This window comes from Aeromonas sp. QDB17, assembly GCF_027705305.1.
In the GTDB taxonomy this organism is placed as follows: Bacteria; Pseudomonadota; Gammaproteobacteria; order Enterobacterales; family Aeromonadaceae; genus Aeromonas; species Aeromonas caviae.
The window spans coordinates 1-115343 of sequence record NZ_JAPDBP010000001.1; the positions used below are offsets into that span (position 1 = coordinate 1).

A 115343-nucleotide genomic window follows, 5' to 3' on the forward strand; every position below is an offset into this window, starting at 1 on the left:
ATCGATTGGATCGGACATACTGAGTACAGTGAAACCAGAATAGAGCAATTAGATCACATCTTTAATCTGATTGGTATGAGGCCAGAGAGTGAACCAAGCTGAACGGCATGGCTGGCGTGAAGGGGGGGCAAGAGCCTGAGCAATAAATATAAAAACCCGACACCCAAGCAACGGGGACGGGTTTTTATTTCTTCGAGAACGTCTTTTTTAATTAATAGTTGAAATCAGCGCAACTGCCACGGATCGTTTCTTTGGCAGACTCAACCGCTTCACGCGCCTGTACCACCTCGGCTGTTTTTTTGGGGCAACTGGCTTCCAGCAAATTTGCATAGAACTCATAAAGTTTCGCCGCTGCTTTTGCATTGTCACAAATCCCTCGCCCCTCGTTGATAGTGGCAGAGTGTTTGTCCATCTCGATCCCCAAAGCATGGTCATCACAAGCCACTTTCGGCGCTTTGTACTTACCGATGCCATGACCGCCAGCAGCAGAAGTATTATTTCCATCATTCACTGACGGCTGCGCCGGAACACTCGAAGTAGAACGTGAAATGGGAGCAACATTCTGATCAGATGCGGCAATGACGGCTGTTAGGCCAGTGACGAGCGCGTTAGTCGTATCTTTCTGACCAGAAGCAGCCGTAATGGCGGTTAGTCCAGTGACAAGTTCATCAGTGACATCTGGCGTGTTAGCTTCTACGGCTGCCCGTTCATCACGCCACCGTTGTTTCTCGGCCCTGCGTTCATCGTCGACTTCCTGATTGATCCGTGCAATCTCGGCCTTAGCAATCGCATCATGGCGACGTTGCTCCTCAATGCCGCGCTTGTGTTGGGCAACCATCTCCGCGGAAGAGGTGTTAGCAAAACTTTTCTGTTCGTCGCTAATCGTGGCAAAATATGCGTCGTGAACAACCTTGCAATCGTCGATCGCCAGGCATTCTGCCTCGGTAAGTGGCAGCTCAAATCTATCATCTGAGCCGAGCCCCCTGAATGAGCTGATAAATTGCTTTGTATATTGAGCGTAGTCTTTTCCCTCAACAAAGTTCTTGCCATCATGAGTAATCAACTTAGACAACGTGATGAAATAGGGGCGTGGCTTTCCTGGTTTGAAAACTGAAAATTCTCTCCGCTTGAATTTCCCCATGCTGACGTCGAGATAACCCGGCCCTATCATATGCCCATCTTGGCAAGACCCAGACCATGCAGTGTATTTGTGTTCAATCGGGGGGATGCTCGTCTCTATGGAATAGACATATATAATAGCTTCAAACTCACATCCATTGACCTCGATACTTTTTTGCTTTGAGCTGAAATACGGATCACCCGATAGCCCGGAACAGGCAACCAGTGAGCACATACATAAAGCAAGAAGTGCGATTGGCATTATTTTCATTGCGCGCATATTAAGGTCCTGTGCTCGGGTTAATGGACATATCTGCCAGCGTTCTCCTTAACAGTACATTGAAAAACAGTCTATTAAGGATCGTCAAAGATACTGTGCTCGTGATGAAGAGTAGCGCGTCGCAGCTCATTGTTCATCCCTATAAATGCACAAAACCTTAAGTGGCGATTCCATTTAAAGCTCCTTCCAAGGTCCTGTTATGTATCGATTTTCCCTGTGTAATTCGGAAGGGATACTTTACCAAGTAATTGGAGTCCCTTATTCCTGTCAGTGCTCTATGGGCCACAGTTCTTCGACGCTTTCAGCATCGACAACTCACTCGCCCATAAAAAAACCGGCCACTGGGGCCGGTTTTTGGTTTCTTGCTGGCGCTTAGCCCAGGCGAACCCGAGCATTGCGGAACATGCGCATCCAGGCGCCATCCTCGCCCCAGTTGTCCGGGTGCCAGGAGTTGGCCACGGTGCGGAACACCCGCTCCGGGTGCGGCATCATGATGGTGGCGCGGCCGTCCGCACTGGTCACCGCGGTGATACCGTCAGGGGAGCCGTTGGGGTTGGCCGGGTATTGCACGGTGACGTTGCCGCGGTTGTCCACGAAACGCAGCCCCACCAGACCGCTCTGTTGCAGCGCAGCCAGGTGAGCGGCATCGCGCACTTCCACGCGCCCTTCCCCGTGGGAGACGGCAATCGGCATCACGGAGCCCGCCATCCCGGCGAAGAAGGCGGACGGGGAGTCCTGCACTTCCACCAGGCTGAAGCGCGCCTCGAAGCGCTCGGAGCGGTTGCGCACGAAGCGCGGCCAGAGATCGGCCCCCGGGATGAGGTCGCGCAGGTTGGACATCATCTGGCAGCCGTTGCACACCCCCAGGGAGAGGGTATCGCCGCGCTCGAAGAAGCGCTGGAACTGCTCACGGGCGTTGTCGTTGAACAGGATGGACTTGGCCCAGCCTTCCCCCGCCCCCAGCACGTCGCCGTAGGAGAAGCCGCCACAGGCCACCAGGGTCTGGAAATCTTCCAGCTTGATGCGCCCCTCGAGGATGTCGCTCATGTGCACGTCGACAGCGGTGAAGCCGGCGCGGTCAAAGGCGGCCGCCATCTCCACGTGGGAGTTGACCCCCTGCTCGCGCAGCACCGCCAGACGGGGAGAAACCCCGCGAGCGATATAGGGCGCGGCCACGTCGTCGGACGGGTTGTAGGTGAGCCTGGCCTGCAGACCCGGATCGGTGGCGTCCTGGCGGGTGGCATGCTCCTGATCGGCGCACTCCGGGTTGTCCCGCAGGCGCTGCATCTGCCAGCTGGTCTCGCCCCAGATGGTGCGAAGGGCGGTGCGGCTGGCGCGATAAACCTCGCTGCCGGCACGCTGGAACAGGATGAGGTCGTCTTCGCGCACCGTGCCCAGCACGTGGGAGCAGGCTGCCAGACCGTGACCGGCCAGCAGGGTCAGCACCGCTTCCTTGTCTTCGCGACGAACCTGGATGACGGCACCCAGCTCCTCGTTGAACAGGGCCGGCAGCAGGTCGCCACCCACGCGATCGAGCTGGATGTCGAGGCCGCAGTGACCGGCAAACGCCATCTCGGTCAGGGTGACGAAGAGGCCGCCGTCGGAGCGGTCGTGGTAGGCAATCAGCTTGCGATCCGCCACCAGCGCCTGGATGGCGTTGAAGAAGCCCTTGAGCTGGACCGGGTTGTCCAGATCCGGGGCGCTTTGCCCAAGCTGGCGATAGACCTGGGCCAGGGCCGAGGCGCCGAGGCGCTGCTTGCCGTTGCCAAGGTCGATGAGGATAAGGTCGGTCTCACCGAGATCGGTGCGCAGTTGCGGGGTCACGGTATTGCGCACGTCCTCGACCCGGGCAAAGGCGGAGATGAGCAGGGAGAGCGGCGAGGTGACGCTGCGCTCTTCCCCGTCCTGCTGCCAGCGGGTCTTCATGGACATGGAGTCCTTGCCCACCGGGATGGTGATGCCAAGGGCCGGGCAGAGCTCCTCGCCCACCGCCTTCACCGCCTCGTAGAGGCCCGCATCTTCACCCGGGTGACCGGCTGCGGACATCCAGTTGGCGGAGAGCTTGACCCGCTTGAGGGAGCCGATATTGGCCGGAGCCAGGTTGGTCAGGGCCTCGGCCACCGCCATGCGGGCGGAGGCGGCATGAGAGAGCAGCGCCACCGGGGTGCGCTCGCCCATGGACATGGCTTCACCGTGGTAGCTGTCGTAGGTCGCGGCGGTGACGGCGCAGTCAGCCACCGGGATCTGCCAGGGGCCGACCATCTGGTCGCGGTTGACGAGGCCCGTTACGGTGCGATCGCCGATGGTGATGAGGAAGGACTTCTCCGCCACGGTCGGCAGGCGCAGCACGCGCTCGGCGGCGTCGCTGAGGGTGATGCCGTCCAGTTGCAGCGCCTTGCCCTGGGCGGGCAGGCTCTGCACGTCGCGGTGCATCTTGGGCGCCTTGCCAAGCAGCACGTCCAGCGGCAGATCGATGGGCTGGTTGTCAAAGTGATCATCAGAGAGAGTGAGATGCTTCTCTTCGGTGGCGGTGCCGATGACGGCATAGGGGGCGCGTTCGCGCTCGCACAAGGCCTTGAACAGAGGCAGCTTGTCTTGGGCCACGGCCAGCACATAGCGCTCCTGGGATTCGTTGCACCAGACTTCCAGCGGGCTCATGCCCGGCTCGTCGTTCGGGATGGCACGCAGGTCGAAGCGACCACCGCGATCCCCGTCGCTCACCAGCTCCGGCATGGCGTTGGAGAGACCACCGGCGCCCACGTCGTGGATGAAGACGATGGGGTTGTCGTCCCCCAGTTGCCAGCAGCGGTCGATCACTTCCTGGCAACGACGCTCCATCTCGGGGTTGTCACGCTGCACGGAGGCGAAGTCGAGATCTTCGGCAGACTGACCGGACGCCATGGAGGAGGCTGCGCCGCCACCCAGGCCGATGTTCATGGCCGGACCACCCAGCACGATGAGGGCCGCCCCCACCGGGATCTCCCCTTTCTGGACGTGCTCGCTGCGGATGTTGCCGATACCGCCCGCCAGCATGATGGGCTTGTGGTAGCCGCGCACCTCGACGCCGTTGTGGCTCGGCACCTGCTCTTCGAAGGTGCGGAAGTAACCCAGGATGGCAGGGCGACCGAATTCGTTGTTGAAGGCGGCGCCGCCAAGGGGCCCTTCCTGCATGATGTCAAAGGCGCTGACGATGCGGCTCGGCTTGCCGAAGTCCTGCTCCCAGGGCTGCTCGAAACCGGGGATGCGCAGGTTGGAGACGGAGAAGCCCACCAGGCCCGCCTTGGGTTTGGCGCCACGGCCTGTCGCACCCTCGTCGCGGATTTCGCCGCCGGAGCCGGTGGCGGCACCCGGGAAGGGAGAGATGGCGGTCGGGTGGTTGTGGGTCTCCACCTTCATCAGGATGTCGACGCGCTCCTGGTGATACTGGTACTCACCGTTGGCGGGGCTCGGGAAGAAGCGGCCACCCTGGCTGCCTTCCATCACCGCGGCGTTGTCTTTGTAGGCAGACAGGACATGATCCGGCGTCTGCTCGAAGGTGTTCTTGATCATCTTGAACAGCGACTTGGGCTGCTGTTCGCCGTCGATGGTCCAGTCGGCGTTGAAGATCTTGTGACGGCAATGCTCGGAGTTCGCCTGGGCAAACATGTAGAGCTCGATGTCGTTGGGATTGCGGCCCAGCCGGGTGAAGTTGGTCACCAGGTAATCTATTTCGTCATCGGCCAGGGCCAGACCCAGGGTCACGTTGGCCTCTGCCAGGGCGGCGCGACCACCACCCAGCACATCTACCTGGGTAAAGGGGCGCGGCTCGTGGTGAGCAAACAGGGCGGCGGCCTCGTTCATCTCGGCAAAGACCACTTCCATCATGCGATCGTGCAGCAGGGCCGCGATCTCGCTACGCTGGGCCACGCTCAGCTCACCCTTGGCCTGCACGTAATAGGCAATGCCGCGCTCCAGCCGCTTGACCTGTTTCAGGCCGCAGTTGTGGGCGATGTCGGTTGCTTTGGAAGACCAGGGGGAGATAGTGCCGGGGCGGGGGGTAACGAGGAACAGCTGACCGCTGGGGGTGTGTTCCGGGATGGTCGGGCCGTAGCGCAGAAGCTGGCCCAAGGTCGCTCGCTCGGGGGGCGACAGCGGGCTCGTCAGCTCGGCAAAATGCACGTATTCCGCATAGACGCTTGCTATCTCTACTCCTCTCTGTGCGCAGCTCTGCAGCAGCTTGTGGACACGAAACTCAGACAGTGCTGGGGCACCACGCAAGATTTCCATATACCTTTCTCACCAAGTTTTAGAGTGTGGGGGGATTTGAGACGCGCGTATTATAGGGATCAGGCCCATCCTGAACAAACGTTTTTCTCATCTCGCGCGGTGTGACTCCCTTCATACTCTCTGGTATAAAGGTGCCTCTTTTTTGACAAATGCCGATTTTTTCAACAAGGGTACTCACCTACTTGCGCTGCATTTTTCGACTGTTCATCGGGATGATGTTGACGCTGGCCCTGGCCGGTTGCGACTTCTATCACCCCTCCAGCCAGCTGGAGCAGATCCGCCAGCGAGGCGAGATCCGGGTTGGCACCCTCTATGGCCCCACTTCCTATTACCAGCGTGACGACACCGCACTGGGGTTCGACTACGAGCTGGCGCAGCTTTACGCCGACTGGCTGGGGGTCAAGCTGACCATAGTACCGGCCTACAGCACCGCCGAGCTGGTCGAGCAACTGCAAAAGGGCAAGCTGGATCTCGCCGCCGCCGCCATCGTCGTGACCCCGGAGCGGCGCAAGCTGTTCCGCTTCGGCCCTGGCTTCTACCAGGTCTCCCCCAAGCTGGTCTATCGCAACGGCTCCTCCAGGCCCAAGAACCTTGGTGACATCAAAGGCAGCATAGTGGTGCCGGCGGGCTCCACCGGCGAGGACCTGATGAAGGAGCTGGCCAAGCAGTACCCCAACCTGAAATGGAGCACCAATCGGGATGCGGACGTGGAGGAACTGCTCAAGCAGGTGGCCGACGGCAAGGTGGACTACACCGTGGTGCAGGACACCATACTGGCTCGTACCCAGCGCTACTACCCCGAACTCACCGAAGGTTTGACCCTCGCCAGCAAGCAGACCGTGGCCTGGGCCATGACCAAGCTGCCCGACGACAGCCTCTACGCCAGCATCATCGACTTCTTCGGTCAGCGCTTCATGGATGGCGCCATCGCCAAGCTCGACGAGAAGTACTTCGGCCACGTGCAGAACTTCGATTTCGTCGACACCCGTACCTTCCTGCAACGGGCCAAGAGCCTGCTGCCCAAGTACCAGGCGCTGTTCCAGACCCACGCCAAGGATATCGACTGGCGGCTGCTGGCCGCCATCAGCTATCAGGAATCCCACTGGGATCCCCAGGCACGCTCCTACACCGGGGTGCGTGGCATGATGATGCTCACCGGTCCGACCGCCAAGGCGATGGGGGTAAACGATCGCACCCACCCGGAAGAGAGCATCAAGGGGGGCGCCCGCTACCTGCAGGAGATGATGGCGAAGGTGCCCGACTCGGTCCCGGCGGACGAGAAAGTGTGGTTTGCCCTCACCGCCTACAACATCGGCTACGGCCACATGATGGATGCCCGCCGCCTGACCAAGGAGCTGGGCAAGAACCCGGACGCCTGGAGCGACGTGAAAGAGGTGTTGCCGCTGCTGCAGCAGTCACGCTGGCATCGCAAGGTACGCTATGGCTATGCCCGTGGCGGCGAGGCGCGCAACTATGTCAACAACGTGCGCCAGTACTACCAGAGCCTGCTCTGGCTCGACAACGAACAGCAGAAGGCCCATCGTCGGGAGGAGCTGGACGAGGACGACAGCAGCGAGCCGGACGTGCCGGCGCAGCATCCGGCCATCATCGCCGAAGTGGTCAAACAGATCATCACCCCCTAGCCTCGCCGGGGGGTGTGTTTTCCTGCTCTGTTCTCTGTTACCATCCTTGGGTATACGAGGGGCGCTGGAGCGAACTTATTGCAATGTATTCATTGCGTTGCAGTTCCTGCCAAGGGCCCTTTCGGCCCCACGCAAGACCAGGGAGGAGAACAGGATGCGAGCACGCAGAAGAGCCATGTTGGCCCGAAAAACCAAATGTGCCTGGAGCCCGAGACGCAAGCTCAAGCTGGCCGACATGAAACGCAAGATCTGGCACAGAAACCGCTCCTTCACGCTGCTGATAGCGGAGCACACAGTATAAACCCGGCATCAGCCGGGTTTTTTTATGCCTGGTCAGGCTGCGCCTCGAACAGAACGGTGCGTTTGGAGACCAGGGTGTTGCAGTGGTTGCAAAAATAATCCACCGCGCCGCAAGCCCGAAGCCGCTCCAGCTCCTGCCCGCAGGCAGGACACAGGGCCCGGATGCGATAACGGGCCTGACATTGGCCACACGTCGTCTCGCGGCTGCGGCTGTCCAGTTCGCCCTGACAGGCAGGGCAGGTCAGCGTGTTCATTCTCTTCTCCTCTTTACGTCACTGTGCACCGGCATTACCCGCAGCCCCTCCCCCGGTTTGTCTGCCCTGAAGAGGGCCACCAAGAAAAACGGCTGCCGGTAAGGGCAGCCGCAGGGCTTTATTTCTTCGCTTTGGCCTTGAGCAGGCGCTTGCGCTGGCGCTCCTGGCTCAGGGTCAGGGTGTTCTTCTTGCCCTCGAACGGGTTGACCGACTCCTGGAACTCCACCCGGATCGGGGTCCCCATGATCTTCAACGACTTGCGGAAGTAGTTGATGAGGTAGCGCTTGTAGGAATCCGGCAGGTCGTTCAACTGGTTGCCGTGGATCACGATGCGCGGCGGGTTGTAGCCACCGGCGTGGGCATACTTCAGCTTGACCCGGCGACCGTTCACCATGGGCGGCTGGTGATCTTCCTGGGCCATCTGCATGATGCGGGTCAGCATGGCGGTGCTGGTGCGGCGGGTCGCGGACTCGTAAGCCTCGTTGATGGATTCGAACAGGTGACCGACGCCACTGCCGTGCAGGGCGGAGATGAAGTGCACCCGGGCGAAGTCGATGAAGCCCAGACGTCTGTCCAGCTCGTTCTTGACGTCCTCTTTCACCTTCTGATCCAGGCCGTCCCACTTGTTGACCACCAGTACCACGGAGCGGCCGCTGTTGAGCACGAAGCCGAGGATGCTCAAGTCCTGATCCGTGATGGTCTCCCGGGCGTCAATGACCAGCAGGCAGACGTTGGCATCTTCAATCGCCTTGAGCGTCTTGATGACGGAGAACTTCTCCACCGTCTCGTGCACCTTGCCACGGCGACGCACGCCGGCGGTGTCGATGACCACGTATTTCTGATCGTCGCGCTCCATGGGGATGTAGACGGAGTCGCGGGTGGTACCCGGCATGTCGTAGACGATGACCCGATCTTCACCCAGCATCCGGTTGGTCAGGGTCGACTTGCCGACGTTGGGACGACCGACGATAGCGAACTTGATGGGCAGGTCGGCGAACGGCGTCTCCTTGGTGTCTTCCCGGGTGTCGAGCTCACCGGCAGCCACCATGCGCAGCAGGGCCTCTTCGTCGAACTCCTCCAGCTCCTCTTCCTCTTGTGCCTCGGTGGCAGAGCCGACCAGGGTCTCGAGGTGGGGGGCCAGGGCCAGCTCCAGCAGGCTCAGTACGCCACGGCCGTGGGCGGCCGCCATCTGGTAGACCTCGCCCAGGGCCAGACCGTAGAACTCGGACACCGCGGAGTCACCGTCGATGCCGTCGGTCTTGTTGGCCACCAGAAACACCTTCTTGTGGGTCTTGCGCAGGTGCTCGGCGATGGCCTGATCCGCCGCGGTCAGACCGGCACGCGCATCCACCATGAAGAGCACCACATCGGCCTCTTCGATGGCCAGCAGGGACTGCTCGGCCATCTTCAGCTCGATCCCCTCCTCGGTGCCATCGATACCGCCGGTATCGACCACGATAAATTCCAGCTCGCCCAGCTTCGCCTGGCCATATTTGCGGTCCCGGGTCAGGCCGGGGAAGTCGGCAACCAGGGCATCCCGGGTACGGGTCAGGCGGTTAAACAGGGTGGATTTCCCCACGTTGGGGCGGCCCACCAGGGCAACTACAGGAGTCATAAAAGCCTCATTCTCAAGACGACAAAGGCTCCGGGTCCGAAGACCAGGAGCCGGATATTCACATTATCGGACGATCAAGGACGCTTGAGGGCGTACAACTTGCCGTCACGGCTCTGCACATACAGGGTGTCACCCTCCACCAGCGGAGCGGCATAGAGACCACTGCTGTCGAGCTGCTGCATGGCCTTGATGGTCCCGTCGGTACGGTCCAGCCAATACAGGTAACCTTCCACATCGCCGACCACCACATAGTCACCCAGGATGACGGGGGCGGTCACGGTGCGGTTTTCCAGCTGAGTGTTGGACCACAGCTCGAGACCGTTGCGACGATCGACCGCAAACAGATGGCTGCGGCTGTCGGTCAGCACGATGGCATTGCCGGTCACCGCCATATCGCGATAACCGGAATACTTGCGCTTCCACACTTCGTCGCCGCTCATCAGCTTGCGCGCCATCAACTGGCCGTTGTAGGCGATGGCGTAGAGCTCATCACCGGCAATCAGCGGGCTGGCATCGACGTCCACCATCCGATCCAGTTCGGTGGCGCCGCGCGGGTCAGCCACCTTGGATTGACGCACCGGCTGGCCGTTGCTCAGCAGAGCGATGCCCACCTTGCCATCGGCGCGGCCATAGATGACGGCACCGTTGGTGATGATGGGGGCGCCGGCACTGCGCAGGGTCAGGGGCGGCTGCTCTTCGGACAGGGTCCACTGCAGCTTGCCCTCGTCGGTATCGAGCGCCACCAGACGACCGGAGGTGGTCAGCACCACCACGCGGCCATCCTCGACGGCGGGGCTCGCCACCACTTCACCCGGCACCGTGGTCTGCCACAGCACTTCGCCGTTGGCCTCGTTCAGGGCGTAGACCACCCCGTTTTCGGACCCGAGGAACAGCTTGCCGTAGCGGGAGACCAGGCCGCCGGAGAGACGGGCGCTGCGCTTGTCGGCGTTGATGGGCAGATCCGCCAGATCCACGCTCCACAGCTCCTTGCCGCTCTCGCGCTCGAAGGCGGTCACATCGCCATCGCGGGCCGCTGCATAGATGCGGTCCTCTTCCACCACCGGCTTGAGCTGGGAGTAGAAGTCGCCGATGCCATCCCCGACCGAGGAGGACCAGGCGGTATCGGCAGTGAACGCGGACTCGACCTTGGGCAGGGGTGCCATGGGGTTGAGATCTTCTTCCGAACTGAACAGGGAGCACCCCTGCAAGGCGAAGGAGACAGCCACCCCCAGCGCCATTCGCTTGTACAGATTACGCATCCGGAGCCTCGCCCGCAGTGACGGCTGGCAGCGCCAGATCATCCATCTTCAGCTTGAGTTCGGCGCTGCTCTGCAGGCCGCCGGCATCCGCCGCCGCCTGATAGGCATCGCGCGCTTCTTCGGCCTTGCCCTGCTTTTGCAGGATATCGCCGCGCACTTCCGCCACCTGGGCCTTGAAGGCGTCGTTGTTGATCTTGCCAAGCTGGGCCAGGGCCTCGTCTGCCTTGCCCTGATCGCTCAGGACCCGGGCCAGACGCAGGGCGGCGATGGGCTTGATGCTGTCGTCGCCACTGGCGGCCACCTGGGTCAGCTGCTCGGCAGCCAGATCCAGCTTGCCCGCCTTGACGGCGGCCGCAGCCAGTTGCAAGGCGGCCAGCTCGGCATAGGCGTCACCCTTGTGAGCGGTAATGAAGCTCTTTGCCAGCTCCAGGGCGGCGTCGTCCCCCTTGGCGAGCTGGGCGGTCATCTCGTTGTAAGCCTGGGAGGCGGCTTCCTGGTTGTTCTGCTGCATCTCGTTGTAGTAGCGCCAGCCAAAGAGGCCGACCAGACCGATCACGGTCCCGGCGATCACCGAGGTGCCGTTCTCTTTCCACCAGTTCTTGATGACCTCAACCTGTTGTTCTTCAGTGGTATACACTTCCACAGCTTACTCTCCTTTCGCTGCCAGCAGGGCGATGGCGGCATCGACCGAGACGGTCTGTTGCTCGGCCTGGCCACGCAGATATTTGATGGTGATCTCCCCGCTTTGCACCTCGGTCTCCCCAAGGATCAGGGCAATGGCCGCGCCGCTCTTGTCGGCACGCTTGAGTTGTTTCTTGAAATTGCCGCCGCCGCAGTGGCTCATGAGGCGCAAGTCCGGCAGGGCATCGCGCAGGCGCTCGGCCAGGGCCAAGCCAGCCTGCTCGGTCCCCTCACCCACCATGCAGAGATAGACATCCACCGCCGGGCGGATGTCAGCATTGAGTTCGAGGGTTTCAAGCATCAGTACCAGACGCTCCATGCCCATGGCAAAGCCCACCGCCGGGGTCGGCTGGCCACCGAGCTGCTCCACCAGGCCGTCGTAGCGACCACCGGCACAGACGGTGCCCTGGGCACCCAGGCTGTTGGTCACCCACTCGAACACGGTCAGGTTGTAGTAGTCGAGGCCGCGCACCAGACGCTCGTTCACCTCGAACTGGATGCCGGCCGCCGTGAGCAGGCGCTTGAGCCCTTCAAAATGAGCCAGGCTCTCTTCGCCCAGGTGGTCGAACAGACGGGGGGCACCCGACAGGATGGCCTGCACTTTTTCGTCTTTGGAGTCGAGCACCCGCAGGGGGTTGCTGTACATGCGGCGCTGGCTCTCTTCGTCCAGCTGCTCCTTGTACTGCTCCAGATAGGCCACCAGCGCATCGCGATAGGCGGCACGTTCGCTGCTCTGACCGAGGGTATTGAGCTGCAGGGTCACGTGATCGCTGATCCCGAACAGACGCCACAGGCGGTGGGTCAACATGATGAGCTCGGCATCGATGTCCGGCCCGTTGATGCCGAACAGCTCGACCCCGAACTGGTGGAACTGGCGATAGCGACCTTTCTGGGGACGCTCGTGACGGAACATGGGCCCCATGTACCACATCCGGCGTTCCTGGTTGTAAAGCAGACCGTGCTCGATGCCGGCACGCACGCAACTGGCGGTCCCTTCCGGACGCAGGCTCAGGCTGTCGCCGTTGCGGTCTTCAAAGGTGTACATCTCTTTTTCGACCACGTCGGTCACTTCACCGATGGCACGCTTGAACAGATGGGTCTGCTCGACGATGGGCATGCGCACTTCGCTGTAGCCATAGCTGGCCACGACCTGGCGCAGGATCTGTTCTACTTTCTGCCATACCGGGCTCTGCTCCGGCAGGCAATCATTCATACCGCGAATAGCTTGGATCTGTTTTGCCACGTTGATACTCGAGAAAAAGAGGTAAAATTTGGCCGCATTATAGGGATTTTCGACCCCGAGGTAAAATCGGGTGCCCGGATGCGGGATGTAAAATCAACAACCTAAAGCCGGGGCCACCCCAGGTGGCCCCGTCATGGTTCAACCCTTGTCCACCTGGATCTGGTTGGCCGGATCCAGCATGGCGGCCCGGGCACGGATGCGACGCTCCAGGGTCGGGATCAAATCCTTGTTGTCGAGCCGGTCGACCCGCTGGCCCCCCTCGTAGAAGGCACTCTTGTTGGCGGCGCCCGCAAGGCCGAGATCGGAAACCAGCGCCTCCCCCGGACCGTTCACCACACAGCCGATGATGGAGACATCCATCGGGGTGATGATGTCTTCGAGCCGCTCTTCCAGGGCATTGACCGTGCCGATGACGTCGAACTCCTGACGGGAGCAGGAGGGACAGGCGATGAAGTTGATGCCGCGGGAACGGATGCGCAGGGATTTGAGGATGTCGAAGCCCACCTTCACCTCTTCCACCGGATCGGCGGCCAGGGAGATGCGCAGGGTGTCGCCAATCCCTTCGCTCAGCAACATGCCAAGGCCGATGGCGGACTTGACCGCGCCGGCGCGAAAACCGCCCGCTTCCGTGATGCCCAGATGCAGGGGTTGATCGATCTGCTTGGCCAGCAGGCGATAGGCTCCGACCGCCAGGAAGACATCGGACGCCTTGACGCTCACCTTGAAGTTCTGGAAGTCGAGGCGATCCAGGTAATCCACGTGGCGCATGGCGGACTCCAGCAGCGCCTCCGGGGTCGGCTCGCCGTATTTCTCCTGGAGATCACGCTCAAGGGAACCGCCGTTGACGCCGATGCGGATGGGGATGTTGTAGTGACGGGCACAGTCCACCACGGCGCGCACCCGCTCCTCGTTGCCGATGTTGCCCGGGTTGATGCGCAGGCAGTCGGCCCCGTACTCGGCCACTTTGAGGGCGATGCGGTAGTCGAAGTGGATGTCGGCCACGATGGGGATGCGGGTCTGCTGCTTGATGAGCTTGAACGCTTCCGCCGCCTCCATGGTGGGGACGGAGACCCGGACGATGTCGGCGCCGACCCGCTCGATCCGCTGGATCTGCTCGACGGTAGCGGCCACGTCCGTGGTCTTGGTGTTGGTCATGGTCTGTACCGTGATGGGGGCATCGCCCCCAACCGGCACGTTACCGACCATGATCTGTCTGGATTTGCGACGAACGATGGGTGATTCGTGTGCGGGCTTTTCGTGAACAGACATGGCGGACTGATTACTCCTGCGGCAGTGAGAAGCGGGCAGTCCGGCCGTTGTTGTAACGGCTCATGTCGAAGGACTTGCCCTGATATTCGAGATTGACCGCCATGGGCGCGCCAATGATGAATCTGAGTGGCTCGGGTCCTTCCAGTACCAGTTCGTCGTTCGCCTTCTTCAGACCGCTGAACAGGGTCTTGCCGTTGGCATCCTTGACGTCCAGCCAGCAATCGGCGGTGAAGCTCATCTTGAGCTGGGGCGCCTTGGCGGGCTCGGTGGTCGTGCTCACGGCAGTCGAGACCGCACCGGAAACGTCCGTCGGGACGGCTGCGCTGGCATCCGTAGCGACCACAGGCAGGGTCGCGGTGGCACCGCTCACCACAACCTGGGTGGACACGGCATCGGACGCTGCGGGCAGCACGGGCTCGGCGACCTCCACGGCGGGGGCAACATTCGCTTCCGGCGTATTGACGGTCGCGCTCATCTCGGTAGCCGCCAGGGCGTCGTCACCGGCAGAGCGGCGCGCCGTGCTCTGCCACCACCAGGCGACGGAGAGCCCGATCAGCACCAGGATCACAAGCCAGGTCACCACCTTGAGCCGGCTGTCATTGGCCTGCTGGCGGGAGCGACGGGAGAAGCTCTGCATGTCGATGTTGTCGGGGGGAGTCAGTCCCAGCTTTTCGTAAGCGGCGAGGATGGTCTCCTCGGGGATGCCCACGAGCTTGGCATAGGCCCGCAGATAGCCACGAATGAAGGTATGGGACGTGTGCTTGTCATAGGTATCCGCTTCGATGGCGGCGATCAGGGTCAGACGAAGGTGAATGCGGGACGCAACCTGTTCCCGGGTCCAGCCGAGCTGTTCACGGGCGTTGCGCAGCAGCTGGCCTGGGCCCGCTGCCTGGGAGTCGTCTTGGAAATCGTGTGGCTGTTCAGTAGTCATTGGCTAAGTAACGCTTGGCTTGTTGCGAAGTGGGATATTGCCTTACCAGCTCAGTCCCGAATTGGTGAAGTAATGCCGGTTTGTCCATGGCCTGGGCCAGCCGCAGCCGGAGCCAGAGGCTCTCCTCGTTCTCCTCTGCCACGTCGGCAAAGCGCGCGAGGTAAGACTGGACATCAGGAAGCTTGCCATCTTTCATGGAAAGCTCGGCCATGTCCAGCAATAACCTAGGATTGCGGGGATTATACCCCAAGGCCAGACGATAATACTCGCCGGCCTTGTCATTTCTGTGATTTTGCATCGAGCAGAGCGCCGCATTTTCGTAGGTATCAGCGATCTTCACGTAATCGGGCTGACTGACGGCCTGCAAGAACGCCTTTTCCGCTTCGTCGAAGCGGCCACGGTTGCAGAGGAAGGCGCCATAGTTGTTCATCGCGTCAGCATTGGACGGATCCATGGCCAGCGCTTTCTTGTAGCTCGCCTCGGCGGCCTTGAAATCCGACACCTGCTGGTAGAAATAGGCAAAACCGATGTAGACCTGAGGATTGTTGGGATCGTACTGAAGGGCGCGGTCGAGGTTGAATTTGGCCTGCTCGGCATTGCCCTGGCGCAGATACTGGATACCCAGATCGAGACGAGTCTGGGCGGCAGCCTTGAGGTCGGGACCCACTTCACGCTGGGTCGAATTCTGGCCAGCGTAAGTGGTCTCTGTGACACAGCCTGGCAGCGCACAGAGCGCTGCCACTACGATCAATGTACGGATATCCATTTCCTGTCTATACAATGGCTTAGGAGTTAAACCATTTTGACGGAAATCCCATCCTGTTGCATCCGATTTTTCATGGTGCGCTTGGTGCGGTCGATCACCTCCCCCACCAGCTGCCCACAGGCGGCGTCGATGTCGTCACCACGGGTCTTGCGCACGATGACGGTCAGGCCGTATTCCATCAGCACCTTGGAGAAACGGTCGATACGGCTGTTGCTCGGCTTGCCAAACGGGTTGCCCGGGAAGGGGTTGAACGGGATCAGGTTGATCTTGCAAGGGGTTTCCTTGAGGACCTTGGCCAGCTCATGGGCATGCTGCATGTCGTCGTTGATGTGATCGAGCAGCACATACTCCACGGTCACCCGGCCGCCGTTAGCGTTGGACTTGGCCAGATAGCGACGTACCCCGGCAAGGAAGGCTTCGATGTTGTACTTGTCGTTGATCGGCATGATCTCGGAGCGAAGCGCATCGTTCGGCGCATGCAGGGAGATGGCCAGGGCAACGTCGATCTGGTCCCCCAGCATATCCAGCGCCGGCACCACACCGGAGGTGGAGAGAGTGACACGGCGCTTGGAGATGCTGAAGCCGAAGTCATCCATCATCAGCTTCATGGCCGGTACCACGTTGGCGAGGTTGAGCAGCGGCTCACCCATGCCCATCATCACCACGTTGGTGATGGGACGCTTGCCACCCACCACTTTGGCGGCACGCCACACCTGACCGATGATCTCGGAGACTTTCAGGTTGCGGTTGAACCCTTGCTGGGCGGTGGAGCAGAAGGTGCACGCCAGGGCGCAGCCCACCTGAGAGGAGACGCACAGGGTAGCGCGGTCCGCTTCCGGAATGTAGACGGTCTCCACCTCCTGATCGCCCACCTGCAGCGCCCATTTGATGGTGCCATCGGCGGAGCGCTGTTCACGGCTGATCTCGGGGGCACGGATCTCGGCAATGGCCTTGAGCCGCTCGCGCAGCGCCTTGTTGACGTTGCTCATCTGATCGAAATCATCACAACCGAAGTGATAGATCCACTTCATTATCTGGTCTGCCCGGAACGGCTTCTCGCCCAACTCGACGAAGAAGGCACGCATGGCATCCCGGTCGAGATCCAGCAGGTTGGTTTTTGTTTCGCTCATCAGGGGCCTCAGCTCACACACTTCATAAATTATCGGCTGACCTACGTCAGGGGGCGGCATTGTACAAATAATGGGTCTGGCTTTCCACCTGGAGAATAAGTGGATATTGGCAGGATGACCAAAAAACAAAAGGGAGCCGAAGCTCCCTTGGTCACCAGCAGACAACATCAGCCACGCGGGCAGATCTCGTCGTCGGAGAAGAAGTAGGCGATTTCACGGGCGGCAGAGGCCGGGGCATCGGAGCCGTGGACGGCGTTGCGATCGATGCTCTCGGCGTAGCAGGCGCGCAGGGTGCCGGCCAGCGCCTCTTTCGGGTTGGTGGCGCCCATGATTTCACGGTGACGGCGGATGGCGTCTTCACCTTCCAGCACCTGTACCATGACGGGGCCAGAGGTCATGAAGCCGACCAGACCATCATAAAACGGCTTGCCCTGGTGCTCGGCGTAGAAACCGGCGGCCTGTTCGCTGGTCAGGTGCAGCATCTTGGCGGCAACCACTTTCAGACCGGCGCTTTCGAAGCGGCTGTAAATGGCACCAATCAGGTTCTTGCTGACCGCATCCGGCTTGACGATGGAGAAGGTACGTTCGATAGCCATTGAGTTCTTTCCTTAACTACAGAGTTTTATTGTAGGAATCCATGTTCGGCGGCGATTATACGTAAACAAAAAACGAAATAACACACAAAAAATCAACTTTTTGTTAAACAAAAGAATCCTTGAAACAACATGGTGACTCATCTTGTGCCAGGGCAGAGAGAAAAAATGTGCGCTTGCGCACGATCGGCATGCTAATGCCTCAAAACCGTATCAATTGCTCAGCAAAGCAGCACTGGAAAGGGCACCCTGAGGTGCCCTTGTGATGCCGCTCACTGACTCAGCGCGTCTCCGCCAGCAGGGTATGGGCGATGGTGCGCATCCCCAGGGTATTGGCCCCGGGCGCCCACAGACTGTCGCCATTTTCGCTGAAGCAGGCGGCGAGATCGACATGCAGCCAGCCTCTTCCCTCATCAGGGACAAAGCGGGAGAGGAAGCCGGCCGCATTGGAGGCCCCCCCCGGTCCGCCGCCCGGCACGGGGCGGCTGTTGGCGGTGTCGGCATAGTGGGACGGGCACTGCTGGCGATGCCAGGGCTCCAGCGGCAGCGGCCATGCTGGCTCCTGCTCCGCATCCGAATAGGCCATGGCGCGGCTCACCAGCCCCTTGTCCAGTCCAAACAGGGCGTTGTAACGCCCCCCCAGCGCCATCACGGCCGCCCCGGTGAGGGTGGCAGCGTCGATGATGAGCGGCGCACCAGACTCGCCGGCCAGTTGCAAGCCGTCGGCCAGGATCAGACGCCCTTCGGCGTCGGTATTGACCACCTCCACCGTGGTGCCGTTCTTGTAGGTGAGGATGTCACCCAGCTTGTAGGCATGGCCGGATACCAGGTTCTCGGCGCAGCAGAGGATGAGCTTCACCCGCTTGTCGAGGCCACGCAGAATGGCCAGCGCCAGCGCGCCGGTGACGATGGCTGCGCCGCCCATGTCGTGTTTCATGGTCAACATGCCCTGGGAGGTCTTCATGGAGTAGCCGCCGGAATCGAAGGTGATCCCCTTGCCCACCAGGGCGGCCGCTACCGGCGCCTTGGGATCCTTGCCCGGATTGAAATCCAGCTCCAGCATCACGGGCTCGCGGTCACTGCCACGACCCACTTGATAGAGACCGACCCAGCCCGCCTGTTGCAGCGCCTCTCCCTTGAGGATGCGATGGCTGATCCGGTCCGGTGCCAGCTCGGTGAGGAAGGCGGCTGCTTCGACCGCCAACTCCAGCGGCCCCAGCTGCTCCGGGGTGGCGTTGGTCATCTCCCGCACCCAACGCCCGCACAGCCAGCGCGCCTCCAGCTCCTCCCTGTCCTCCTCGGACGAAGTGGCCCACTGCAACCCCACTTCCGCCTTGGGCGTCTGCAGCCCCTGGGCAAAGGCCCACTGCTGCTCCCGCTCCCAGTGGCCAGCCAGGACAACCTGCTGGATCCCCTGGCTGCACAGGCGCCGCGCCGCCTGCTGGATATCCAGCAAGGGAGTGGCGCTCACCAGATGGATCACCATGCCGTCGGCACGGTGGGAGAGCAGTGCCCCCTCCCCCCACTCGGCCGGTGCAAACTCTCGGCTCAACCAGACGTTCATGCGCACACCTCCTGCAACCAGCGGGCAATCGTGCGAAGACCATGGCCCTTGGCACCGGTCGCCCAGAGCTCATTGCCCGACTTCTGATAGGAAGCGGCCAGATCCAGGTGCACCCAGCCCTTGCCTTCGTCACGGACGAAGCGCGACAGGAAAGCCGCTGCCGTGGTGGCGCCGGCAGTACCTTCTGCGGACGCCACATTGCCCAGCTCGGCAAAGGCCGAGGTGAGCTGGCCTGCGTGCCAAGGTTCGAGCGGCAGCGGCCAGGCCTTCTCGTTTTCGGCGTTGGCGGCAGCCAGCGCGCGCACCTGCTCCGCCTCATCGAGGGCAAACACGGCATTGTAGTCGCGGCCCAGCGCGGTCTTGGCGGCGCCGGTCAGGGTGGCAGCGTCGAGGATATAGGCAGCCCCGCTTTCGCTCGCAGCCAGCAGGCCGTCTGCCAGCACCAGGCGACCTTCCGCGTCGGTATTCTGGATCTCGACCGAGATGCCGTTGCGATAAGTGAGGATGTCGCCGAGCTTGAAGGCGTGGCCGGACACCAGGTTCTCGGCGCAGCAGAGGATGAGCTTGACCCGCTTGTTCAGGCCACGGCTGATGGCCAGCGCCAGGGCGCCGGTCACCATGGCGGCGCCGCCCATGTCGGACTTCATCGGCAGCATGTTGTCGGAGGACTTCATGGAGTAGCCGCCGGAATCGAAGGTGATCCCCTTGCCCACCAGCGCCGCGACCACGGGGGCGTTGGCATCCCCGGTCGGGTTGTAGTCGAGCTCCAGCAGCACCGGCTCGCGCTCGCTGCCACGGCCCACCGACCAGATCCCGATATGACCCGATTCACGCAAGGCTTCGCCAGCGGTGATGCGGGCGGTCACCTTGTCACCGCCGAGGCTGCGAATGAGCAGCAGAGCGGACTCCGCCAGGCTCATGGGGTAGATGGCTTCCGGGCAGCCGTTGGTCACCTCGCGCACCCAGTGGGTCGCCTTGAGCAAGGCGGCGAGTTCGGCTGCTTCCTGCTCGCTCTGTTCACCAAAATCGAGCTCGCGAACCCCCTTGGCGGCATAGAAGCCCTGGGCAAAGGCGTAACGACGCTCCCCATTCCACCCCTCGCCCACCAGCTTGATGCGCTTGATGCCGCTCGACTCGAGGCGTCTGGCCCCCCGCTGGATGGCGCGCAGCGCCTCCTTCTCCTGGCCAGCGGCCAGATGGAGATGGGCCTCGTCGCCGTTGAAACTGAGCAGGGCACCCTCGCCCCAGTGGGCGGCGGCAGCCTGGGACGACAACCTTACGTTCATCATGTCAGCCATGTTCTCTTGCTTCCTTTTTATTGGCACTTTCATCAACGAATAGGGAAATCACGGGCACAAAAAAGGCCGCTCCCTCAAGGGTCACGGCCTTCACCATATCATTACTGCACCATGAGATGCTGCACGCGCAATTCACTCATGTGTAATTAAGGGGTCATCAGTGGCGCTCGGACGCCAGATTCAGGGTGTACTTGGGCAGTTCCACCACCAGATCCTCATCTGCCAGTCTGGCCTGGCAGCTGAGACGGGATTCCGGCTCCAGCCCCCACGCCTTGTCCAGCATGTCGTCTTCCAGCTCGTCGCTCGGCTCGAGGGAGTCGAACCCTTCCCGCACCACGCAGTGGCAGGTAGTACAAGCACAGGACTTCTCGCAGGCGTGCTCGATCTCGATGCCATTGCGCAGCGCGATATCCAGAATGGTTTCACCGGTCGCACCTTCGAGGGCCGCGCCGTCCGGACAGAGCTCGGGATGGGGCAGAATAATCAGTTTTGGCATATCACACCTTGTTGACGTTTTGTCCGGTCAGCACCTTGCGGATGGAGGCATCCATCCGGCGGGCTGCAAATTCGCCACTGGCAGCGTCCGCCGCCTCGATGGCCTCTTTGATCTGGTTGGTGGTGCCCGTGCTGCGCATGGTCAGCAGATGGGCGATGGCGGCATCCAGCTCGGCCCGCTCGGCGGGGCTCAATAAAGCCTCGCCATCGGCGGCCAGGGCGGCGTTGAGGCTCTCGACCACCCGGTCGGCCTCGACCTGCTGCTCAGCCAGCATGCGGGCGTCCATGTCCTGCTGGGCATTGGCGATGGAGGCGCTCAGCATGTTGAGGATGTCATCCTCACCCAGCCCGTAGGAGGGCTTGACCTGGATCTCGGCCTGCACGCCGGAGGATTTCTCCATGGCGCTGACCGACAGCAGACCGTCCGCATCCACCTGGAAGGTGACGCGAATGTGGGCGGCGCCGGCCGCCATGGGCGGAATGCCGGTCAGGGTGAAGCGGGCCAGGGAGCGGCAATCCGCCACCAGCTCGCGCTCCCCCTGCACCAGGTGGATGGCCATCGCGGTCTGGCCATCCTTGAAGGTGGTGAACTCCTGGGCGCGGGCCACCGGAATGGTGGTATTACGCGGGATCACCTTCTCGGCGAGGCCGCCCATGGTCTCTAACCCTAAGGAAAGCGGGATGACGTCCAGCAGCAGCATCTCGGCATCGGGCTTGTTGCCCACCAGGATGTCGGCCTGGATGGCGGCACCGATGGCCACCACCTTGTCAGGGTCGATGCTGGTCAAGGGGGTGCGGCCGAAGAACTCGCCCACCCGCTCGCGCACCAGCGGCACCCGGGTCGAGCCGCCGACCATCACCACTTCCAGCACCTCTTCCTGCTCGAGACCCGCATCGCGCAGGGCGCGCCGACAGGCCTGCAGGGTGCGTTTGACCAGGGGCTGGATCAGCTCGTCAAACTGGCTGCGGGTGACGGTACCCTGCCAGCCGGCAAAGGTGCAGGTAACGGCATCGGCATCGGTGAGGCCGTGCTTGATGCTGGCCGCCGCATCCAGCAACTCGCGCTGGGTACGGGCATCGAGCTGACCGGACAACCCGGCTTGCTCTTTGAGCCAGTCCGCCAGCAGATGGTCAAAATCGTCACCACCGAGTGCCGAGTCGCCACCGGTGGCCATCACCTCAAACACCCCGCGATGCAGGCGCAGGATGGAGATATCGAAGGTTCCGCCACCCAGGTCATAGACGGCGATCACCCCTTCCTGACCGGAGTCGAGGCCATAGGCGATCGCGGCCGCCGTGGGTTCGTTGAGCAACCGCAGCACATGCAGACCGGCCAGTCTGGCCGCGTCCTTGGTGCCCTGACGCTGGGCATCGTCAAAATAGGCGGGCACCGTGATGACCACGCCGTCGAGGTCTCCCCCGAGGGACGCGGCACCGCGCTCGGCCAGTTTTTTCAGGATCTCGGCCGAGACCTGCACCGGATTGACCAGCCCCTGGCGGGTCCGCAACTGAGGCATACCCGTCTCGGTAGCTACGAACTCGTAAGGCTGCTGGCGGGTATCGATATCGGCCAGCGCCTTGCCCATCATCCGCTTGACCGAGACGATGGTGTTGTGGGGATCGAGGGCCGCCTCACGCTTGGCATCGAAGCCAACCCGGATGGTATCGGCCTGGTAATGGACCACGGAAGGCAGCAGATCACACCCCTGCTCGTCACAGAGGGTGTCGGCCTGGCCGCTGCGCACGGCGGCGACCAGGGAGTTGGTGGTGCCAAGATCGATGCCGACGGCACGTTTATGCTGGTGAGGCGCGGCGCTCTGGCCTGGCTCGGCAATTTGCAGTAATGCCATGGGTAATCACAATTCCTGCGTTAGAGGGTCAAGACTCGAACAGCGAGTCTTCGAATCGTTCCAGCTCCTCGAGGAGCTTGTCGACAAATTTGAGCTTGCGAACGCAATCCGCCGCCTGCAGATCCTCACCCCTGGTGAGAGAGTCGGTCAGCCGTTGCATCAACGCCTGGTGATCATGCCTGATCTCCTGGCGAAAATCCTTGATGGCCCCCTCAGGGTCGGCGTCGCCCTTGAGATCAGCCAGCCGCTCTCGCCACTCCAGCTGTTGCATCAGAAAGGCGGGATCTTGCAGTGTCTGCTGCTCGCCGCGAATATCGGTGCCCCGCAAGGAGAGCAGGTACTCGGCTCGGCGCAAGGGGGCCTTGAGGGTGGTAAAGGCATCGTTGATCTGGGCAGCACGCTGCACGGCAGCCAGTTGCTCCCGCTCGGGGGCAGTCGCAAAACGATCGGGATGGAACTGGGTCTGCAGCTGACGATAGGTGTCAGCCAGTTGGCGAGTATCGAGCTCGAAGCCCTCAGCCAGCCCGAACAGCTCGAAATGATTCATCCTTCGTCCTCAGACAATAGCGCTGGGAGTGCAACCACACTCGTCTTGAACTTGAAAGCAGTGGCATGGACTGGCGTCCACACCACTGTGTTGATGAGCAAGGTGTTGATCACAAGAGACTCGCCGCAACAGGGCTCACCCTTGGGGCTGCGAGGCGTTGCAAACATATGCGATCGGTCAATCGAACCACTTACACGCTGAAGCTTTCGCCACAACCACATTCGCCCTTGGCATTCGGGTTGTTGAACTGGAAGCCCTCGTTGAGGCCTTCCTTCACGAAGTCCAGCTCGGTGCCATCCAGGTGGATCAGGCTCTTGGCATCCACGATGATCTTGACGCCTTTCTGCTCGAACACCTGATCCTCGGCAGCCAGCTCATCCACGAACTCGAGCACATAGGCAAGGCCAGAACAGCCGGTCGTCTTGACGCCGAGGCGCAGGCCGATGCCCTTGCCCCGGTTGATCATGAAGGAGGAAACCCGCGCCGCTGCGGCATCTGTCATGGTTATGGCCATACTGCTCTCCGGACCTTAAAGACCTTTCTTCTGCTTGTAATCGGCGATGGCGGCCTTGATGGCATCCTCCGCCAGAATGGAGCAGTGGATCTTCACCGGCGGCAGCGCCAGCTCTTCGGCGATGTCGGTGTTCTTGATACCGGCCGCTTCGTCCAGGGTCTTGCCCTTGACCCACTCGGTCACCAGGGAGCTGGAGGCGATAGCGGAACCACAGCCGTAGGTCTTGAACTTGGCATCTTCGATGATGCCATCGTCGCTGATCTTCAGTTGCAGCTTCATGACGTCACCACAGGCCGGTGCACCGACCATGCCGGTGGCGACGCTGGGATCGTTCTTGTCAAAACCACCGACGTTGCGGGGATTCTCGTAGTGGTCGATTACTTTTTCACTGTAAGCCATATCTAACTCCTGCTAATTCCGTTGTTCACCAGACCCTTGCCATGCTGGCAAGGATCAGTGATGTGCCCATTCGACCGTGTTCAGATCGACGCCATCCTTGAACATCTCCCACAGGGGGGACATCTCGCGCAGACGACCGATGGAGTCGCAGATGAGCTTGATTGCGTAGTCGATCTCTTCTTCGGTGGTGAAGCGACCGATGCTGAAACGGATGGAGCTGTGTGCCAGCTCGTCGTTCAGACCCAGGGCGCGCAGCACGTAGGAAGGTTCCAGGCTGGCCGAGGTACAGGCAGAACCGGAAGAGACCGCCAGATCCTTCAGTGCCATGATGAGGGATTCCCCTTCCACATAGGCGAAGCTGACGTTCAGGTTACCCGGTACACGCTGATCCAGATCCCCGTTGATATAGACTTCTTCGATGTTCTTGATGCCATCCCACAGACGCTGGCGCAGGGCCATGATGTGCTGGCTCTCGCTCGCCATCTCTTCCTTGGCGATGCGGAAAGCTTCCCCCATGCCGACGATCTGGTGGGTTGCCAGGGTACCGGAGCGCATGCCGCGCTCGTGGCCACCGCCGTGCATCTGGGCTTCCAGACGAACACGGGGCTTGCGGCGCACATACAGGGCGCCAATGCCTTTCGGGCCGTATACCTTGTGGGCGGACATGGAGAGCAGATCAACCTTGAGTGCTTCCACGTCGACCGGGATCTTGCCCACGCTCTGGACGGCGTCCACGTGCAGCAGGATCTTGCGGGAACGGCACAGCTCGCCGATGGCAGCGATGTCTTGCACCACCCCGATCTCGTTGTTGGCGTGCATGATGCTGACCAAGATGGTGTCATCACGCAGGGCGCCTTCGATCTGCTCAAGGGTGAACAGGCCATTGGGCATGGGCTCGAGGTAGGTCACCTCATAGCCTTCCCGCTCCAGTTGGCGGCAAGTATCCAGCACGGCTTTGTGCTCGGTCTTGGAGGTGACGATGTGCTTGCCCTTGCCGGCGTAGAAATGGGCGATGCCCTTGATGGCCAGGTTGTTGGACTCGGTCGCACCGGAGGTAAAGACGATCTCGCGCGGGTCCGCGCCGATCAGCTCTGCCACTTGATTACGGGCCAGATCCACCGCCTCTTCGGCCTGCCAGCCGAAACGGTGGGAACGGGAGGCTGGGTTGCCGAACAGGCCGTCCATGGTGAGGCACTGCATCATTTTTTCTGCGACACGCGGGTCCACCGGACAGGTTGCCGAATAATCAAGGTAAATAGGCAGTTTCATCTTTTTCTCCGTTACGACGGGGTCACACAGCGACTCGTCGTGGAAAGCACGTTTATAGTTGGACTTTCAAGCTCACATCACCGCGTTCGGCCCGATCAACCAGGGACAACACGGTCTTCATTTGTTCATCTTGCTTGCCGGCGATACGGCGCACATCGGCCTGACCAACCAGCTCGGCCAGGGTGATATCCCCCAGGAAACTGGAGATGCGTTCGCTCAGATCCCGCCACAAGGAGTGGGTCAGGCACTGGGTACCACCGTGGCAGCCCCCTTTGCCGAGGCACTTGGTCGCATCGACCGATTCATCGACCGCGGTGATCACCTGACCGACCGAAATCTCGCCAGGGGCCAGACCGAGGCGATAGCCGCCACCGGGGCCACGTACGCTGCTCACCAGACCATGCTTGCGCAGACGGGCAAACAGTTGTTCCAGATAGGACAAGGAGATGCCCTGGCGCTCTGAAATATCAGCCAGGGGCACGGGCCCCTGCTCTGCATGCAACGCCACGTCGAGCATGGCTGTCACCGCGTAACGTCCTTTTGAGGTCAGTCTCATATGCCTTACCGTCTTGCGAACCAATCAATATGTGGCATATGGTCACATACCCGACTAAATCAGTCAAGTATATGCTTGAGTAAATCAGTCGGGATTAATCCTGTACCCTGGATTTCTGGACAGAGGTGAGAATGCCCCGCAGGATGTTCAACTCCACCGCTTCGGGTCTGGCCCGATTGAACAGACGACGCAGTTTGCTCATCACATGGCCTGGATGGTCATCGGCAATGAACCCCGTCTTTTGCAGCGTCTGCTCCAGATGCTGATAAAACCCTTCCAGTTGCTGGGCGCTGGGGTACTCGACCCGCTCATCCTCCGGGGCCGAATGCTCCTGGTTCTGTACTTCCAGCCAGCGCATCCGCACCTCGTAACAAAGGGTCTGCACTGCCATGGCCAGATTGAGGGAGCTGTATTCTGGATTGGCGGGAATGGCCACATGGAAGTGGCATTTTTGCAGTTCGTCATTGGTGAGGCCGGTACGTTCACGGCCAAACACCAACGCGACCGGGTGCGCCATGCCCTCGGCAACCAGCTTCTCGCCCGCTTCACGGGGATCCAGCATGGGCCAGCTCAGGGTGCGGGAACGTGCACTGGTGCCGATGACCAGACCACAGTCGGCAATGGCTTCATCCAGGGTCGGCACGATACGAGCGCGAGCCAGGATATCGCTCGCCCCCGCCGCCAGGGCGACGGCCTCCTCATCCGGCTGGGCCTGGGGATCGACCAGCACCAGTTGAGTCAGTCCCATGGTCTTCATGGCCCGCGCCGCGGATCCCATGTTGCCGGTGTGAGAGGTGTTTACCAACACGATACGAATCTGATCCAACATGCCCAGTCAATCTTCAGTCAAAAATGGCGCGCAATTGTAACATAACCAATCGCTATTTTGGCACCGCTTCCGACCAGGCATTTCTGCACAAACAGGCAGATGATACATCCCCACCCTGCGTGGTCACGCTGACAGTGGGGTACTGCGGCTCAAGTTCACCTGTTCCGCAGCACTCGGGCAAGAAAACGGCTCAGCTCATTGTCGCGGCAGTGGGCACGTGCGTCTCGCGGGCCCGCTCGATAAAGGTCGCCAGATCCATCAGGGGGTATTTCATCAATCCCAGCCCGTCCAGATCCAGGCTGTCCATCAGATTTTTCACCTCCAGGCCCAACTCTGTATCCCCCTCTATCTTCAGTCGGCGCTGGAAGAAGAGGGAATCCGGGTCTTCACGGCGCCCGGCGATCAGAACAAGATCCTGGCTATTGCCGCTGAAACAGACATCGACGTGCTCACACTTCCTTGCCACCACCAATTTGCCCTCCTGCTCGCTGATAAACCAGCATAGCCCCAGATCGCTGACTTCCACTTTCAGCCACTTGCCCGCAAGAAACGCAAATTCCCCCTCTTCGATGGCCTCCCGGAATACCCTGCCCAGCAGGGCCTCCATCAGGTTTTGTTGCAGCGGGAAGGGCACCAGCTTGAGGGGGTGGCGCAAGAGACGGGGTGCCTGTTCGACCAGGCGACGTTGCAGATGTTGAAACACGATAAACTCCCAGTTTTTTGCGCATTCAAGCACAGCCCCTTCGGCAAGATCCTGTTGAAAATCAAACTTGTGCCCACTTACCTCAAGAAGGGTAAAGCCACCTAAAGCTGCCTCAGGTCAAAAAGCGGGAGGGCAAGCATGAATACAATCGGGCCACTTTTGCATTTTTGCCCTCTCGGAGCGTACCCGATGGAATTACTCTGCCCGGCAGGCAGCCTGCCGGCACTGAAGACAGCCGTGGATAACGGGGCCGATGCGGTCTACATCGGCTTCAAGGATGACACCAATGCCCGCCACTTCGCCGGTCTCAACTTCACCGACAGCAAGCTGGAAAGAGCGGTTGACTATGTCCACCAGCATGGCCGCAAGCTGCACATCGCCATCAATACCTTTGCCCACCCGGTCTCCGATGCCCGCTGGAAGCAGGCCGTGGACAAAGGGGTGGCGCTCGGTGCTGATGCCCTGATCATCGCCGATCTCGCCGTGCTCGATTATGCCAGCCGCCGCCATCCCGACATGGAGCTGCATGTCTCGGTCCAGGCCAGCGCCACCAACGCCGCCGCCATCCGCTTCTACCAGCAGCACTTCAACGTCGGCCGGGTGGTGCTGCCGCGGGTGCTCTCCATGCATCAGGTCAGGCAGCTGGCCCGCGAGACTGACGTCGGCCTCGAGGTGTTCGCCTTCGGCAGCCTCTGCATCATGGCGGAGGGGCGCTGCTACCTCTCCTCCTACATGACCGGCGAGAGCCCCAACACCGTCGGCGCCTGCTCACCGGCCAAGTTCGTGCGCTGGGAGGAGACCCCGAGCGGCCTCGAATCCCGACTCAACGAGGTGCTGATCGATCGTTACGGCCCGGGGGAAAACGCCGGCTACCCGACCCTGTGCAAGGGGCGCTTCGAGGTGGATGGCCAGACCTATCACGCGCTGGAGGAGCCCACCAGCCTCAACACCCTCGGCCTCCTGCCCGAGCTGTTCCAGACCGGCATCCAGTCAGTCAAGATCGAGGGACGCCAGCGCAGCCCCGCCTATGTGGAGCAGGTAACACGGGTCTGGCGCGCCGCCATCGACGCCTATCAGGCCAACCCCGAGGCCTATCAGGTCAAGGCTGAGTGGGATGCCCAGCTCGCCCGCGTCTCCGAGGGGAGCCAGACCACCCTCGGTGCCTATCATCGCCAGTGGCAATAAGGAGCCCTGTTCATGAAATTCTCTCTCGGCCCCCTGCTCTTCTACTGGCCCAAGGCCGACACCCAGGCCTTCTATCAGGCGGTGGCCGCCAGCCAGGCCGACATCGTCTATCTGGGGGAAACCGTCTGCAGCAAGCGGCGCGAACTGAAAGTGGATGACTGGATTGCCCTCGCCCGTCAGGTGGCCGGCTCCGGCAGGCAGGCGGTACTCTCCACCCTGGCGCTCATCTCCGCCCCCTCCGAGCTCAAGGAGGTCAAACGGCTGGTCGACAACGGCGAGCTGATGATCGAGGCCAACGATCTGGGGGCGGTCCAGCTCGCCAGTGAAGCTGGGCTGCCGTTCGTCTGCGGCCCCGCCATCAACGCCTACAACGCCGACGTGCTGCGCATGCTGCTTAAACAGGGTATGCAGCGCTGGGTGATGCCGGTGGAGCTCTCCCGCGACTGGCTGATGCAGCTCAATCAGGATCTGGGCAGGGAGCGCCAGCAGTTCGAGGTGGAGGTGTTCGCCTATGGTCATCTGCCGCTCGCCTACTCGGCACGCTGCTTCACCGCCCGCTCCCTCGACCGGCCCAAGGACAACTGCGAACTGGCCTGCATCCACTACCCCACCGGGCGACTTGCCAGCAGTCGCGAAGGGCAGAAGGTGTTCAACCTCAACGGCATCCAGACCCAGTCCGGTTACTGCTACAACCTGGGCAACGAGATCAAGGGGATGGAGGGCCTGGTGGATGTGGTACGGCTCTCCCCTGAGGGATTGGATACCCTGACGATGCTGGATCGCTTCAAGGCCAACGAACGGGGTCAGGCCCCCCTGCCCCTGCAACAGGAGCGGGACTGCAACGGTTACTGGCGCCAGATCCCCGGCATGAGCCTGGTGGAGTAGCGGTACACCCCGTGTCACCAGACAGCAAAAAGGCCTCGTCAAGAGGCCTTTTCATGGGGATCAAACCCGTTTAGTCACGCTTTGCCGCTCTTGCCCTGGGCTCCGGGTGGCTGGGGCTTGCGCGCCATCAGTTCCAGCTCCAGCAAGGCATAGCGATGCTCGATGAAGTCATAGACGTTGTTGGCCAGCGCCAGCTTGAAGTAGCTGATGGCTTCCTTGCGGTTACCCTTGGCCAGCTCGAACTTGCCGAGGTAGAAGTAGGTCTCGCACAGGCGCTCGGCGAGCTCCCTGTTGTCCTTGACCCCTTTCACCACGTTGCTCATCAACTGGGTGGCATTGATGTCGCCCGTATAGAGGCGCACCAGATCCCAGTTCCAGGCGTCGTCGTCATACTTGTTGAGCCGCTCGCGCATCCGGCTCATGGCCGCCGGTCCGTTGAGCTTCTGCTCGGCCAGATAGAGCCAGATCACCCGATAAGGGTCTTCTGGTTGCGCCTCGTAGAAGCGCTTCATATCCGCCGCGGCAAGCTCGGGGCGATTGCCGTAATAGAGCGCGATTCCCCGGTTGAGATAGGCGTAGTCGTAATCCGGGGCGAGCTCCAGGGCGGAGTCGAACGCCTCATAGGCCTCGTCGTAGTTCTGCTGTTGAACCAGATAGACACCGATGAAGTTGTAGGCCTCGGCAAAATCCGGCTTCTCCCGCAGGGCGCGGTTGAAGTCGAGTCGCGCCAGGGAACGCAAGCCCACCCGGTCAAACACCACGGCACGCTCATAGAAGAGTTCTGCCCGCTGTTCGGTCGTCAATTCCATTTCACTGAGCATCTGCCCGAGTCGCGCCAACGCCAACTCGCTCTGGTAGGAGACCTGCAAGGGGGTCGCCAATACCAGTGAAGCGGGTTGCGGCTTGGGAACTTGAGGCGCTTTTACCTGACTGCTACTGCTGCAACCCCACAAGGGGAGCAACAACAGGATACCCGTGAGGTATCCAATCCCTATCCTGACGTTCAATGAACACTCCGACGCTTACGCTTGACCCCGCATATGGTAAAGATCACGGGGCCGTTTGTCATGTGGCGCAGCCCCTCTCCCTCAAATAAATCAGGATTCGACAGGGTATCCGGCATCGCTCCAGCCGCGAAAGCCTCCATCGACGCTGACGACCCGGGAATAACCCATCTTCTGCAGGTTATCCGCCACCAGGATGGAGCGAAATCCCCCACCACAATAGAGGTAGAGTTCGGTGTCGGGATCCGGATACCGGGTCTCGATGTCACGCTCTATCACCCCGCGCCCGAGATAGGTGGCCCCCGGCAGATGGCCCCTGGCCCACTCGCTCTCTTCGCGCACGTCGATCAGATGAAATGCTCGGCCCTCATCCTGCCAGCGCTTGATCTGATGCACATCGGTTTCCTGCACCTGCGGGCGGATGGCCTCTACCAGGGCCAGAAAACGGGGATTGTGTTGCATGGGCTTGCTCCTTGCTTTGGGTAATGGATGCTGGGTTGTGGGAAGCATCATGACTCACCCCGGCCACAAGAGAAAGGGCGCCTTGCGGCGCCCTTATCTGTTACGGCAGGATCTCTTGCTGATCCGCGCCCTCTTTTTCCACCTGGGTCGGCAGCATGTGCTCCCGCTTGATCCCGAGGAACATGGCTGAGGCGCTCGCCACATAGATGGAGGAGTAGGTCCCGAAGGCCACCCCGATCACCATGGCGATGGAGAAACCGTGGATCAGAGGTCCGCCCTTGAGCAGCAGCGCCACCACCACCACGAAGGTCAACCCCGAGGTGATGATGGTCCGGCTCAGGGTCTCGGTCATGGAGAGATCCATGATCTCCGCGGTGTCCCCACGGCGTACCTTGCGGAAATTCTCCCGCACCCGGTCGAACACGACGATGGTGTCGTTCAGGGAGTACCCCACCAGCGTCATCAGCGCCGCCAGCACGGTCAGGTCGAACTCGTACTGGAAGTAGGCAAAGATGCCGAGGGTGATGATCACGTCGTGAGCCAGGGAGAGGATGCCCCCCGTGGCCAGACGCCACTCGAAGCGCACCGCCACGTAGATCAGGATACAGAGGATGGAGGCCAGCATGGCCAGGGCACCGTCGGTGGCCAGCTCATCACCCACGGAGGGACCGACGAACTCGACACGCTTGAGCACGGCGCTCTCGTCGACCAGCTTGGCGGCCGCCAGGACCTCGTTGCCCTGCTGCTCGACCTTGACGCCCTCTTGGGGGGCCATGCGCACCAGCACATCACGGCTGGAGCCGAAGAACTGCAGGGTCGCCCCGTCAATCTTCTGCTGATCCAGCGCCTCGTGCATCTTGTCCAGGCTCACCGACTGCTGGAACCCCACCTCGATGGTGGTACCGCCGGTGAAGTCCAGCCCCCAGTTCAGGCCACGATCGTACAGAACGTAGAGGGCGAGCACCGTCACCAGAGCAGAGAGGACCATACCCAGCTTGGCGAAACGCATGAAGGGGATGGGCTTTTCAAAATGTAGAATTTGAAACATGTCTCTTCCTTAGATCGGCAGCTTGTCGATGCGCCGTCCACCCCAGGCCAGGTTGATGATGGCGCGGGATACCGTGATGGCAGTGAACATGGACGCCGTCAGGCCGATCCCGAGGGTCAGGGCGAAGCCCTTGATGGCACCGGTACCGATACCGAACAGGATCACGCAGGTGATGAGCGAGGTGACGTTGGAGTCGGCGATGGTGGAGAAGGCGCGATCAAAGCCCAGGTGAATGGCTTGCTGCACCCCGCGACCATTGCGGATCTCTTCACGAATACGCTCGTAGATCAGTACGTTCGCATCCACCGCCATCCCCAGCGTCAACACGATACCGGCGATGCCCGGCAGGGTCATGGTGGCCCCCGGGATCATCGACATGATACCGACGATGAGCACCAGGTTCATGGTCAGCGCCAGATTGGCCACCCAGCCGAAGGCACGGTAGTAGATCCCCATGAAGAGCACGATCACCAGCATGGCCCAGCCGATGGCTTCCATCCCGCTGTCGATGTTCTGCTGACCCAGGCTCGGGCCTATGGTGCGCTCTTCGACGATCTGGATGGGGGCAATCAGGGCACCGGCACGCAGCAGCAGCGCCAGGTTGTGGGCTTCGTTGGCGTTGTCGATCCCGGTGATGCGGAACTGGCTACCCAGGCGAGACTGGATGGTGGCGACGTTGATCACCTCCTCCTGCTTGCGGAACTTGCGCTTGCCGTCCGGACCAGGCTGACCCACCGGCTTGTACTCGATGAAGACGGTCGCCATGCCCTTGCCAACGTTGTCCTTGGTAAAGTTGGCCATCTTGTTGCCACCCTGACCATCGAGCTTGATGTTGACCTGGGGACGGCTGTATTCATCGAAACCGGACTGGGCACCCACGATGTGGTCACCGGTCAGGATCACGCGCTTTTGCAGTACCACGGGACGACCGTTGCGATCGTTGTAGACCTTGGAGCTCGGCGGCACGCGGCCTGCGGCAGCGGCCTGGATATCGGCAGCCTCATCGACCATGTGGAACTCCAGGGTCGCGGTGGCACCCAGGATCTCCTTGGCACGGGCGGTGTCCTGGATCCCCGGCAGCTCGACGATGATACGCTCACCGCCCTGCTGCTGGACCAGCGGCTCGGCCACACCCAGTTCGTTCACCCGGTTGCGGATGATGGTGATGTTCTGCTCGAGGGCATACTTCTTCACCTCTTTGACCTTGGCTTCGCTCAGACTGGCCAGCAGGATGAAGTCATCCCCTTTCTGGTCGGTGGTGAAGACAAGATCCGCATTCTGGCGACGCAGGAAGGAGAGTGCCTTGGCCTGATCGGCCTCGTCACGGAAGACCACCTGCACCTGCTCCCCGACCCGGCGTACACCGGAGTAGCGGATCTTCTGGGTGCGCAGCTCGGCGCGGAAATCCTGCACCATCTGTTCCTGCTGCTTGGCCAGCGCTTCGGCCATGTCCACTTCCATCAGGAAGTGCACACCGCCCCGCAGGTCAAGACCGAGCTTCAGGGGCGCCGCGCCGATGGCCTCGAGCCAGGCGGGGGTGGACGGTGCCAGGTTGAGGGCGGTGATGAAATTGTCGCCCAGCTTGTTGGCCACGATGTCGCGCGCCTTGAGCTGGTCTTCGGTGTTGTTGAAACGGATCAGGATGAAGCCGTGCTCGAACGCCGCATGCTTGACCGGGATCTTCGCCTCGTCGAGGGTTTCCTTCACCTGATCGAGGGTTTCTAGTTTGACTTCGGCACCACGGCTGGCAGAGACCTGCAAGGCCGGGTCTTCGCCGTAAAGATTGGGGGCTGCATATAGAAAACCGATGGCGATCACGACGATCACCATCAGGTATTTCCACAGCGGATAGCGATTTAACACGCTGTGCTCCTCGGGAGATTAGAGGGACTGGATAGAACCCTTGGGCAGAACGGCAGAGACGAAGTCACGCTTGATGGTGACCTGGGTCTGATCGTTCAGGGCCAGCACAATGTAGTCGCTGTCGGCGGAAACCTTGGCGATCTTGCCGACCAGGCCACCGGAAGTGAGCACTTCGTCGCCCTTGGAGAGGGAGCTCATCAGATTGCGATGCTCCTTGGCACGCTTGGCCTGGGGACGGTAGATCATGAAGTAGAAGATGAGACCGAACACGGCCAGCATGATGATCATTTCCATGCCACCACCCTGTGCTGCCGGAGCCGCGCCTTCTGCATACGCCTTGGAGATAATGCTCATTTAACAACCTCTTATTGATGTAGATTTGAATACTAACTTATATGTCGTTGTTATTTCACGTCATTTTCAGCCAGTGGAGGCACAGGCTTCCCTTGCCGACGGTAAAACTCAGTTACAAAGTCGTCTAATTTACCCTGCTCGATCGCGTCCCGCAAACCCTGCATCACGCGCTGGTAATAACGCAGGTTGTGGATGGTATTCAGACGGGCACCGAGGATCTCGTTGCACTTGTCCAGATGGTACAGATAGCTGCGGGTGTAGTTCTTGCAGGTGTAGCAATCGCAGTCCGCATCCAGGGTGCTGGTGTCTTCCCGGTACTTGGCGTTGCGGATCTTGACCACCCCATCGGTGGTAAAGAGATGACCGTTGCGGGCGTTGCGGGTCGGCATCACGCAGTCGAACATGTCGATACCGCGGCGCACCCCTTCCACCAGATCCTCCGGCTTGCCCACCCCCATCAGGTAGCGCGGCTTGTCGGCCGGAATTTTCGGGCAGACATGGTCAAGGATGCGATGCATGTCCTCTTTGGGCTCACCCACGGCGAGACCGCCGACCGCGTAACCGTCGAAGCCGATCTCAAGGAGACCGTCCAGCGACACATCCCGCAGCGGTTCGTAGACAGAACCCTGGATGATGCCGAACAGGGCGTTCTTGTTGCCCAGCGCATCGAACTTGTCACGGGAGCGCTTGGCCCAGCGCAGGGACATCTCCATGGACTTGCGCGCTTCCTCGTAGGTGGCCGGGTACGGGGTGCACTCGTCGAAGATCATCACGATGTCGGAACCCAGATCGTACTGGATCTCCATGGACTTCTCGGGATCGAGGAAAATCTTCTCGCCGTTGATGGGATGACGGAAGTGCACCCCCTCCTCGGTGATCTTGCGGATGTGCCCCAGACTGAATACCTGGAAACCACCGGAGTCGGTCAGGATCGGCCCCTGCCAGTTCATGAAGTCGTGCAGATCGCCGTGGGCGCGCATCACTTCCTGACCCGGGCGCAGCCAGAGGTGGAAGGTGTTGCCAAGCAGGATCTGGGCACCGGTCTCACGCACCTCTTCCGGGGTCATCCCCTTGACGGTGCCGTAGGTGCCGACCGGCATGAAGGCCGGGGTCTGGACCACGCCACGCTCGAACACCAGTTGACCGCGACGGGCACGCCCATCGGTGGTTTTCAATTCAAATTTCATTGCTACCTCTATTCAGTCAGAGAAACAGTCTGACAACAAAGGGCCCGAGGGGCCCGGTAATATGAAGCCGGCCGGCATACTGACAAGCAGAGCCTGAACGACTTCTGAAGGGCAAGGCTTAACCCTGCACCCGGCGACGGGTGACGAACATGGCGTCCCCGTAGCTGAAGAAACGGTACTGTCCCGCCACGGCGGCCTGATAGGCGGCCATCACGTTGTCATAGCCGGCAAAGGCGCTGACCAGCATGATCAGGGTGGATTCGGGCAGGTGGAAGTTGGTGATCATGGCATCGACCACCTGGAACTCGTAACCGGGGAAGATGAAGATGTCGGTGTCATTGAAGAAGGGCGCCAGCGGCTTGCCCTGGGCCAGGGTCGCCTTGGCTGCGCTCTCGAGGGATCGTACCGACGTGGTGCCCACCGCAACCACCCGACCGCCGCGGGCGCGGGTCGCCGCGATGGCATCTACCACTTCCTGAGGCACTTCGGCGTATTCCGAGTGCATGTGGTGATCTTCAATCTTGTCGACGCGCACCGGCTGGAAGGTGCCTGCCCCCACGTGCAGGGTCACGAAGGCCATCTCCACGCCCTTGGCACGGATCTGCTCGAGCAGCGGCTCGTCGAAGTGCAGACCGGCGGTCGGCGCCGCCACGGCACCCGGCTTCTGGTTGTAGACGGTCTGGTAGCGCTCCTTGTCGGCATCCTCGTCGGGACGGTCGATATAGGGAGGCAACGGCATGTGGCCGATGGCATCCAGAATGGTCAGCACAGGGCGCGGGTCGAGGAAGTGGATCTCGAACAGAGCGTCGTGGCGGGCACGCATCTCGGCCTCGACGGGCACGCCGTCGGCACCGCCATCCAGAAGGAGACGGGTACCTGGCTTGGGGGACTTGGACGAGCGGACGTGCGCCAGCACGCTGTGCTCGTCCAGAATGCGCTCCACCAGCACCTCCAGCTTGCCGCCGCTGGCCTTCTGGCCAAACATGCGGGCCGGAATAACCCGGGTATTGTTGAACACCAGCAGATCGCCGGGGTTGAGCTGGTCAAGCACATCGACAAAATGACCGTGGCGCAGGGCGCCGGTTTGACCATCGAGCTGCAGCAGGCGGCTGGCGGTACGCTCCGCCATGGGGTAGCGGGCAATCAGCTCGTCTGGCAGATCAAAATGAAAATCGGATACTTGCATCTTTCACCTCGGGGGAATCGGCGGCTAGTCTAGTTATCCCCCTCTTCCAAGGCAACCCAAAAGACTAAAAACCCAAGGAAGACAAGGGATAGCGGGCCATTTTGTGAGGTTGGGCCCGTTAAAAAACCTTTAAGGTTTTGTATTGACCCCGATCATGTTCTGGCGACGGGGGCTAGGCTAGGGTGGAAGCAGACACACAAGGAGGCCCACCATGATGACCCTCTCCGAGATCATGACTGAACACCCCTTTACCCTGGGTCCGGAAAACAGCGTCAAGCAGGCGATGGAGCTGATGCAGCAGGAGCGGATCCGTCACGTTCCCATCGTCGATGAACACCAGCATCTGCTCGGTCTGGTCACCCTCTCGGACATCCTGGCCACCCGTGAATCCAAGCTGCTGCTGATCAACCCCGAGCGGGAGGCGGAGTTCACCGACAGCGTCCAGCTCGACGAGATCATGACCCGTCAGGTGGCGAGCGTGGATCCCCACGCCGGCATCAAGGAGGCGGCCCTGTATCTGCAGCGCCACAAATATGGCTGTCTGCCGGTACTCAAGGGGCGCAAGCTGGTTGGCATCGTCACCGAGTCGGACTTCATCGCCGTGGCCATCAATCTGCTGGAGCTGATGGAGGAGCAGGAGCCCCCAACCGACTTTTGATCTTAAAATTCTGTAATAAAATTACAATAAAAGCGTTTTCAGCCTAATTTAACGGCTATTTAAGTGAAACACTTTCAATTTGACTGTAAAATTACACCACAAAACTTGCGTTGTGACATTCATCACACTATGATGCCCACCATGCAATGGTTGCCGAAGAGGAGATGAGGATTGTGCACCCGCCATCTTCTCTTCATATGTCTGCAAGTTTGCACACCCCGTAGTTAGTCTTTGCTGTAAAGCATATTTATCGCCATTCCTTGTTTGATGACCCGGCCCTGTCTGTGCGACTGCGCCGGGATTTTTTTATCCCTCTTTTTTCTACTGCGCCGCCTCGTCTGCCCCCTTCTCTGCTCACGCAATGAAAACAAATCCGGCCCAGCCCTTGAAAATGTGACATGCAGGACAGAAATTGAACTTCGACAATGAGTTATCTCCGAAGGCCTGAGATATTCATGTTAGGTACAGTTGTGATGGTCTATCTAATAAATAGATTTATGTGATTCAAAATTGTGGCTTTGACCGATTAGAAAAAGTCACTATGATGACTCCATCGAAAGTTAAGCGCCTCGTCTGGCACGACTCTTCAACACCAGACAGGCATATGTACATCACCAAGGAGCAAATACATGTCTACCTACATCAACACTGAAATCAAGCCGTTCAACGCCACCGCCTACCACAATGGCAAATTCGTTCAGGTGTCTGACGCTGACCTGAAAGGCAAGTGGTCCGTGGTGTTCTTCTACCCGGCTGATTTCACCTTCGTCTGCCCGACCGAGCTGGGCGACCTGGCCGACAACTACGCCGAATTCCAGAAGCTGGGCGTCGAGATCTACGCCGTCTCCACCGACACCCACTTCACCCACAAGGCCTGGCACGACACTTCTGACACCATCCAGAAGATCCAGTACCCGATGATCGGCGACCCCACCGGCACCATCACTCGCAACTTCGGCGTGATGATCGAAGAAGCTGGCCTGGCTGACCGCGGTACCTTCGTCATCGACCCGCAAGGCGTCATCCAGATCGTTGAAATCAACGCTGGCGGCATCGGCCGTGACGCACTGGAACTGCTGCGCAAGGTCAAGGCTGCCCAGTACGTTGCTTCCCACCCGGGTGAAGTGTGCCCGGCCAAGTGGAAAGAAGGCGACGCCACCCTGGCCCCGTCCCTGGATCTGGTAGGCAAAATCTAAGCCTCCCCGCTCTGAAGACCGGCCCGTTCAAGGGCCGGTCTTGTTTACGGCCCTCAGAAAATGCGCCGGTCTGCTGTGTGGACCTCTGTTTTCTGTATCCGGTCATCGTGCCGACCCGCATTCAGCAAGAAGGAATTCGACCATGTTAGATACCAACCTCAAACAACAACTCAACGGTTACTTGCAGTACATCGTCAATCCCATCGAGATCAGCGTGTCCGGCAATGACAGCGACAAATCCGCCGAACTCCTGGCATTGGCCAGCGAGATCGCCGAGATGTCCCCCAAAATTTCCCTGACCGATGGCACCAATGCCCGCAAGCCTTCCATGAGCATCGCGCCCCAGGGCCAGGCCCCGCGCGTGCACTTTGCCGGCATACCCATGGGTCATGAATTCACCTCCCTGGTGCTCGCCCTGCTGCAAAGCGGCGGTCACCCCTCCAAGGCCGATCCGGCCGTGCTGGAGCAGGTGAAGAACCTCAAGGGCGAGTTCCACTTCGAGACCTATATTTCCCTCTCCTGCCACAACTGTCCGGACGTGGTACAGGCCCTGAACCTGATGTCCACCCTGAACCCCGGCATCACCCACACCATGATCGACGGTGCCCTGTTCCAGGATGAGGTGAACGAGCGTCAAATCATGGCGGTCCCGAACGTCTACCTGAACGGTCAGCCGTTCAGCCAGGGCCGCATCTCGCTGGAAGAGATCGTCGCCAAACTCGACACCGGCGCTGCCGAGCGCAAGGCGCAAGAGCTGAGCGAAAAAGCGCCTTATGACGTGCTGGTGGTGGGCGGTGGCCCGGCCGGCGCCGCCGCGGCCATCTATGCCGCCCGCAAAGGCATTCGCACCGCCATTGTCGCCGAACGTTTCGGTGGCCAGGTGATGGACACCGTCGGCATCGAGAACTTCATCTCCGTGCCCTACACCGAGGGCCCCAAGCTGGCGGCCAGCCTGGAGCAGCACGTCAAGCAGTACGGCGTGGAAGTGATCACCGAGCAGCGCGCCGCCGCCATCAGCAAGGATGGTTACGTCAACGTGGATCTCGCCTCTGGCGCCACCTTGAAGAGCCGCGCCGTGATCCTGGCGACCGGTGCCCGCTGGCGTGACCTGAACGTGCCGGGTGAACTCGAGTACCGTACCAAGGGTGTGGCCTACTGCCCCCACTGTGACGGCCCCTTCTTCAAGGGCAAGCGCGTGGCGGTGATCGGTGGCGGCAACTCCGGCATCGAGGCGGCCATCGATCTGGCCGGCATCGTCGAGCACGTCACCGTGGTGGAGTTTGCCGATACCCTGCGTGCCGACGACGTGCTGCAGAAGAAGGCCCGTTCCATGGGCAATATCGACATCATCATGAGCGCCCGCACCACCGAAGTGATCGGCGACGGCAGCAAGGTGGTGGGCATGGACTACGAAGATCGCACTACCGGCGAGATCAAGCATCTGGCGGTGGCCGGCATCTTTGTCCAGATAGGCCTGGTGCCGAACACCGAGTTCCTCAAGGGGAGCGAAGTGGCCCTGACCCGTTTTGGCGAAATCGAGATCGACACCAAGGGTGCCACCTCCCTGCCCGGCGTCTATGCCGCAGGGGATGCCACCACGGTACCGTTCAAGCAGATCATCATCTCCATGGGGGCAGGTGCCACCGCCGCCCTGGGTGCGTTTGATTACCTCATTCGCAACCCGGCGCCGGAAGCACAAGCTACCCAGGCCGATGCCGTGACCGCCTGATAACCGTCGCCCAACAAAAAACCGACTCCCTGGAGTCGGTTTTTTTATCCCTGTCGTTGTATCGCCAGCCTTCAGCGCCCCTGCGGCGCGTCCCTCTCCTGCCCCTCTTCACTCACCGCTCTCTCTTCTGCATCAGGCGCGGCATAGCTCGCCGGCACTGCCTCCCCTTCCAGATCCGTTCTTGGCTCCAGCTCCGCCGTCATGGGGGTGTTGGGGGGCACCGGCATGAAGACCTGATGCTCCGTCAGCGGAATGGGGGCTCGCTTACGCCTGCGCCAGCCGAGATAGGCCGACAGCAGCAGACCGCACAGGGCAAAGTAGACGAACAGCCCCTGTGGTCCGAACGTCGCCATGGTAAAGGGGGCCAGCAGCGGACCCGTCATGGCCCCCAGGCTGTAGGCAAGCAGCAGCCCCTGGTTTGCCCCCAGCACCTGATCCGGGCGCAGTTCATCGCAGGCATGGCTGAGGCTCAAGGGATAGATGGAGAACGCCATGCCCCCCAGCAGGAAGACAAGAGTCCGCTCGATTGGCTCGCGCCAGGGCCCCGGCAGCAGCACCATCAACAACGCGATCAGGGTCAGCAGGGTGCAGAGCAGCAGGATCACCAACCGTCTGTCGTAACGATCAGATGCACGTCCGATGGGATACTGCAGACACATCCCCCCCAGGATCACCAGCGCCATCATGTCCGCCACCTGGGAGAGGGAGGCACCGCTGTCGGTGAAATAGAGCGGCAACAGCCCATAGATGGCCCCGAGGATGAGGCCGGAGGTAAAGCTGCTACCCATTCCCGCCGGAGTGAGGCGCACCAGCTCCAGCACTCCCACCGGCTGGGGTGCCACCATGGCCGGCGTCGCCACTCGGGAGAGCGCCAGAGGCACCACGGAGAGAGTCGCCGCCATGGCGCACAGGGCGAACGGCGTCAGCACCATGGGGTCCACCTGCTTGAGCAGCAGCTGGCCCAGGGCAAGTGAACCGTACAGCAGGATCATGTAGAGGGACATCAACCGCCCCCGGTTCGCCGGGGTGCTTGAGACCAGCATCCAGGACTCCAGCACCACGAACAGGCCGCCGGTGGCAAACCCCCCGATCAGCCGCAGCGCCGCCCAGGTGACAGGCTCCACCACCATGCCGTGCAGCAGAAACAGAAAACAGAGCAGGGAGGCATAAGCCGCATAGGCCCGGATATGCCCCACCCGGATGATGAGGCGGGCATTGATGAAGGTCCCCAGCACCAGGCCGCCGAAATAGGCAGCCGACACCAGACCGATGGCCTGGGCGGACACCTGCTCGGCGGAGAGACGCACCGTCAGCAGGGTATTGAACAGACCGTGACCCAGAATGAAGATCACCAGACTGGTCAGGGGGGACAGCAACCTTGTCAGTGCCATGGAGCCTCCTCGCAACAAAAGGGTCATGGTAGCCCCTGCCTCCCGCCCCCTTCAACCCGAATGCCCTCCCCCTGCGGGGCTATGCTTGACGGGAACCCCACATGGAGATCCGAAAGATGAGACTCATGCTGTTGTTGGCAGCCCTGCTCTTTTGCGGCAGTGCCCTCGCCTTCCACTGCCCCATAGACATGAAGAAGATAGACGACGCCTTGGCCGCAGGCCCCGCCCTCAGTGCCGAGCAACTGGCCGAGGTGAAGCAGTTGAGGGCGGACGGAGAGACCCTGCACAACGCGGGCAAGCATCAGGAATCGGTCGATACCCTGGCCATGGCCATGGCCATGGCCATGGCCATTCTCGGCATCGATCAGGGCTGATACCGCCCCTTCACCGCGCGACGGTCTCTTTCGCATCGCCCGGATACAGACCGCCAAAATGAAACAAGGCCCTCGCCATCACTGGCGGGGGCCTTTTCACTGCGGATGTCAGCGCTGAACGGGGCTACACCCGGCCACTGTAGACCAGGGTGCAATAGTTGAAGGCTATCTTGCCGTCAACGGCATGGCGAGCAAACTCGCGGCGAACGAGCGCCGTCATCTGATCGTGGGCCGGCGTGCCCGCCACAGGCGCATAGGAGGAGGAGTTGAGCCGTCCAAGCACCCCGTCAAGATCGAACAGCTGGCTATTCTCGAAGCGATCGAGCCGGTACTCCCCGGTGAAGAAGGCGCGAAAATCCGCCTCACCGAGGTTGCGATGATTGACCTCCTCGTAATCCCCCGAGTAGGCGTGCAGCCCCTCTTCATAGGCCTTGAGAAACGGGGTGTTCGTCAGCCTGTCATTCCAGATGAGGGCGACCTGGCCACCGGGCTTGAGCAGCCGCTGGCACTCCTGCCGAAAAGCCGCGCGATCGAACCAGTGAAACGCCTGGGCGACCGTCACCAGATCCATCGCCCCCGTGGGCAGGCCCGTGGCTTCCGCACTGCCGTGCAGCCAGCCGATGTTCCCCACCTGAGCGAGCAGCCGTTTGGCGGCAGCCCGCATATCGTCATTGGGCTCCACCGCCCAGACCCGCGCGACCCGGGGGGCCAGCAGGGCGGTCAGGATGCCGGTGCCCGCGCCGATGTCCGCCACCTGGGCCTCTGGCCCCATGGCCAGCTCCCTTGCCAGAAAATCCAGCATGGCGGCGGGATAACCGGGCCGATATTTCACATAGGCCTCGACCCGGGTCGAGAATCGCTGGGTACTGTCCATGGCAGACTCCTCTCTTGCTGCGGCCTTCATGCCGGCTCCCGGCCTGGTGACCAGGATCCCCATGCCACTACACTTGACCCCATCATGCAAGCCCCAAGCGGGTGGCAAACGGCGTACAGGCTGGCTTGCCACCCAGCAAAACAGCAGGCGCTGCGGGCGGCAGGATACCCATCGGGGCGCCCGCTCACGGGCGTCGAAGGACAAACACCAGGATGGAGCTGCGACACAATGAGACCAGTCAAGAACAGGATTTGCCTCTGGTATGACGGGGATGCCGAGGAGGCGGCACGATTTTACGCCAGCCTCTTCCCCGACTCCGCCGTCGGTGCCGTACACCGGGCCCCGGCCGACTATCCCGCCGGCAAGAAAGGGGACGTGCTGACGGTCGAGTTCAGGGTGATGGGGATCCCCTGCCTCGGCCTCAACGGCGGGCCCGGGGTCCGCCACAACTGGGCGTTCTCGTTTCAGGTGGCCACCCAGGACCAGGCCGAGACGGATCGTTACTGGCACGCCATCATCGACCATGGCGGTCAGGCGAGCGAGTGCGGCTGGTGTCAGGACAAGTGGGGCATCTCCTGGCAGATCACTCCTCAGGTCCTCACCGAGGCGATAAGCGATCCCGACCCCGAGGCAGCGAGGCGCGCCTTCGAGGCCATGCTGCAGATGGGCAAGATTGATATTGCCACCATCGAGGCGGCGCGCCGGGGCGAGTAGACCGTTCGCACGGACGCCGCACACAACAAGGCCACCCCTGGGGGTGGCCTTGTGCATATTGGCTGTCAGTCCTACAGCGCCGCGATTACTTGGCGTAATCCTCGGTGGGCACGCAGGAGCAGAACAGGTTGCGATCGCCATAGACGTCGTCGATGCGGTTGACCGACGGCCACAGCTTGCTGGCGCGCACGGCGTCGGACGGGAAGACCGCCTCGGCGCGGCTGTAGCCACGGTTCCAATCTGCATCCATCACGTCGTCCTGGGTGTGCGGCGCATGGACCAGGGGGTTGTCGGCAAGGCTCCAGTGGCCGTCCTGCACCCGGGCAATCTCGGCACGGATGGCGGTCATGGCTTCCACGAAGCGATCCAGCTCGCGCTTGGATTCGGATTCGGTCGGCTCGACCATCAGGGTGCCCGCTACCGGGAAGCTCATGGTCGGCGCGTGGAAGCCGTAGTCCATCAGGCGCTTGGCCACGTCCATCTCGCTGATGCCACTGGCTTCTTTGAGCGGGCGGATGTCCAGAATGCACTCGTGGGCCACCCGACCGTTGCGACCTGTATAGAGCACGGGGAAGGACTCGCCGAGCTTCTTGGCCAGGTAGTTGGCGTTGAGGATGGCGACCTGGGTGGATTTCTTGAGCCCCTCGTCACCCAGCATGGCGATGTACATCCAACTGATGGGCAGGATGCTGGCCGAGCCGAACGGGGCGGCAGACACGGCGCCGTTGTCACGGCTCTCCTTGTCGGTCTTGACCACGGCGTGACCGGCCACAAACGGTGCCAGGTGTTTCTTCACGCCGATGGGGCCCATGCCCGGACCACCACCGCCATGGGGAATGGCGAAGGTCTTGTGCAGGTTGAGGTGAGACACGTCCGCGCCGATAAAGCCTGGTGCCGTCAGCCCGACCTGCGCGTTCATGTTGGCGCCGTCGAGGTACACCTGACCACCATACTGGTGAACGATGTCGCACACCTCCTTGATGGTCTCCTCGTACACCCCGTGGGTGGAGGGGTAGGTCACCATCAGGCAGGAGAGCTGGTCTCCGACCTCGGCGGCCTTGGCCCGCAGGTCGTCCAGATCCACGTTGCCTGCCTTGTCACAGGCGGTGACGATGACCTTGAGGCCCGCCATCTGGGCGGAAGCCGGGTTGGTGCCGTGGGCAGAGGCCGGGATGAGGCACACATCGCGATGCCCCTCGCCGCGAGACTCGTGGTACTTCTTGATGGCGAGCAGGCCCGCGTATTCGCCCTGAGCGCCGGAGTTGGGCTGCATGCAGACCGCATCGTAGCCGGTCACCTTCACCAGCCAGTCTTCCAGATCTGCCAGCAGCAGCTGGTAACCCTGGGTCTGCTTGAGCGGCGCGAAGGGGTGCAGCTTGCCGAATTCAGGCCAGGTCACCGGGATCATCTCGGCAGTGGCATTGAGTTTCATGGTGCAGGAGCCCAAGGAGATCATGGCGTAGTTCAGGGCCAGATCTTTCGCTTCGAGACGGTGGATGTAGCGCAGCATCTCGGTCTCGGAGTGGTACTTGTTGAATACCTCGTGGGTCAGCACGGCGTCGGTGCGCAGCAGATCCTGCGGGATCGCCTGATGCGTCTGGGCGGCCCGGTCGAGGGCCTCCACATCGAGGCCGTGACCCGCCCCAAGGAACAGGTCGAACAGCTCGGCCACATCCCCTCGGGTGGTGGTTTCAGAGAGGGACACACCGACCGCACCATCGAGATCCGCACGCAGGTTGATGCCGAGCCCCTCGGCCTTGGCAATGAGTGCAGCCTTGTCCGACGTCAGTACTGTGAGGGTATCGAACCAGCTTCCGTGCTTGAGGGCCACGCCCTTGGCGGTAAGGCCGAGCGCCAGGATGGTGGTCAGACGGTGCACGCGGGAGGCGATGGTTTTCAGCCCCACCGGGCCGTGGTAAACGGCGTAGAAGCTCGCCATGTTGGCCAGCAGCACCTGGGCAGTACAGATGTTGGAGTTGGCCTTCTCGCGGCGGATGTGCTGCTCGCGGGTCTGCATGGCCATGCGCAGGGCGCTCTTGCCACGGGCATCCTTGGAGACGCCGATGATGCGACCCGGCATGGAGCGCTTGTAGGCATCGCGGGTGGCGAAGAAGGCGGCGTGGGGGCCACCGTAACCCATGGGCACACCGAAGCGCTGGGCACTGCCGAACACCACGTCGGCACCCAGTTCACCTGGGGATTTGAGCAGCAGCAGGGAGAGCATGTCGGTCCCGACGCAGGCCAGCCCCTTCTGGGCCTGGACGGCGGCAATGAGGGAACGCAGATCGGTCACATTGCCGGTGGTGCCCGGGTACTGGAACATGGCACCGAATACCTCTTCGCTCACGGCCTCGCCCGCAGGGCCGACCACCACATCGAAACCGAAGTGGACCGCGCGCTCCTTGACCACGTCGATCACCTGGGGGTGAACGTCGTCGGCCACGAAGAAGAGGTTGGATTTGGATTTGGCCATGCGCTTGGCCAGCGCCATGGCTTCGGCGGCGGCGGTGGCTTCATCGAGCAGGGAGGCGCTCGCCAGATCCATGCCGGTGAGATCCAGGGTGAGCTGCTGGAAGTTGAGCAGGGCTTCGAGACGGCCCTGGGCCAGCTCGGGCTGATAGGGGGTGTAGGCGGTGTACCAGCCCGGGTTTTCCAGCACGTTGCGCAGGATGACGTGGGGCACGTGGGTGTCGTGGTAGCCCATGCCGATGTAGCTCTTGGCGATCTGGTTCTTGGCCGCATAGCCCTTGAGCTTGGCCAGGGCCTCCACTTCGGTCATGGGGGCGCCGATACCAAGCGGCCCCGGACGACGGATGGCGGCGGGGACCGTCTGCTCAATCAGATCGTCCAGGCTCTCGGCCCCCACGGTGGCGAGCAGGGCCCGTAGTTCTTCCTCACCCGGGCCGATGTGACGGCGGATGAAATCGGTTTTTTGCTCGAGTTCAAACAGTGACTGGGTCATTTCCCTATTTCCTGGTAATAGGTCCTGGCATGACATCCTGATAACCAAGACCTGATGTTCCTGTAGCCGGTCGATACCGGCTCCACTCATGTTCTGTGTCCGCCGCGGGCAGACGGGGAATGCGGCAAGGGCATCCCGACGGCGCAAAGCCTGCGCCCTTCCTGCAACCGCCATGGCCGCAGGATGGCAGTCATACAAGAGGGCCCTGCTGTGTTGGCAGGGCCCGGGGGCATTACTCTTCGTCCACCACGTTCTGGTAGCCTTCGGCATCCAGCAGGTTGGCGAGCTCGCCCGCGTCGTCCAGCTTGATGCGGAACAGCCAGCCAGCGCCGTAGGGGTCGGAGTTGACCAGCTCGGGGCTGCCTTCCAGCTCTTCGTTGACGGCCAGGATCTCGCCGCTCACCGGGCTGTAGATGTCGGAGGCGGCCTTGACGGACTCCGCCACGGCGCAATCTTCACCGGCGCTCACCTGCTTGCCCACTTCCGGCAGATCGACGAACACCATGTCCCCCAGCAGATCCTGGGCGTGCTCGGTGATGCCGACCACGGCTTCGCCGTTGGCTTCAACACGGACCCACTCGTGGGAGGTGGCATATTTCAGTTCGCTCGGGATATGGCTCATTTGTGCTTCCTTTATGCTCTTGGATCGCTTCAACAAAAATGGGGCGGCGAAGGTCAACCCTCACCGCCATCAATGATTACACCAACGGCTGGCCGTTGCGCACGAAGGCCGGCTTGGTGACTTTCACGGTGACCTGCTTCTTGCGGATCTCCACCTGGGCCTGTTCGCCGATATCACGGGGCACCCGCGCCAGGGCAATGCTGTAACCCAGGGTGGGCGAGAAGGAGCCGGAGGTGATCACCCCTTCCCGTGTCTCGCCGCTCTCGCTGGTGAAGGTGACCGGCATGCCGGCACGCAGCACGCCCTTTTCTTCCATCACCAGACCCACCAGCTTGGGCTGGTTGCCGGCGGCCTTCTGGGCTTCCAGGGCGGCGCGGCCGATGAATTGGCGGGAGGCAGGCTCCCAGGCCAGGGTCCAGGCCATGTTGGCGGCGAGCGGAGAGATTGACTCGTCCATGTCCTGACCGTAGAGGTTCATGCCCGCTTCCAGGCGCAGGGTATCACGGGCACCCAGGCCGCAAGGGGCCACGCCGTTGTCCAGCAGGGCCTGCCACAGATCGCACGCCTTCTCCTGGGGGACCACGATCTCGTAGCCATCTTCGCCGGTGTAGCCGGTGGTGGCGATGAAGAGATCCCCGGCCTGCACACCGAAGAAGGGCTTCATCCCTTCGACCGCCGCATTCTGCTCGGGGGTGAACACCTTGGCCGCCTTGGCCTTGGCGTGGGGGCCCTGCACTGCGATCATGGCAAGCTCGGGGCGCTCGGTCACGCTCACGGCAAAGTCGATGGCGTGATGGCGGATCCAGGCCAGATCCTTCTCGCGGGTGGCGGAGTTCACCACCAGGCGGTAGAAGGTATCGGTCAGGAAGTAGGTGATGAGGTCATCGATGACGCCGCCTTCCGGATTGAGCATGCCGCTGTAGAGGGCCTTGCCGGGGACGGTGAGTTTGGCCACATCGTTGGCCAGCAGGTGTTGCAGGAAGGCTTTGACCCGCTCGCCGGTCAAATCGACGATGGTCATGTGGGAGACATCGAACATGCCTGCATCGGTGCGCACCACATGGTGCTCTTCCAACTGGGAACCGTAGTTGATGGGCATCTCCCAACCGTGGAAGTCCACCATCTTGGCACCCGCTTCCAGGTGTTTCGGATGCAATACAGTAGTCTGGATCATCGCTGTGTTTCCTTAAGCGTTCGCGACAACACTCGCAATCCGCCCCGGCTCGTCGGGAACTACGGACCACAAGCTCTGTGCTCGTTCCCGCCCGGGCGGGCAGGAGTGATTCCTTGAACGGAGCGGATTATATGACAAGCGTGCCGGGGCACCGCTCAAAAAAAACTAATCCTCACCCAACTCACTGACACCAGACACTAAGGCAAAAACAGTGATAAAAACAGCCAAAACCGCGCCATTGCGGGATTTAATGTTGATTTTTACCGTCCCGTCACAATTTACAGAAAAACGTTTCGCTTCTCGCCAACATTAAAGGCTGACACCCCGAAGGGGCATCTCGCCCTGTCAGATTAGTTTTTTTGTCAAAACCCCGGGGTAATATTAGATTTTTTCACCTTTGGCCAGGGTGGGCAGCTCCCCATCCAGCCCCATGGCGGCCCGGATCATGCCCTGCTTGAGGGGACCAAGACCGTCGACGGCGCGAAGCCCCACCCCGCGCACCAGCTTCTTGAGGGGGTTGCTGCCCGCAAACAGTCGCTTGAGCCCCTCCATGGCCGCCAGCATGCGCGCCGCCTCGCTCTTGCGCCAGCGCTCATAGCCCCGCAGGTTGGCGAGCAGGCCGATGTCCGCGCCCTTGCCGTGATGAATGAGGATCTGCTCCGCCAGGGCGGCGGCATCCAGCAAGCCCAGATTCACCCCCTGCCCCGCCAGCGGGTGGATGGTGTGGGCCGCATCCCCCACCAGCACCAGGCGCTCGCGGGCAAAGTCGCGGGCGTAGCGGGCGGTGAGCGGAATGGCGCTGCGAGCCCCCTCCACCTTGCACAGCCCGAGGCGCCCATCAAAGGCGGCGGTGAGCTGGCGGTTGAAGCCGTCGTCATCCAGGGCGCAGAGCGCCTCGGCGCGGGCCGCGGGCACAGACCACACGATGGAGCAGAGGTCGGGCTGCCACAGGGGCAGGAAGGCGAGCGGCCCCTGGGGGGTGAAGATCTGGCGCGCCACCGCCTCATGGGGTTCGGCACAACGCACCGTCGCCACCAGGGCGTGATGACCGTAATCCCAGCTGGTGAGGGGAATGTCTGCCTGACGGCGCACCCAGGAGTGGGCGCCGTCGGCGGCCACCACCAGCTTTGCCGAGAGGGCCTGGCCATCTTCCAGCAGCAGCAGGGCGCCCGCTGGCCCGCACTGCAGGCTGGTGGCCCGGGCCGGGGTCAGCATCTGGATATTGCTGGCCCCCGCGATGGCGTCCAGCAGCGCAAGCTGGATCACCCGGTTCTCGACGATGTGGCCAAGGGCCCCCTGACGCAGGCTGGCGGCATCGAAATCGATGTGGCCGAAACTGTCCTGCTCCCACACCTGCATCTTCTCGTAGGGCTGCAGGCGGCGCGCCACTATGCCGTCCCAGGCGCCGACTCCTTGCAGGATGTGCTGACTCGCGAGGCTCAGGGCACTGACCCTGTTGTCCGGCGTCTCACCGAGCGTTGCATCGGGCAGCCGGCCTTCCACGATGGCCACCTTGATCGCCCGGTTCTTGAGGGCGGCAGCGAGCCCCAGGCCCACCATGCCCCCCCCCACGATCACCACATCCACATCTTGCATCTGCATTCTCTTGTGTCCTTTCCGGGCAAGTCGCCAGGATCTGCGAGGCGACGCCCACAGGCGTGCCTCTTGCTCGAAATCGTCTTTGCCGCCGGGGCGACAGCGCTTATTGGCCGCACACCTCGCCCACGAATCCCAGGGTGCGGGAGGCGAGCGGTGCCTTGATCCAGGGCACTCTGCCCATCAGGGAGAGCGCCAGATTGCGGCCCACCACCAGGGGAGCGTGATGGTTTGAGAAGAGCTGGGCCAGGGAGGATGTGAGCCAGACGGTCTGGGCCTGATCGTCCCGCCGCTGCTGCCAGTAGCCGCTTAGCACCTCAAAACCGCCGATGTCTTCCCCCGCCGCGAGCGCACGGGCCAGAGTCCGGGTCAGCACGTCCAGATCCCGCATGCCGAGGTTGAACCCCTGACCGGCGATGGGGTGCAGCAGGTGGGCGGCGTTACCCACCAGCACGGTGCGCTGGGCCAGCGGGTAGTCGGCCACCGTCAGCACCAGCGGATAGAGGTGGCGCACGCCGGTACGCTCGATGCGCCCGAGGCGCCAGCCAAAAGCCTGCTGCAGACGGGCGAGAAAGGCGGCGTCATCCAGTGCAAGCAGCCCCTGTGCCTCGTCCCGCGGGACGCTCCACACCAGGGAGGAGAGGCCGTCCTGCATGGGCAGCAGGGCCAGCGGCCCTCCGTCGGTGAAGCGCTCGAAGGCCCGTCCGGCGGGATCCTCGGCGGTCTTGACGGTGGCGATGATGGCGCTCTGGCCATAATCGTGGCGACTGACCGGCATCTTGAAATGCTGGCGCACGAAGGAGTGGCCCCCGTCGGCCGCCACCAGCAGCCGGGTGCGGTAGCGCGCGCCCCCCTCCAGGGCGAGCGTCACTCCCCCCTCGTCGGGGTCGATGGCCGCAAGCCTGGCCGGGCACAACATACGGATCTGCGGGCAGGCGGCGATCGCCTCTTGCAGCACGATGCCCGCCGCCGACAGCTCGATCACCTGACCGAGGGCGGGCAGGCCATACTCCGCCGCCGACAGCCGGGTCTGGCCGCAGTGGCCCCGATCCGACACATGGATATGGGTGATGGGGGAGCAGTGGGGCGCCAGGTGCGGCCAGAGGCCGTGACGGGCCAGCGCCTCGCAGGTACCGGCGGAAAGCGCGATGGCACGGGCATCGAAACCGGGATGAGCATTGAGCTCGGGCGCACTCGCCTCCAGCAGCAGGATCTGCAGGGGGGCACCATCCTGTCCTTTCAGGGCGGCAAGGGAGAGGGCCAGCACGGCACCGCTCATACCACCGCCGACGATAGCCACGTCGACGTGAACCAGATCAGATTGAGACATGAGAAGAGGGCATAGGCGAAAAAACGTGGGCCAATCCTACCACAAAGGTGGCGGACGGGATGCGAAGCCACGGGCAAAAAACCGCTTTGGCACCATGGGTTAGCAGAGTACCTCCCCTGCTCTCACCCCTTGTAAAACAGAAAGAGCGCCGTGATGCGCTCTTTCATTGACCCGCTGGGCGGGCAGATCAGTGCAGGGTCGGCGGCGTGCTCGGCGCGGCCGGGCGCTTGCCAAACTCCTCGAACGCCATCATGACTCCGAGGCGCACGTGTTCGTAGAGCACCAGGAAGGAGGCTTCGTTCTCTTCATCTTCCTGATCGAACTCGGCAGAGACCTGGGTGATGCTGGCGATGTCCTGAATCATCTCCTGCAGCTCTTCGGATGCCTTGGAGAGCTCCTGTTGGACCACGCCAAAGCCGGCCAGGAAGGCCTGGGACCAGTCCACCAGCGAGTCGATGCGCTCATCGAGCGGCGCCTCGTCGCTTGGCAGCAGCAGCTCGACGCCCTTTTGTGCCATCAGGCTCTCGATCACCTCGTGATAGAGGTCGGTCATCACCTGGCGCACCGGTGCCGGCAGACCGAAACCGTCGTTGATCAGATCATTGAAATGGGGCTGCCAGCTTTTGTCGTCCAGGACCACGCCACCGCACACCAGGCCGCAGATCACGCCATGGGCCTCGACGGCCGTCGCCATGAGGTCGTGCTGTGCCATCAGGTCCGCCACGGCGGCGTATTTCAGGGGGTTTGTTTTGCTCATCTAGGATCCGCTCAAAGTTCAGGCAAATATGCAGAATTTATGGCCGAGATCCTAGCATTCTCCCCCTGCCAGAGCCAGCAAGGCCTTGAAACTTCTGCATCTGCGCTATATAGTCCCGCCCAGTTGTCCACGTGGATAAAGGCGGAAATCAGCCCCGCCGTATTGAGGAAGGCATGAGCATAGAGGCCGTAGAAATCGTCATTCTGGGACGTCCCTACAAGGTGTCCTGTCCCCTGGGACAACAAGATGCCCTGCGCCAGGCCGCCGACCAGCTGACCGACAAGCTCATCGAGCTTCGTCAACGTTCCAAGGTCTCCAGCAACGAACAGCTGGCCGTCATGGCAGCGCTCAATTTCTGTCATGAGCTCTGCCTTGAAAAAGAGAAAAACCACCAATACTCTGAGACCATGGACAAGCGGATCAAGATGCTGCAACGCACCATCGAAGCCGCCTTGATCGAGCACGGACAATACGGTGAATCCAGCGAAGAGGCGCAACAGCCCTAATCGCACCGAGTTTTGAAATTCCCTGGAGTGTTTGTCAGCCGGTTCAAGTCCCCGAGCCGATATTCATACCAAACAGGGGGTCTGCCTTCTGGCTATTGAGCATGCTCGGCCCGACCGAGAAGCCTGCGGCCAGATTAGATCTCCGCCTTGAACCGACGGTTCAAGGGCCCAAACCGGCAACGGCATCTCCGGGGTACCTACCCAAAAAAAGCCCGTCATCACGACGGGCTTTTTCTTTGCCTGCGCGGCAACTCCCTTCCACTCGCCTGCGGCGTCTCGCCACCTGGCAGGAGGCAGTAAAAAGCCCGCCAACGGGGCGGGCTCTTGGCCGTGTCAGACGGCCATCTGCTCGTGGGGCGCGCCGTGGTGGCGCAGCCATACAAAGCTCAAGGCCACGATCAGCACCATCACCGTCATGATGGCCCCCAGGGTCACCTGCCCCGTCATCGGGAAGCTGGCGGCCAGCAGGGTTACCACGCCAGCCCCCAGATTCTGCATGCCCCCGAGCACGGCTCCCGCGGTGCCAGCCTGGCCCGGGAAGGGCTCGATGGCACAGGAGGTGGCGGTCGGATAGAGGATGCCGCTGCCAATGAAGTAGACCGCAGCCCCGCCCACCAGGGAGGCAGCGCTCACCATGCCGAGCAGCCCGGGTACCAGGATGATGAGCGACCCCAGGGCCAGGAAGGCGATGCCAAGGCGCATCAGCTTGCCCTGGCTCAGGCGAAAACTCAGTCTGGCGGAGAGCCAGGCGCCGAACAGATAACCGGGCAGCGGCAGCACGAACAGCACGCTGACGGTGCGGGCACTCAGCTTGAGCACGTCCCCCAGCAACACCCCGGCCGCCGCCTCGAACACCGCGAGGCCGGCAAAGGTGGCCATCAGACAGAGCAGGTTGCCCTGAAAGCGCGGGTTGCCGAGCACATGACGATAGGCGGCGCCCACCCGCAGCGAATGCTGGCGGGCGGATGCTGGCAGCGTCTCGCCAAACCAGGCCAGCAGCGCCAGGGTGGTCAGGGCACCAAAACCGAACAGGAACCAGTAGCCGGCACGCCAGTTGAACAGCTCGGTGAGCCAGCCGCCCAGCACAGGTGCCAGCAGAGGGGAGAAGATGACCCCCATGCTTACCAGGCTGTTGGCACGGTTGAGCTCGGCGCCACTGTAACGGTCGCGCATCACGGTCCGGCTCATGGCGCCCCCTGCCCCGGTGCCCAGCCCCTGGATCAGGCTGCCCGCCAGCAGGGCGGTGAAGCTCGGGATCAGCTGGATGGTGAGGGTGCCGACCAGGAAGATCATCATGCCGATGATGAGCACAGGGCGACGACCGATGCGATCCGACAAGGGGCCATAAACGAACTGGGAGAGGCCGTAGGGAATGAGGTAGCAGGCCATCACCGCCTGCAGCTGGCCGGAGGCCACATGGAAGTCCCCCGCCATCATGGGAATGGAGGGCACATAGAGGGTCTGGGTCATCTGACCCACGGCGACCATCAGAATGGTCAGGAAAAACAGGGGATAGAAGCTGTGCCGATACATATCTCGTCCGAAAAAGATCAAAAAGCCGCCACCCTCCGGGCAGGGATCTGCAGGAGGTGTCTGACAAAGGTCGTTGAAGAGGAACAAGGCGGAGGACCCGCACCCGCCAGCAGCAGGACGCTCTCTGGCTTACGACAATCTTAGTGATTCATATCACAAAAAACGAACGAAACTTTATAATCTGCTTACCCAAGTTTTTCTAATGCGACGGGGCCCAAGGCCCCGTCACTGTCATCTCATCATGGGGGAAGGATTCATCCTGTCCCCTCTTTACCCCACTCTTCTCACCTCGGCCGACGCGCCTTCGAACATGAGGGAACCTACCTCCCCCAGTCTCAGACAACGAGGGGCAACCTTGCCGGCCAGCCCCTCGTCATGGGTCACCAGCAGCAGGGCGCAGCCTATCTCTCCCAGTTCCTCCAGCAGACAGGCGATGGTCTGTTGCTGGCTCAGGGGATCGAGCCGGGACGTGGGCTCATCGGCGAACAGCAGCACGGGGCGCAGCAACAGGGCTCGGATAAGCGACAGCCGCTGCAGCTCCCCTCCCGAGACCTGGTTTGGCAGGCGCGTCAGCAGCCGTTCATCCAGCCCCAACCGGGCCAGATAGTCGACAAGCCGATGGCGAGGCAGCCTGTGCAGACGCAGCACATCATCGAACTGGGTGGCGAGGCGCACCCGGCTGGCAAAGGCCTGCACCGGATCCTGATAGAGCTTCTGCCAGCGGCAGGGGGCTATCCCTTCCCGGCGCAGCACCTCCCCTTGCAGGGGGCGTTGCAGACCCAGCAGCACGTTGCCGAGGGTGCTCTTGCCCGCGCCGCTCGGCGCCATGATGGCCATTCGCTCCCCTTGCGCCAGGGCAAGGTCGAGCCCCGTGAACAGGGGTTGATCCCCATATCCCATGGCAAGCCCCTTCCCGCGGATGAGCCAGTCACCGGTGGGAGGGACGACCGCCTCGGGCCAGGCGGAGGGCTCCGCCGCCAGCAGAGCCCGGGTATAGGCATGGGATGGCGTGTGCAGCACACGCTCGGCGGGCCCCTGCTCCACGATCTCTCCTCCCTTGACCACCAGCACCCAACCCCCCAATGCGCGAGCCAGGGAGAGATCATGGGTGATGGTCAGCAGATGGCGTCCACGGGCCAGGTAGCCCAGCAACAAGGCACCCAGCCTGGCTGCGGCCCGGCTGTCGAGCCCCTTGGTGGGCTCGTCGGCCACCAGCAGACGGGCCTCCCCCAGGGTGGCGGCGGCAAAGGCCGCACGCTGGGCCATGCCTCCCGAGAGCTGGTGTACAAAGGCGCCCTCCCGCCCGGCCAGTCCAAGCCGCTCGAGGGCGGCGCGGGCCCGCGATCTGGCCTCCTTGCCCCCTGGCAGCCACCCCTCCTCCACCTGGGCAAGCAACCCCATGGTGGGATCCAGCGCCAGCACCGGCTCCTGAGGTAGCATCGCCAGCTCCCGCCCCCAGAGAGTGCGCAGGCGAGGCGTGTCGGCCAGGTTGTGATGGCGGCCACCCGACACCATCTCACCCCGGCCTGTCAGAGGGGCTGGCAACGTCCCCATCAGGGCATGAGCCAACAGGGATTTGCCCGAACCACTCTCCCCGATCAGGGTCAGGGCGGTGCCGGGATGAATGGTGAAATCCAGCGCCTGCAACAGGGTTTTCTGGCCATCATCGACCTGCAACCCCTTGATATGAATGGCCGTCATGAGGTGGCTCCTTGTGAAGATGGCATGTCAAAGCCGCGCGTCTGATGAAGCAGCACCAGAGCCAGCAACATCAGCCCCATGACAAGAATGGGGGCCAGTAGCAGACGGGGAGCCTCCTGATAGTGGGGCAGCGCCTCCGTCATCATCAACCCCAGCTCCGGCGTGGGCGGCTGAATGCCCACTCCGACAAAGCCCAGGGTAGAGAGGGTTAGAATGGCACCCGCAAGGCCGAAGGCCATCATGGTGAGCAACTGGGGGGCGAGCTCGGGCCACAGATGGCGCCGCACCACATGGGCGTGGCCGAATCCCAGCAGACGGGACGCCTCCACCTGGGGCGAGGCGAGCAGCCCCCGGCTGCGGGCACGCACCACCCGGTAATACTCCACCCACTGGGCCATGGCCAACCCGAGATAGAGGATGGCAAAGCCACCCTGGGCCATGGCGGAGAAGAGCAGCACCAGCAACAGGCCTGGCAGGGCCAGCACGCCGTCGGCCAGGCTGCGCAGCAGACCGTCGACCCAGTCGCCGCGCCAGGCCGAAAGCCAGCCCAGCAATGAGCCCAGCAGCGCCGCCGTGATGACGCACAGCAGTCCCAACAGCAGGGAGAGCCGGGTCGCCGCCGCGAGGCGCGCCATCAGGCTGCGCCCCATCTGATCCCGCCCGAGGGGCTCCTGCCAGGAGGGATCAGCCAGAAACTGTGCCAGATCCTGAGCCGCCGGATCGGGCCAGAGCACGGGGCCCAGCAGGGCAAACAGCACCACCAGCAGGAGCAGGCCCAGCCCCGTTTTGACAGACAACGACATGATCAGGACTCCTTGGGACCACGGGGGTCAATGGCAAGACAAAGCAGATCGGTGAGGGTATTGAGCAGCACGAAGAGCACCGCCAGCACCAGCACTGTCCCCTGAACCATGGGGATGTCGCGCCAGAAGATGGCGTGCACCAGCGCATGGCCGATCCCGGGCCAGGCAAACAGGCTCTCGACCACCACGACCCCCTCGATGAGCAGCACCAGCTGCACGCTGGTGTAGGCGATGATGCTGACCCCGGTGTTGCGCAGACCGTGGCGCCAGAAAACCCGGGCCGGCGAAAGCCCCTTGGTGAGGGCAAATCGGTAATAACCGGACTGCACCACGGTGAGCACGCTTTCACGCACCACCCGGGAGAGCACGCCGGAGAGCCCCAATCCCAGGGTCAGGGCGGGCAGCAGCAGGTTGCTCCCCTCCCCGTGCCCTGCCGCACTGACCCAGCCCAGCTCCACCGAGAGCATCACCATGAGCACCAGGCCGAGCAAGAAGGGGGGCAACGCACGCATCAGCACGCTCCAGCCCAGGGTCAGGCGATCACACCATCCCCCCGGGCGCAGCGCACTCAGGCTGCCAAGCGGCAGCGCCACCACCAGCGCCAGCACCACGGAGGCGCTCGCGAGCGTCAGTGTGGCGCCCAGGTGATGACCCACGTCGGTGGCGACCGGTGCGCCCGTCACCAGGGAGCTGCCGAGATCCCCTTGCAGCAAGGCCCACAGCCAGTCGCCAAAACGGGCAAGGGCCGAGCCGGCCAGCCCCAGCTCGCTGCGCACCGCGTTGGCCGTCTCGGCGGTGACATAGTCATAGCCATAACGACCCGCCGCGATACGAAAGGCGATGTCTCCGGGCAGGGACTGCACCATCAGAAAACAGAGTCCGGCCACCAGCAGGGCAACCACCAGCGCCTGCACCAGACGCTGACCCAGTATCCCCATGACGCGAGACAAGGGTGTCGCTGTCATCGTGCGCTCCATGTCAACTTGTCCAGGCCATAGCTGCGCTCCTGGGGATCGAGTTCAAACCCCTCCAGCCCCCGACTGACCGCCGCGCTCTGGCGGTACCAGGCGATGGGCAGGAGCGGCAACTCCTGTTGCAATGTCGTGGCTATCTCCCGGCGAGCGGCGGCGGCCTCTGTGGGCGACAAGGCTTGCGTGGCAAGGCGGGTCAGTGTTTGCGTCATGGCCGGGGAGTGCCAGTTCATCACCCCCCAGTCCGCACCGGCAGGGGCCAAGTCCCCCAGCAAAGTGACCAGGGGATCCGGTACCAGGGCATAATTGCGGGCGTAGAGACCAAGCTGGAGGGAGCCGTCCTGATGACCCGCCGGGATCTCGCTCGAGTTGCCCACCGCCACCTTGAGCTCCACCCCTACCGCCTTCCACTGCGCCTGCAGTGCCGTGGCAAGGAGCGGCAGCTCCGGACGGTCAGGGAAGGTACGCAGGGTCAGGGCGAAGCGCTCTTCCCCCTTGCGCAGCACACCGTCCTTCCCCGGCTGCCAACCTGCCGCCGCGAAGGCCGCCCGGGCCGCCTTGACGTCATAGGCAAGCGGCGTCAACCCGAGCTGGTGCCACTCCCCCAGAGTGGGAGGAAAGAGCTGGGTTGCCGCCATCTCGGGATCCCGCAGCAGGGCGGCTGCCATACCACGACGATCGATGGCGAGACTCAGGGCACGGCGCACCACCGGATCGCTCAGACGGGGATCGTCGCCATTGAGCTTGAGCTGGATGGTCCGTGGCAGGGTGACCGAGGCGATGGAGACCCGTGACGCCTGCTGCAAGCGGCGGATGCTGACCGGATCCAGCCCCCAGGCGATGTCGGCCTGACCGCTCTCGGCCATCAGGGTGCGGCTCTCTGCACGCCCCACCGTCAGGTAGCTGACCTCCTCGATTGCGGGCCTGGCCCCCTGCCAGCCGTCGAAGCGCACAGTCTCTATCCGCTGGGGTTGTTGCAGGCGGGTGATGCGGTAGGGGCCAGAGCCTATCACCTGGGTTACCTCCCCCTTGGCATCGTAGGCGGCCTTCGCCAGGATCTGGGTGCTGGGGTGGGCCAGCACGGCGGGCAGGGAGGCGAAGGGTTCGCTCAGGGTGACCTTCAAGACGCCATCTCCAGATCCGATGGACGCAATAGGAGCGCTGGTCATCACGCCGGGCTTGCGCCAGGCCTGTTGCAGGGCAAAAGCGGCCTGCTCGGCGCTCACCTCGCTGCCATCGTGAAAACGGGCCCCGGGGCGCAACGTGAATCGCCACTGCAGACCGTCATCGCTACGCGACCACTCACTGGCAAGCCCGGGTTGCAGATTGCCTTTCCCATCGACATCTACCAGGGTCTCCGCCACCTGCATGCGAGTAAAGAAGACCCCGTTGCTGGCGGGGTCGACACTGTGGATCTCCCAGGGCCCCACCATGGCAAGCGGTTTGCCGTCGGCTGCAGTCGTTCCTGCCATCAGAGCCAGGGCGAACCACCCGGCTGCGGTGCATTTTTTTGTCATCCTTTCCATCCAAGCTTCATGTTCATCAACCAAAGAGATGGCGTTATAACATAACAATTAATCAGGAAGAATGACTTTTGATTTTTGATAAATGGCTTATTTGAAAGACAAAAAGCGACTGCGATGCAGATCGTCAAACAACGGGGAGTCAAAGGGGAATAAAAAAGATGGCCCGTCAGGGCCATCATGATGGCGTCAGCGAGTCACCATCTGCTGCGCCCGCTTGACCTGATCCTCGGGGCTCTCATTGCGCGGTGGAATAGTGATGCCCTTCTGGCAGGCGGGCCTGGCTTCCATGCGTGCCATCCAGGCCTGCAAATGCACCAACCCCTCGATGGAGATACCACTCCAGTCGTGGATGCGCACCCAGGGCCAGGTAGCGATGTCGGCGATGCTGTACTCGTCTGCCAGATACTCATGGTGTGCCAGATGACCGTCGAGCACCTCGAACAGGCGTCGCCCCTCCTTCTGGTAACGCTCGATGGCGGCCGGGATCTTCTCGGGGAAATAGCGATAGAAGACGTTGGCCTGCCCCATCATGGGACCGACGCCCCCCATCTGGAACATCAGCCACTGGATGGCCTGGGAGCGGCGCTTGGGATCCTGCGGCAGCAACTTGCCGGTTTTTTCCGCCAGATAGAGAAGGATGGCGCCGGACTCGAACACTGCGAAGTCACCATTGTCCCGATCGACGATGGCCGGGATGCGGCCATTGGGGTTGATGGCCAGGAACTCGGGCTTCTTCTGCTCCATGGTCGCGAAATCAAGGGGAATGACCTTGTAGGGCAGCCCCAGCTCTTCGAGGGCAATCGACACCTTGAACCCGTTGGGCGTGGCGGCTGTGTACAGCTCTATCATCTTGGACTCCTTGAACGTTCAGGGGAAAGGATCAGGCCTGGGCGCTGGACCGGGCACTCACCCGTTCATGCCAGTCCTGCAAATGGGGCTGTTCGGGGGTGATACGCAGGCCGACCACCTTGCCAAAATCAATGGTACAGAGGGCAAGAATGTCGGCGATGGTGAAGCGTTCCCCCGCAATATAGGGCACCTCGGCAAGACGGGCATCAAGCTTGTCAAACCAGATCTGAGCCTGTTGCTTGCACTCCTCCCCCCATTCGGGGAAGACCCGCTCCCGGTCTTTGTAAAAACCGGTGATATGACGAAACGCCATACCGGTCGGCAGCCAGAGGTTGAACTCGATGAAGCGACTCCACATCTCTATGGTGGCGCGCTCCAGCGCAGTGCTGCCAAACAGGTTCGGCTCAGGGTGGAGCTCTTCAAAATAGCGGCAGATGGCCAGGGTTTCACTCAGACAGGTTCCGTCATCGAGTTCCAGCACAGGAATGCGCCCGGCCGGGTTCTTGGTCAAAAAGGCGGGCGCCAGGTTTTCCCCCGCCCCCAGATCGACCTGTTGATAGTCCATCTCGATCCCCTTCTCCGCCAGAAACATTCTGACCCGACGGGCATTGGGGGCTCGTCTCAGCTCATAAACCTTCATGTCACCTCCGTCGACGAACACACAGTGAGCCGCTGCGCAGGCCATAGCAAAGCGGCACAATATCGGTCAGTTATGACAAATATTGTGCCCCTTGAACAGCCCGCATCGAGGGGGAGATGATTAGCTGCTCAGTACCCCTGGTTGGCGCTGGCGCAGCAAGATAAGACGGGAAAGCAGCGGGAAATAGGATTCAAACTTGCTTTGCAGCACCAGGCTGCAGGCAGGATCCGCCAGTTCGGCCTCATCCAGCAGAATACCGTTGGAGACGAAATAAAAATGCGGATCCCTGACATCCGGCCCCTGTGGAGCATGTTCATACTGTCGATGCACCAACAGGGGAAGCACCGGCAATCCCAGTGTACTGCCTCCTGCAGGCCAGAGCGGAACAGGCCAGGCAGCTCCCTCTTCTTCCAGCAGCAGGATCGCCGCTTCGTCCTTCGACGGTTGCCACTGCTGGGGCTGCGCCACCCGGACCTCGGTGACATAATCGCTCTCTTCGCTGGCGGCACGCAGTGCGGCCAACACACCCAGAGTCGTCGGCGACGACGGTTTCTGACTGACTAATGACAGATTCATGGCTCATATCCCTATGCTCACCACAGCCTGTTATCCGGCTGTCGCGATAAGACTAGTTGATTACAGGTCTTTATTGGAGCCGTCAGATCTGTCAGTCACCCCCCTGACCGAATGAGGGCATAGCAGTTGCTATTCCCGAATATCTTGGTAAGATATCGCGTCCTTTTATCCCCCGTTCTTTAACATCCAGTGGTGAACCTATGCATCCGATGCTGAATATCGCCGTGCGCGCTGCGCGCAACGCCGGTCAAGTAGTAGTAAAAGCCTTTTCTCAACCCGAGAACATCGAGGTTATCCAGAAAGGCAGCAATGACTTCGTGACCAACGTTGACCGTGACGCCGAAGCGGCCATCATTCACACCATCAAAAAATCTTACCCGGAACACAGCATCGTTGCTGAAGAGTCTGGCGAGATTGCCGGTACCAATCCGGACTACCAATGGATCATCGACCCACTGGATGGCACGACCAACCTGGTCAAAGGCATTCCGCACTTTGCCGTTTCCATCGCTCTGCGCGTCAAGGGCAAGACCGAACAAGCCGTTGTCTACGATCCCATCCGTGACGAGCTGTTCACTGCCACCCGCGGCAGCGGCGCCCAGCTGAACGGCTACCGCATCCGTGTCGGCAAGGCCAAAGAGCTCTCCGGCACCATCCTGGCCACCGGGTTCCCGTTCAAGCAGAAGCACCACATCGAACCCTATCTGAAGATGTTCCAGAGCATGTTCATCGAGTGTGCAGACATCCGTCGTGCTGGCTCCGCCGCGCTGGATCTCGCCTATGTGGCCGCTGGTCGCGTCGACGGTTTCTGGGAAATCGGCCTCAAGCCCTGGGACACCGCCGCCGGTGAGCTGCTGGCCAAAGAAGCCGGCGCCATCGTCACCGACTTCGTTGGTGGTCACAACTACGAAAACTCCGGCAACATCGTGGTGGCCAACCCCCGTGTGCTGAAAGAGATGCTCGGCAAGATCCGCGAAAACCTGCCGGAATCCCTGGCCAAGTAATCCCGGATACCCGTGAAAAAAATGCCAGTCGGTTCGCCGACTGGCATTTTTTATTCCTGACTACAGCGAAAATCCCGCCCCTCTCGATGACTCAGCGGGATCAGATAGTGCCGTTGCGTCCCATGTTGATCACCACCCGGCGGTTCTTGGCTCGGCCAGCTTCCGTTTCGTTGGAGGCCACGTGCTGTTTCTCACCGTGCCCTTCCACCGAGATCTTGCCCTCCTCGATGCCGAGATCCACAAACACCTGCTTGATGGCATCCGCCCGCTTCTCGGAGAGCTTCTGGTTTGGCCAGCGGCCGCCATAGCTGTCGCTGTAGGCGTCGATCACCACCACATCGATGCTCTTGTCTGCCTTCACATAATCACCGATCATCGCCAGCCGCCGCTTGGAGGCCGGTGACAACTGATCGCTGTTCTTGTCATAGGAGAGCACGCTGAAGGCGATGTCGTTGAAGCTGTAGGGCAGCAAGCCACTCAGGCAGTCCATGAACGCCTGGTACTTGACCCTGAAATTGACCGACGAAAGCGATACCCGCACCGGCCTGTCCTGACGATACCAGTCGCGATACTGGAAAGTCGGCATACGCCCTCCTTCCAGCTCGTCCAGCATGGTCCAGGCGGTCTGCCCCGCCACCAGGCCGTCAAACTGCTGATAGAACTGCAACTGGCTGATCTGTCGCCCGGCCACCCCGGGACGCCAGCTGGGGGGCATGATCCCGAGGCTCACTGTCTGAGTACGCGCCTGGGGTCGCTGCCCCTTGAGCTCGAAATCCAGATTGATCTTGCGCCCGGCCCGGCTGACAAAGGCCCCGGTTCCCCAACGGGGAATAGGATGCTCCAGCCTGCACTCCACCTGGGTATCAGAGGTCAGGCGCCAGACGGATTGATCCAGACCGGCGCCAAATTCGGTCACGCCCGCCTGCAACTGCATACTCACTGATATGCTGATCAACCCCAACACCCAAGCATTCAACGGCTTGTCCTCCACACTATCTCGAATTATCTATCGGCAGCGGCAGGACAAGCTTTAGGTCAAAACGCTCAATGGGGGGAAGAAGGGGCCATCAGCTTGAAGCTGGCGATGCGTCCCGCCAGATCCCGGGCCAAGGCATCCAGTTCGGCACTGTGTTGTTGCAAGGTATGGGAGTGCTGGCGATGGGCTTCATACACGTCACGGATGGTCATCACGTTTTGCTGGATGTCGTCGGTCACGTAACGCTGCTCCTCGGTGGCGGTGGCCACCTGGGCCGTCATGTCGCTCACCTTGCGCACCTCGTTGACGATGTCGGTCAGCTCGCTCCCCGCCCGCTTGGCCTCCGTCACGCTCAGACCCGCCTGTTCGGTGCCCGTGTGCATGGCAGCCACCGCCTCGTTGGCCCCCTGGCGCAAACGGCCCAGCATCCGCTCTATGTCGTCCGCCGCCTGCTGGGTACGGGAGGCAAGCGCTCTCACTTCGTCGGCCACCACCGCAAAGCCGCGCCCGGATTCACCGGCACGGGCCGCCTCGATGGCGGCATTGAGGGCCAGCAGGTTGGTTCTGTCCGAGATCTGCTTGATGAGGTTGAGCGCTTCGCCCACCGACTCGGTATCCTGATGCAGGCTGTCCACAAGTTGCTGGGTATCACTCAGGGTACCCGCCACCTGCTGGATGGTGTGGATGGTCTGATCCACCTCCTTGTCACCCTGCTTCGCCCGGCCGATGGCCTGCTGAGTCGCCTGGGAGGTCTGAGTGGCGTTGCGGGCAATCTCCGCGACAGTCGATGCCATCTCGGTGGCGGCAGTCGCCACCAGATCCACCTGCCCGCATCCCCTGACTACGCCGGCATTCACCTCGGCAATAACCTCGGCAGAGCTGGCGGCGCTGCGTATCAGCACGTCACAGGAGTGGCGCACAGCCAGCAGCAAACTCTCCAGGTGCCCGAGGAAATGGTTCAGATCCCGCGCCAGGGCCCCCAGCTCATCCCCGGATCGCCAGTCGACCCGCACGGTCAGGTCGTTCTCCTGCACCAGGCGCTTGAAGGTCTGGTGTAGGGCCATGAAGCCCAGATGCAGATCCCGCACCACCCGCCAGCAGACGAAGGTGGTCAGGACGATGCACAGCAACACGCCAGCCGCCCCCCACCAGAAGTCACTGGCACTCCCGACCCGCATCTGTTCAACCCGCTCGAAGAGCTGTTGATAAAGGCTGTCTTCTATCTCCTTGAGCAGGCCTATCTTGTCGGTACTCAAGGCAAACCAGGCCTCCGCATCGACACCAAAACCGCCGCTTGCCGCCTTGTCCAGGGCCAGTTTCTCCATGGCGGCCACCTTGGCCACCACGGGTGAGGCGAGGCTGTCGTTCAGCAACTGACGCTGGGCGGGACTCGCCACCGCCTGGAAGCGTTCGAGATAGGTGTTCTGGGCCGCCAGCAGGGAGATGAACTGCTGCAACAGCGCAGGCGTGAAGCTGTCACGGCCAAAGACGTTGCTGAGCGTCGCCCGCTCCAGCCCCGCACGCTCCTTGCTCTGCAGGAAGGTGGCGTAGGCATTGGTCTGCAGGGCGATGGTGGCATCCATGCTGTCGACGCTTATCTTGTCCACCACCGCCAGCAAGGCGGTCACGAGGCGGGTATAGAAGCCGACCTGTTCCGCCACCTCGACCCCCAGGGCGCTGACCCGCTCACGCATGGCAGTGAGTCCCGCCACTCCCTGCTGCACCTCGGTCAGCGCCAGCAAGGCAGGATCCTGATGAAAACGCTGCAACAGGCTGTCCACCACCTTGCGCTGGGCAGGCAGCGCATCGCGAAACTTGTTGCCGCCAGAGCCGAGGAAGCCGGCCGACATGCCGCGCTCCCGTTGCAGCTCATGGGCCAGCTGCGCCGCCTCCTTCACCACTGCCAGCGCGACCAGGGCGCCGCTCATCTCCTGTTCGACCCGATAACGTTCATAGACGTACCGGCCGGAGAAAAACAGCAGGGCCAACAGCGGCAGACAGACCACCAACATCATCTTGTGTGCCAATCCCAGCTTCTTCATCGTCCTCTCCCTCCATGGTTGACGTCGCCCATTATAAGCACAGGTGTTTCAAAATGGTCCTCTTGCCGTCCCATGGCGGCAGATAAGGGACAAGGGCCCGCTTTTTTGCCATAATGCCGCCTCCTTTCACGCCGACCGAGATACCATGACCGACGCCGTTCACACCCTCAAGGGCCGTTTTCGCGGCTTTTACCCCGTCGTCATCGATGTTGAAACCGCCGGATTCAATGCCAAGACCGATGCCCTGCTGGAAATAGCCGCCCACACCCTCAAGATGGATGAGCAGGGCTGGCTCGTCCCTGACCAGATCTTCCATTTTCATGTCCAGCCCTTTGAGGGTGCCAATCTGGAGAAAGCGGCGCTGGAGTTCACCGGCATCGACCCCTTCAACCCGCTGCGGGGCGCGGTGGACGAGAAGGAAGCACTCACCGAGATCTTCAAGGGGGTGCGCAAGGGCATGAAGGAGCAGGATTGTGGTCGCGCCATCATAGTGGCCCACAACGCCACCTTCGACCACGGCTTCGTGATGGCCGCCGCCGAGCGGGCCGGCCTCAAGCGCAATCCGTTCCACCCCTTCGCCACCTTCGACACCGCCGCCCTCTCGGGTCTTGCCCTGGGGCAGACGGTGCTGGCCAAGGCCTGTCAGAGCGCCAATATCCCCTTTGACAACAAAGAGGCCCATTCGGCCCTCTACGACACCGAGCGCACCACAGAGCTCTTCTGCCACATCGTCAATCGCTGGAAGAGCCTGGGAGGCTGGCCTCTGGCCAACCCGGATGAAACGACGGACACCGAAGACGAGGGCTGAACACTCCCAGCCCCTGCCCAGACAGGCTGCCCATGGCAGCCTGTCTGCATGAGGGGACCTGTCTGGGCAAGGAAGAAGGGCCATTTTCCCGGTTCCCGTTCACCGCCAGCAGAAGATGCGTCCCTTGGCCGGGATCTGCCGATTTTTTTCTCGACATTTAGCCTGTTTTTCGCAAACTAGCTGGCTTTCACACGACTGACAGCAACACAATCCATAAGGAAATCAAATGAATCCTGTTGTTATCGCGGTGGCGCTGATGCTGGTGCTCAGCCTGCTGCGGATCAATGTGGTGGTCTCCCTCGCCATCGGTGCCATCGTGGGTGGCCTGCTCGGCGGACTCTCCCTCGAGCAGACCCTCAGCACCTTCACCGGCGGCCTGGGCGGCGGTGCAGAAATCGCCCTCTCCTACGCCATGCTGGGGGCTTTCGCGGTAGCCATCTCCCGCTCCGGCATCACCGATCTGCTGGCCCGCAAGGTCATCAACCAGCTCGGCAAGGATGCCAGCAGCACCCGCATTCTCTGGGTCAAGAGCCTGCTGCTCACCTCGGTGCTCGCGGTCTCCATCTCCTCCCAGAACCTGATCCCGGTGCACATCGCCTTCATTCCCATCCTGATCCCGCCGCTGCTGCATGTCATGGCCCAGATGCAGATAGACCGCCGTCAGGTGGCCTGCGTCATCACCTTCGGCCTGACCGCTACCTACATGCTGCTGCCGGTGGGCTTTGGCGGCATCTTCCTGAACAACATCCTGGCCAAGAATCTCGTCGACAACGGCGTACCGGTGGAATTCAGCCAGTTGCCCCTGGCGATGGCCATCCCGGTATTCGGCATGTTCCTCGGCCTGCTCATCGCCGTCTTCTTCAGCTACCGCAAGCCGCGTCAGTATGATCTGGAGAAGATCCTGGCCGCCGAACCCGAGACGGTCGAGCTCAATCTCAACCACATCTGGGTCGCCCTGCTGGCCATCGCCGTGGCACTCGGTCTGCAACTGATGACCAACAGCATCGTGCTGGGGGCGCTCGCAGGCTTCATCATCTTCACCTGCGGCGGCGTCATCAAATTCCGCGAGAGCCAGGATGCCTTCACCCAGGGTGTGCGCATGATGTCCCTCATCGGCTTTATCATGATCTCGGCCGCAGGCTTCGCCGCCGTCATGAAGGAGACCCACGGGGTGGAGAGTCTGGTGCAGTCCGTCTCCAGCATGATGGCAGGTCACAAGGGACTGGCGGCCTTCCTGATGCTGCTGGTGGGCCTGCTCATCACCATGGGGATCGGCTCCTCCTTCTCCACCGTGCCCATCATCGCCACCATCTATGTGCCCCTGTGCATCCACCTCGGCTTCTCGCCCATGGCGACCATCGCCCTGGTGGGCACCGCGGGCGCGCTGGGGGACGCGGGTTCCCCCGCCTCCGACTCGACGCTCGGCCCCACATCGGGCCTCAATGCCGACGGTCAGCACGACCACATCTGGGACAGCGTGGTGCCAACCTTCATCCACTACAACATCCCCCTGGTGATCTTCGGCTGGATTGCCGCCATGGTGCTCTGAGTCCATCCCGAGCAGACAGACAAAAGGCGACCCCGGGGTCGCCTTTCTTGTCTTGCACATGCCTCAGATGACCGGTTGCAGCCCCCGCCTGCTGGCCAGGGCGCAGAGACAGGCCACCAGGGCCAACCCCATGCCGGCTGCTCCCACCCCGAGCCAGTGTCCCTGTTGCCAGACCAGCATCCCCAGGCTGGAGCCGAGGGTTCCCCCCAGGAACATGCCGGTCATGAAGAGGGTATTGATACGCCCCCTGGCCTCAGGTCTCAGACCATAGATGCGCTGCTGATGGGCGATGAGTGCGCTCTGCACGCCGAGATCCAGCAAGATGACCCCGCACGCCAGCCCGGCCAGAGAGAGCCACAGCTCGAAGCAGATCCAGGCAAGCACCACCAGCACGGCACCGGCCAATACCACTGGTCTGGCCCCCAACCGATCCGCCATCCGGCCTGCCAAAGGGGCCGCCACCACCCCAGCCACCCCGATGACCCCGAACAGACCCGCCATGTCGGCCCCCAACCCATAGGCAGGTTCGGCCAGGTAGAACGCCAGCACGGTCCAGAAGGCGCTGAAGGAGGCAAACAGCAAGGCCTGGGTCAGGGTCGCGCGGCGTAGGGCGGGCTCCTCGCGCCACAGACCGACCAGAGAGTGAAGCAGACGGCCATAACCGAGGGGAGAGCGCGGCAATCCGGACGGTATCATCCTGGCCATCAGCAGAGCCCCCGACAGGGCCAGGGGAATGGCCAGCCAGAACATGGCGCGCCAACTGCCATAAGCGGTGACCAGGCCAGCGACGGTGCGGCTGAGCAGTATTCCGGCCAGCAGGCCGCTCATCACGCTGCCGACCACGGCACCACGGCGGGCGGGATCTGCCAGGGTCGCCGCCACCGGAACTATCTGCTGGGCCGCCGTGGCCCCGATACCGAGCAGGACGGAGGCCAGCATCAAGGTGGTGGCACTCGCGGCCGTGGCCGCCAGCAGGGAAGCCAGCGCGATCAGTGCAAACTGCCCCGGAATAAGCCAGCGGCGCTCGACTACATCGCCAAGCGGCACCAGCAAAAGCAGACCCATGGCATAGCCGAGCTGGGTCAGCATGGCGATCAATGGCATGCCCGAGTGCCCGGGAAAGTCCTGCGCCATCACCGCCAGCATGGGCTGGTTGTAGTAGATGTTGGCAACTGCCAGGCCGCATGACAGGGCCATGGCGAAGAGCAGGGAGGGGCCGGGGGTTGCGGCCCCTCCGGCAGAAGGCGATGTACTCATGATCTTCTCCTCGTGGTAGAAGGGCTCCCGCCAGGATACGGGCCCCATGCGCACAGCCTACCCGGGGAGCGTCGCCACCAGTAGAGCGGTGGGGACCATAACAGTTATTCCGCTGGCGTATGCCCCACGCCGGGCAGGCCGGTCACGAATGCCAGAAAGGCGCTCGCCTTGGCACCAGGCTGGCGACCTGCCGGGAGCAGGGTCCAGAGCTCCTGCATGGGCAGTTGCCACTCGGGCAGCACCGCCACCACCTCGCCGCGGGCAAGCTCGGGGGCAAACATCCACTCCGAGGCGATACCGAGCCCCAGTCCTGCCAGCACGGCGGCGCGCATGCCTTCGGCCGCCGAGACCGTCAGCCTGCCTTCTCCGGAAACCACCTTCTCCTCGACGCCGCGGCGAAATCGCCACTGCTGCCCCACTCCGGGCCGTGGACTGTAAAGCACCAGATCATGCTGTTGCAGAGCCTGAGGGGTCTCAGGCTCTCCTTTGGCGGCCAGATAGGCCGGCGTCGCCAACACCCGCATGTCGCTTCGGGCGAGGCAGCGGGCGACCAACGACGAGTCGGCCTGTTTGCCGATCCGCAGAGCCACCTCGATGCCCGCCGAAATGAGATCCACATTGCCGTCATCCAGCAGGATCTCCAGATCCAGTCCCGGGTGAGCCGCCAGAAAACCGGCAAGATGGGGAATGATATGCAGGCGGGCGAAAGTGACGGGAGCGCTCACCCGCAGGCGTCCGCTCAGGCCCGCCCGGCATTGCTGCACCATGGCATCTGCCTCGTTGACCTGGGCCAGGATCTCTCTCGCCCGCAGATAGTAGGCCTCTCCGGCCTCGGTAGGCGCCAGCCCCCGGGTCGAACGCAGCAACAGGCGGCTGCCAAGGTGCGCCTCAAGCTGGGCAATCAATCTGGAAACCGTGGGTTGCCCCATCCCCAGTCGGCGGGCCACCGCCGAAAACGAGCCGGTCTCCACCGCCAGCACGAACACCTCCATCACCCCCAAGCGATCCATCTATGGCTCCTCTGCCCTGTGGCACTGTTCGTGGCACAAGGTAGCACCGGGCCAGCCCTCTCGCACCCTCGTTCTGGCAGGAGGCACAAGAAAACCGCGTAATGGGAGGTCCTGCCATGGGAGAAAGGTGTCGGGATGAAATATCAACCAGGAACAATCGAACAGAGGGACTCGAAGACAAGGCTACAGGAGCTCGATTGCCCCAAGGCTAGCCCAGTGCCACTTCCTGAATGGCGGCGCTGTGGGCGAAATAGCGGTGACAGAACTGCATGAACTCCGGCAGCGGCAAGGGACGCGAGTAGAAATAACCCTGGATCTCATCCACCCCTATGGTGAGCACCGCCTTGAGCTCATCGCTGTTTTCCACCCCTTCCGCCACGACGCGCACCCCCAACTGATGAGAGAGGGTGGTGATGGTTTCGACGAAGAGCGCCTGCCGGGTGTCACTGTCGATCGCGGTGATAAAGGATCTGTCTATCTTGAGCTTGTCGAAATAGAGTTCACGCAGGTAAGAGAACGAGGACCAGCCGGTCCCGAAGTCATCGAGGGCCACCCGCACCCCAATCTGGCGCAGGGAGTGAATGATCTGCTTGCTCAGGGTGATGTCATCAAGGGCGATGGTTTCGGTCAGCTCCACTATCAACTGGTGCAATCCCAACGGACCATCACCCACCTTCTCTTCAATCTCCCTGGCCAACCCCATGTTGAACATGGAGTTGGAGAGGTTGATGGAGATCTCGAGCGGTTCTAGTACCTCCTTCGGGAAGCCGGACAGATCGAGCTGCATGCGCCGGATGATCCAGCCCCCGAGCGCCTCGCCCAACCCGTTCTCTTCTGCCAGCGAGATGATGTCGAGGGGGGCAATAAAGCCATATTCCGGATGATGCCAGCGGATCAGCGCCTCGGCCCCCAGCCTCACCACACTCTGGCCGCGCACGATGGGCTGATAGTAAAGGGCCAGTTGCGGGCATTGCGGGCAGTGGATAAGCTCCCGCAGCTCGGTCGACAGCCGGCGTTTGCGCTGATAGTGCTGATACATGCTGCTGGAGAAGAGCACATTGCGATTCAGCCGCTTGCGCTTGGCGCTGTCGAGGGCGATATCGGCAAACAGCAGCATCTCTTCCGGTGAATGATCCGGTTTCACGTACTGGCTGGTGCCCATGAAGACCCGCACCCGGTGCGCCGGATCGGCGGCAAACACCAGATCCGCCAGCTCGCTGCGCAGTTGCTCCAGAAACGGGAAGCGCAGATAGGTGGGCATGGTGCCGGTGATGATGAGGGTGAACTCGTCACTGCCGGTACGGGCAACGAAGATCCCCTGGCCAGAGGCGGCCTTGATCCGCGCCGCAAGCCGTTTGAGCAAGGCGTCCCCCACTTCGTAACCCAGACAGTCATTGACCTCCCTGAAATGCCCCAGATCCATGAGACAGACGGTGATGCTGCTGCGCCGACCGGGATGGCTGGTCCACTGTTGGAGGTGCTTGATGAGCGCCGCCCGGTTGGGGAGACGGGTGAGAGGGTCGTTCCACGCCAGAAAATGCTGGCGACGCACTTCGCGAAACAGCACCATCAACATCACCATGGTCGCCAGCATCAGAAATCCCAGGATGAAGAAGTTCTGGGTTTTCGACTCGTTGAGCAGCTCACGCTGGGCGATGGCAGAAGGCCCGGTGAAGTTTTTCACCATCACGTCCCGCACCCCGCGCATCTCGTCATCGAGCGCGGCCGTGAACATCTTGAGTGCGGGGGAATCCGGCTCCCCTTGCACCACATCCTGCTCATAATGTTCGAAGAGAGCGAGGATCTTGCCGACCGCCGTGTCCGCACCGAACCGGGCCCTGACCGACTTTGCCTCCTCCCCGTGCAAGAAGACATCGAGCCGGTTCCAGGCAATGTCAAAGCGCTTGTTCATCTCCTCCCGGCTGGCGGCACCGGCACGATAGAGCTGCAAGCCCTCCTCGAAGGCGTGGATCTCCAGCTCGAGCTGGGCCAGTGCCCAGGCGGAGAGCTGGGTGTAGCGCGTCACCGCATTGAACGCGCGGTCATAGTTCCAGACCGACCAGAGGGTCACCCCCAAAAAGGTGGTCACCATCAGGATCAGGCTCAAGAACTTGCCGCGCAGCATCTTATTTGCTCTCCAGCGCCGTCAGCTGCCACACCATCCGGCTGTGATAGAGCTCCTTGTTGAGTTCGGGATGGTCGGTGAGGGGATAAATGACCCAAAGCGGCCCCTTGTTGCGCAGGGTCAGCGCCTTGCCATCCTGCTTCTCGGCCACCAGCACCGGGTACTTCTCCCCGTCTTCCAGCGGCAGTGCGGCCCAGTATTCATTGACCGCGAGGGCCTTGACCTCCTGGCTCTTGAGACCGTAGGTCCTGACCAGGTCCCGCAGCAACACCCCGCGATAGAGGTGCTCCCCTTCAGTCCAGGGCGTCCCCGTCTTAACCTCCGTCTGCGGCAAGGCCTCAAACTCGGCACGGGTCAGCACCACCTCCCCCTTGCCATTACAGCACCCCGCCCCCGCAATTCTGAAGAAGGGCTCCTCCGCCAACACCATACCCGACACGAGCCATCCGGATATCAGCAATACCTTGCCAAGCCACTTGCCCATCACGCACCTCCCTGTCATACGGTTTATTTATTCATCTCACTCTGCTGACTCATATGCAAACAACAGAATGCACCTTCAGACCAAAGTCGCAGTCGTTTGCAACCAGCAACTATCTCTGCGCCTTCCAAAAGTACCCAATCGCTTCCCAAAGAATGACACCAGGCGCCACCCCCAGGCAAATGGATTGCACCATTTTTCTTTTCACTGGCTCCTCATCAAACCGGGTGCCCGCCACGGCCGGAAAAAGGTGACAATCTTTGCTACGCATCTGAAAAACAGACACAAAAAAGGCCGCTCCATGGAGCGGCCTTCTCATCAGTGCAGTCAGGGTTTAGCTGTCGCGGCGCTTGTTGCCACCGAATTTGCGACCCTTGTCGAAACCGCCTTCACGGCGATCCTTGTTGAAGGGACGGTCACCCTGGGGACGGCGATCCTTGTTGAAAGGACGGTCGCCACGGAACGGACGATCACCACGGGGCGGACGGGGAGCAGTGTTGCCGCCGGCCGGCACTTCGGTGTAACGGGTGATCTGCAGCGGACGCTGGCAGACACGGGCCTTCTTGATCACTTCCAGCACCTCGGCGCTCATGCCCTTGGGCAGATCGACGGTGGAGAAGTCATCGGCGATGTCGATGTTGCCGATGAAGCGGCTCTCGATGTTCGCTTCGTTGGCGATGGCACCCACGATCTGGCCCGGTTTGACGCCGTGATGGGCGCCCACGTCGACACGGTAACGCTCCATCTCCACGTCCGGGTTGTCTTTCAGCGGACGCGGTTCGAGGGACGGCATGCGACGGGCCGGACGATCGCCACGGTCACCGAAGTCACGACCGCCACGGTCGTTGAACTCACGACGCTCAAAGCCACCGCGATCGTTACCAGCGTTGAACACCGGATCCGGAATGGAGTCATCCAGCAGCAGCGGTTGATCGCCCTGTACCAGCTTGGCCAGTGCGGCAGCCAGTTCCAGCGGATCGGCAGAATCTTCTTCGATCAGCTCGTTCACCAGGTTGTGGTAGATCTCGAGCTCTTCACCCATCATGGTTTCGCGGATGCGCTCCTTGAACTTGGCCAGACGGTGCTGGTTGATGTCCTCGGTGCTCGGCATCTTCATCGGCTCGATGGCTTGACGAGTGGCGTGCTCGATGGCACGCAGCATGCGACGCTCGCGCGGCGCCACGAACAGGATGGCTTCACCCTTGCGACCGGCACGGCCGGTACGGCCGATACGGTGCACGTAGGATTCGGTGTCGTAGGGAATGTCGTAGTTCACCACGTGGGTGATGCGCTCAACGTCCAGACCGCGGGCGACCACGTCGGTGGCGATCAGAATGTCCAGCTGACCCTGACGCAGCTTGTCAACGGTACGCTCACGCAGCTTCTGCGGGATGTCACCGTGCAGCGCTTCACAGGCGTGACCACGGGCAGCCAGCTTGCCTGCCAGCTCTTCGGCGGCGTTCTTGGTACGCACGAACACCAGCAGGGCTTCGTAGGATTCCACTTCCAGCAGACGGGTCATGGCGTCCAGCTTGTGCAGACCGGTCACCTGCCAGTAACGCTGGCGAATGGTGGTTGCGGTCGCGGTCTTGGAGGCGATCTTGATCTCTTTGGGCTGCTTCAGGTGCTTCTGGGCAACACGACGGATCTGCTCCGGCATGGTGGCAGAGAACAGGGCAACCTGACGACCGGCCGGGCACTGATCCATGATCCAGTCCACGTCGTCGATGAAGCCCATGCGCAGCATTTCATCCGCTTCGTCCAGCACCAGGGCTTTCAGACCGGAGAGGTCCAGGTTCTTGCGACGGATCAGGTCCATCACGCGGCCCGGGGTACCCACGACAACCTGAGCACCGCGGCGCAGGGCGCGGGTCTGGGTTTCGTAGGAAGCGCCGCCGTAGATGGGCAGCACGTGGAAATCGGGCATGTGGTGGGCATAGCGTTGGCACGCCTCTGCCACCTGCAGGGCCAGCTCGCGGGTCGGGGCCAGCACCAGGATCTGGGTGTTGCGGTTACCAGCTTCCAGACGAGACAACAGAGGCAAGGCAAAAGCAGCGGTCTTCCCTGTACCGGTTTGTGCCTGCCCCAGCAGATCGTGTCCCGCCATCAGGTGGGGAATTGCTGCGGCCTGGATGGGAGACGGGCGCTCATAGCCCACGTCCTGCAGCGCTTTCAATACAGGCGCGGCCAGTCCAAGCTCACTAAAAAGGGGCAGTTGTTCGGTATCAGACATAGATTCTTCCAGATTAAGGCAGGCGGCTAACACCGCGGAATAGCAAAAAGGCGGCGATTATAGCGCCACTTTGTTCTGCTGTCTTGAAAAATGTGATAGGTGTCTCAAGACGTTGGCAATTATAGAGGGATCTCGCGACTATGGCTTGCTTATTTTTCACTCATGATGCGTTATTGCCGATCACGCTTCGCCAGAGTCCTTGTCCCGCTTGTGCTTGAGCACCGCCATGGTCAATCGGCTGGTGCACAATAAACGACCACGTTCATCGCGAATCTCGATCTGCCACACCTGAGTCGTCGCCCCCAGATGCAGCGGCGCGCAGCGCCCCGTCACCACCCCTTCCCGCTTGGCCCTCAGGTGGTTGGCGTTCACCTCCAGACCCACACAATAACTGTCAGGCCCGACCGCCATATTGGCCGCGAGCGATCCCAGCGTTTCCGCCAGCACCACGGAGGCGCCGCCGTGCAGCATCCCGAGCGGCTGATGGGTACGGTGATCCACCGGCATGGTGGCCTCCAGCCAGTCGGGGCCAAAGGCGCTGTAGACGATGTCGAGGTGGGCCATCAGGGTGTTGCGGGAGCTGGCGTTGAGCCCCTCCAGGCTCATGGGTTTGCGCCAGATGGGGCTGCTTTCTTGACTCATGGTGAGCGGACTCCTTGCGTGATCAACGGGTTATCGCTGCGCTGTAGCGGCAAACCAGCAGTGTCGGCGAAAAAGGCGCAAAAAAAAAGATGCCCACGCCGGGGCATCTTGCATCGAGATTGACCCTCACCAGGGATAGGTCACACCTGGCCACTCGGCCCAGGGGCCGTCCCGCCCCGGCAGACGCGGCTCGGACCAGCGCCATACCTTGCCGAGCCAGGTGCGCAGTTCGGCTTCGAGTTCGCTGTCAGTGAGCGGCGCCTCGACCACCTTCCAGAAGAAGAGCTCCACCTGCACCTCCGGCAGCACCGACGGATAGAGGTAAACCCCGCCCCAGAAGCGGGGCTCCCTGTCCGGGCTCCAGAGGCCATAGGCAAAGGAGCGCTTGGCCAGAAACTCGGAGTGCTGCCACTCCAAGTCGGCCTCGTGCTGACTCAGGCTGAAATTGGCGGAGGGCCACACATCGTCCGGGCGAAACAGCTGATGGAGCTGCTCGCGCTCGCGCAGGATGGCGGCAAACTCCACCACGGCCTGGGACGGCGTGGTGGGGAGCAACAGAAAATGCGGGTGCCGAAAGGCCTTTGGCACCCGGAATCCCTTGGGAAAGTGGAGCATCAGAGCAGTTCCAGCAGGGCCTGCAGCGGGTGCTTGAGCTTCTCCCCCTCCATCCGCTTGACCTGGCTGCGGCACGAATATCCGGTGGCCAGACAACGGGCTTGCGGCAGGCGAGCCAGGGGCTCGGCCCAGCTCAGACCGTAGATCCCCTTGGAGTTCTCCACCTGTTTGGCGTCGTGACCATAGGTGCCCGCCATGCCGCAGCAACCCACCGACACCGGCTGCAAACGCGCACCGAAGCGGCCAAACAGGGTGCTCCAGTCACCGTGGGTGGTGGGCTTGGCGGTCTTCTCGGTGCAGTGGGCAAACAGATACCAGGGGTCGGTGCCAGCCTCTTCCCGCAGCGGCAGCGCCTCGGCAGGCAGGGAGAGCAGCCACTCCTGGGGCAGCAGCACCTGGAAATCGCCGCGGGCGGGGCCGAGCGCCTTCACGTACTCGTCCCGGTAGCAGAGCACCAGAGAGGGGTCGACCCCCACCATGGGGATGCCGAGGGCCGCCACCTTGTTGAGGAACTGGGCGCTGCTGGCAGCAGTGCGGGCGAAGGCGCGCAGGAATCCCTTCACGTGCTGAGGCTTGCCGTTGGGTTTGAACGGCAGCAGGTAGGGCTGATAACCCAGCTTGCTGGCCAGCTTCACCAGGTCACGCACCACGGGGGCGTCGTAGTAGCTGGTGAAGGGATCCTGCACGATGAGCACCACTTTTTGGCGCTGCTCGGGGCTCATGGCCTCGAGGCCCGGCAGATCGAAATAGCGGGCGCGGTGATCACGCAGCTCCTCGGCCAGGGTCGGCACGGAGAGCAGCGGCACATCCACCATGCCGATGCTCTTCTCGGTCGCCTTCTGGGCCCACTCTTTTTCGAGGAAGAAGTTGACCAGCTTGGGGGCCTTGGCCAGCAGGGGCGCATAGCTTTCTACCGTGCCCACGAAGTAATCCTTGGGGCCGCGCAGATATCGGCTGTGATAGAGCTGCATGAAGCGGGCGCGGAAGGTGGGCACATCCACCTTGATGGGGCACTGGCTGGTGCATGCCTTGCACGCAAGGCACCCCTCCATCGCCTCCATCACCTCGTGGGAGAAGTCATACTCGCCCCGGGCGCGGGCCACCGTATTGCGGAACTTGTCGACGATCTGCTTGAAGCGTAGACCCCCGCTTTGCAGCGCCACCTCTTCGGCAAGGGGATCGAAGCCCTGCTCCGACAACTGGCGCAGCCATTCACGCATCAGGCCAGCCCGCCCCTTGGGGGAGTGACGGCGGTCGCGGCTGATCTTGACCGAGGGGCACATGGGGGAGTCGGTCTCGAAGGTGAAACACAGACCGTTGCCGTTGCAATCCAGCGCCCGTGTATAGCTCTCGCGCACGGCAATCGGGATCTGGCGGTCGAACTTGCCGCGCTTGGGCCCGTCCACCGAGACAAGCGAAGCGCCGCTGCCATAAGGCATGCAGATCTTGCCCGGGTTGATGCGGTTGGCCGGATCGAACGCCCCCTTGACCCGTTGCAGCTCTTCCCACAGCTCGCCGAAGAAGGCGGGGCTGTATTCGGAGCGAAAGCCCTTGCCGTGCTCGCCCCACATCAGGCCGCCGTATTTGGCGGTGAGCGCCACCACCTGATCCGAGATGCGCCGCAGCAGCACCTCCTGCTCGGGATCGCACAAGTCCAGCGCCGGGCGCACGTGCAGCACCCCGGCATCGACATGGCCGAACATGCCGTAGTCAAGGCCGTGAGCGTCCAGCAGGGCGCGAAACTCCATGATGAAGTCCGCCAGGGATTCCGGCGGCACGGCGGTGTCTTCGGTGAAGGCCACCGGCTTCTTGCGCCCCTCGGCGTTGCCGAGCAGCCCCACCGACTTCTTGCGCATGCCATAGATGGTCTCGATGCTCGGCAGGTGGTCGCACACCTGATAGCCAATGACCCCCGCCTCCCCCCTGGCCAGCAGGGCGTCGATGCGCCGGCACAGCTCCTCCACCTTGGCCTTGTGCGCATCCTCGTCGGTGTCAGCAAACTCGACGATGTTGAGCCCCTGCAGATCCTTGCCGGGCACATCCTGGATGAGATCCTTCACCGAATGCCAGATGATGTCGGCGCGGGCCAGTCCCAGCACCCGGGAGTCCACCGTCTCCACCGACAGGGCGTGGGCCTGTACCATAAAGGGGGCATTTCTGAGCGCGGAGGGGAAGCTGTCGTACTTGACGTTGACCAAGGTGCGGTAGCGCGGGATGGGGGTGATGTTGAGGCGGGCTTCGATGATGAAGCCCAAAGAGCCTTCCGAGCCGCACAGCACCCGGCTCACATCCAGAGTGTCGGTATCGGGCTGATAGAGGTGCTTGAGATCGTAACCGGTCAGAAAGCGGTTGAGCTTGGGGAAGGTGGCTTCGATGTCGGCGCGCCGCTCGCGGCCGATGCGATAGAGGGTGCGATAGATCTCCCCTTCACGGGTCTCGAGGGCCAGCTTGTCCGCCAGACGCTGGCCGGTCACCGGCTCGGTCGCCATGAGATCGCCGTTCTCCAGCACGGCCTTGAGGCCGAGCACATGATCCGAGGTCTTGCCGTACACCAGCGACCCCTGCCCCGAGGCGTCGGTGTTGACCATGCCTCCCAGGGTGGCCCGGTTGGAGGTGGAGAGATCCGGCGAGAAGAAGTAGCCGTGGGGCTTCAAATAGGCGTTGAGCTGGTCTTTGACCACCCCGGCCTGGGCCCGCACCCAGCCCTCTTCCAGATTAATTTCCATGATCTGGTTCATATGGCGCGAGAGATCGACGATAATGCCGCCGCCCAAGGATTGGCCATTGGTGCCGGTACCGCCACCGCGAGGGAAGAAACTCAAGGTTGCGTACTCGGGCCCCTGGGCCAGCTTGAGCATCACCGCTATGTCATCCGCGCTGCGCGGATAGAGAACCGCCTGAGGTACGACCTGATAGACGCTGTTATCCGTCGCCATCGCCAACCGGCTTGCATAAGACTTTTCGATATCACCACGAAATGCTGATCGCGCCAGCAACTCAAGAAACTGCAGGGTTGTAGGTGACAAACTGTCCTGGTAATCGAGTCTCGGGATCATGAATCCTTGTTCCCATCCTTTGCTTGATGCCGGCATTCCGGCGACAACGACCGTTCGGACCTGCCTCTTTGCGGGTGTCCGAACCAGTCCGCTCACATGTGAGCGGGCAGTATATCAGCTAGAAAACCGCTTGCGCGCGCAATCTTCACCATTTGAAAGGAGGACTTTTATGGCTCACTACAGCCATGTTATCAGTACGCTTATTCGCACCGAAAAACAGGCGCTGACCCTGTCGCTGTTTGGTTGCATCACCTTTGCCATTTTCGGGATCGGCTATGGTCTGTTCGTCGGTTCCAACGCCATCATGCTGGACGGCATCTTCACCCTGTTCAGCATGGGCATGACGGGCCTTGGGCTCATCACCGCCTACCTGGTTACCCGCCCCTCCGACGCCCGTTTCCAATACGGCTACGCCCACTTCGAACCCATCGCCAACGTCATCAACGGCGCCATCATTCTGCTGCTCTGCCTCGGTGCCCTCTATGGCGGCATCACCTCCCTTCTGGCGGGCGGACGAGAAATAGATCTCGGCCACGCCCTCATCTATGCCGTCGTCTCCACCTTCTTCTGCGGCATCCTCTATCTCATCGAGGCCGACGTGGCCGAGCGGGTCAACTCCGAGCTGGTGCGGGTGGACTCCAAGGAGTGGCTGGTGGATACCCTGCTCAGCGCCACCCTGCTCATCGGCTTTCTGGTCGCCATCGGGCTCGATACCCTGGGTTACGGCCACTACAACCGCTACATAGACCCGGTGCTGGTCTCGCTGCTGGCCCTGTGTGCCACCCTCATCCCCATCAAGGTGCTCGGTCGCAACCTGCGGGAAGTGCTGAAGATTGCCCCCAAGGGGGATGTCTCCCGGCTGGTGGCCAGCGAAGTCGAAGCCCTGCGCCTGCGCCATGGGGTCGAGTGCTACAGCCACCTGGCAAAAAGCGGCCGCCGCTTCGATCTCGAGCTCAACATCCTGGTGGCCCCCGGCCAGGAGTGGCCCGTCGAGCGCCAGGATGCCCTGCGCCAGGAGCTCTGGTCCCGCCTCGGCGATACCCTGGGGGACGCCTGGCTCTCGGTCTGCTTCACCCGCGAGAAACGCTGGCTCTGACCCGGACTGCACGCTGAATGACGCGCGGGGCTGCACAGCCCCGCTCGATGACTCATCCGGGATCCCCACTCCGGCGTTGGTTGTTCTGCACTTTTCTCCTGTGTCTCCCGAGTCTCCCCGTGTTCTGCCCTCTGCGGGTGTGCTCAACGGACCTCTGGTCCCAGGACATCCACCAGTGTTCCTCCCCCGCCAAAGACACAAACGTTTGCCACCCCTGTTGGATCAAGATTTATTTTCATCCCATACCAAACAAATAAAAATTCGTTGCTAAAAGAAAGTGTCACCGCTATTTATTTGTGTGCAGGGAGGCGGTGATTGAATGCCAAAGAGGGAGTTGTTATTAACCGGAAAAATAAAATAACAAACATCGTATCATTATACAGTTGAGGCAATATCCATGAAAAACACAGTCATTGCTGTCATGACGCTGATCATGACCGGTGCGGCACAAGCTGCCATTCCCCAGTTGAATTATGAGTGCCCGGGCCAGATCCAGTTTCACAGCGATGAAGGGGGCCCCGTCTATATCAACGGCCAAGAGGCCAAGGTCAAGGAGTACGGTGAGGACTTCTTCGAGGTGAAGGGGTCAGGAGTCATTCTCTCCATCAGCAACATCAACGGGAAATACGACGTCTCTTACAACAGCAAGAATGGCTCCGGCGTCTGTCATCCCGTCTCCACCGCAGCCCCTGCTGCTGCGACTTCCCACAAGGCCAGTCCCGCCGAGAAAGCCTGTCTCAAGGCGGTCTCCGACAAGACAGACGTGGCACAACAGCAGCTCCAGGTGATCGACGTGATGGACTCGGAAGCCGGGGTTGGCGTCACCATCAAGGTGCCGGGTGCCGATGCCCCCTGGTCCTGTCTGAGCGACAAGAAGGGGCATGTTCAGGGCGCGGCCTATACCGGCAATTGACCTGACGACCAGGGTTAACGTCCCCTGAAACAACCAGTGTGAGCGCAAACGAGGAGGCCTGGGCCTCCTTGCTTTTTATACGCTGAATATATGATTCATGTGAATTAGTTGGTGGCGAACAAGTTAAATCTAGAATAATAACTCCATATCAAACACCATAACCCCCTCTATTCCTTCTTTCTCCCATGACACAGCCGCAATATTTCCCCCTGAAACAAATTATTACAAAAACAATGGATATATATGAGCCTGATGAATCCGGTTGTTGGTATCAGATCGTTTATTTTCCTTGTTCAGCACCTATATTTGTGATCGTGTCAATGTGTCGCTCTTTTATCTCCAGTCAAACTTGGCTGCGCATCAATGCCCCTTTCCCTTGCCTCCCCCGTCGGCAATCCCCTCGTCGCGTCCCCCTGACAGCCCCCTTGCCAAATGGCGGCGAGTCGTTATCATCAGGGCTCACTTTTGACCCGAGGTTTTATTGCCCATCATGGACAATCCCCGAAGTAGCCCTTCGTCTTTTCCCATCAAAGCCTATCTGTACCTGCTCAACCAACGCCTCTGAAGCGATCGTCTCCGTCACCACGGCCACGCCGTGACCACGATTCACTGCATCTGTCTTCATTGAGGTCAATCACATGGAATTCTTGCTGGACCCGTCAATCTGGGTCGGTCTTCTTACCCTGATCATCCTGGAAATCGTTCTCGGGATCGACAACCTGGTCTTCATCGCCATCCTGGTGAAAAAACTGCCCCCCGCCCAGCGGGACAAGGCGCGCATCATCGGTCTCTCCCTGGCCCTGCTGATGCGCCTGGGACTGCTCACCATCATGTCATGGCTGGTCACCCTCACGGCTCCTCTGCTGCACATCTGGGATCACCCCTTCTCCGGTCGGGATCTCATCCTGATGGGAGGCGGACTCTTCCTGCTGTTCAAGGCCACCTCCGAGCTGCATGAGCGACTCGAGGCCAAGCCCGAGGAGCAAGGCGGCACCGGCGTCTATGCCGGGTTCGGGGTGGTGATCGCCCAGATCCTGGTGCTGGATGCGGTCTTCTCCCTGGACTCCATCATCACCGCCGTCGGCATGGTGGATCACCTCGGCGTCATGATGGCGGCCGTGACCATCGCCATGGTAGTGATGGTGCTCGCCTCCAAGCCCCTGACCCGCTTCGTCAACGCCCACCCCACTGTGGTGGTGCTCTGCCTGAGCTTCCTCTTGATGATCGGCTTCAGCCTGGTGGCGGAGGGCTTCGGCTTCCACATTCCGAAGGGCTACCTCTACGCGGCCATCGGCTTCTCGGTGCTCATCGAGTTCTTCAACCAGCTCGCCCAGCGCAGTGCCCTGCGCCACGAGGCGCGCCAGCCCCTGCGCGAGCGCACCACCGCCGCCATCTTCAAGCTGATGGGGGGGAACAAGCGCTCAGCCCACCCGCAGGAGGACGAGGAAGAGGTGCAGGCTCAGCCCCTGCCCCCCGGTTTCGGTGAAGAGGAGCGTTACATGGTGAGCGGCGTGCTGTCGCTGGCCGAGCGTTCCATTCGCACCATCATGACCCCGCGCTCCGAGATGGAGTGGATCGACGTGAGCGACAGCGAGGACGAGATCCGCGCCCTGCTGCAACGGGCCCCCCACAGCCTGTTCCCGGTCTGTGACGGGGAGCTGGACGAGATCATCGGGGTGGTCAAGGCTCGGGATCTGCTGTTTGCCCTCAACGAGGGGCAATCCCTGGCAGCACTAGCCAGACAGAACGAGCCCGTCATCGTGCCCCAGACCATCAACGTGATCCGGCTGCTGGCGGAGCTGCGCCAGGCCAGGGGCAGCCTCATTCTGGTGGCGGACGAGTTTGGCGTCATCCAGGGGCTGGTCACCAACCACGATCTGCTGGAGGCCATCGTCGGCGAGCTGCCGGACGAGGACGAGACCCCCGATGTGGTGCGCGAGGGCGAGCACTGGCTCATCCACGGCACCACCAACATCCACCAGGTGGAGCAAGCCCTGAACTGCGACGGTCTGGTGAGCGAGAGCGACGAGTACGTGACCCTGGCGGGCATGTTGCTCTCCCACTTCGGCAGCCTGCCCGACGTCGGTCAGCAGTTGCACCTCGGCCAGTTCTGCTTCGAGGTCATGGCCGTGAGCGAGCGGCGCATCGAGCGAGTACGGGTCACCCCACTCTCCCTCTGATCATCGGTGGCAATGCAGCAAAAGAGGGCCTTTGGCCCTCTTTTTTCTGGCCCGAGCCCGGCCCCTCCCGCGCCATTGCTGCGATAACGGCAATTCTCTTCTGCAATACCCCCTCTTTTTCACAATAACAATCCCCTCTAGAGTCACCTCACTCCCAAAGATTGAGGAATCCATCATGCACCACGATCCCCTGTTCTGCCCCCTTCGCCTCGGCCAGCTGCACCTTGCCAACCGCATCGTCATGCCCCCCATGACCCGCTCCCGCGCCAGCCAGCCCGGGGACGTGGCCAACGCCATGATGGCGACCTACTACGCCCAGCGTGCCGGGGCCGGCCTCATCATCAGCGAAGGCACCCAGATAGATCCCCTGGGCAAGGGCTACGCCTGGACACCGGGCATCCACAGCGCCGAGCAGGTGGCAGGTTGGAAGCAGGTAACCGATGCCGTCCACGCCGAGGGTGGCATCATGTTCGCCCAGCTCTGGCACGTGGGCCGGGTCACCCATCCTGACAACATCGGCGGCGCCCAGCCCCTCTCCTCCTCCGCCATCCAGGCCAAGGGAGTGAAGGTGTTCGTCGACAACGGCAGCGATGCCCCGGGGTTTGTGGAGACCGTCACCCCGCGCGCCATGACCCAGGCCGACATCGACGCCGTGGTGGGGCAGTTTCGCCAGGCCGCCCGCAACGCCATGGAGGCGGGCTTTGACGGCATCGAGTTGCACGCCGCCAACGGCTACCTCATCAACCAGTTCCTCGACTCCGAGTCCAATACCCGCACCGACAGCTATGGCGGTTCGCTCGAAAACCGGCTGCGCTTCCTCAAAGAGGTGACCGAGGCGGTCAGTGACGAGATCGGTCCCGACCGGGTCGGGGTACGCCTTGCGCCGCTCACCACCCTCAACGGCACCGTGGATGCCAACCCCCAGGAGACCTATCTGGCCGCCGCGCGCCTGCTGGGCCAGCTCGGCGTGGTCTATCTGCACGTCGCCGAAGCGGACTGGGACGACGCCCCCCTGATGGCGGAGAGCTTCAAGCAGGGGCTGCGCGACGCCTTCCCCAACACCCTCATCTACGCCGGCAAGTACGATGGGGAACGCGCCCGCGCCGCCATCGAGGCGGGCTGGGCCGACATGATTGGCTTCGGTCGCCCCTTCGTGGCCAACCCCGACTTGCCGAACCGCCTGCGCCACGGCCATCCGTTCGCCCCCCATGATCCCGCCACCCTGTTTGGCGGCGGCGAGAAAGGGCTGACGGACTACCCCGTCTATGGGGCAGAGCGGGCATAAGGCGGCTGGCGCCGAACCTCTTCCAGGGCGGGCCCTCCAACAGGGGGCTCGCCTTGTTGTCTTGCCAGTGCAACAGCAGTTCAAGGCATTGTTACGCCATGTAATTCAATCAAGGCACCCACCCCTCTCATCCAAGGAGTCACCGTGACCCATACCCAGGCCTGGTGCTGGCACGCCCCCGGCGAACCGGACCAGCTCACCCTCACCCGGCAAGCGCTCCCCACCCCCGGGCCCGACGAGGTCCTCGTCGCCAACCGGATCATCGCCTTCAATCCGGTGGACTGGAAACTCATCGAACAGGGTCATCCCCACTGGCAGCCCGGCCATGTGCCCGGCGTCGATGGCATGGGCACCCTGGTGGCACTGGGGGCCAACGTCACCCACCTGCGCCCCGGCACCCGGGTCGCCTATCACACCGACTTGCGCCACGGCGGCAGCTTTGCCCGCCACACCCTGGTGCCGGCTCGCGCCCTGATGCCGGTGCCCGATGCCCTGAGCGACGAGGCGGCCGCCGCGCTCCCCTGCCCCGGCCTCACCGCCTGGCAGGCACTGGCCAAGCTGCCGCACCTGCACGGGGAGGCCCTGCTCATCACGGGGGCTGGCAGCAGTGTCGGCCGCTTCGCGGTGCAACTTGCCCTCCAGAAGGGGGCCCGCGTCTTTGCCAGCGCCAGCCCGCACCACCACCAGTGGCTCAAACAGCTAGGCGTGCAGGGGGTGGCGGACTATCGGGATCCCGACTGGCTGACCCAGTTGCAGGCCGCCAACGGCGGTGAACCCTTCGAGGGGATCATCGATCTGGTCTCCAGCCAGCAGGCAGAAGCCTTGCTGCCTGCCCTTGGCTATTACGGCCACATGGTGACGGTGCTCGGGCGCATCGCGCGCAACCCGCTGCCCGCCTTTAGCCATTGCCACTCGTTGCACGAGATTGCCCTCGGCGCCCAGCACGCCTTTGGCTCGGATAAACAGTGGAGCCGCCTGGTGGCGGCCGGTGTCGCCATGATGGCGCAGATGGCGAGCGGCGAGCTGACCCTACCGCCGCTGGTGGTGGGCGACTTCGACGCCCTGCCTGCCCTGCTCACCCGCGTCAAGCAGGAGGGACAAGGGGAGAAGTATCTGGTGCGGGTGGGTTGATACCCGCCCAACGATGGCACAAAGAGGCCCGCCAGCCATGGCGGGCCTCCTGCATTCAAGGTGTGCAAGGCGGCCTGCTCAGTGCAGGCTCACCCCGTGCAGGGCGGCATGGAGGCGAATGTCCCGGGTCAGGCGCACCTTGTCCGCAAGGCTCAGCCAGCTCGCCTCCACGGCATTGAGACTAAGGCGGCACAGCTGCTCCTGGCTGGCGCCAAGCCCGTCGGCCAGGGCCTGGAAGTTGGCCCCCAGGTATCCCCCGAAATAGGCGGGATCGTCGGAGTTGACGGTGACGCAGAGCCCCTGCTCCAGCAGCCTCAGCACATTGTGGTGGGCCATCTGGTCAAACACCCTGAGCCGCACGTTGGAAAGCGGGCAGACGGTGAGGGGCAACCGTGTGTCGGCCAGGTAGCTCAGCAGCGCGGGATCCTCGACGCAGCGCACCCCGTGATCGATGCGCTGCACCCCGAGCTCCCGGATCGCCTGCCAGATGTAGTCCGCAGGTCCCTCCTCGCCGGCATGGGCCACCAGCGGCAGCCCCAGCTCGCGGCAGCGAGCGAAGACCCGGGCAAACTTGCTGGGCGGGTTGCCCCGCTCCCCCGAATCGAGGCCGACCCCGTGCAGGCGCGCCAGGTGCGGCATGGCCTCTGCCAGGGTGGCGAATGCCGCCTCTTCACTCAGGTGGCGCAGGAAGCTCATGATGAGCCGCCAGCTGATGCCAAAGGCTGCTTCGCCAGCCTGCAACGCCCGCTCGATGCCCCCCAGCACGGTGGCAAAAGGCACGCCGCGGGCGGTGTGGGTCTGAGGGTCGAAAAAGATCTCCACGTGCACCACGTGATCGGCAACGCAGCGCTCGAGATAGGCCCAGGTGAGGTCGAAGAAATCCTGTTCATGGATGAGCACGCTGGCGCCGAGGTAGTAGAGATCGAGGAAGGATTGCAGGCCGTCGAACTCATAGGCGGCGCGCAGGCTGTCGACATCGGGCCAGGGCAGCGCCACCCCGTTGCGCTGGCCGAGGGCGAACATCAGTTCGGGTTCGAGGGTCCCCTCGATATGCAGGTGCAGTTCCAGCTTGGGCAAGCCGGCAATAAAGTGCTCCATGATGACGGCTCCATCGTCAGACTCCGTGCTGACACCACCGGGGCGGCGCCCTCCCTTCGCCTTCATTGTGCACCCATCTGGCCCGCCGGAGGAGACTTGTCATCAAAGGGCCTTATAATGGCGGCACAAAAACCATAACCGATTGAAGAGACGAACAGAGGGATGCCCTGTCCCCGCTCTTGCGCCCTACAAGGAGAATTCATGAAGAAAAACGTCATCTGTGACATTGACGGCGTCATCCTGCACAACAACGATCTCATTCCCGGCGCCGACCGCTTCGTCCACCGCCTGCTGGAGCAGGGCAGCAAGCTCCTGTTCCTCACCAACTACCCGGCCCAGACCCAGAAAGATCTGCAAAACCGCTTCCGCTCCGCCGGAATAGAGGTCCCCGAGGAGTGCTTCTACACCTCCGCCATGGGCACCGCCGACTTTCTCAAGCGCCAGGATGGCAAGAAGGCCTATGTGATTGGCGAAGGGGCCCTGACCCACGAGCTCTATAAAGCCGGCTTCACCATCACCGATATCGACCCGGACTTCGTGGTGGTGGGGGAGACCCGCAACTACAACTGGACCATGATGCAGCAGGGCGCCAAGTTCGTGGATCAGGGGGCCCGCTTCATCGCCACCAACCCCGATACCCACGGCCCCCTGATGTACCCGGCCTGCGGCGCCCTGTGCGCCCCCATCGAGCGGATGACCGGCAAGAAGCCCTTCTATGTCGGCAAGCCGAGCGCCTGGATCATTCGCGCGGCCCTCAACCGGATGGAGGCTCACTCCGACGACACCATCATCATCGGCGACAACCTGCGCACCGACATCCTGGCGGGCTTCCAGGCCGGTCTCGAGACGGTGCTGGTGCTCTCCGGGGTGAGCAAGGTAGCGGATATCGACCGCATGCCGTTTCGACCGAACCACATCTTCGACTCCGTGGTGGACATCGACATCGTCTGATCCCGGGTGCCGCCCTTCCGGTAGCCTTCAGCCTGCACGGGCCCCCTTGGCAAAGGGGGCCCGTTTCGTTTAACGTAAGCGCAACATCGTTAAACAAACTAAACGGGAGCAGGATGCTCCTTCGCCACTCAAGGACGCACCATGAAGAGCCTGAACGACTGGATCCTGCTGGACAAGCACACTGTCTCCCCCACCCCGCTGATGCCCGCCCCCGAGCGCATCAGGGCCGGAACGCCGAGCCAGACGGCATGGAACCACTACTCAGACCCGAGCCAGCAGTTTCACGTGGGCTTCTGGGCTTGCGAGCCGGGCTGCTGGGCCGTTCACTATACCGAACACGAATACTGCCAGATGCTGGAAGGGGAGGCGGTGATCCACGACGAGCAGGGCGGCCGGCTGCACCTCAAACCGGGGGATCAGTTCGTCATTCCCGCCGGTTTTGTCGGGCAGTGGGAGACCCTCACCCCTTGCCGCAAGCTCTATGTGATCTTCGAACCCGCCGCGACTTGACGCGCACGTCAACCCTGACCCTCTCTCTTCAGGCGGCCGGGCGGCCGCCATCCCCTGCGCAACTTGACGCTTACGGCATGATTTTCTGCGGTTTTCCCGCTTGCAAAAGGGTTTTCCGCTAGGCATTGTGATTGGCGAGGAATGTAAATGGAATTTCGAGCCCAAACGTGGGGGGCTCATATAAAAATCAAGAGGATTACCGCCAATGTGTTCTATTTTCGGCATTCTGGACATCAAGACCGACGCCACTGCCCTGCGCAAATCGGCCCTGGAGATGTCCAAGCGACTGCGTCACCGCGGGCCTGACTGGTCCGGCGTCTACAGCTCCGACAAGGCCATCCTGGTGCACGAGCGCCTGGCCATCGTCGATCCGGGCAACGGCGCACAGCCTCTCTACAACCCCGAGCGCACACACGTATTGGCCGTCAACGGCGAGATCTACAACCACAAGGAGCTGGAGAAGAACCTCAAGGTCGACTTCCAGTTCCAGACCAACTCCGACTGTGAAGTGCTGCTGGCCCTCTACAAGGAAAAGGGCCCGGCGTTCCTGGACGATCTGAACGGCATCTTCGCCTTCATCCTCTATGACGCCGAGCAGGATGCCTACCTGATTGGTCGCGACCACATGGGGATCATCCCCCTCTATACCGGCCGCGACGAGCACGGCAACTTCTACGTCGCCTCCGAGATGAAGGCCCTGGTGCCGGTGTGCAAGAGCGTCGAGACCTTCCCGCCGGGACACTACCTGTGGAGCAAGGATGGCGAGCTTAAAACTTGGTACAAACGGGACTGGATGGAGTACGCGCCGGTCGAGCACAACGTCAGCGACAAGGCCGAGCTCAAAGCGGCCCTGGAAGCGGCGGTCAAGCGCCAGCTGATGTGCGACGTGCCCTATGGCGTGCTGCTCTCCGGTGGTCTGGATTCGTCCGTCATCTCCGCCATCACCAAGCTCTATGCCGCCCGCCGGGTGGAAGACGATGGCAAGAGCGAAGCCTGGTGGCCCCAGTTGCACTCCTTCGCCGTCGGCCTGGAAGGGTCGCCGGATCTCGCCGCCGCCCGCAAGGTGGCCGATCACCTGGGCACCATCCACCACCAGATCCACTTCACCGTGCAGGAAGGGCTGGATGCCCTGCGGGACGTCATCTATCACCTCGAGACCTATGACGTCACCACCATCCGCGCCTCCACGCCCATGTATCTGATGGCGCGCTACATCAAGGCGATGGGGATCAAGATGGTGCTGTCGGGAGAGGGCTCCGACGAGCTGTTCGGCGGCTACCTCTACTTCCACAAGGCCCCCAACGCCCGTGAGTTCCACGAGGAGAACGTGCGCAAGCTCGCCTCCCTGCATCTGTATGACTGCCTGCGGGCCAACAAGTCCATGGCCGCCTGGGGCGTGGAAGGCCGCGTGCCCTTCCTCGACAAGGAGTTCATGGACGTGGCGATGCGCCTCAATCCCGCCGACAAGATGTGCGGCAAGGGCAAGATCGAGAAGCACATCCTGCGGGAAGCCTTCGAGGGTCTGCTGCCCCACGAAGTGGCGTGGCGTCAGAAGGAGCAGTTCTCCGACGGTGTGGGCTACTCCTGGATTGACAGCCTGAAAGCCATGGTCGAGGAAGAGGTGACGGATCAGATGTTCGAGGCCGCGGCCTTCCGCTTCCCCGTCAATACCCCGCTCACCAAGGAGGCGTACTACTACCGCGCCATCTTCGACGAGCACTTCCCGCTGGAGTCCGCCGCCCGCACCGTGCCCTACGGCAAGTCGGTCGCCTGCTCCACCCCGACCGCGCTCGAATGGGATGCCAAGTTCAAGGAGATGGCCGACCCCTCCGGTCGCGCCGTGATGGACGTCCACCAGCAGGGTTATTGATCGCCCCTGACCTGAATACAAAGCCCCTCTCGAGGGGCTTTGTTGTTTTCTGCCATTCCATTGCCGCTTTTTGCCTTTCCCTTCCCTGTTTGCGGCTTGGCGCAGGAAACGCCTCGTGTCACATTGTCTGCGCCTGGAAGCAAAGATAACGACACAAGGAAGAGACCATGAAACGACTGTTACTGCCCCTGATGCTGGGCACCCTCCTTTTCAATGGCGCCGCCTGCGCGGGCGACCACCTCTGGAGTCAGAGCCTGCCCGATTACAGCCAGGGTTATGACGAGACGCGGGATCCGGCCCGCGATCTCGCCGCCGCTACCGCCAAGGCCAGTGCCGAGGGCAAGAAAATCCTGCTGCTGGTGGGGGGCGAATGGTGCAGCTGGTGCCAGGAGATGAACCGCTTTCTAGACCGGGAACCCGATCTCGCCGGCCAGCTCAACCGCACCTTCGTGGTGGTCAAGGTGAACGTCAGCGAGCAGAACAAGAATGAATCCTTCCTGAAAGCCTACCCCGAGTATCTGGGGGTGCCCCACTTCTACGTGCTGGATGCCAAGGGCAGGCTGCTCGAGTCCTTCAACACCGGGCTGCTGGAGAAGGGGAAGAGTTACGACGGGGAGAAACTCGGCAAATTTATCGCCTATTTCCAGCCCAGGACCACCCACGGCTGACTCGCCAGTCAATAAAACAGGGCCCCGCACGGTCAGTGACAGTGCAGGGCCCTGATGGCTACGCAAACAGGGAAGTGGCATGTCTGCGACAAACAGGCCATCCATCACCCCGGACAAGGACGAAAAAGATGTTGCGAATACTGGGCAAGGCGTCGTCAATCAATGTGCGCAAGGTACTGTGGACCTGTGCCGAGCTGACCCTCCCCTTCGAGCTGGAGGAGTGGGGATCTGGCTTCAAACCCACGGATACCCCGGCGTTTCTGGCACTCAACCCCAACGCCATGGTGCCCGTCATTCAGGATGAGGATTTTACGCTGTGGGAGTCGAACACCATCATCCGCTACCTGGCGACGCGCCATGGTGCCAATGCACTCTATCCCGCCGAGGCGAGAGCCAGGGCCAGGGTCGATCAATGGATTGACTGGCAGGCATCGGACTTGAACACCGCCTGGCGCTACGCCTTCCTGTCGCTGGTGAGGCGCTCCCCCCAGCATCAAGACCATCAGGCCCTTCACGCAGCTTGCCTGCAGTGGTCTCACTGCATGGAGATCCTGGAGAGACAGCTTCAAACAACCGGAGGATATGTGGCCGGTCCGCACTTCTCGCTGGCAGACATTCCCATCGGGCTGTCAGTCAACCGCTGGCTGGAGACGCCCTATGATCGCCCGTCGCTACCCGCCGTGGACGACTACTACCAGCGACTGAAAGAGCGGCCGGGGTTTCGACGCTACGGGGCCAATGGCACGCCCTGAGGTGAGCAAGATAACCCGGGCAAGGAAAGAGACGGCAGACCGGGCCAACGCGCTGGCCCGGTCTGCACAGCTTCAGGGCTGGGCATCCGGCTGATTGGCGGGGGCGGCCTTGATAAAGGCCTGCAACTGCTCGCAGTTGGCGACGATGCGCGCAATGGTGGGGTAGTCATCCAGGGTCATGTCGAAGCGACGGGCATTGTAGACCTGGGGCACCAGCATGCAGTCCGCCAGGGTGACCTCGTTGCCCACGCAATAGATGCCGGCGGTGGTCATGAGAAGCTGCTCCAGCGCGGTGAAGGTCTCGTCTATCCAGTGGCGATACCAGGCATCCCGCGCCATCTTGCTCTGCCCCAGCTCCTGCTCCAGGTAGTGCAGCACGCGCAGGTTGTTGAGGGGGTGGGTGTCACAGGCGATCATGTTGACGATCTGGCGCACCCGGGCACGCTCGATGGGGGCGGAGGGCATCAGGGGGTAGGCGGGATAGGTCTCGTCGAGGTACTCCATGATGGCCACCGACTGACCCAGATGCACGTCATCGTCCACGAGAAACGGCACCAGCCCCTGGGGATTGACCCGGCGGTAGGCCTTCTCCTTCTGCTCACCCTGCCGCAAGTTGACCGGGTGCTGCTCATAATCGAGCCCCTTGAGTTGCAGTACCAAACGCACGCGAAAGCTGGCCGATGAGCGCCAATATCCAAACAACTGCAGCATAGTGTGTCCCTGTGGTGGCAGGTGTCTGCCACCTGCCGTGTCGCCCGCCCCTCCAGGGGTCGGGCTCTCCTAGCTCGCCCGCTCGGCCGTTGCTTGCGTGACCCGCTGCAAAATGGTGCCAAACAGACTCATCCCGTTGCGATCCTGCATCGCGATGGACACTGTATCACCAAAGCGCAGAAAGGGTGTACTGGCTTGACCTGACTCGATAATTTCCAGCATCCGCCGCTCGGCAAGGCAGGAGGATCCCCGGCTTCTGTCGTAGTTGGAGACGGTGCCCGAGCCGATGATGCAGCCCGCCCCGAGCGGCCTTGTCTTGGCGGCATGGGCAATCAGCTCATCAAAGTTGAAGGTCATGTCCACCCCGGCGTCGGGCTGCCCGAACAGGGCGCCGTTGAGGTGGGTCACCAGGGGCAGGTGGACCTTGCCATCGCGCCAGTCATCCCCCAGCTCGTCCGGGGTGATGGCCACCGGCGAGAAGCTGCTGGAGGGCTTGGACTGGAAGAAGCCAAAGCCCTTGGCAAGCTCCCCGGGAATGAGGTTGCGCAGGCTCACGTCGTTGACCAGCATCAAGAGCTTGATGTGGCTCGCCGCCCCCTGCGAACGGGTGCCCATGGGCACGTCGTCGGTGATGACGGCCACTTCAGACTCAAAATCGATGCCCCACTCCTCGGAGCCCATCACGATAGGGCCACGGGGCGGCAGGAAGCTGTCAGAGCCTCCCTGATACATCAGGGGATCGTGCCAGAAGCTTTCTGGCATGTCGGCGCCGCGGGCCTTGCGCACCAGCTCCACGTGGTTGACGTAGGCACTGCCGTCAATCCACTGGTAGGCGCGAGGCAGCGGGGAGAGGCACGCCTCCTCATCGAAGGGGAAGGCGTCGGGGCAGGCGCCCTCGTTGAGTCGCTGATAGACGTTCGCCAATTGCGGCGCCACTTCGCCCCACTGGTCGAGGGCCGACTGCAGGGTCGGGGCAATGGTCGTCACGTGGACGGCGCGCGCCAGATCGCGGCTCACCACCACCAGGGCGCCGTCGCGCTTGCCATTGTTCAGGGTTGCCAGTTTCATATCGAATTCCTTATTTGCCGAGCGTCTCTGGACGCTGCCAGCTGGTGACATAACCGGGGTGTTCGACCCCTTCGCAGATCGGGCCGACAGCCAGGGCATCACGGGTGTCGAGCATCACCGCCACCTCGTCGGTGAAGGTCTTGGCATGGGCCAGCCCCGCCGCAAAGGCCTTGGGATGGGGACCATGGGTGAAGCCGGCAGGGTGGAAGGTGACCATGCCCCGCTTGATGTTGTCCCGGCTGAAGAAGTCCCCGGCGTGGTAGAAGAGCACTTCGTCGAAGTCGTCGTTGCTGTGGTAGAAGGGCACCCGCAGGGCGCCTGGGTCACTCTCGATGGGACGCGGCACGAAGGTGCAGACCACGAACCGGCTCGCCACGAAGGTGGAGTGAGCCGAGGGAGGCAGGTGGTAGCGGTGGCTCATCAGCGGGCGGATATCCCGCCAGTTGAGGCGCACCACGCACAAGTCCCCGTGCCACCCTTGTGCATCCAGCGGGTTGAACGGCCAGGTGACGACCGAGACCTGATCGTGGCGCTTGATCTGCAGCGACCAGGGGTTTTCATCCTGCTGGGCCAGGAAGCGCTCGTTGATGGCGGGCACGTCCAGGGCCGCCGGATCGAAGATGGCGTGATTGCCCACCAGTCCCTTGTCCGGCAGCTGATAACTGTCTTCCGTCGCCTCTATCATCAGGATGAAGAGGGGCGCGGTGGGCTCGATGCGCCACATGGTGCCACGGGGGATCACCACATAGTCGCCATCTCTCAAGATGAGGTGCCCGTAGTCGCAGTAGAACTCGCCGCTCCCCTCGTGAATGAACAGGAGCTCGTCACCATCGGCGTTTCGCACCAGAAACGGCATGGGCTCATGCAGGCGCCAGATGCGGTAGCGGCAGTGGGGGTTGCTGAGGATATCAGGCATCACCCAGGGGGAGAGGGAGCTCACCTCCTCCTGCAGATCGTTCAGATCAAACGCCCGTGGCCGAAGCGGCCCTTCCCAGTTGACCCAGTCGGTTGGAGCATGCTTGTGGTGCATGTGGGTGGCCGGACCGAAGAAGCCCGAGCGCCCCAGTTCGCGCTCATAGATGGCCTGCTCCGGCAGATCGGCATGGGCCTGGCGGGAGTGGGTTCCCTCCCGATGGGGGAAGCTTATCCAGTTACGCATCGCTCGGTTCTCCGTTTTTCTGGCCCTGCGCGGCACTGTTCACCTTCCCTTGCGTGGATCCGTCCAGCACGCCACGGCGGATCTGATCCAGCTCGATGGATTCGAACAGTGCCTGGAAGTTGCCCTCACCAAAGCCCTCGTTGCCCTTGCGCTGGATGATCTCGAAGAACACGGGCCCGATCACGGTATCGGTGAAAATCTGCAGCAGGATGCCGTCCTTCGTCGGCGAGCCGTCGATGAGGATGCGCAGCTCTTTCAGCGCCGCCAGATCCTCCTGATGACCCGCGACCCGGCTGTCCACCTTCTCGTAGTAGGTGTCCGGCGTCGGCATGAAGCCGGTTCCCCGCCCTCTGAGCGTGCGGATGGTGCGATAGATGTCGGCAGAGGCGAGCGCGATGTGCTGGATCCCCTCCCCCTTGTACTGGCGCAGGTACTCCTCTATCTGGGACTTGTCGTCCGCCGACTCGTTGATGGGAATGCGAATTTTGCCGCAAGGGGCCGTCATGGCGCGCGAGTGCAGTCCGGTCAGCTTGCCCTCGATGTCGAAGTAGCGGATCTCCCGGAAGTTGCCGATCCGCTCGTAGAAATTCGACCAGAGGTTCATGTTGCCGCGATGGACGTTGTGGGTCAGGTGGTCGATCTCATAGAGCCCCGCGTCCACCTCGGCCATGCGGGCCTGCCAGTCGGGGTAGAAGATAAAGTCCACGTCATAGATGGAGCCCCGCTCACCATAGCGATCGACAAAGGAGAGGGTACTCTCGCCGATGCCGTAGATGGCGGGGATGTTGAGTTCCATGGGGCCTATTTTGCCCACAAACGGCTTGGCCCCCTGGCCGATGGCGTACTGCTGGGCACGGCCGGCATCGCTCACCCGAAACGCCATGCCGCACACGCTCGGACCATGGGCCCGGGCAAACTCCTCCGCCTGGGAGTGGGGCTCGGCATTGACCACGAAGTTGATGTCCCCCTGGCGATAGAGGCAGCACTGCTTGTGCCTGTGCTTGGCCACTTCGGCAAAGCCCAGTGAGACGAACAGCGCCTTGAGGGCCGCAATGCCCTTGAGATCCGGCGCCGTGTACTCGACGAACTCAAACCCGTCGGTGCCAAGGGGGTTGATGGTGTGAGTACGGGAAGAGGGGGTGGTCATGATGCGCTCCTTGCGATGAACTGATAACGAAACGGTTCACGCCGCAAGGGCTCGACAGGCAGCCCGCACGGCAGTGTTAACAACTTGTTTCATTAGAGTGGCGAGCGCAGGGAATGAGAAGGGGCGGCGTTCAGATAGTTTGGCGGGGATCCGCGCCAAAAAATGTAAATGAAATGTGACGTCACAGCCTCAACCTTGCACTGCGCTCGTTAGCGTCCCGCAAGGCTGTCAGCTTTGCCTTACAGCGACCAATAACGGGGTTCGATATGGGGCAGCACCGCCCTCGCTTTTAGCAATCGAGTCCTTTGCGGGTTGATGAGCCAGGCCTGCTCCCCCAACGCCAGCAGGGGCAGATCGTGCAAGCTGTCACTCAGGGTGAGTGCGGCCTCCAGGGTCAGGAGCTCGGGCAGCAGCTTGTGCCTGCCATGGCAATAGAAGCGCGGCACCAGGCCGCCGAAACGGTAACCCATCCGCGAGCCGATGATGCGGTGAGGGAGCCTTGGCAGTTGACGATGGAACTGGGCACGGACCAGGGCGCGGGGACTGGCGGAGATGACCCAGCAGCGGTGCCCCTCCCCCGTCAGGAGGGCTCGCGCCTCCCGATACAGACCGGGCCGGGTCAGGCTGTACTGCCGTACCAGGGCGCGCCAGGCCAGGGGGGATAGCCCGAGGGTGATGGCCCACCAGATGAGTGCAATGCCGCGACTGCGCTGACCTGGCAGCAGATAGATCACGGCACCGAGCGCCATCAGTGGCCACAGCAGCAGCGGCCAGATACGGCGGCGCAAGATGAAACGCAGCAACCCCGCATGGCTGTCATCCGGCGCCAGGGTGTCATCGAAGTCGGCCAGGATCCAGCCACGGGCTGGGACTCTCGCGGTTGCAGCGCTCATTCGGTGATCTCTGCGATGGCGGCATGCAACTCGGGCAGGAGGAACAGCGCCCCCTCATCGGGCGGACAGACGAGATCGAAGCTCTCACCTGCCAGGGTGAAGGCGAGGCGCCAGGCGTGCAGATAACCGCGATCCGCCGCCGTGCCGCCGTAACGCTCATCCCCGAGGATGGGGGCTCCCACGCTCTTCAAGGCCACCCGGATCTGGTGGGTCTTGCCGGTCCGGGGCTTGATGCGATAAAGACGCAGCCCCTCGCGCACCGAAACGGAGTCGAACCAGCTGATGGCCGGGTTATCCTGGGTGCGGCTCAGCATCCAGCTGCCGCCTCGCCCTTTCTCCATGTCCCCCTTCACCCAGCCCTGCTTCTTCTTCGGTTTGCGATCGGAGAGGGCCAGATACTGCTTGCTCACTTCCCGCGCCGCGAAAGCCATGCTGAGGGCGCGATTCGCTTCGGGGGTGCGGGCCAGCAGCACCAGCCCAGAGGTCATCTTGTCCAGTCGATGGACCGGATAGAGGTCAAGACCGGTATCCATTCTGACCCGATTGACGAGACCCGGCTCGCCGGCATCATCGTGCATGCCAATGCCCGGACGCTTGTTGATCACCATGAAATCTTTGTGCTGCAATTGTATCCGGTACATGTATAACCCTTTAGAATGTTATTTGTTAACAACTTGAATGCAGGCCTGCAGGCCATCTTCATGGACCCTCAGCACAAGAATCGCACGAATGAAAAAATGCCTGTTTTGGCTGTTGTTGCTTGGCATCACTTGCTTCTCGCCCCTCCAGGCCAGTGAACGGACACGTGATCTGCCGGAGAAGGTGGTATTGCAGTTGCGCTGGCTGCATCAGCCCCAGTTTGTGGGCTATCACATGGCCAAGGCCAAGGGGTATTACGCCGACGCTGGTCTGGATGTCGAGATAAGGCCAGGTGGCAAGGGAATAAGTCCGGTTCAGGAGGTGCTGGCCGGACGCGCCGACTTTGGCGTCGGCAACACCGAGGTGCTGACCCACTACGCCCAGGGCAAGCCGCTGCTGGCGCTGGCCAGCGTCTACCAGCACTCTCCCTCCATCTTCCTGGCACGCCGCGACAGCGGCATTCTCACCGTTGCGGACATGCGTGGCAAACGGATCATGATGTTTCCGGGTCATCAGGATGCCGAACTGCTGGCCACCCTCTACTATCAGGGGCTTCACGAGCGCCAGCTCATCCCGGTACCCACTTCGGTCAACATCGACGATCTGATCGCCGGCCGGATAGACATCTTCAACGCCTATCTGAGCAATGAGCCCTTCTATCTGGAAGAGCGCGGCATCTCGGTGTCCGTCATCAACCCTCGCAACTACGGCATCGATTTCTACAGCGACATTCTCTTCACCACCCAGGCACAGGAGCGGCTCAATCCGGAGCGGGTGGCACGTTTTCGTGCAGCCAGCCTCAAGGGATGGCGCTATGCCCTCACCCACCCCGAGGAAGCCATCGCCCTGCTGCGCACGGAGTATGGCGTCAACCGCAGCCAGGCCCACATGGAATACGAGTTGCAGATGAGCAAGGAGATGATCCAGCCGCTCTATGTGGAGATCGGGTATATGAATCCGGATCGCTTCGCTCACATCATGCAGCAGCTGGTGGAGATAGGCCTCCTTGCCAAACCGGTCTCCCTGACCCGTTTCCTCTATCAGGTTCCCTCAGAACAGTGGATCTTCTGGCGTCCATGGTTCCTGCTAAGCTTGGGTGTTGGTGGTCTCATCCTGCTGCTCTCCCTCTATCTTCTGATGAGCAACAAGCGGCTCAACCAGGAAGTGGCCCTGCGCAAACAGCGAGAGCAGGAGATACTGCAACTGGCCCGCCTCGATCCCCTTACCGGACTGCCCAATCGCCTGAGCCTGATGGAGCAGTTGAAACACCAGGTGCAAAGCGACAATCCGGGCTGCCTGCTGTTTTGCGATCTCAATGACTTCAAGCGCATCAACGACAACTTCGGCCACAGCCAGGGGGATGCCATCCTCTGCCAGCTGGCCCGACGGATCCACGACGCCATCGGCCACCAGTGCTATTTTGCCCGCTTGGCGGGGGACGAGTTCATCCTGCTGCTGCCTAGCTACGATATCCGTCAGGCAGAGGAGGTCACCGCCGTGATCCGCCAGGCCATGCAGGCCCCCTTCGTGGTCAATGACCAGCCGATGCAGGTGGGCATCAGCATCGGCGTCAGCCACTACCAGCATGACTGGAGCCCGGAGCAGTGGCTCATCCAGGCCGACAGGGCCATGTATTGTGACAAAGGTGGCCGCGTCATTACGCTGGCGGAGCAGTCCGGCTGACTGGCTCATCTCCCGGCACACAGAGCCGATACCCCCATGAAACCAATAAACAAGAAGGCCACCCCAGGGGTGGCCTTCCTGCATTGCATGAGTCTGACCGCTCTTACCCGAAGGTCTGCCCCAGGGATTTGAGCTGGCGAGCCTTGGTGAGCAGGATGTCGCTCGAGGCATCCATGTCCTGCATCTTGTTGCTGTTGGTGTGGGAGTGCTGGGAGATGGCGTTGACGTTGCGGCTGATGTCCTCCACTACCGCCTGCTGCTCCTCTGCCGCCGTCGAGATCTGGGCCGAGAGGTCCACCACCCGTTCTATTTCCGCCAGCACCTGATGCAGGCTCTCTGATCCCTGGCGGGTCAGGGTCACGCAGGATTGGGTCTGTTGCAGGTTCTGCTGCATCATTCCCTTCCAGCCGTTCAAGGTACGCTGGATCTGGCCTATGCTGCTCTGGATCTGCTCGGTCGCCTTGTGGGTGCGCGTGGAGAGGGTTCGTACCTCGTCCGCCACCACCGCAAATCCTCGCCCCTGCTCCCCTGCCCGCGCCGCCTCGATGGCGGCGTTGAGCGCCAGCAGATTGGTCTGATCCGCAATGCCCTGGATCTCGCTCATCAGCACACCGATGCGATCCGACTCCTCCGCCAGTGCCACGGCGGCCGTGAAGGCATGCTCTGCCTGGGTGGCCAGCTCCGTCACCCTGTGCTGGGTATCTTCCAACTGCTGGTCGGTGTGTTGGCAGTGCGCCTTGGCCTGAGCTATCTGGTTGTCCGTCTCCAGGATATTGCGGGCAATCTCGTGGGCTGTCGCCGCCATCTCGGTGATGGCCGTCGCCACCTGCTGGGTCTGGACATCCTGTTCGGCGATGTCGGCGCTCGCCTCGCTGGAGGCTGTTTTCAGATGCACCGCGAGATCCTGCAGGGAGAGGGTCGCATCGTCCACTCGTCCAAGGACGGTGCGGATCCTGGCCTGCAACAGCTTGATGTGGAAGTCTGCAATGGCACTGGCATCCTCCCCCGAATAGATGAGCCGGGTCAGGCTGTCATATTCGTCCGCGAGCTGTCGCAGATAACGGGGGGTAGTGATGAGGGTGTCACGATAGATCAGGGCCAGCCACAAGAGGGGCAACAGGGTGAACAGCGGCCCCCAGGGCCCCATCAGATAGGCTCCCCCCGCCAGCATCAGCAAGACACCGACGATGGCCAGCCCGTGGCGCATCGGGCGCAGGCTCAATCCGCCCTTTCGCTCCCCCCGCTCCACGCTCTTCAATCTGGCATAGGTGCGCCCGGCCACGGCTTTCATCTCCGGCGCGGCGCGACTGCGGACCGACTGGTAGCCATTGATCCGCCCCTGCTCGAAGATAGGGGTGACATAGGCATCCACCCAATAGTAACGCCCATCCTTGCAGCGGTTTTTCACCATGCCGCGCCAGGGTTTGCCCTGCTTGAGCTTGCCCCAGAGGTCAGCAAAGGCGGCCTTGGGCATGTCCGGGTGGCGAACCATGTTGTGGTGCTGGCCGATGAGCTCGGCCCGGCTGTACCCCGCTACCCGGCAGAAGTGATCATTGGCGTAGGTGATCACACCTTGCAGGTCCGTGGTGGAGACCAGCTGTTCATTGGCAGGAAAATCCACCTCTTCGTCGATGAGATGAACCTGGCTTTTCTTCATGGCGCACACCCCTTGTTTGATCACCCAATGAGCGTAGCCAAACGCCTACGGGCAAGCAACGCAGAGACCCAGTCGGGGAGGATGGCTGAGACACAATTTGCATCCTGTTTGACACCGCGCAAGATTTTGACCCCAAAAGCCCCGGTTTGGCCAAAAAACACTCGGCATTTTCCCGGGTTCACCTCTCTCCCGCACGATGCATTACAGCAAAAAATGGGTCCAGCGAGTCTGTAGTGCTGGCGTTACCAGGGGCCCGTCAGGGGAGAGCACACTTGATGCGACCTTGGACCTAAGCATAATTGACGTTGACGTAAACGTAGTGTGAGATGATACCGTTCACCCTACACATACAGCAGACACGCACCCCATGAAAGGAGTCACCATGTCCAACCTCTCCCCCTCGGCCGGCAAGCGTTTTCGCACGGCCCTGGCCAACGAAAAGCCCCTGCAGATTGTCGGCACCATCAATGCCTACATGGCGCTGATGGCCGAGCGCAGCGGCTTCCAGGCCCTCTATCTCTCCGGCGCCGGGGTGGCGAATGCCTCCTATGGCCTGCCGGATCTCGGCATGACCTCCATGAATGACGTGCTCATCGATGCCGAACGCATCACGGCCGCCACCCAGGTGCCACTCCTGGTGGACATCGACACCGGCTGGGGGGGCGCCTTCAACATCGCCCGCACCATCCGCGCCTTCGAGCGTGGCGGTGTGGCCGCCGTCCACATGGAAGATCAGGTGGCCCAGAAGCGCTGCGGTCACAGGCCGAACAAGGCGGTGGTCACGGTCTCGGAGATGGTGGACAGGATCAAGGCCGCGGTGGATGCCCGCCAGGACGAGCACTTCGTCATCATGGCCCGCACCGACGCCCTGGCGGTGGAAGGACTGGGCTCGGCCCTGGAGCGGGCCGCCGCCTATGTGGAGGCCGGTGCCGACATGATCTTCGCCGAAGCGGTCACCGAGCTGGATCAGTACGATCGCTTCAAGCAGGCGGCCGGGGTGCCGATCCTCGCCAACATGACCGAGTTCGGCAAGACGGAGCTGTTTGACAAGGAGGCGCTCGCCTTGCATGGCGTCGACATGGTGCTCTACCCCCTGAGCGCCGCCCGCGCCGCCAACCAGGCCGCCCTCAATGTCTATCAGACGCTTCGCCGTGACGGCCACCAGCGCGCCGTGGTCGACACCATGCAGACCCGGGAGTCCCTCTACGATTTTCTCGGTTACCACCACTACGAGCAGACCCTGGACAGGCTGTTCACCCAGGATCTGTCGACCAAGGAATAAGACGGCGACCGGCCGCCTTATGCTGGCGGCTGGCGCATCAACGGACTGAATGAGGAAACATGTGATGAGCGCCCTGCCCGAAACCACCGGCTTCAAGCCGAAGAAATCCGTCGCCCTCTCCGGCACCGCCGCCGGCAACACGGCCCTGTGTACCGTGGGCCTCTCCGGCAACGACCTGCACTACCGTGGCTACGACATCCTGGACGTGGCCACCAGCTGCGAGTTTGAAGAGATAGCCCACCTGCTGGTGCACGGCCATCTGCCCAATGTGGCGGAGCTCGCCGCCTACAAGGCCAAGCTCAAGGCCCTGCGCGGCCTGCCCACCGGGGTCAGGACCGCCCTGGAGCAGCTGCCTCCCTCCGCCCACCCCATGGACGTGATGCGCACCGCCGTCTCCGTGCTGGGGTGCCTGTCGCCTGAGAAGGACGATCACAACCACCCGGGCGCCCGGGACATCGCCGACAAGCTGATGGCTTGTCTCGGCTCCGTGTTGCTCTACTGGTACCACTTCAGTCACAACGGTAAACGCATCCATGTGGAGACCGACGACGACTCCATCGGCGGCCACTTCCTCCACCTGCTGCACGGGCACAAGCCACGGGACTCCTGGGTGCGCGCCATGCACACCTCTCTCATCCTCTACGCCGAGCACGAGTTCAACGCCTCCACCTTCACCGGCCGCGTCATTGCCGGCACCGGCTCGGACATGTACTCCTGCATCACGGGAGCCATCGGTGCCCTGCGCGGGCCCAAGCACGGGGGCGCCAACGAGGTGGCGTTCGAGATCCAGAAGCGCTACGAGAACCCGGACGAGGCGGAGGCCGACATTCGCGCCCGGGTCGAGAAGAAAGAGGTGGTCATCGGCTTCGGCCACCCGGTCTACACCGTCTCCGATCCCCGCAACAAGGTGATCAAGGAGGTGGCGCGCGCCCTCAGCCAGGAGCAGCACAACACCAAGATGTTCGATATCGCCGAGCGGCTGGAATCCACCATGTGGGAAGTCAAGAAGATGTTCCCGAACCTGGACTGGTTCAGCGCCGTCAGCTACCACATGATGGGGGTGCCCACCGCCATGTTCACCCCGCTGTTCGTCATCGCCCGCACCTCAGGCTGGTCGGCCCACGTCATCGAGCAGCGCATCGACGGCAAGATCATCCGCCCGAGCGCCAACTACGTCGGCCCGGAGGATCTCCAGTTCGTGCCGCTCAAGGAGCGCAAGTGATGATCAACACGCAATATCGCAAGCCCCTGCCCGGCACACAGCTCGACTACTTCGACGCCCGGGAGGCGGTGAACGCCATCGCCCCCGGCGCCTGGGACAGGCTCTCCTACACCGCCCGCGTCCACGCCGAGAACCTGGTGCGTCGGTGCGATCCGACCATCCTCGGCGAGTGCCTCGGCCAGATAGTGCACAACAAGCGCGATCGCGACTTTCCCTGGTTCCCGGCGCGGGTGGTGTGTCACGACATCCTGGGGCAGACCGCCCTGGTGGATCTGGCGGGCCTGCGCGATGCCATCGCCGAGCAGGGTGGCGATCCCGCCCAGGTGAACCCTGTGGTGCCGGTGCAGCTCATCGTCGATCACTCGCTCGCCGTCGAGTGCGGCGGCTTCGATCCCCAGGCGTTCGAGAAGAACCGCGCCATCGAGGATCGCCGCAACGAGGATCGCTTCCACTTCATCAACTGGACCAAGCAGGCGTTCAAGAACATCGAGGTGATCCCGCCAGGCAACGGCATCATGCACCAGATCAACCTGGAGAAGATGTCGCCGGTCATCCACGCCGATCGCGGTCTGGCCTACCCGGACACCTGCGTCGGCACCGACAGCCACACCCCCCACGTGGATGCCCTCGGTGTCATCGCGGTGGGGGTGGGCGGGCTGGAAGCGGAGAACGTGATGCTGGGGCGCGCCTCCTGGATGCGGCTGCCTTCGATCGTCGGCGTGGAGCTCTCCGGCAAGCCGCAACCCGGCATCACCGCCACGGACCTGGTGCTGTCGCTCACCGAATTCCTGCGCCAGCAGAAGGTAGTCGGCGCCTACCTGGAGTTTCGTGGCGAGGGCGCCGCCGCCCTCACCCTCGGCGATCGGGCCACCATCTCCAACATGGCACCGGAGTATGGTGCTACCGCGGCCATGTTCTTCATCGACCAGCAGACCCTCGACTACCTCAAGCTCACCGGCCGTGACGACGAGCAGGTCAGGCTGGTGGAAACCTATGCCAGGGAGGCCGGTCTCTGGGCCGATGCCCTGGCGGGCGCCCAGTACGAGCGGGTGCTGCACTTTGACTTGTCGAGCGTGGTGCGCACCCTGGCCGGCCCCTCCAACCCCCATCGCCGCCTGCCGGTATCGGCATTGGCCGAGCGCGGAATCGCGGTGGACCTGGACAAGGCTCGTGCCCAGGAGGCTGACGGCCTCTTGCCCGATGGTGCCGTCATCATCGCCGCCATCACCAGTTGCACCAACACCAGCAACCCGCGCAACGTGATTGCCGCAGGCCTCCTGGCCCGCAACGCCAACCGGCTCGGCCTGATGCGCAAGCCCTGGGTCAAATCCTCCCTCGCCCCCGGCTCCAAGACGGTCGCGCTTTACCTGAAAGAGGCGGGGCTGATGGATGAGCTAGCACAGCTCGGCTTCGGCGTCGTGGCGTTTGCCTGCACCACCTGCAACGGCATGTCCGGTGCCCTGGATCCCGCCATCCAGCAGGAGATCATCGAGCGGGACCTCTACGCCACGGCGGTGCTCTCGGGCAACCGCAACTTCGACGGCCGCATCCACCCCTACGCCAAGCAGGCGTTTCTCGCCTCCCCCCCCCTGGTGGTGGCCTACGCCATCGCCGGCACCATCCGCTTCGACATTGAAAAAGATGTGCTGGGGGTGGTGGACGGCAAGGAAATTCGCCTCAAGGATATCTGGCCGTCTGATGAAGAGATCGACGCCGTGGTCAAGGCGTCGGTCAAGCCGTCCCAGTTCCGCCAGGTCTATATCCCCATGTTCACCCAGGAAGAGGATCAGGGTCCCAAGGTGACGCCCCTGTACGACTGGCGTCCGCAAAGCACCTATATCCGTCGCCCGCCTTACTGGGAAGGGGCACTGGCGGGCGAGCGCACCCTGCGCGGCATGCGGCCCCTGGCGCTGTTGCCGGACAACATCACCACAGACCACCTCTCCCCTTCCAACGCCATTCTGCCCGGCAGCGCGGCGGGGGAATACCTGGCGAAGATGGGCCTGCCGGAGGAGGACTTCAACTCCTACGCCACCCACCGCGGCGATCACCTGACCGCCCAGCGCGCCACCTTCGCCAACCCCCAGCTGGTCAACGAGATGGCGGTGGTGAACGGCGTGGTGCAGAAGGGGTCCCTCGCCCGCGTCGAGCCGGACGGCAAGGTGATGCGGATGTGGGAAGCCATCGAGACCTACATGGCGCGCAAGCAGCCCCTCATCATCGTGGCCGGTGCCGACTACGGTCAGGGCTCGTCCCGGGACTGGGCGGCCAAGGGGGTGCGCCTTGCCGGGGTGGAAGTGATCGCAGCGGAAGGCTTCGAGCGCATTCACCGCACCAACCTCATCGGCATGGGGGTGCTGCCGCTGGAGTTCAAACCGGGCACCACCCGCCTCACGCTGGGCCTCGATGGCACCGAGACCTATGACGTGGTGGGAGCACGCCAGCCGCGCACCGATCTCACCCTGGTGATCCGCCGTCGCAGCGGGGAAGTGATCCAGGTGCCCATGACCTGCCGCCTCGACACCGCCGAGGAGGTCTCGGTCTATGAGGCGGGCGGCGTGCTGCAACGCTTCGCCCAGGACTTCCTGGCGTCGACCGCGCAAAAGGCCGCAAGCTAAATCGCAACCCCGCTCCGCCCCTTTGAAAAAGGGGAAGGCATAAGGCACCCTCTCCCTTTGAGAGAGGGTTGGGGTGAGGGGAAATCCCCCTCATCCGCCCTTCGGGTACCTTCTCCCAGAGGGAGCAGGATCCATGACTCTTTTCAGGACACTCTCTATGGCCCACATACCACAAGTCAAAATCCCGGCCACCTACCTTCGCGGCGGCACCAGCAAGGGGGTCTTCTTTCGCTTATCTGACCTGCCCGAGCGCTGCCAGCAGCCGGGCCCGGCACGGGATGCCTTCTTCCTGCGGGTCATCGGCAGCCCCGACCCCTACGGCGCCCACATGGACGGCATGGGGGGGGCCACCTCCTCCACAGCCAAGTGCGTGATCCTCTCCAAAAGCCAGCAACCCGATCACGATGTGGACTACCTCTACGGCCAGGTCGCCATCGACAAGGCATTCGTGGACTGGAGCGGCAACTGCGGCAACCTCTCCACCGGCGCCGGGGCCTTCGCCATCCACGCCGGGTTGGTGGACCCGTCCCGCATCCCGGAGAACGGCACCTGCGAGGTGCGGATCTGGCAGGCCAATATCGGCAAGACCATCCTCGCCCACGTGCCGGTGACGAACGGCCAGGTGCAGGAGACAGGCGATTTCGAGCTGGACGGGGTGACCTTCCCCGCCGCCGAGATCGTGCTGGAGTTTCTCGACCCGTCCGACGAGGGTGAAGACGGCGGCGCCCTCTTCCCCACCGGCAATCTGATAGACGAGCTGGAGGTGCCGGATTCTGTTGTAAAGAGCGGCACCTTGAAGGCCACCCTGATCAGCGCCGGCATTCCCACGGTGTTCGTCAACGCCGAGGACATCGGTTATGAGGGCACCGAGCTGCGCGAGGCGATCAACACAGACCCGCAAGCGCTCGCCCGCTTCGAGGCGATCCGGGTTGCCGGTGCCCTGCGCATGGGGCTCATCAAACGCCCCGAAGAGGCAGCCACTCGCCAGCACACCCCGAAAATTGCCTTCGTCGCACCCGCCAAGGATTACCGCACCGCCAGCGGCAAGGAGATTATTGCCGGCGAGATCGATCTGCTGGTGCGGGCCCTCTCCATGGGCAAGCTGCACCACGCCATGATGGGCACCTGCGCCGTGGCCATCGGCACGGCGGCGGCCATTCCCGGCACCCTCGTCAATCTGGCCGCCGGGGGCGGCGAGCGCGAAGCGGTGCGTTTTGGTCACCCCTCCGGCACCCTGAGAGTCGGAGCCCAGGCAGAGCAGGTAGCGGGACAGTGGACGGTCACCAAGGCGGTGATGTCCCGCTCCGCCCGCATCCTGATGGAAGGTTGGGTGCGGGTCCCTGGAGATGCCTTCTAGCCCGCTGCGGCATCACACCGACCAGGCCAGCCAGACGAAAAGAGCCCCAAGGCGACTGCCTCAGGGCTCTTTTTTGGATGTTTCAGGCTGTGAAAATCACATCATCATTGCGGTCTTGCCACACACTCCACCTTTCTTGGCACATTGTGCTTCGCGTCCCCGCCGATGAGCCGCTTGACCTGCCCGGGTGGGCAGCGACCGTCATCCACATAGGCGGTCTCCCCAAGGGGCAGCCTGCCTGGGGGCGGATCCTGACTCAGATAGGTAACGGGAATGGGCGCAGGCGCAAACCCACTGCACCCCGACATCAGGAGTGCGCCGCACCACAGAGCCAGCATGCCTCCCCTCTTTCCTGCAACCGCCATCGCTCACTCCCTGCCTCTGTCGGGGCACCGACCCGGCGCCCCTCGTTTCGGCAGTCTACCCAGGGATGGCGCCGGACCGACACCCGTCTCCGGCGCCGTTGTGACGATTCCAGACACAGGCAAAAATATCGGCTTTCACGGCTTCGACCCGTAGTAGTGGGCCAGCAGGGCATCGGCCTCGTCCACGGGGATCGCCATCTGCGGCCAGCGCGCGGCCTTCTCCCTGATGTCCCGCAGACTCCCCAGCTCCGGGCGCAGTGCGCTGCCGAGGTGGCGGTTCAGGGCATCAAAGCGGGCGATCACCCCCTGTCGGCTGAAGTGCCCGGGCGCCAGATCCATCCGGTAGCCCTGAAACAGCCACTGGAGTCCCTGATAGACGGCGGGGTGGTAGACGCTGTGGTGATCCTCCTCCTCGAAGTAGCGACTGGTGACGTGCAGGTTTGGGCCGGATGCCCCCACTACCCGCCGCGCAAACTGCTGCAGGCGATCCCGGTGAAACGCCGAGCGCCCGAATCCCGGGGTGAAGGGGTTGTTGGCCACCGCCATAAACAGCGAGGAGGCGTGCTTGAGCGGACCGGTCAACTCCGACGCGATGCGCTCGTAATTGCGGGGGTAATCGAACCAGAGGCTGGCGTCGATGGCGATCACCCCCTGGAACTGGCCGCCGTCTTGCGCCTGGGCATCGAGCGCCAGCAGGCCGCCGAGGGAGTGGCCCACCAGCAGGGCTGGCGCCTGGGTCCGAAACCTCTCCTCGATGAGGGGGCGCAGCTCCTCGCCCAGATAGCGCAGGAACCGGGGCCCGCCCCCCGTCACGGCATAGCCGGGCCCCGCCGGTGCCCGATTGGGCAAGGTCATGGTGTGGCTCGGGGTGTAATCCCGCATCCGGTCGGTGTTGTGCACCGCGACGATGATGAGGGGGGGGATAGCCGGATTGAGCCCGGCCCGCAGGGCCCGGGTGATGCCGACAACCTCCAGCAGACTCTTCTCCCCGTCGAGCAGATAGAGCACGGGGAACCGAGCCCCGGGCTCGCGTTCATATTCCTGGGGCAGGGAGACGCTGTATTGCCGCGTCTCCCCCAGCAGGGCCGAATGGTGGGTGAAGCGCTGGGCGTAGTGGAGCATGTCTGCCTGGGCAGAAGAGAGTGTGATCATGGTGAGCAGCAGGATGATGAGTCTTGTCATGGGATGAACCAGGATTGTGTCGCCAGCCTTGGGGATCCCCCGTAGGGCGGCGCACAGAGACGACAGCAGGGCCCGCAGGCCCTGCTGTCGTCGGTCGTTACAGCTTGTAGGTGAAGCCTGCCATCAGGTTCGCCGGCTCGCCGTACATGTTGAAGGTGCTGGTGGAGCCGACCCGGTAGAAGTACTCCCGGTCGAGCAGGTTGTAGAGGTTCAGGGTCGCCTGCATCCTGTCGTTGATCTCGTAACGCACCGCCGCATCGAACAGGGCATAGCCCCCCTGATGGGTCTCGACTCCCTTCTGGTTGAAGCCGTAGTCGCTCACCGCCGTCATCCCGGCCCCGAGGTGCAGCCCCTGCACCCAGTCGGCCAGGTGGTAGTCGGTCCAGAGGGAGAGGGCGTGACGGGGGATGGTGTCGAATTTCGGGTTGTGATCCCCGGCCTTCTCCTCGATGTCGGTGAAGGTATAGCCGGCCATCACCATCCAGTTCTGGCTGAGATAGCCGCTCGCCTCCAGCTCCACCCCTTGCGTCTCCACCTTGCCGGTAGCCCAGTAGGTGTTGGTGATGGCAATGCCCTGATCGTCGTAGGCCTGGGCCGCGATGTTGTCGTCCTTCATCAGGAAGAGGGTCGCCCGGGTGTTGAGCAGGCCGTCACGCAGCGAGGACTTGATGCCGGTCTCCCACTGGCTGCCCTCCCGGGGCTTGAGCAGGTTGCCGCTCTCGTCCTGGCTGGTCTGGGGCTTGAACACCTTGGAATAGCTGGCATACCAGGCGTGTTCGTCGCTCAGGTCATAGACGGCCCCCGCGTAGGGGGTGAGCTTGCCGTTGAACGCACTGGACTCGCCGCTCTGGGCTCCGGAACTCAGGGTCGTGCTGACGGCATCCAGATCGTACCAGGAGACGCGGGCCCCGGTGATCACCGCCAGCGGCTCCAGCAGACGCCAGGTCACCTTGCCATACAGACCGAGCTCCGACTGCTCCTCATGATCATTCTTGGTGTAGCTGTAGTCCGGCTTGGCGACCCGGGTAGGGTCGAAATCGAACACATTGATCTTGCCGAGGTTGCGGTTGGTGTAGGTCTGGATGTCCGACTCGTAGTGCTTGTAATCGGAGCCCAGCACAAACTCGCTCTTGTGCCCCAGCAGATCGAACATCTGACTGTAGTTGGCATCGAAGGCCATGTTCTTCTGCTGGTTCCCCTGGCCGTTGAACATCAGCCCGGTGTTGCCCGCCGCGTCCACGGGGCCGTTGGTGAAGGTCTGCTCCAGCCGCATGTCGTGATCCATGTAGCGGGCCGAGACCTGACCCACCCCGCCGTTGGCAAAGGCGTGTTGCAGCGAGGCCCCCACATCCGTGGTGTCGGCGTCGAAGAAGTCTTCAGCCGACCCCAGGTAGGTGCTGCGGCCGATGTCGAGCAGGGAGCCGTCCTTGTACGCCGGCAGGCCGTTGGTGGGCAGGATGTCCTTGGTCTGGTGCAGGGCGTAGACGGAGAGCCGGGTGCGATCCGAGAGATCGAACTCCAGGGTGCCGTAGTAGGTACCGTTGTCGTTGTTGTTGTAGTCCACCTGGTTCTTGATGTCGGCGTTGGCCACCACGACGCGGCCGCGCAGGGAACCCTCGTCGTTGAGTGCGCCCCCCATGTCCGCCTCCAGGTAATGCCTGTCCCAGCTGCCATAGCGCGCCGTGACCGAGCCCTTGAAGGCGTCGGTCGGACGCTTGAGCACCATGTTGATCACGCCCCCCAGCTCGCTGGTGCTGTTGAAGAGGCCGGAGGGGCCGCGCATGATCTCCACCCGATCCACCGCCGCCAGCGACGGCAGGGTGCCGTACTTGCTCTGCATGGGCGATGGCAGACCGTTGAGGTTCACCTCGTCGTATTCATAGCCGCGGGAGAAGATGGAGGAGCGACCGCTGTCGTTGACCAGGGTGCGCAGACCCGGCGTGAACTTGGCCAGATCGTCCACCGCCACGAAGTTGCGCTCCTCGATGTAGTCGTTGGTCAACACGGTGATCGACTGGGGGATGTCTTTGAGGGCCGCCGGCGTCTTGGTGCCGACGGTGGCCGAGTCGACCCCATAGCCTCCCGTCTCCTCCGACGGCGACATCCCGTAGAGTGGATTGCCATAGACGACCAGGGTTTCGTCCGGCTTGATGTCCGGTGTGTGTGCCCCTGCCGGGGCGGCAACGGTGACGGCCAGAGCGGCAGAGATGGCCAGAGCCAGCGGGCTTCGCGCTTTATCCTTCAAGACAACCATAGTAAGAGTGACCCCAAGATAGAGATGATAATCATTTTCATTTGATTTTCCGGGGGCTAATATATCACTCCATCTTCCGCCGCAGTTTTGCGGTGTGGTCATTTCACTCTTCGACATGGTCAAATTGCACATGACTGACACAGTGGCAAGGGACACCAGCGCACGCCAGCGGGGGCGCTTCACCGGCAGGGTGGAGAACCTGGTGATCCAGGAGGGTCTTCGCTTTCACAACAAGGACATCGTTCACAAGGCAGACTTCGCCACCGAGCGGGAGTTGCCGCCGCAGTTGATCATCGCCATTCCCCTCGAGAGCCGGGCCCTGATGACCTATGGCGCCACTCACAGGCTCAAGGGGTGTCGCTTCCACGAGTCCGACCCCATAGTGGCAACCGCCATCCTCTATACCGAGCCCGACATCGTACAGGGGGCGGCCAAAGCCCAGGTGCGCAGCCGCAGCATCGTCCTCTCCCTGGACCACACCTGGCTCGCCCACAATCTGGCACAGGCGCATCGCAAGGCTTTCGCACAGACCTTCAGCCGCCATCTGAGCCGCGTCGACTGGACCCTGCCCGCGGCGCTTGGACAGATTGCGGAAGCGCTCAATCTCACCAGCAGCCAGAACGCCTCCGAGATGCTGATGCGCAAGGCCTTTGCCCTCAGTGTCTGGGAGAGCCTGATGACCAATCTCCAGCAGGCCGCCTCCCCCTGTTGCCAGCGCCAGAACGAGCAACCGACGCGCCTCAAGATGCTGCTCAGGGATGAAAAAGTGGACGAGATGACCCTGACCGAGATCGCGGCCACCCTCGGCATGAGCGTCTCCACCTTGCAGCGAGCCGCAAAAAAAGAGCTGGGCATGAGCCTGCAGCGCTACCTTCGCCAGCGAAAGCTGCAAGAAGCGCGGGCCAGGCTGGAGGCGCGCAGCCTCTCTCTGCAAGGCGCCGCCGCCCACGCCGGCTATGACCATGTGGCCAATTTCATCACGGCGTTTAGAAAGCAGTTCGGCTTCTCGCCGACGCGGATCGCCAGACAGGGTAAAGAGCAGGAGCAGGCGCCCTCTGCAACGCCTTGAGCCTCCTTGTTCATGCGCAATACATCTTTGCTCTGGGATAGTAGGCACCACGCAGGTGGGGTGGCGCTTGAAATCAGCGCTCGTCATCCACACATTCAGTGCATACAATGCGTTAACGAAGCACACTTGGTCGCTTCACCCCGGAAATCAAGAGGACATCAAGATGGATACCCGTTCTATCTACACTGGCACCCAAGGTGCCGTGCGCGACACCAACAAGGTGCTGCGCAACACCTACATGCTGCTCTCCCTCACTCTTGGCTTCTCAGCCGTGGTAGCCGGGGTAGCGACCGTCATGAACATGCCGCCCCTGCACTGGGCCGTGTTCCTCATCGGTGTCTACGGCCTGATGTTCCTGACCGAGAAGAACCGTGACAACGGCATGGGGCTGGTGTTCACCTTCGCCCTGACCGGCCTGCTGGGCTATAGCCTCGGCCCCATCATCAACATGTACATGAACAACGGCGGCGGCGAGATCGTGATGACGGCGCTGGGCGGTACTGCGCTCACCTTCTTCGGCCTGTCTGCCTATGCCCTGACCACCAAGCGGGACCTCTCCTTCCTCGGCGGCATGCTGTTCGTCGGGTTCTGGGTACTGCTGGTTGCCATGGTCGCCAACATCTTCCTGCAGATGAGCGCCCTGAGCCTGGCCCTGTCCGCCATGTTCATGCTCTTCTCCTCCGGTGCCATCCTGCTGACCACCCAGCAGATCGTGCGCGGCGGCGAGACCAACTACATCTCTGCCACCGTCACCCTGTATGTCTCCATCTACAACATCTTCTTGAGCCTGCTGAGCCTGCTTGGCGGCAACCGCAACTGATGGATGCTTGATATGCACAAGACCCCGCTTCGGCGGGGTTTTTATTGGCGCCCATTTCTGTCAGGATAAGTTGCAAATCAAGGATATGAAGCGAAGTGGCCCTGATCCAAATCAGGGCCGTTTCGTTATCGACGGGTTATGCTGTCGCTTTCGTTTCGCTCAAGGGTTGCCTTCATCCCATGCCCATGGACTTCTCAGGTTTATTGCGCCGTCTGCTGACCGACAGCCACATCGATTTCACCTCGTTCAAGGGTGGTGCCTAGCATGCCGATGGATTTTTCCGGCCTGCTGCGCCGGCTGCTGACAGACAGCCACATCTATTTCGCCCTCAAGGTCCTGCTCGCCATCGCGGGGCTGCTCGCCTTCGCGCTGGCTACCGGTGACATCCAGCTCACCGTGCTGCTCTCCCTTGGGGTGGTGGCCGGCGCCATCGCCGAGACCGACGACAGCCTTTGGGGCCGGGTCAAGAACCTCGCCATGACCCTGCTCTGCTTCCTGTTCGCCTCATTGTGCGTGCAGTATCTCTTCCCCACACCCTGGCTCTTTGCCATCGGGCTCGCGGGCTCCACCTTCCTCTTCGTGATGGTGGGGGCCCTCGGCCAGCGCTACGCCACCATCAGCTTTGGTTCCCTGCTGATTGCCATCTACACCATGCTGGGGGCCGCCAAGGCGCCGGATCTCTTCTATCAGCCGCTGGCCCTGTGCGCCGGGGCCCTCTGGTACGGCCTGGTGTCCCTGGTCTGGCTCTGGCTGCTGCCCTACAAGACCCTGCACGAGCAACTGGCCCAGAGCTACTTCGCCCTCGCCCGCTACTTGCAGGAGAAATCCCGCTTCTTCCCGGCCGACGAACACGGCGCCCAGGCCATCCGCCACAATCTGGCCCAGCTCAACATCAACCTGGTCAATGCCCTGAACCAGGCCAAGACGGCGCTCAATGCCCGTCTTCATGCCCCCGGCCGCCACGGGGTTGCCCCCGAGCTCGCGGGCCTGCTGCGCCTCTACCTGCTTGCCCTGGAGATCCAGGAGCGGGCCACCTCCAGCCACTACCCTTACAGCAAGCTGGAAGCAGAGCTCAAGCAGGGCATCGTCCTCGACGGCTTCCAAGAGGTGCTGTCACAGCTTGCCGACGCATGTCAGCAGCTTGGCTACGCCATCCTGGTGCACAAGCCCTACACCCACCACAAACGCATTCACTGGACCCTGGAGGCCCTCGGCGATCAGCTGGAGTTCACCCACCTCAAGCAGCACTACCCCAAGACCCTGCTGACACCGATGAAGTTCCTGCGTCGCAACCTGGCCAGCATCAACCAGTTGCTGCAAAGCGCCGAAGAGCTGCAAAACCCCGCCGCGCCGCCCACCAGCCTGCCTCCCCTGGCACGGCCGATCGCCCTGCCCCTGCTGGCATTGCTCAGGCAGCACCTGACCCCGAACTCCATGGTGTTTCGCCATGCCCTGCGGCTCTCCCTCGGGCTGGTCGTGGGCTATGGCATTCTGCAGGCGTTTCACCTGGACAAGGGGTACTGGATCCTGCTCACCGTATTGTTCGTCTGCCAGCCGAGCTACAGCGCCACCCGCCGTCGCCTGGTGCAGCGGATGCTCGGCACCTTCGCCGGTATCCTCATCGGCGTGCCCGTGCTCTGGTTCTTCCCCGAGCTGCACCTGCAACTGGGGATCATGGGGCTTGCCGCCTTCCTGTTTTTCACCCAGGTGCGCAGCAACTACAGCGCCGCCGTCTGCTTCATCACCCTCTACGTGCTGATGGCGTTCAACCTGCTGGATGGCATCGGCTTCGCCATCCTGGGACCCCGGCTGCTCGATACCCTGCTCGGCTGCCTGCTCTCCTACGCCCTGGTGGCCTGGCTCTGGCCCGACTGGCAATACAAGCGGTTGCCGACCCTTATCGCCAACTCCCTGTCCGCCAATGCGAAGTACCTCTCGGCGGTACTCGCCAGCCTGCATCGCCAACGGGATGAATCCCTGGACTACCGGGTGGCCCGCAAGTGTGCCCACCTCGCCGACAGCGAGCTGGCCATGGCCTGGCAGAGCATGCTGGTGGAGCCGAGCAAGCGCCGCCGCTTCCTGGATCTCTGCTTTACCCTCACCTGGCGCAACCATGCCCTGCTCTCCTATATCTCGGCGCTCGGGGCCCATCGCGACAAACTCGAGCCCATCGAGGGGCTGGAGGAGATAAGCCGCCACATCAGCCAGACCCTGGAGCAGGCCGCCGGTCACCTGGCGGGGCAGATGCCGACGCCGCTCGCGGGAGCCTGTCCAACCATCGCTCCGGAGAGCAGCGAGGAGCAGCTGATGCTGAGCCAGCAGCTCTCCCTCATCAGCCAGTTGGCAGACGAGCTGTTGGTGCTGGCCAACGACGGCCAGTTGCTGACAGGTCAGGGTCGAACCTAGCCGGACATAGCCGCCGGGCCAGTCCCACCCGAGGCAGGTGCCAAGCGCCGCCCGGTTGCCGGACGGGACGCAAGGCGCTACCATGCCCGCCCCATTGAGATAGCCTTTTCGAGGAAGCGTCATGTCCGAGCCACACCATTTGCAGTTCAACGGCCAACTCATCGAGACCGATGCCCAGGGCTATCTGCGCCACAGCGAGCAATGGAGCGAGGCGCTGGCCTTGGTGCTGGCCGAGAAAGAGGGGATAGTGCTGGAGGATCCCCACTGGGAAGTGGTGCGTTTCGTACGGGCCTTCTATCTGGAGTTCAACACCTCCCCCGCCATCCGCGCCCTGGTCAAGGCGATGGAAAAGCAGTACGGCCCGGAGAAGGGCAACAGCCGCTACCTCTACAAGTTATTCCCGGAAGGCCCCGCCAAGCAGGCCACCAAGATCGCAGGCCTCCCCAAGCCGGTGAAGTGCATCTAGGCCTCCTCGGCAGCCCGATAGCCACACTGCCTCCCCCGTGTTGGACACAAAAAAAGACCGCGCC

General features: G+C 62.2%; 98 protein-coding genes and 1 other RNA gene. 32 read left to right on the top strand and 67 right to left on the bottom strand.

Going from position 1 to position 115343, the window contains the following annotated elements; translation table 11 throughout:
* Window positions 1-211: 211 nt before the first annotated feature.
* Both OKC41_RS00005 and purL read right to left on the bottom strand, forming a co-directional pair.
* Complete coding sequence (locus tag OKC41_RS00005) at window positions 212-1399, bottom strand: hypothetical protein (RefSeq protein ID WP_201893757.1); 1188 nt, start codon at window positions 1397-1399, stop codon at window positions 212-214.
* Window positions 1400-1771: 372 nt separating this feature from the next.
* Window positions 1772-5665, bottom strand: a complete 3894-nt coding sequence (gene purL / locus OKC41_RS00010; protein WP_113070128.1) for a phosphoribosylformylglycinamidine synthase — start codon at window positions 5663-5665, stop codon at window positions 1772-1774.
* Window positions 5666-5814: 149 nt separating this feature from the next.
* On the opposite strand from purL, the gene mltF reads away from it, so the two are divergent.
* Window positions 5815-7308 (top strand): membrane-bound lytic murein transglycosylase MltF, encoded by a 1494-nt coding sequence (gene mltF / locus OKC41_RS00015; protein ID WP_201893756.1) that lies wholly within the window; start codon window positions 5815-5817, stop codon window positions 7306-7308.
* 323 nt (window positions 7309-7631) lie between these two features.
* Here mltF and OKC41_RS00020 read toward each other — a convergent pair whose 3' ends face one another.
* The 21 genes from OKC41_RS00020 to OKC41_RS00120 all read right to left on the bottom strand — a co-directional run bounded on the left by OKC41_RS00020 (window position 7632) and on the right by OKC41_RS00120 (window position 27373).
* Window positions 7632-7862, bottom strand: a complete 231-nt coding sequence (locus tag OKC41_RS00020; protein WP_042016649.1) for a zinc ribbon domain-containing protein — start codon at window positions 7860-7862, stop codon at window positions 7632-7634.
* A gap of 118 nt (window positions 7863-7980) precedes the next feature.
* Window positions 7981-9477: a ribosome biogenesis GTPase Der gene (gene der / locus OKC41_RS00025; RefSeq protein ID WP_010675045.1), complete on the bottom strand. Its 1497-nt coding sequence runs from the start codon at window positions 9475-9477 to the stop codon at window positions 7981-7983.
* 74 nt (window positions 9478-9551) lie between these two features.
* Window positions 9552-10736 carry an outer membrane protein assembly factor BamB gene (gene bamB / locus OKC41_RS00030; protein WP_029314685.1) on the bottom strand — a complete coding sequence of 395 codons (1185 nt, stop codon included), beginning with the start codon at window positions 10734-10736 and terminating at the stop codon, window positions 9552-9554.
* Window positions 10729-11379 (bottom strand): tetratricopeptide repeat protein, encoded by a 651-nt coding sequence (locus tag OKC41_RS00035; protein WP_041215021.1) that lies wholly within the window; start codon window positions 11377-11379, stop codon window positions 10729-10731. Before OKC41_RS00035 ends, bamB begins: the two co-directional genes overlap by 8 nt.
* A 3-nt stretch (window positions 11380-11382) precedes the next feature.
* On the bottom strand, window positions 11383-12660 hold the full coding sequence (gene hisS / locus OKC41_RS00040) for a histidine--tRNA ligase (protein WP_201893754.1): 1278 nt from the start codon (window positions 12658-12660) through the stop codon (window positions 11383-11385).
* A 138-nt stretch (window positions 12661-12798) separates the two neighbouring features.
* Complete coding sequence (gene ispG / locus OKC41_RS00045) at window positions 12799-13929, bottom strand: flavodoxin-dependent (E)-4-hydroxy-3-methylbut-2-enyl-diphosphate synthase (RefSeq protein ID WP_010675049.1); 1131 nt, start codon at window positions 13927-13929, stop codon at window positions 12799-12801.
* Window positions 13930-13939: 10 nt separating this feature from the next.
* Window positions 13940-14860 (bottom strand): RodZ domain-containing protein, encoded by a 921-nt coding sequence (locus tag OKC41_RS00050; RefSeq protein WP_201893753.1) that lies wholly within the window; start codon window positions 14858-14860, stop codon window positions 13940-13942.
* Window positions 14850-15641 carry a PilW family type IVa pilus biogenesis/stability lipoprotein TapF gene (gene tapF / locus OKC41_RS00055; protein ID WP_080768047.1) on the bottom strand — a complete coding sequence of 264 codons (792 nt, stop codon included), beginning with the start codon at window positions 15639-15641 and terminating at the stop codon, window positions 14850-14852. The genes OKC41_RS00050 and tapF overlap by 11 nt, the downstream gene beginning before the upstream one ends.
* Window positions 15642-15652: 11 nt before the next feature.
* Window positions 15653-16756, bottom strand: coding sequence for a bifunctional tRNA (adenosine(37)-C2)-methyltransferase TrmG/ribosomal RNA large subunit methyltransferase RlmN (locus OKC41_RS00060; protein WP_010675052.1), 1104 nt, complete (start codon window positions 16754-16756; stop codon window positions 15653-15655).
* A 167-nt stretch (window positions 16757-16923) separates the two neighbouring features.
* On the bottom strand, window positions 16924-17352 hold the full coding sequence (gene ndk / locus OKC41_RS00065) for a nucleoside-diphosphate kinase (RefSeq protein WP_010675053.1): 429 nt from the start codon (window positions 17350-17352) through the stop codon (window positions 16924-16926).
* 277 nt (window positions 17353-17629) lie between these two features.
* On the bottom strand, window positions 17630-18913 hold the full coding sequence (gene pepB, locus OKC41_RS00070) for an aminopeptidase PepB (RefSeq protein ID WP_041213015.1): 1284 nt from the start codon (window positions 18911-18913) through the stop codon (window positions 17630-17632).
* Window positions 18910-20211, bottom strand: coding sequence for an aminopeptidase PepB (gene pepB, locus OKC41_RS00075; RefSeq protein ID WP_201893752.1), 1302 nt, complete (start codon window positions 20209-20211; stop codon window positions 18910-18912). Before pepB (OKC41_RS00075) ends, pepB (OKC41_RS00070) begins: the two co-directional genes overlap by 4 nt.
* Before the next feature lie 157 nt (window positions 20212-20368).
* Entirely contained in the window at window positions 20369-20707 is a 339-nt protein-coding gene (fdx, locus tag OKC41_RS00080) for an ISC system 2Fe-2S type ferredoxin (RefSeq protein WP_005299781.1), read from the bottom strand.
* Between the two features lies 1 nt (window position 20708).
* Window positions 20709-22556: a Fe-S protein assembly chaperone HscA gene (gene hscA, locus OKC41_RS00085; protein WP_201893751.1), complete on the bottom strand. Its 1848-nt coding sequence runs from the start codon at window positions 22554-22556 to the stop codon at window positions 20709-20711.
* Window positions 22557-22584: 28 nt separating this feature from the next.
* Window positions 22585-23103, bottom strand: a complete 519-nt coding sequence (gene hscB, locus OKC41_RS00090; RefSeq protein WP_010675057.1) for a co-chaperone HscB — start codon at window positions 23101-23103, stop codon at window positions 22585-22587.
* 190 nt (window positions 23104-23293) lie between these two features.
* On the bottom strand, window positions 23294-23617 hold the full coding sequence (iscA, locus tag OKC41_RS00095) for an iron-sulfur cluster assembly protein IscA (protein ID WP_010675058.1): 324 nt from the start codon (window positions 23615-23617) through the stop codon (window positions 23294-23296).
* Window positions 23618-23632: 15 nt separating this feature from the next.
* Window positions 23633-24016 carry a Fe-S cluster assembly scaffold IscU gene (iscU, locus tag OKC41_RS00100; protein ID WP_010675059.1) on the bottom strand — a complete coding sequence of 128 codons (384 nt, stop codon included), beginning with the start codon at window positions 24014-24016 and terminating at the stop codon, window positions 23633-23635.
* 54 nt (window positions 24017-24070) lie between these two features.
* Window positions 24071-25285 (bottom strand): IscS subfamily cysteine desulfurase, encoded by a 1215-nt coding sequence (locus tag OKC41_RS00105; RefSeq protein WP_010675060.1) that lies wholly within the window; start codon window positions 25283-25285, stop codon window positions 24071-24073.
* Window positions 25286-25337: 52 nt separating this feature from the next.
* Window positions 25338-25841, bottom strand: a complete 504-nt coding sequence (iscR, locus tag OKC41_RS00110) for a Fe-S cluster assembly transcriptional regulator IscR (RefSeq protein ID WP_025327241.1) — start codon at window positions 25839-25841, stop codon at window positions 25338-25340.
* Between the two features lie 94 nt (window positions 25842-25935).
* Window positions 25936-26670, bottom strand: a complete 735-nt coding sequence (trmJ, locus tag OKC41_RS00115; protein ID WP_201893750.1) for a tRNA (cytosine(32)/uridine(32)-2'-O)-methyltransferase TrmJ — start codon at window positions 26668-26670, stop codon at window positions 25936-25938.
* A gap of 190 nt (window positions 26671-26860) precedes the next feature.
* Window positions 26861-27373 (bottom strand): SCP2 domain-containing protein, encoded by a 513-nt coding sequence (locus tag OKC41_RS00120; RefSeq protein ID WP_201888248.1) that lies wholly within the window; start codon window positions 27371-27373, stop codon window positions 26861-26863.
* Window positions 27374-27562: 189 nt separating this feature from the next.
* Between OKC41_RS00120 and OKC41_RS00125 the strand changes: the two genes are divergently transcribed.
* Window positions 27563-28558: a peptidase U32 family protein gene (locus OKC41_RS00125; protein WP_201893749.1), complete on the top strand. Its 996-nt coding sequence runs from the start codon at window positions 27563-27565 to the stop codon at window positions 28556-28558.
* Window positions 28559-28570: 12 nt separating this feature from the next.
* Window positions 28571-29443: a U32 family peptidase gene (locus OKC41_RS00130; protein ID WP_201893748.1), complete on the top strand. Its 873-nt coding sequence runs from the start codon at window positions 28571-28573 to the stop codon at window positions 29441-29443.
* 74 nt (window positions 29444-29517) lie between these two features.
* Here the strand turns inward: OKC41_RS00130 and nlpI are convergent, their stop codons facing one another.
* The 7 genes from nlpI to queA form a co-directional block, all read right to left on the bottom strand.
* Complete coding sequence (gene nlpI, locus OKC41_RS00135; RefSeq protein WP_280520777.1) at window positions 29518-30450, bottom strand: lipoprotein NlpI; 933 nt, start codon at window positions 30448-30450, stop codon at window positions 29518-29520.
* A 90-nt stretch (window positions 30451-30540) separates the two neighbouring features.
* Window positions 30541-30909 (bottom strand): rhodanese-like domain-containing protein, encoded by a 369-nt coding sequence (locus OKC41_RS00140; protein ID WP_039038735.1) that lies wholly within the window; start codon window positions 30907-30909, stop codon window positions 30541-30543.
* Window positions 30910-31009: 100 nt separating this feature from the next.
* Entirely contained in the window at window positions 31010-31957 is a 948-nt protein-coding gene (gene secF, locus OKC41_RS00145) for a protein translocase subunit SecF (protein WP_039038736.1), read from the bottom strand.
* Window positions 31958-31966: 9 nt separating this feature from the next.
* Window positions 31967-33820 carry a protein translocase subunit SecD gene (secD, locus tag OKC41_RS00150; RefSeq protein ID WP_048207866.1) on the bottom strand — a complete coding sequence of 618 codons (1854 nt, stop codon included), beginning with the start codon at window positions 33818-33820 and terminating at the stop codon, window positions 31967-31969.
* Between the two features lie 18 nt (window positions 33821-33838).
* Window positions 33839-34174 (bottom strand): preprotein translocase subunit YajC, encoded by a 336-nt coding sequence (yajC, locus tag OKC41_RS00155; protein WP_010675070.1) that lies wholly within the window; start codon window positions 34172-34174, stop codon window positions 33839-33841.
* Window positions 34175-34224: 50 nt separating this feature from the next.
* Window positions 34225-35361 (bottom strand): tRNA guanosine(34) transglycosylase Tgt, encoded by a 1137-nt coding sequence (gene tgt / locus OKC41_RS00160; RefSeq protein ID WP_010675071.1) that lies wholly within the window; start codon window positions 35359-35361, stop codon window positions 34225-34227.
* Window positions 35362-35479: 118 nt separating this feature from the next.
* Window positions 35480-36547 (bottom strand): tRNA preQ1(34) S-adenosylmethionine ribosyltransferase-isomerase QueA, encoded by a 1068-nt coding sequence (queA, locus tag OKC41_RS00165; protein WP_010675072.1) that lies wholly within the window; start codon window positions 36545-36547, stop codon window positions 35480-35482.
* Window positions 36548-36758: 211 nt separating this feature from the next.
* Here queA and OKC41_RS00170 point away from each other — a divergent pair, with 211 nt between their 5' ends.
* The 3 genes from OKC41_RS00170 to ahpF all read left to right on the top strand — a co-directional run bounded on the left by OKC41_RS00170 (window position 36759) and on the right by ahpF (window position 40130).
* On the top strand, window positions 36759-37205 hold the full coding sequence (locus tag OKC41_RS00170) for a CBS domain-containing protein (RefSeq protein WP_010675073.1): 447 nt from the start codon (window positions 36759-36761) through the stop codon (window positions 37203-37205).
* 629 nt (window positions 37206-37834) lie between these two features.
* On the top strand, window positions 37835-38401 hold the full coding sequence (ahpC, locus tag OKC41_RS00175; RefSeq protein WP_010675074.1) for an alkyl hydroperoxide reductase subunit C: 567 nt from the start codon (window positions 37835-37837) through the stop codon (window positions 38399-38401).
* A gap of 142 nt (window positions 38402-38543) precedes the next feature.
* Entirely contained in the window at window positions 38544-40130 is a 1587-nt protein-coding gene (ahpF, locus tag OKC41_RS00180) for an alkyl hydroperoxide reductase subunit F (protein ID WP_039038739.1), read from the top strand.
* A 71-nt stretch (window positions 40131-40201) separates the two neighbouring features.
* Here ahpF and OKC41_RS00185 read toward each other — a convergent pair whose 3' ends face one another.
* The gene (locus OKC41_RS00185; protein WP_201893742.1) at window positions 40202-41521 is read right to left on the bottom strand and encodes an MFS transporter; all 1320 of its coding nucleotides are present in this window, start codon (window positions 41519-41521) and stop codon (window positions 40202-40204) included.
* Between the two features lie 116 nt (window positions 41522-41637).
* Between OKC41_RS00185 and OKC41_RS00190 the strand changes: the two genes are divergently transcribed.
* Window positions 41638-41895: a hypothetical protein gene (locus tag OKC41_RS00190; RefSeq protein WP_201893741.1), complete on the top strand. Its 258-nt coding sequence runs from the start codon at window positions 41638-41640 to the stop codon at window positions 41893-41895.
* A 124-nt stretch (window positions 41896-42019) separates the two neighbouring features.
* Here OKC41_RS00190 and OKC41_RS00195 read toward each other — a convergent pair whose 3' ends face one another.
* Window positions 42020-42769 carry a class I SAM-dependent methyltransferase gene (locus tag OKC41_RS00195; protein ID WP_010675078.1) on the bottom strand — a complete coding sequence of 250 codons (750 nt, stop codon included), beginning with the start codon at window positions 42767-42769 and terminating at the stop codon, window positions 42020-42022.
* A 228-nt stretch (window positions 42770-42997) separates the two neighbouring features.
* Here OKC41_RS00195 and OKC41_RS00200 point away from each other — a divergent pair, with 228 nt between their 5' ends.
* Complete coding sequence (locus OKC41_RS00200; RefSeq protein WP_201893740.1) at window positions 42998-43483, top strand: VOC family protein; 486 nt, start codon at window positions 42998-43000, stop codon at window positions 43481-43483.
* Between the two features lie 85 nt (window positions 43484-43568).
* On the opposite strand, the gene gcvP is transcribed toward OKC41_RS00200, so the two are convergent.
* The 6 genes from gcvP to OKC41_RS00230 all read right to left on the bottom strand — a co-directional run bounded on the left by gcvP (window position 43569) and on the right by OKC41_RS00230 (window position 51924).
* The gene (gene gcvP, locus OKC41_RS00205; RefSeq protein ID WP_201893739.1) at window positions 43569-46445 is read right to left on the bottom strand and encodes an aminomethyl-transferring glycine dehydrogenase; all 2877 of its coding nucleotides are present in this window, start codon (window positions 46443-46445) and stop codon (window positions 43569-43571) included.
* A gap of 232 nt (window positions 46446-46677) precedes the next feature.
* Window positions 46678-47067, bottom strand: a complete 390-nt coding sequence (gcvH, locus tag OKC41_RS00210) for a glycine cleavage system protein GcvH (RefSeq protein WP_010675081.1) — start codon at window positions 47065-47067, stop codon at window positions 46678-46680.
* A gap of 76 nt (window positions 47068-47143) precedes the next feature.
* Complete coding sequence (gene gcvT / locus OKC41_RS00215) at window positions 47144-48241, bottom strand: glycine cleavage system aminomethyltransferase GcvT (protein WP_010675082.1); 1098 nt, start codon at window positions 48239-48241, stop codon at window positions 47144-47146.
* Between the two features lie 381 nt (window positions 48242-48622).
* Window positions 48623-49843 (bottom strand): FAD-dependent 2-octaprenylphenol hydroxylase, encoded by a 1221-nt coding sequence (locus tag OKC41_RS00220; RefSeq protein WP_010675083.1) that lies wholly within the window; start codon window positions 49841-49843, stop codon window positions 48623-48625.
* Between the two features lie 100 nt (window positions 49844-49943).
* Window positions 49944-51167 (bottom strand): 2-octaprenyl-6-methoxyphenyl hydroxylase, encoded by a 1224-nt coding sequence (gene ubiH, locus OKC41_RS00225; RefSeq protein WP_201893738.1) that lies wholly within the window; start codon window positions 51165-51167, stop codon window positions 49944-49946.
* Window positions 51168-51354: 187 nt separating this feature from the next.
* The gene (locus OKC41_RS00230) at window positions 51355-51924 is read right to left on the bottom strand and encodes a UPF0149 family protein (RefSeq protein WP_201893737.1); all 570 of its coding nucleotides are present in this window, start codon (window positions 51922-51924) and stop codon (window positions 51355-51357) included.
* A 173-nt stretch (window positions 51925-52097) separates the two neighbouring features.
* On the opposite strand from OKC41_RS00230, the gene zapA reads away from it, so the two are divergent.
* Window positions 52098-52430 (top strand): cell division protein ZapA, encoded by a 333-nt coding sequence (gene zapA, locus OKC41_RS00235; RefSeq protein WP_010675086.1) that lies wholly within the window; start codon window positions 52098-52100, stop codon window positions 52428-52430.
* Between the two features lie 16 nt (window positions 52431-52446).
* Window positions 52447-52629, top strand: a non-coding RNA gene (ssrS, locus tag OKC41_RS00240) — 6S RNA.
* 134 nt (window positions 52630-52763) lie between these two features.
* Here ssrS and emrD read toward each other — a convergent pair.
* The 8 genes from emrD to OKC41_RS00280 form a co-directional block, all read right to left on the bottom strand.
* Window positions 52764-53963: a multidrug efflux MFS transporter EmrD gene (emrD, locus tag OKC41_RS00245; protein WP_039038746.1), complete on the bottom strand. Its 1200-nt coding sequence runs from the start codon at window positions 53961-53963 to the stop codon at window positions 52764-52766.
* Window positions 53964-54233: 270 nt separating this feature from the next.
* The gene (locus OKC41_RS00250; RefSeq protein ID WP_201893736.1) at window positions 54234-55664 is read right to left on the bottom strand and encodes an ABC transporter ATP-binding protein; all 1431 of its coding nucleotides are present in this window, start codon (window positions 55662-55664) and stop codon (window positions 54234-54236) included.
* On the bottom strand, window positions 55661-56467 hold the full coding sequence (locus OKC41_RS00255) for an ABC transporter permease (protein ID WP_201893735.1): 807 nt from the start codon (window positions 56465-56467) through the stop codon (window positions 55661-55663). Before OKC41_RS00255 ends, OKC41_RS00250 begins: the two co-directional genes overlap by 4 nt.
* 2 nt (window positions 56468-56469) lie before the next feature.
* Complete coding sequence (locus tag OKC41_RS00260) at window positions 56470-57432, bottom strand: ABC transporter permease (protein WP_201893734.1); 963 nt, start codon at window positions 57430-57432, stop codon at window positions 56470-56472.
* Entirely contained in the window at window positions 57429-58955 is a 1527-nt protein-coding gene (locus OKC41_RS00265) for an ABC transporter substrate-binding protein (RefSeq protein WP_201893733.1), read from the bottom strand. The genes OKC41_RS00260 and OKC41_RS00265 overlap by 4 nt, the downstream gene beginning before the upstream one ends.
* A 195-nt stretch (window positions 58956-59150) precedes the next feature.
* Entirely contained in the window at window positions 59151-59813 is a 663-nt protein-coding gene (locus OKC41_RS00270) for a glutathione S-transferase family protein (RefSeq protein WP_041215003.1), read from the bottom strand.
* A 31-nt stretch (window positions 59814-59844) separates the two neighbouring features.
* Window positions 59845-60453: a glutathione S-transferase family protein gene (locus tag OKC41_RS00275; RefSeq protein WP_201893732.1), complete on the bottom strand. Its 609-nt coding sequence runs from the start codon at window positions 60451-60453 to the stop codon at window positions 59845-59847.
* A 120-nt stretch (window positions 60454-60573) separates the two neighbouring features.
* Window positions 60574-61029, bottom strand: a complete 456-nt coding sequence (locus tag OKC41_RS00280) for a hypothetical protein (protein WP_201893731.1) — start codon at window positions 61027-61029, stop codon at window positions 60574-60576.
* Window positions 61030-61229: 200 nt separating this feature from the next.
* On the opposite strand from OKC41_RS00280, the gene suhB reads away from it, so the two are divergent.
* On the top strand, window positions 61230-62033 hold the full coding sequence (gene suhB / locus OKC41_RS00285) for an inositol-1-monophosphatase (protein ID WP_039038754.1): 804 nt from the start codon (window positions 61230-61232) through the stop codon (window positions 62031-62033).
* 100 nt (window positions 62034-62133) lie between these two features.
* On the opposite strand, the gene OKC41_RS00290 is transcribed toward suhB, so the two are convergent.
* Window positions 62134-63009: an OmpA family protein gene (locus OKC41_RS00290; RefSeq protein ID WP_039038755.1), complete on the bottom strand. Its 876-nt coding sequence runs from the start codon at window positions 63007-63009 to the stop codon at window positions 62134-62136.
* Window positions 63010-63077: 68 nt separating this feature from the next.
* Window positions 63078-65051, bottom strand: coding sequence for a methyl-accepting chemotaxis protein (locus tag OKC41_RS00295; protein WP_270671572.1), 1974 nt, complete (start codon window positions 65049-65051; stop codon window positions 63078-63080).
* A 145-nt stretch (window positions 65052-65196) separates the two neighbouring features.
* Here OKC41_RS00295 and rnt point away from each other — a divergent pair, with 145 nt between their 5' ends.
* Together rnt and OKC41_RS00305 are read left to right on the top strand one after the other, a co-directional pair.
* Window positions 65197-65859 carry a ribonuclease T gene (gene rnt, locus OKC41_RS00300; RefSeq protein ID WP_010675098.1) on the top strand — a complete coding sequence of 221 codons (663 nt, stop codon included), beginning with the start codon at window positions 65197-65199 and terminating at the stop codon, window positions 65857-65859.
* Between the two features lie 226 nt (window positions 65860-66085).
* Window positions 66086-67408: a Na+/H+ antiporter family protein gene (locus tag OKC41_RS00305; protein ID WP_039038758.1), complete on the top strand. Its 1323-nt coding sequence runs from the start codon at window positions 66086-66088 to the stop codon at window positions 67406-67408.
* Between the two features lie 63 nt (window positions 67409-67471).
* Here OKC41_RS00305 and OKC41_RS00310 read toward each other — a convergent pair whose 3' ends face one another.
* From OKC41_RS00310 to OKC41_RS00345, 8 genes are all read right to left on the bottom strand, one after another.
* A complete protein-coding gene (locus tag OKC41_RS00310) occupies window positions 67472-68665 on the bottom strand; it encodes an MFS transporter (RefSeq protein WP_201893729.1) in 1194 nt (397 codons plus the stop codon).
* Window positions 68666-68769: 104 nt separating this feature from the next.
* Complete coding sequence (locus OKC41_RS00315) at window positions 68770-69675, bottom strand: LysR family transcriptional regulator (protein WP_042882841.1); 906 nt, start codon at window positions 69673-69675, stop codon at window positions 68770-68772.
* A 208-nt stretch (window positions 69676-69883) separates the two neighbouring features.
* The gene (locus OKC41_RS00320; protein WP_270671573.1) at window positions 69884-71800 is read right to left on the bottom strand and encodes a bifunctional diguanylate cyclase/phosphodiesterase; all 1917 of its coding nucleotides are present in this window, start codon (window positions 71798-71800) and stop codon (window positions 69884-69886) included.
* A gap of 1 nt (window position 71801) precedes the next feature.
* The gene (locus OKC41_RS00325) at window positions 71802-72284 is read right to left on the bottom strand and encodes a molybdopterin-dependent oxidoreductase (protein ID WP_270671574.1); all 483 of its coding nucleotides are present in this window, start codon (window positions 72282-72284) and stop codon (window positions 71802-71804) included.
* Window positions 72285-72615: 331 nt separating this feature from the next.
* Entirely contained in the window at window positions 72616-74514 is a 1899-nt protein-coding gene (locus OKC41_RS00330) for a DEAD/DEAH box helicase (RefSeq protein WP_029314717.1), read from the bottom strand.
* Between the two features lie 180 nt (window positions 74515-74694).
* Window positions 74695-75156 (bottom strand): hotdog fold thioesterase, encoded by a 462-nt coding sequence (locus OKC41_RS00335; RefSeq protein ID WP_101149468.1) that lies wholly within the window; start codon window positions 75154-75156, stop codon window positions 74695-74697.
* 126 nt (window positions 75157-75282) lie between these two features.
* Complete coding sequence (locus OKC41_RS00340; protein WP_270671575.1) at window positions 75283-75771, bottom strand: hypothetical protein; 489 nt, start codon at window positions 75769-75771, stop codon at window positions 75283-75285.
* Complete coding sequence (locus OKC41_RS00345) at window positions 75771-78827, bottom strand: FAD-binding and (Fe-S)-binding domain-containing protein (RefSeq protein ID WP_270671576.1); 3057 nt, start codon at window positions 78825-78827, stop codon at window positions 75771-75773. The genes OKC41_RS00340 and OKC41_RS00345 overlap by 1 nt, the downstream gene beginning before the upstream one ends.
* A 169-nt stretch (window positions 78828-78996) precedes the next feature.
* On the opposite strand from OKC41_RS00345, the gene OKC41_RS00350 reads away from it, so the two are divergent.
* From OKC41_RS00350 to OKC41_RS00370, 5 genes are all read left to right on the top strand, one after another.
* Window positions 78997-79923, top strand: a complete 927-nt coding sequence (locus OKC41_RS00350; protein ID WP_041214996.1) for a cation diffusion facilitator family transporter — start codon at window positions 78997-78999, stop codon at window positions 79921-79923.
* A 397-nt stretch (window positions 79924-80320) separates the two neighbouring features.
* Window positions 80321-80836, top strand: a complete 516-nt coding sequence (locus OKC41_RS00355) for a hypothetical protein (RefSeq protein WP_191967279.1) — start codon at window positions 80321-80323, stop codon at window positions 80834-80836.
* A 638-nt stretch (window positions 80837-81474) separates the two neighbouring features.
* The gene (locus OKC41_RS00360) at window positions 81475-83016 is read left to right on the top strand and encodes a TerC family protein (protein WP_201893720.1); all 1542 of its coding nucleotides are present in this window, start codon (window positions 81475-81477) and stop codon (window positions 83014-83016) included.
* A 175-nt stretch (window positions 83017-83191) separates the two neighbouring features.
* Window positions 83192-84301, top strand: a complete 1110-nt coding sequence (locus tag OKC41_RS00365; protein WP_201893718.1) for an alkene reductase — start codon at window positions 83192-83194, stop codon at window positions 84299-84301.
* Window positions 84302-84445: 144 nt separating this feature from the next.
* Window positions 84446-85432, top strand: coding sequence for a zinc-binding dehydrogenase (locus OKC41_RS00370; protein WP_201893716.1), 987 nt, complete (start codon window positions 84446-84448; stop codon window positions 85430-85432).
* 78 nt (window positions 85433-85510) lie between these two features.
* Here the strand turns inward: OKC41_RS00370 and OKC41_RS00375 are convergent, their stop codons facing one another.
* A complete protein-coding gene (locus OKC41_RS00375; protein ID WP_201893715.1) occupies window positions 85511-86530 on the bottom strand; it encodes an adenosine deaminase in 1020 nt (339 codons plus the stop codon).
* Window positions 86531-86731: 201 nt separating this feature from the next.
* Between OKC41_RS00375 and OKC41_RS00380 the strand changes: the two genes are divergently transcribed.
* From OKC41_RS00380 to OKC41_RS00400, 5 genes are all read left to right on the top strand, one after another.
* Window positions 86732-87481: an HAD-IIA family hydrolase gene (locus OKC41_RS00380; protein ID WP_010675115.1), complete on the top strand. Its 750-nt coding sequence runs from the start codon at window positions 86732-86734 to the stop codon at window positions 87479-87481.
* A gap of 141 nt (window positions 87482-87622) precedes the next feature.
* Complete coding sequence (locus OKC41_RS00385; RefSeq protein ID WP_041213049.1) at window positions 87623-87991, top strand: cupin domain-containing protein; 369 nt, start codon at window positions 87623-87625, stop codon at window positions 87989-87991.
* Window positions 87992-88196: 205 nt separating this feature from the next.
* Window positions 88197-89861, top strand: coding sequence for an asparagine synthase B (asnB, locus tag OKC41_RS00390; protein ID WP_201893713.1), 1665 nt, complete (start codon window positions 88197-88199; stop codon window positions 89859-89861).
* Between the two features lie 167 nt (window positions 89862-90028).
* The gene (locus tag OKC41_RS00395; RefSeq protein WP_201893711.1) at window positions 90029-90529 is read left to right on the top strand and encodes a thioredoxin family protein; all 501 of its coding nucleotides are present in this window, start codon (window positions 90029-90031) and stop codon (window positions 90527-90529) included.
* Window positions 90530-90657: 128 nt separating this feature from the next.
* Window positions 90658-91281, top strand: coding sequence for a glutathione S-transferase family protein (locus OKC41_RS00400; protein WP_039038772.1), 624 nt, complete (start codon window positions 90658-90660; stop codon window positions 91279-91281).
* 72 nt (window positions 91282-91353) lie between these two features.
* Here OKC41_RS00400 and maiA read toward each other — a convergent pair whose 3' ends face one another.
* The 6 genes from maiA to OKC41_RS00430 form a co-directional block, all read right to left on the bottom strand.
* Window positions 91354-91992 carry a maleylacetoacetate isomerase gene (gene maiA / locus OKC41_RS00405; protein WP_010675120.1) on the bottom strand — a complete coding sequence of 213 codons (639 nt, stop codon included), beginning with the start codon at window positions 91990-91992 and terminating at the stop codon, window positions 91354-91356.
* A gap of 69 nt (window positions 91993-92061) precedes the next feature.
* Window positions 92062-93060, bottom strand: coding sequence for a fumarylacetoacetate hydrolase family protein (locus tag OKC41_RS00410; RefSeq protein WP_201893709.1), 999 nt, complete (start codon window positions 93058-93060; stop codon window positions 92062-92064).
* A gap of 10 nt (window positions 93061-93070) precedes the next feature.
* Window positions 93071-94219, bottom strand: coding sequence for a homogentisate 1,2-dioxygenase (locus OKC41_RS00415; protein WP_104454326.1), 1149 nt, complete (start codon window positions 94217-94219; stop codon window positions 93071-93073).
* Window positions 94212-95366, bottom strand: a complete 1155-nt coding sequence (hppD, locus tag OKC41_RS00420) for a 4-hydroxyphenylpyruvate dioxygenase (protein ID WP_201893707.1) — start codon at window positions 95364-95366, stop codon at window positions 94212-94214. The genes OKC41_RS00415 and hppD overlap by 8 nt, the downstream gene beginning before the upstream one ends.
* Before the next feature lie 239 nt (window positions 95367-95605).
* Window positions 95606-96259: a haloacid dehalogenase-like hydrolase gene (locus OKC41_RS00425; RefSeq protein ID WP_201893705.1), complete on the bottom strand. Its 654-nt coding sequence runs from the start codon at window positions 96257-96259 to the stop codon at window positions 95606-95608.
* Window positions 96256-96900: a TIGR01621 family pseudouridine synthase gene (locus tag OKC41_RS00430; protein WP_102948537.1), complete on the bottom strand. Its 645-nt coding sequence runs from the start codon at window positions 96898-96900 to the stop codon at window positions 96256-96258. Before OKC41_RS00430 ends, OKC41_RS00425 begins: the two co-directional genes overlap by 4 nt.
* 88 nt (window positions 96901-96988) lie before the next feature.
* Here OKC41_RS00430 and OKC41_RS00435 point away from each other — a divergent pair, with 88 nt between their 5' ends.
* Complete coding sequence (locus tag OKC41_RS00435; protein ID WP_201893703.1) at window positions 96989-98581, top strand: GGDEF domain-containing protein; 1593 nt, start codon at window positions 96989-96991, stop codon at window positions 98579-98581.
* Window positions 98582-98684: 103 nt separating this feature from the next.
* Here the strand turns inward: OKC41_RS00435 and OKC41_RS00440 are convergent, their stop codons facing one another.
* Window positions 98685-100238 carry a PAS domain-containing methyl-accepting chemotaxis protein gene (locus OKC41_RS00440; RefSeq protein ID WP_042882811.1) on the bottom strand — a complete coding sequence of 518 codons (1554 nt, stop codon included), beginning with the start codon at window positions 100236-100238 and terminating at the stop codon, window positions 98685-98687.
* 382 nt (window positions 100239-100620) lie between these two features.
* On the opposite strand from OKC41_RS00440, the gene prpB reads away from it, so the two are divergent.
* From prpB to prpF, 4 genes are all read left to right on the top strand, one after another.
* The gene (gene prpB / locus OKC41_RS00445; RefSeq protein ID WP_160837110.1) at window positions 100621-101520 is read left to right on the top strand and encodes a methylisocitrate lyase; all 900 of its coding nucleotides are present in this window, start codon (window positions 100621-100623) and stop codon (window positions 101518-101520) included.
* A gap of 64 nt (window positions 101521-101584) precedes the next feature.
* Window positions 101585-102742 (top strand): 2-methylcitrate synthase, encoded by a 1158-nt coding sequence (prpC, locus tag OKC41_RS00450; RefSeq protein WP_201872193.1) that lies wholly within the window; start codon window positions 101585-101587, stop codon window positions 102740-102742.
* Complete coding sequence (acnD, locus tag OKC41_RS00455; RefSeq protein WP_201893702.1) at window positions 102742-105360, top strand: Fe/S-dependent 2-methylisocitrate dehydratase AcnD; 2619 nt, start codon at window positions 102742-102744, stop codon at window positions 105358-105360. The genes prpC and acnD overlap by 1 nt, the downstream gene beginning before the upstream one ends.
* Window positions 105361-105517: 157 nt before the next feature.
* Window positions 105518-106717 (top strand): 2-methylaconitate cis-trans isomerase PrpF, encoded by a 1200-nt coding sequence (gene prpF, locus OKC41_RS00460; protein ID WP_201893701.1) that lies wholly within the window; start codon window positions 105518-105520, stop codon window positions 106715-106717.
* Window positions 106718-106821: 104 nt separating this feature from the next.
* On the opposite strand, the gene OKC41_RS21100 is transcribed toward prpF, so the two are convergent.
* The 3 genes from OKC41_RS21100 to OKC41_RS00470 form a co-directional block, all read right to left on the bottom strand.
* Window positions 106822-107082 (bottom strand): DUF6719 family protein, encoded by a 261-nt coding sequence (locus tag OKC41_RS21100; protein WP_039038793.1) that lies wholly within the window; start codon window positions 107080-107082, stop codon window positions 106822-106824.
* 135 nt (window positions 107083-107217) lie between these two features.
* A complete protein-coding gene (locus tag OKC41_RS00465; RefSeq protein WP_201893700.1) occupies window positions 107218-108264 on the bottom strand; it encodes an alpha/beta hydrolase in 1047 nt (348 codons plus the stop codon).
* A gap of 97 nt (window positions 108265-108361) precedes the next feature.
* Complete coding sequence (locus tag OKC41_RS00470; protein ID WP_201893699.1) at window positions 108362-110509, bottom strand: TonB-dependent siderophore receptor; 2148 nt, start codon at window positions 110507-110509, stop codon at window positions 108362-108364.
* A 139-nt stretch (window positions 110510-110648) separates the two neighbouring features.
* Here OKC41_RS00470 and OKC41_RS00475 point away from each other — a divergent pair, with 139 nt between their 5' ends.
* The 4 genes from OKC41_RS00475 to OKC41_RS00490 all read left to right on the top strand — a co-directional run bounded on the left by OKC41_RS00475 (window position 110649) and on the right by OKC41_RS00490 (window position 115279).
* On the top strand, window positions 110649-111587 hold the full coding sequence (locus OKC41_RS00475; RefSeq protein WP_202395052.1) for an AraC family transcriptional regulator: 939 nt from the start codon (window positions 110649-110651) through the stop codon (window positions 111585-111587).
* A gap of 163 nt (window positions 111588-111750) precedes the next feature.
* Entirely contained in the window at window positions 111751-112407 is a 657-nt protein-coding gene (locus OKC41_RS00480; RefSeq protein WP_010675134.1) for a Bax inhibitor-1/YccA family protein, read from the top strand.
* Between the two features lie 264 nt (window positions 112408-112671).
* Window positions 112672-114813: a YccS family putative transporter gene (yccS, locus tag OKC41_RS00485; protein WP_201893698.1), complete on the top strand. Its 2142-nt coding sequence runs from the start codon at window positions 112672-112674 to the stop codon at window positions 114811-114813.
* 121 nt (window positions 114814-114934) lie between these two features.
* The gene (locus OKC41_RS00490) at window positions 114935-115279 is read left to right on the top strand and encodes a TusE/DsrC/DsvC family sulfur relay protein (RefSeq protein WP_039038798.1); all 345 of its coding nucleotides are present in this window, start codon (window positions 114935-114937) and stop codon (window positions 115277-115279) included.
* Window positions 115280-115343 lie beyond the last annotated feature (64 nt).

Excerpts from the sequence above, each read along its gene's own strand:
- OKC41_RS00315 (WP_042882841.1), bottom strand. The coding sequence starts at position 69,675 with ATGGATCGCTTGGGGGTGATGGAGGTGTTCGTGCTGGCGGTGGAGACC.
- OKC41_RS00230 (WP_201893737.1), bottom strand. The coding sequence starts at position 51,924 with ATGAGCAAAACAAACCCCCTGAAATACGCCGCCGTGGCGGACCTGATG.
- OKC41_RS00380 (WP_010675115.1), top strand. The coding sequence starts at position 86,732 with ATGAAGAAAAACGTCATCTGTGACATTGACGGCGTCATCCTGCACAAC.
- prpB (WP_160837110.1), top strand. The coding sequence starts at position 100,621 with ATGTCCAACCTCTCCCCCTCGGCCGGCAAGCGTTTTCGCACGGCCCTG.
- iscR (WP_025327241.1), bottom strand. The coding sequence starts at position 25,841 with ATGAGACTGACCTCAAAAGGACGTTACGCGGTGACAGCCATGCTCGAC.
- OKC41_RS00190 (WP_201893741.1), top strand. The coding sequence starts at position 41,638 with ATGAGACTCATGCTGTTGTTGGCAGCCCTGCTCTTTTGCGGCAGTGCC.
- OKC41_RS00280 (WP_201893731.1), bottom strand. The coding sequence starts at position 61,029 with ATGAATCTGTCATTAGTCAGTCAGAAACCGTCGTCGCCGACGACTCTG.
- OKC41_RS00325 (WP_270671574.1), bottom strand. The coding sequence starts at position 72,284 with ATGGGCAAGTGGCTTGGCAAGGTATTGCTGATATCCGGATGGCTCGTG.
- OKC41_RS00330 (WP_029314717.1), bottom strand. The coding sequence starts at position 74,514 with ATGTCTGATACCGAACAACTGCCCCTTTTTAGTGAGCTTGGACTGGCC.
- OKC41_RS00335 (WP_101149468.1), bottom strand. The coding sequence starts at position 75,156 with ATGAGTCAAGAAAGCAGCCCCATCTGGCGCAAACCCATGAGCCTGGAG.
- OKC41_RS00050 (WP_201893753.1), bottom strand. The coding sequence starts at position 14,860 with ATGACTACTGAACAGCCACACGATTTCCAAGACGACTCCCAGGCAGCG.
- ubiH (WP_201893738.1), bottom strand. The coding sequence starts at position 51,167 with ATGTCTCAATCTGATCTGGTTCACGTCGACGTGGCTATCGTCGGCGGT.
- fdx (WP_005299781.1), bottom strand. The coding sequence starts at position 20,707 with ATGCCAAAACTGATTATTCTGCCCCATCCCGAGCTCTGTCCGGACGGC.
- asnB (WP_201893713.1), top strand. The coding sequence starts at position 88,197 with ATGTGTTCTATTTTCGGCATTCTGGACATCAAGACCGACGCCACTGCC.
- OKC41_RS00345 (WP_270671576.1), bottom strand. The coding sequence starts at position 78,827 with ATGATCCCGAGACTCGATTACCAGGACAGTTTGTCACCTACAACCCTG.
- OKC41_RS00415 (WP_104454326.1), bottom strand. The coding sequence starts at position 94,219 with ATGCGTAACTGGATAAGCTTCCCCCATCGGGAGGGAACCCACTCCCGC.
- OKC41_RS00310 (WP_201893729.1), bottom strand. The coding sequence starts at position 68,665 with ATGAGTACATCGCCTTCTGCCGGAGGGGCCGCAACCCCCGGCCCCTCC.
- gcvP (WP_201893739.1), bottom strand. The coding sequence starts at position 46,445 with ATGACCCAGTCACTGTTTGAACTCGAGCAAAAAACCGATTTCATCCGC.
- OKC41_RS00440 (WP_042882811.1), bottom strand. The coding sequence starts at position 100,238 with ATGAAGAAAAGCCAGGTTCATCTCATCGACGAAGAGGTGGATTTTCCT.
- OKC41_RS00320 (WP_270671573.1), bottom strand. The coding sequence starts at position 71,800 with ATGCTGCGCGGCAAGTTCTTGAGCCTGATCCTGATGGTGACCACCTTT.
- OKC41_RS00195 (WP_010675078.1), bottom strand. The coding sequence starts at position 42,769 with ATGGACAGTACCCAGCGATTCTCGACCCGGGTCGAGGCCTATGTGAAA.
- gcvT (WP_010675082.1), bottom strand. The coding sequence starts at position 48,241 with ATGATCCAGACTACTGTATTGCATCCGAAACACCTGGAAGCGGGTGCC.
- pepB (WP_041213015.1), bottom strand. The coding sequence starts at position 18,913 with ATGAACGTCTGGTTGAGCCGAGAGTTTGCACCGGCCGAGTGGGGGGAG.
- OKC41_RS00170 (WP_010675073.1), top strand. The coding sequence starts at position 36,759 with ATGATGACCCTCTCCGAGATCATGACTGAACACCCCTTTACCCTGGGT.
- OKC41_RS00350 (WP_041214996.1), top strand. The coding sequence starts at position 78,997 with ATGGCTCACTACAGCCATGTTATCAGTACGCTTATTCGCACCGAAAAA.
- yccS (WP_201893698.1), top strand. The coding sequence starts at position 112,672 with ATGCCGATGGATTTTTCCGGCCTGCTGCGCCGGCTGCTGACAGACAGC.
- OKC41_RS21100 (WP_039038793.1), bottom strand. The coding sequence starts at position 107,082 with ATGGCGGTTGCAGGAAAGAGGGGAGGCATGCTGGCTCTGTGGTGCGGC.
- OKC41_RS00365 (WP_201893718.1), top strand. The coding sequence starts at position 83,192 with ATGCACCACGATCCCCTGTTCTGCCCCCTTCGCCTCGGCCAGCTGCAC.
- hscA (WP_201893751.1), bottom strand. The coding sequence starts at position 22,556 with ATGGCATTACTGCAAATTGCCGAGCCAGGCCAGAGCGCCGCGCCTCAC.
- der (WP_010675045.1), bottom strand. The coding sequence starts at position 9,477 with ATGACTCCTGTAGTTGCCCTGGTGGGCCGCCCCAACGTGGGGAAATCC.
- prpF (WP_201893701.1), top strand. The coding sequence starts at position 105,518 with ATGGCCCACATACCACAAGTCAAAATCCCGGCCACCTACCTTCGCGGC.
- OKC41_RS00410 (WP_201893709.1), bottom strand. The coding sequence starts at position 93,060 with ATGAAACTGGCAACCCTGAACAATGGCAAGCGCGACGGCGCCCTGGTG.
- queA (WP_010675072.1), bottom strand. The coding sequence starts at position 36,547 with ATGCAAGTATCCGATTTTCATTTTGATCTGCCAGACGAGCTGATTGCC.
- OKC41_RS00140 (WP_039038735.1), bottom strand. The coding sequence starts at position 30,909 with ATGCAACACAATCCCCGTTTTCTGGCCCTGGTAGAGGCCATCCGCCCG.
- OKC41_RS00430 (WP_102948537.1), bottom strand. The coding sequence starts at position 96,900 with ATGTACCGGATACAATTGCAGCACAAAGATTTCATGGTGATCAACAAG.
- OKC41_RS00130 (WP_201893748.1), top strand. The coding sequence starts at position 28,571 with ATGAAATTCTCTCTCGGCCCCCTGCTCTTCTACTGGCCCAAGGCCGAC.
- secF (WP_039038736.1), bottom strand. The coding sequence starts at position 31,957 with ATGTTTCAAATTCTACATTTTGAAAAGCCCATCCCCTTCATGCGTTTC.
- OKC41_RS00355 (WP_191967279.1), top strand. The coding sequence starts at position 80,321 with ATGAAAAACACAGTCATTGCTGTCATGACGCTGATCATGACCGGTGCG.
- OKC41_RS00480 (WP_010675134.1), top strand. The coding sequence starts at position 111,751 with ATGGATACCCGTTCTATCTACACTGGCACCCAAGGTGCCGTGCGCGAC.
- OKC41_RS00385 (WP_041213049.1), top strand. The coding sequence starts at position 87,623 with ATGAAGAGCCTGAACGACTGGATCCTGCTGGACAAGCACACTGTCTCC.
- OKC41_RS00185 (WP_201893742.1), bottom strand. The coding sequence starts at position 41,521 with ATGGCACTGACAAGGTTGCTGTCCCCCCTGACCAGTCTGGTGATCTTC.
- OKC41_RS00465 (WP_201893700.1), bottom strand. The coding sequence starts at position 108,264 with ATGACAAGACTCATCATCCTGCTGCTCACCATGATCACACTCTCTTCT.
- pepB (WP_201893752.1), bottom strand. The coding sequence starts at position 20,211 with ATGGCTGACATGATGAACGTAAGGTTGTCGTCCCAGGCTGCCGCCGCC.
- yajC (WP_010675070.1), bottom strand. The coding sequence starts at position 34,174 with ATGAGCATTATCTCCAAGGCGTATGCAGAAGGCGCGGCTCCGGCAGCA.
- ispG (WP_010675049.1), bottom strand. The coding sequence starts at position 13,929 with ATGTCTGTTCACGAAAAGCCCGCACACGAATCACCCATCGTTCGTCGC.
- OKC41_RS00275 (WP_201893732.1), bottom strand. The coding sequence starts at position 60,453 with ATGAAGGTTTATGAGCTGAGACGAGCCCCCAATGCCCGTCGGGTCAGA.
- OKC41_RS00020 (WP_042016649.1), bottom strand. The coding sequence starts at position 7,862 with ATGAACACGCTGACCTGCCCTGCCTGTCAGGGCGAACTGGACAGCCGC.
- OKC41_RS00305 (WP_039038758.1), top strand. The coding sequence starts at position 66,086 with ATGAATCCTGTTGTTATCGCGGTGGCGCTGATGCTGGTGCTCAGCCTG.
- ahpF (WP_039038739.1), top strand. The coding sequence starts at position 38,544 with ATGTTAGATACCAACCTCAAACAACAACTCAACGGTTACTTGCAGTAC.
- OKC41_RS00295 (WP_270671572.1), bottom strand. The coding sequence starts at position 65,051 with ATGAAGAAGCTGGGATTGGCACACAAGATGATGTTGGTGGTCTGTCTG.
- bamB (WP_029314685.1), bottom strand. The coding sequence starts at position 10,736 with ATGCGTAATCTGTACAAGCGAATGGCGCTGGGGGTGGCTGTCTCCTTC.
- OKC41_RS00125 (WP_201893749.1), top strand. The coding sequence starts at position 27,563 with ATGGAATTACTCTGCCCGGCAGGCAGCCTGCCGGCACTGAAGACAGCC.
- rnt (WP_010675098.1), top strand. The coding sequence starts at position 65,197 with ATGACCGACGCCGTTCACACCCTCAAGGGCCGTTTTCGCGGCTTTTAC.
- mltF (WP_201893756.1), top strand. The coding sequence starts at position 5,815 with ATGCCGATTTTTTCAACAAGGGTACTCACCTACTTGCGCTGCATTTTT.
- zapA (WP_010675086.1), top strand. The coding sequence starts at position 52,098 with ATGAGCATAGAGGCCGTAGAAATCGTCATTCTGGGACGTCCCTACAAG.
- tgt (WP_010675071.1), bottom strand. The coding sequence starts at position 35,361 with ATGAAATTTGAATTGAAAACCACCGATGGGCGTGCCCGTCGCGGTCAA.
- ndk (WP_010675053.1), bottom strand. The coding sequence starts at position 17,352 with ATGGCTATCGAACGTACCTTCTCCATCGTCAAGCCGGATGCGGTCAGC.
- hppD (WP_201893707.1), bottom strand. The coding sequence starts at position 95,366 with ATGACCACCCCCTCTTCCCGTACTCACACCATCAACCCCCTTGGCACC.
- ahpC (WP_010675074.1), top strand. The coding sequence starts at position 37,835 with ATGTCTACCTACATCAACACTGAAATCAAGCCGTTCAACGCCACCGCC.
- OKC41_RS00360 (WP_201893720.1), top strand. The coding sequence starts at position 81,475 with ATGGAATTCTTGCTGGACCCGTCAATCTGGGTCGGTCTTCTTACCCTG.
- OKC41_RS00395 (WP_201893711.1), top strand. The coding sequence starts at position 90,029 with ATGAAACGACTGTTACTGCCCCTGATGCTGGGCACCCTCCTTTTCAAT.
- OKC41_RS00200 (WP_201893740.1), top strand. The coding sequence starts at position 42,998 with ATGAGACCAGTCAAGAACAGGATTTGCCTCTGGTATGACGGGGATGCC.
- acnD (WP_201893702.1), top strand. The coding sequence starts at position 102,742 with ATGATCAACACGCAATATCGCAAGCCCCTGCCCGGCACACAGCTCGAC.
- OKC41_RS00340 (WP_270671575.1), bottom strand. The coding sequence starts at position 75,771 with ATGCTCCACTTTCCCAAGGGATTCCGGGTGCCAAAGGCCTTTCGGCAC.
- purL (WP_113070128.1), bottom strand. The coding sequence starts at position 5,665 with ATGGAAATCTTGCGTGGTGCCCCAGCACTGTCTGAGTTTCGTGTCCAC.
- OKC41_RS00060 (WP_010675052.1), bottom strand. The coding sequence starts at position 16,756 with ATGAGCGAAACAAAAACCAACCTGCTGGATCTCGACCGGGATGCCATG.
- OKC41_RS00260 (WP_201893734.1), bottom strand. The coding sequence starts at position 57,432 with ATGACAGCGACACCCTTGTCTCGCGTCATGGGGATACTGGGTCAGCGT.
- hscB (WP_010675057.1), bottom strand. The coding sequence starts at position 23,103 with ATGAATCATTTCGAGCTGTTCGGGCTGGCTGAGGGCTTCGAGCTCGAT.
- prpC (WP_201872193.1), top strand. The coding sequence starts at position 101,585 with ATGAGCGCCCTGCCCGAAACCACCGGCTTCAAGCCGAAGAAATCCGTC.
- gcvH (WP_010675081.1), bottom strand. The coding sequence starts at position 47,067 with ATGAGCCATATCCCGAGCGAACTGAAATATGCCACCTCCCACGAGTGG.
- OKC41_RS00105 (WP_010675060.1), bottom strand. The coding sequence starts at position 25,285 with ATGAAACTGCCTATTTACCTTGATTATTCGGCAACCTGTCCGGTGGAC.
- OKC41_RS00250 (WP_201893736.1), bottom strand. The coding sequence starts at position 55,664 with ATGACGGCCATTCATATCAAGGGGTTGCAGGTCGATGATGGCCAGAAA.
- iscA (WP_010675058.1), bottom strand. The coding sequence starts at position 23,617 with ATGGCCATAACCATGACAGATGCCGCAGCGGCGCGGGTTTCCTCCTTC.
- OKC41_RS00435 (WP_201893703.1), top strand. The coding sequence starts at position 96,989 with ATGAAAAAATGCCTGTTTTGGCTGTTGTTGCTTGGCATCACTTGCTTC.
- OKC41_RS00255 (WP_201893735.1), bottom strand. The coding sequence starts at position 56,467 with ATGTCGTTGTCTGTCAAAACGGGGCTGGGCCTGCTCCTGCTGGTGGTG.
- OKC41_RS00400 (WP_039038772.1), top strand. The coding sequence starts at position 90,658 with ATGTTGCGAATACTGGGCAAGGCGTCGTCAATCAATGTGCGCAAGGTA.
- suhB (WP_039038754.1), top strand. The coding sequence starts at position 61,230 with ATGCATCCGATGCTGAATATCGCCGTGCGCGCTGCGCGCAACGCCGGT.
- OKC41_RS00375 (WP_201893715.1), bottom strand. The coding sequence starts at position 86,530 with ATGGAGCACTTTATTGCCGGCTTGCCCAAGCTGGAACTGCACCTGCAT.
- OKC41_RS00005 (WP_201893757.1), bottom strand. The coding sequence starts at position 1,399 with ATGCGCGCAATGAAAATAATGCCAATCGCACTTCTTGCTTTATGTATG.
- iscU (WP_010675059.1), bottom strand. The coding sequence starts at position 24,016 with ATGGCTTACAGTGAAAAAGTAATCGACCACTACGAGAATCCCCGCAAC.
- emrD (WP_039038746.1), bottom strand. The coding sequence starts at position 53,963 with ATGTATCGGCACAGCTTCTATCCCCTGTTTTTCCTGACCATTCTGATG.
- OKC41_RS00475 (WP_202395052.1), top strand. The coding sequence starts at position 110,649 with ATGACTGACACAGTGGCAAGGGACACCAGCGCACGCCAGCGGGGGCGC.
- OKC41_RS00220 (WP_010675083.1), bottom strand. The coding sequence starts at position 49,843 with ATGCAGATGCAAGATGTGGATGTGGTGATCGTGGGGGGGGGCATGGTG.
- trmJ (WP_201893750.1), bottom strand. The coding sequence starts at position 26,670 with ATGTTGGATCAGATTCGTATCGTGTTGGTAAACACCTCTCACACCGGC.
- OKC41_RS00265 (WP_201893733.1), bottom strand. The coding sequence starts at position 58,955 with ATGACAAAAAAATGCACCGCAGCCGGGTGGTTCGCCCTGGCTCTGATG.
- OKC41_RS00270 (WP_041215003.1), bottom strand. The coding sequence starts at position 59,813 with ATGATAGAGCTGTACACAGCCGCCACGCCCAACGGGTTCAAGGTGTCG.
- OKC41_RS00490 (WP_039038798.1), top strand. The coding sequence starts at position 114,935 with ATGTCCGAGCCACACCATTTGCAGTTCAACGGCCAACTCATCGAGACC.
- maiA (WP_010675120.1), bottom strand. The coding sequence starts at position 91,992 with ATGCTGCAGTTGTTTGGATATTGGCGCTCATCGGCCAGCTTTCGCGTG.
- OKC41_RS00425 (WP_201893705.1), bottom strand. The coding sequence starts at position 96,259 with ATGAGCGCTGCAACCGCGAGAGTCCCAGCCCGTGGCTGGATCCTGGCC.